This is a genomic window from Runella sp. MFBS21 (assembly GCF_029433105.1).
Taxonomy (GTDB): Bacteria; Bacteroidota; Bacteroidia; order Cytophagales; family Spirosomataceae; genus Runella.
Map to the genome: position 1 here is coordinate 1 of NZ_JARNTW010000020.1, position 114,853 is coordinate 114,853.

Consider the following 114,853-nt stretch of genomic DNA (forward strand, 5'->3'; position numbering starts at 1 on the left):
ATTGGGGGTTGGCCATGTCGCAATTGTACATTAAATTTGGCGATAGATTACAAGCTGACAGAGAAAATTACCTCGGAGGCTGAAAAGGCAAAACTAAAATCCTGACACAGTTCAGCGTACACTCCCCACTCTCACTTAAAGTATCCATTTATCTAAACAACCAATTACCTTAAACCCTCTATCCATGCGTCTGAGTATTTACACATTTATTTTTAGTAGTATTTCCCTCGCCAGTCTTGCCCAGCGAGAAGCAGCCCAATACAGCCCCCGCGTCACGGGTCGAGATTCTATACTGCTTTTTCACGCTGAGACCGATGCCAACGCCAAAACGGAAATCCTCAAAACCAAAGGCCACGTACCCTACCTCGCTACCGATGCCCAAGGAGGGCTGCAGATTGAAACTTTTTAAAAACGCTTAGGTACTTTAGTTAAGTTCAAATCATAACAATAATGTAATTCCAATAACTATTCTTGAACATAGGAGGCATATTCATACTATTATCATCAAAAGCTAGTAAAGCTATGAAGTATCTATACAAAATCTTACTGCTAAGTATCAGCTTGGCCGCGAGGGTTGCGTGGAGCCACTCCCACGATGACCCCACCACCAAGCCACCTACTTCTACCCCCGCCGCACCGAGTAGAGTCGTCAGTGCCCAAATCGCCGATATGGATGCCGCCCTTGCCGCCCTCAATCAGCGCATGAGCAGCACCACTCCCGCCGTAGATTTGATGGCCAACCTCCCCGTAGTCGTCTCAGAAGAGGTAGCCGAAAGCCGCGTGGAAGCCCGCAAGCTTTTTCGCTACCTTGACCAAAATCCCGATAAACTCATCGAGAGCCTCACACCCGAGGCATTGCTCACCTTACCAGTGGGTTTGTCAAAATCATTGGGCGACAATTCGCGCATCACCGTAGGGATTTTGGAGGCCAAGTTTGAGAAAGCCGTCACCAAACTTACCATTTTTGTACGGCTCAACTTCCACGTCAGTGGCAGCAGCAGAGAGCTACTTTTTGGTGCCCAAGATGTTACCTTTACCCGAGAGGGAGGTATCAGCGGTTTTACGGCGGCATTGTTGGGCGATAAGCCTTATGATATAGCCACGCGGCAAGCCGCCCCCGGTCGAGTAGGTTTTACTTTTTCGACCACCTTCACCGCCTCCAAAGGGCTAAGAAATATCTACTCCGAAGCCAGTCCAACTTCCCAAGTTTCAGATTGTAGCTAGGCCTAAAACTTGGAAAGGCGGTCAGAATCTATTTTTTGTTGGTCACTGTGCCGTTGGGGGTTATGGTTTTATCTTTTTCTTGTGAGCCGTTGAGGACGTGTATTGTATAATCCGAATCTTTGAAATCATGGCCGATGAGTTCTTTTAAGTTTACTTCAAGGGTATGTTCGTGCAAGCTAGCATCACAGACTAAATCTTTGGGTCTGTTATAGGCTATTAAAAGGTTGATTTGCATCGGAAATGACTCCATGACAGCACCATCCCACACTACTCTATAATGTTCTTTGTCACAATCTCCCAAAATCTTAATGGTCAGAATTCCGTTTTCTCGCTTTATTTCTTTCAACTCAAAATAGGAAGTCTGAGTGGCAGCTGTGCGTGTCTTCATGTAGGAGTCAAATAGCGTTTTGTCTTTGATGACCTGTTGGTTTTCAGGGTCAGTGATGACTGCTTTGTCTTTTGAGCAAGATGTAAAGAAGTAAGCTAAAACGAAACTTGTAATCACGAAAATAAGGCGAGTTTTCATAATCTGTATGGTTTTAATGAATGTGTTTTTGTTATGACACATTTAGGGTTGTATTGGTTGGATAGCTTACAAAAATTAGTAGGTAGACTTTCCAAGTTTTGGGTTCTTGTGAGTATAAACTTGGAAAGTCTGTTTGGGAAATTTGGTTAGCCTTTCCAAGTTTCAGGTACTTGGGAGGTGAAACTTGGAATGTCTATTTTGTCAACAACTTACTTTTAACCACTACTTCAATTACTCGCTCACGGAGGTTGCGGCTGATGGGGATGAGGTGATTTTGAATCGAAAGTTCATTAGACTCGATGCTTTCAATTTTGGACGTGGCTACCAAATACGATTTATGAACTCGCAAAAACTTATTTGGGTCAAGGTATTCTTCTACGGTTTTTAGGGGAAGCAGCGTCATGAATTTTCCCCGCAGGGTGTGAATAATCACGTAGTTTTGAAGGGATTGAACAAACAGAATTTCGTCCACCAAAATCTTCTCGTACTTGCTTTCGCATTTGATAAACAAATAATCGGGTTCGCTGTTTTGGGGAGAATTTTGAAGTGTCTGATTTTTTAAAAAGTACAAATCTTTGGCTTTGTTGGTAGCTTTGAAAAAACGGTTGAAGGTGATGGGTTTTAGTAAATAATCGACTGCATCAAACTGAAACCCTTCTAAGGCGTAGTTGGGGTAGGCCGTTGTCAAAATAACCAGGGGAAGATTAGACCTGATTTTTAGAAAGTCCAATCCAGTCATGTGGGGCATTTGAATATCCAAAAATATAAGGTCAATGGGTTGATTTTCAAGTAACTTGTTAAGTTCTAGTGGGTTTTCTGCCACACCCACAAGGCTCAAATAATCTACCACCTCGACGTACTTCATAAGCCCTTCGCTGGCCAAAGGTTCATCGTCCACTATGACGCATCGTAATTTCATGGCTGCCTTCTCCAAGGGGAGTTTTTATAGTTGGATGGTTAATTTAACTTTAAAAAGTTTTACTCCTCTTTCTATCTCTAAAGTATGTCGGTTTGGGTATATCAAATTGAGCCTTCGTTCGACATTTTTTAACCCAATTCCTGAGTTTCCTTTTGTTTTTTCTTCATTATAACTATTTTGGAGATGTAACTGAAGTCGTTTTTCAGAATCTACTTTCAACTCCAATTTTATAAAATTTTGTTGGGTTTTTCCCTTCGATACGTGTTTAAAGGCATTTTCGACAAAAGGCAACAAAATAAACGGCGCAATCTCATGACCCCGAGCTGACTCATGGTTCAATTCAAAAGCCAATTCGGTTTGATTTTCGTTCAAACGCAGGGTTTCTAATTCAATAAAGTTCTCCAAAAATTGAAGGTCTTTGCTTAACAAAATCTCTTGGTCGTTGCACTCATAAAGCTGATAACGAAGCATTTGTGAAAAAGACGCGAGCGACTCCGACGCCAAATCGGGGTTTTTGTGAATCAGGACAAAAATGGAATTAATGGTATTGAACAAAAAATGGGGATTAATCTGTGATTTCAGGTATTTCAGTTCGGTTTCGAGATTGGCTTTTTCCAAAGTAAGGCGTTTTCGCTCGGCATTGAGCCAGTTTTTGCCGAGTTTTATACTCATTGCCAATGTCATCGAACCTACGGTAGAAGGAAAAGCCGCCGTAGAAAAAATGACAAACCATTGGTCGGGACGTTTGCCAAATAATTCAAAAAATGTCAGTTTTGAATAATAAGCGTTCAAAAAATAACCTGCCGTAATGAATGCCGTACACACCAAAACGGTGAGGAGTACTGTCAAAATATAGCTACGATATTTGCCCACATACAAAAACTTCGGAATCAGATAGTATAGAATAAAATAAGCTCCCACTGCTTGAAAAATAATGTATCCGATGAATTTGACAGGCAATTCTCCTTTAAAAAGATAATTAATTACTCCTTCAAAACTACCTACATTAATCATCATCCAAGCCAGATGGTTGGTAATCCAAAAGGGAATGTGGTGAAGTTTGTATCTGAAAAACCAATGAGACATTTGTGCCATTTTTAGAGTTGAAAATTAGCAGTTTATGACTTACAAATGTCCCAAAGATTGATGTAGCGTCGAAAATAATTGACGAAATGTTTTAATTCCCAACGAGGTATTTGTCTAATTGTACATACAGACTGTCACGGTCACTTGGTCTTTTAGCGTTTGATTCTACTACTTCCCCTTTTTTGTCGATGATTAAGTAGCGTGGCATGAGTATCGTACTGTCTTTGGTAGATTGGCGATAGAGTTTGGCGTATTGGTCTTCACTAATAAAAATATGATTTCCTTCTACTTTGTATTTTTTGATTTGCTCACGCCAGAGGTATTCGTTTCCTTGGGCGATGTAGAGGTATTTAATGTCCTTTCTTGTTTGGTATTTTTCTTTGAGCGGCTTGGTGAAATTCCTAAATTCTTGTAGGCAAGGGCCGCAAGTCGTACCCCAAAAATCCACATACACCACACTACCTTTAAAATGCTTGTTGTAAATCTCTTTAAACGAAGATGTATTTGGACTGATGGAGATAAGGTTCACATTTTCAGTGGAATCGAGCCTGTTCAACGCAAAAATTTTTATTGATAAAAAACAAGCTACTATTCCAATCGTATAAAGCAAAGATTGCCATACTCTGGCTTTTACCTGTTTTTGATAGCGCCAGAAAAAATAACTACTCCCTACCACGAAAAGCAGAATAGCGAAGCTTTTGAGGTACATAAGAAACATTAAGGTTTGGTTTCGCTCAAACACTCTGTCTAAGATGTTGGCTTTTTGGGCTTTGGTGAAAGTATATAGGTTTTGTACAACAATAATTAGTTCTTCTCTTACTTCTTTTTTCCAATCAAGGTAGTGGTGTACGATGTCGATTATGAAGCAGGGAATGATAGCGATCATAAGTGCTGATAGCCAAAAATAGGGAGATTTTATCATGAGAGTGTTAAAGTTTTGAAACGCAAGTTTAGCGCAAACAGCTCTCATGAAGTAAAAAGTGGTTTGAAATGCCCCAAAAATGGGATAAACAAGGGATGCAGGAATGAAGAGACCTCAACTCAGTGCTAATAAGTTTTAATTGCGTTTAACCTGCTGCTAAAACGGGGGTACTTTAGGTATGCTTTTCAATTAAAGCTGTGGGGTTTAGACCAAATCGTTTTTTAAAACTGGTTGAAAAATGAGCTAAAGTTTCAAAACCCAGTTCTAAATAAATTTCGGAGGGTTTCCGATTTTTCTTTTGTAACAAAAAGAAGGCTTCTTCCAGCCTTCTTTGCACCAACCAACGACTTGGGGTTTCGTTGAAAATTGCCTTAAAATCTCTCTTAAAAGCCGATAAACTTCTTCCTGTCATGTACGAAAAGCGTTGGAGGCTGACATTAAACGTGAAATTTCGGTTCATGAAAGCTTCCAAATTGATTTTTTCAGGAATTCCAAAATCAAAAAGAACATGGGCAAGTTCAGGCTGATTTCGAAGCAGAATGAGCAAGAGCTCTTCGTGTTTGAGCGCTTCAAACGCCTCGTCGAGTTCCATCACATCTTTATAATAAGGTTTCAACGAACGGATGAATTCATCGATCAACATCGTTGGAGCAACGTTGATAAACGCATTTTTGGATGGATTTGCCGCGATGGCACGTGGGTGTTTTTGCAAAAAATCTTTTAAAAATGCCTCTTCAAAACAGATGATGATGGGTTCAAATTCGTCGATTGAATCAAGTAAACTAAACTTTGCCAAACGATTTTTAAGGGCAATACCACATTGGCCTTCGTGGAAGGGGTAGTTTTGGTCGCCATCAAAAAAACGTATCCATCCTTTTTGGATGTAAAAAAAAACATGGTCAGGGATAAATTGTTCTCGTAGTATCGCCGACTTTTTATCTTTGGTGATTGCTCTCATGGGAGTTTTCGGTATTGAATCATACTTTCTGCCGCTGCCAAAATAGTCTGTTCTTGGGTTGCAATGGGTGTCCAGCCCAATAAAGTTTTGGCTTTTTGATTGCTAACATTACGATTCACGTTTCGTAGCATTACCCCTTCTTTTGCTTTGGCATTGAATAAAGATGCAAAAGAAAGAATCCAATCTGGAAGTTTTTTGGTAGAAACTTTTTGAGAAACTGCGGGAAGGTGTTTTTTCAACAATGTCGCAATGGCAGGGATGGAAATTTGCCCGTCGGCAGAGGCGATAAAGCGGTGCCCGTTTGCAAGTGGGTGGGTCATGGCACGGATATGTAAATCGGCAACGTCGCGAACATCGACTACGTTGAGGGGAATGTAAGGGACGACTTTCATCGAGCCATTCAAAAGGTTTTCGAGCAAATGGAAACTTCCCGAAAAATGAGCGTCGAGCGATGGCCCTAAAATCGCTACGGGATTGATGGTTGCGAATTCTAAATTCCCCCCTTTGCTTGCTATAAAATCCCAAGCAGCCTTTTCGGCCAGCGTTTTTGATTTTTCGTAAACCGACAAGCCCTTGAGATGAACGTCGGTCCAGTCTTCTTCGGTGGTTTGGGTAGTTTTATCAACATGGCTAAATCCAACTGCTCCAAAATTGGACGTCATGACGACTCGTTGTACCCCTGCTTTTTTTGCAAATTTCAACACCCGAAGAATGCCTTCCACGGCAGGGCGAATGGCCTCTTCTTCGTTTTGGGGAACGTCAAAAAAAACGGGTGAAGCTACGCTCAAGACATACTTGCAGCCGTTCATTACTTGCGCCCAATGGTCATCTTTGGTCAGTTCTGCCTGAACAAATGAGAGGCTTTCAAAGGACTCAATTCCGTGAGATTTTAGAGTAGTGATGATGCTTTCTTGGTTGGCAAGGTTACGAATGGTGGTTCTAACCTGATACCCTTTTTGCAAAAGTTGGAGGACAAGTTGTCTTCCTACAAAACCTGTTCCTCCGGTGACTAATACTGTTTCTTTGGTTTTCATTTTTATTCAGTTTGTGCCACAAAGGTCTGAATAAGAATCACGCCTCGCTTTTCTGAAAAGTCCAAAATTGCTTTCTTGAAAAGTCCATTTTTTTGTTTGATTTTTGTAATTTTACCCCATGAACAAGACCGAAACAATCGAGGATTTTTATAAGCTCAAACTGAACTGGATGCCTCAAAATTTGGGGAAAGAGATGGGGCATTTTAATGTTTTCAGACTGGAAGACTTTGTGGCAAAATACGCGCAATGTATCCCGTATAGTCGGAAAGATTTTTTCAAAATAAGCTTAATTATTGGAAAAAACAGGGCGCATTATGCCGATAAAACCATCGATATCGACAAACAAGCATTGATTTTTTCCAATCCACAAATCCCCTATAACTGGGAGTATTTGCAAGAGGAACAATCGGGCTATTTCTGCATTTTCACGGAAGCGTTTTTTAACCAATTCGGAAATATCAAAGAATACCCTGTTTTTAAACCTGGCGGAAACCCTGTATTTTTGATAGAAGACGAAGATTTAGAGCCGATAAAAACAATTTATCTAAAAATTTGTAGAGAAATTGAGTCGGACTATCTCTATAAATATGATGCTATCCGTGCTTTGGTGCTCGAATTGATTCATTTGGCGCAGCGAATGCAGCCCGCAACAGTTCTGTCTAACCACCAAAATGCGGCTACGCGTATTTCATCCGTATTTATGGAATTGTTGGAGCGGCAGTTTCCGATTGAGTCTCCTTTTCAACAAATGAAATTTCGTTCACCTACGGATTTTGCCGATCAATTGGCCGTTCATGTCAATCATTTAAACCGTGCTTTGAAAGATATTACGGGCAAAACCACATCGCAGGTGATTGCAGAACGTATTGCCCAAGAAGCAAAAGCATTGTTGAAACATACCGACTGGCAAATTGCAGAAATAAGTACTTGCCTTGGCTTTGAAGAATCACCTCATTTTATCAATTTTTTCAAAAAACACACGCAGCTTACACCTAAAGCCTTCCGAAGTGCACAAGTTGTTTGATTTTTGCAGTTATTGGTTTGCTTGTTACAACCTCACTCGGGCGTCTTGCTTCTACTTTTGTGTCATCAAATAATCGAAAAACATAACAAAAAATGGACACACAAAAAGTTTGGTTTGTAACAGGCGCGTCGAAGGGTTTGGGGCTTAGTTTGGTAAAAAAACTAATAAACGAAGGCTATAAAGTTGCGGCAACTTCAAGAAAATTGGAAGACTTAACACGAGAAATGGGGGAGGCTTCCGATGTATTTTTGCCACTTCAAGTCGATTTAGTCAATGAGCAAAGCGTAGCAAATGCCATTGCTGAGACGGTGGCAAAATGGGGGACAATAGAGGTCGTGGTCAACAATGCTGGGTATGGGCAATTGGGTACGTTGGAAGAATTAAGTGATGCCGAAGCCCGTCAAAATTTTGATGTAAACGTGTTTGGATCACTCAATGTTATTCGGTTGGTTATGCCGCATTTCAGGGCACAGCTATCGGGTAATATTTTCAATATTTCATCTATTGGGGGCTTTACGGGCAATTTTCCTGGTTGGGGAATTTACTGTGCTACTAAGTTTGCCGTCGCAGGTTTTACCGAATCGCTTGCGGCCGAAGCAAAGGCGTTTGGCATAAGTGCAACAGTGGTGTATCCAGGTTATTTTCGCACCAGTTTTTTGTCGAAAGAATCGCTCAATACACCCATAAATGAGATTGCTGCGTACAAAGAAGCAAGAGAAATTCAGGCATTGCATGAGACCCAAATCAGCGGAAACCAACCTGGCGACCCCGATAAAGCAGCCGCAGTATTGATTGATGTGGTTAAAAACGGTACGGCTCCTTTGCATTTATTTTTGGGACAAGATGCGTATGAGTTGGCAAAATCTAAGTTAGTCACCATTCAAAAAGACTTGGCAGCCCACGAGACATTGGCTACTGCTACTAATTTCAATTGAGGCATTTTAAAGGCGATTAATAGTAGCTAATCCTTCTTTTTGACCTTCTGTTTAATTTTGGGGTTTACCGTATGAAGGACGCATAGGACAAAAGGAGTTTGGCTTTACCCTGATTGTATTTGTGATTGGTATGTTTTTGATTCAAACCCTCTCCGCACTTGCCATCGGTACCAAACTCCTGTCCGAAGAAATTGTAATTCCTGTTTTTTGCCTGCTCGTACTGCCTATTGTTACGTTTTTATTGGCTCAAGGGGCAAAACGATGCCATGACTTTTTTTACTCTGCTATGTCTATTTCGATTGCGCCATTTTTACCCGAATCTCCATACTTTGCAAGGGCATTTTGGGCCGATAACGACCTGAGGCTGTATTTTTTGTTGGTCAGATTTATTTTATCCCCCAATTTAGCAGGCTTGCCATCTATTACTAAATAATATACCTTACCCAGAAAATTTATTCTACCATTGGTAATGGTATTATTTTTTCCAAAATTGATAATGGATTTTCCTTCAAAATACAGCTCGTTATTTTCTGCCGACCAATTGAGCTTTTCTCCATAAAAAGTGCCTGAAGCATTGGTGTTTATAGGATTATCCAAAACAGTTTTTTGAAGCATGTCGATATTTATATCGGCTGAGTTATCCAAAATAACCGTTTGTCGTTTGTTGGTATTTACACCGACTGGATTATCCAAAACAACTGTTTGTGGTTTATCTACAATTGTTTCCATTTTAGCGGTGGAGTTTGTAGTAATTTTTGTCTGTGCATTGCTATTTACACCCAAACTTGCGACTGTGGCTGCTACTAGCCCGATTGATTTTAAATTTTTCATTGAATCTGCATTTATAGTTAAAGAATCATTTTGACTATTGATGCGATTTTCTGAAATGGTGGCAGTGTCTTCTAAAATATTATTTTTTTTTGTTTCAATTATTGAATCGTTTTGTTCAAAATTTGCCCAAAAAACCAAAGAGGCTACCCCAATACTTAAAATGGGAACCGCAGCACTCAAATAAGTATAAAGAAAAGGGAGTTTAGGGTTAAATAGAGGTGCTGAAACACTGGAGTTTGTAAATAAATCGAATGAAATACTTTTGGAAGCGGAGATTTCAAAATACTCGAAACGTTTTTTACATAGTTCATCAATATTCCAAAAAAGTAAGAAAACGGCTGATTTTTTCTTCTTTTGATTGAGTAACTCCTTGATTCTCTTACGAGCTCTTGCCAAATGCGATTTTGAAGTACCTTCGCTAATACCGAGTTCTTTGGCAATTTGAGCATGGCTAAAGCCATCAATCACATAAAGATTAAACACCATTTTATGGTGCTCAGGCAATTGATTAATTACCGCTAAAAGCTCTGCTTCTGAGAAGTCTTGTTTTTCTTCGTACGTTGATTCTTCGTTATTTTCCACCTCATGTTGCAGATAATCAGTTATGTATTTCTGTTTTTGTTGACCACGTAAATATTGCAAGCATTGATTCACCATGATTCGCCGTAGCCATGCTTCAAATGGCCCTTTTCCTTCAAACTCAGCCACTTTTTCATAAGCCAACAAAAAGGCATCGTGGGCTAAATCTTCGGCTATTTCCCTATCTGTCGTATAGCGATAGCCTACACCAATCAATTTATTGATGTTTTGGCGGTAGGCTTTTTCCCAAAATGTTTTTGAGGCTACTATCAAATTTGAATGTTCCATAGATTACATGATGCAAAAAATAGAAAGGGTGGCAGGGAAGAACAAATAAATTTATCAAAAAATAATTTTTGTCAAAAACTAGGTAACACCCCTAACCCTTGCATTTCATCAATCAATCCTCGCACTTCGTCAATCGTATCTAGTTGAAAGAAAAAGTCTCGCTTGTTTTGATGAAAAAACAGCAAAATGAGGACACTATTGCTTTTAACATTTTTTTCAAACTTCGCCTTTGCGCAAATCACAGGCCAAATCATCACTCCAAAAAGAGAAGCTGTTCCGTTTGTCAACGTGCTGCTTTTGGCTGCCTCCGACAGTAGTTTGGTATCAGGTACCACCACCAATGAAGGGGGGAACTATCAACTTTTGTTGCCAAAAACGGGGCGTTTTTATTTGAAAGTCAGTGGGGTAGGGTATCAGTCGCGACTTTCTGAGGCGTTTGAAGTAAATGCTTCCAAATCGACCATTGCACTGGCTGATTTGACACTTTTGGAAGAAGAAAATACCCTGAACGAAGTAAAGGTTTCGGCCAAGAAAGAACTCATTCAAACCACGCCGCTGGGCAAAATTATCAATCTTCAAAGTAGCCTTATGACCAAAGGAAGCAACGCTTTGCAGGTACTGGAGCGATTGCCAGGGGTGATTTCGGACCGACGAAACAATCAATTTAGCTTGAACGGACAGAGCGGCGTAACGATCATGTTCAATGGCCGAAAGGTGCAGATGCCGATGGAAGAACTGATGTCGCTGCTTGAAAATACGGTGGCCGATAACATCGAAAAAATTGAACTTATCACTTCTCCCACTGCCCAATACGACGCTGACGGAGGAGCGGGGATTATCAATATTATCTTCAAGAACAACGAACTATTGGGGACGAAAATCAATTTTTCGGCTACGGCAGGGTATGGTTATAAAGAAAAAGCCCTTACCACAATTGGTATTTCTCATGGATTCAAAAAGCTAAATCTTAATGCTTCTTATTCGTTCAATCATGATGTTCGGAAATCTGGATACGCAGGTGATGGTACAGCAGGGGCTTCGTTTATGCTGGGCGAAACCTACAATACTTTTTATGGAATTGCTCGTCGATACCAAAACAATCATAATCTAAATTTTGCGGCACAATATCAGCCTAATCCCAAAACTACACTTGGTGTCGATTTTGTTGGAAGTTTTGATAAATCTCATAATTTGGTAAACAATGGAGGTACTTACCAGCTAAAAAGAGGGGATTTTTTTGAAATAGCGATGCTTTCAGATGGCTTGACGACCAAGCAAAACAATATCTCGTCGTTTTATCTAAAACAGACTTTTTCGCCTAAAACACAATTCAATGCCGATTTTAGCTACATAAATTATTCCAACAACAGCCCCGCAGGTATTTCTTTGGAATATTTTGATGAACAAAAACAGCCGATAAAACCCCAGTTTTCAATTTTTACGTACGGGAATAGAGGCGAAAGTATTTCTAAAATACATGTAGGTGTTTTTAAAGCTGATTTGACTACGCAGTTTAGCGAAAAAATCAATGCTGATTTTGGCATAAAAACGAGCTTTGCCCAAAATGAAAACGACAGTAAGGTAGAAAGAAAAGTGAACGATACTTGGGAAATAGATCCACGCTTGCAAAGCCAACTCAAAAGTCAGGAACGGATTGCTGCGGTATATTCTCAAGTTAAATATATGCTTGACGCTAAAAGTAATCTTCTTTTTGGACTGCGTTATGAATATTGGAAAAGAGATTTTAACAATCAAGATGGCGTATTTGAGATTTCAAAATTCTTTCCATCGGTGCTTTATACCTATGCCATTAATCAAAATTCCTCGATTAATTTCAATTACAGTCGCCGTATCAGTCGCCCTGCCTATACCGACCTGATTTCCAATTTGTTTTACACCGATCCCACTTTTGTTTTTTCTGGAAATCCATTGCTAAAACCTACACTCTCTGATATGCTCAAAGTTGAGTATGCAAAAAAAGGTTTGAGCCTTGGTATTTCAGCTCAATATGATTTGAATCCTATTTTGAGGTATCAGATTACCTCAAATGCCACCAAAGATGTAGGTATCTCTTCGCCACAAAACCTGGATTACATGAAAAGTCTGAATCTATTTTTGAGCTACCCTTTTCAACTTGCAAAATGGTGGAAGCTGACATTAAACACCCTTACTTCTCTCCGAGATTATAAGGTTTCTTACAGTCAATTTCCTGCCGAAAAGCGATATGTGTTTCAGAATCTCAATTTCTCACAACAAATCAACTTGCCTAAAAACTTTGAAGTTGAGCTTTCGGGCTGGTACAATATGCCCTATTTTGAAGGCCCGAATACAATCAAAGGCTTTGGTGTAGCCAATGTAGGAATTGCTAAAAAACTTAAAAATGACAAAGGAACATTATTGCTCACTTTACCCGATGTTTTTCGTTCGTTTAGTGTACATTCACACAACGGCGGCATGGCACCCATTGCCTTCGACATCAACACAGTGTCGAATTGGCGTGACGAAACGGTATTTTATCGGGTCATTAAATTGACCTACGCACGAAGTTTTGGTAAAAACACCCGCAGCGTGAAGTACGAGGCCAAAGATGAAGAAAGGGAGAGGGTGCAGTGAAATAGGGGCTTTAATGAACGCATTTTACTATATTTGTTAAGCAGGAACCTTACAACCAATAAGATGCAATCAGAGATAGCCCTATTTTTGGACTCCGTAAAAGTAATATGCCCTGACATTTCGGACGAAGAATTATCAAGGTTTGCATCAAAACTTACGACGATTGAGTTAAACAAAAAAGAGTTTTTTATTCACTCCGATAAAATTCAAAAATCAATTGGATTTATCACCAAGGGCGTAGTTCGCGCTTATTTTGTGGATGCAGAAGGCGATGAACGAACCGTTGGCTTTTATGCCGAGGGCGATTACGCTACCCATTATCCCGCCTTCATTACGCAAACACCGAGCCGTTATTCTATCCAATGTTTAGAGCCTACAACTTTGGTTTGTCTTTCGTTTGAGAATCAACAATTGCTTTACCAACAGTCGCCCGTTTTTGAAAGATACGGTCGTATCATCGCCGAGGAAGTGTTAAAGGCGCAGCAGTCTCGCATCGAAAGTTTTATATTTGAAACGGCTGAAGAACGCTACCTTCATTTTATGAAAAGAAATGCCGCCCTCTTCAACAGAGTCTCACTTTCTCACCTTTGCAGCTACCTCGGCATTGAAAGACAATCTCTTACGCGTATTCGCCAAAAATTAGCCCATAAATAGTTTTTGACACTTTTGTGTCAGGTACACCTTCGGTTTTGAGCCCACCTTTGCAGTATCAATTAACGATTTACTGCAATGAAAAAGAACATATTGCTCCTCTTAGGTCACCCTTCCGACCAATCATTTTGTAACGCACTTTTGGAGGCTTACCAAAAAGGGGCTGAAAGTGCAGGTGCAAATTGCAAGATTATTAAGATTGCCAATTTGGAATTTGACGTAAATCTGGCTGATGGCTACAAGAAAGGGGAAGCCATGCAGCTTGAGAAAGATTTGGTCGAATCTCAGCAACTTATCCAATGGGCAGACCACTTGGTTTTGGTGTATCCAAACTGGTGGGGTTTTATGCCTGCCGTTACCAAAGGTTTCTTCGACCGCATATTTCTCCCAGGTTTTGCTTTCAAAAACCATTCAGGAAAAAGCTTTCCTGAAAAACTCCTCAAAGGAAAAAGTATCAGAATAATGGTAACCATGGATACGCCAAAATTGTGGTTCTATCTCATTTACCGCGCTTCCCAATATCAAATCCTGAAAGACATTATATTCGGATACGTAGGTTTTGACCCGATTCGGTTCTCCACTTTTGGATTTATTCGAAAATCAACGGATGAACTGAGGGCCAAGTGGCTTGCTGAAGTGAAGCAATTAGGAGAACAATTGAAATGAAAAATAACAAACGGAAAAGCCGAACACCGATACACAAAGTAGGCCAAACAAACAAATAACAAATAAAATGAAAAAGTTGATTTTAGCGCTGTTTAGTGCAGCCTCTTCAGTATTCGCACTTGCATCTTGCACCAGAGAAAATGCAACGCCAAGTGTTCCATTCCAAACCTATGTGCTCGTACACGGTGCATGGCAAGCTTCCTACGTTTGGGAGGCCGTCCGTGCAGATTTAATCAAAAATGGTAATAAGGTGATTGTTGTTGAACTTCCCGGGCATGGTGCAGATAAGACGCCGCTTCACACGCTTACACTGGATGTGTATCGGGATAAAGTTTTGGAAGCTATCGCTCAATTAAACGAAAAAGTAATTCTGGTAGGACACAGCATGGGTGGAATGGTGGTGTCGGCAGTGGCTGAAAAAGCACCTGCAAGAATCAGCAAGTTGGTGTACATCGGGGCATTTCTTCCTACCAACGGACAGGCATTGGTTGAATTGGCTTTTTCTGACCCCGATTCAAAACTTGGCCCCAATCTCATCGAAGCTTCTGATAAACTGTCGTTGGATGTAAATAAGGAAAACCTAACGAGCTTATTTATCCATGACGGTTCGCAGGCAGCCAAAGAAAAGGTTTTGTCTAGCTACCGAGGTGAGCCGTCGATTCCATTGACCAATAAGGTGTCATTGACAACGCAAGGGTTCGGATCTGTTGAAAAAGTGTATATCAAAACACTTCAGGACGTGGTGGTTTCTCCAAGTTTACAGGACAGAATGATTGCGGGTGCAGGTATCAAAACGGTCTATCAAATAAATACCAGTCACTCACCGTTTTTGTCGCAACCTGTTGAAGTGGCCAATCTTCTCATCAAAATAGGGCAATAACAAATAAACAACTTACAATCATGGACTTACAATTGAATAAAAAAACAGTATTGGTATCGGGCTCCACAACTGGGATTGGCTATGCCATTGCAAAAGGATTTGCCAAAGAAGGAGCAACGGTGTATTTAAACGGCAGAACTGAAACGGGTGTCAATGACGCATTAAATCGAATTAAGAATGAAATTCCCAATGCCAAAGTCTTAGGAATAACGGCAGACCTCACTATCGAAGAGGGCTTTAACCACCTTAGTAGAGAAGTGACAGAGGTGGATATATTGGTCAATAATCTCGGAATCTATGAACCTGTCGATTTTTTTGAGTCAACAGACGAAGACTGGGCCAAAATGTTTAATATCAATGTATTGAGTGGGATTCGACTAACCCGTTTTTACATGTCAAAAATGATGAAGAAGAGTTGGGGACGAGTCCTATTTATTTCGAGTGAATCAGCTATCCAAATTCCCACCGAAATGATTCATTATGGCATGTCAAAAACGGCACAACTTTCGATTGCCAACGGACTGGCGCAATTAACGAAAGGCAGTGGAGTAACAGTAAATTCTATTCTTCCTGGGCCAACCTTTTCAGAAGGGGTAGAGCGCTTCATTGGCAACCTTGCCGAGCAAAAAAAACTGACTCCCAAAGAGATAGAGCATCAGTTTTTTGCCGAAACCCGCCCCCTTAGTTTGTTACAGCGATTCATCACTCCCGATGAAGTAGCAAGCGCTGTATTATACATTTCGAGCGAGTGGGCGGCTGCTACCAATGGCGCTGCCATTCGAGTAGATGGAGGGATTTTGAAAGGAATACACTAAAATACAGTCATGCGTAAATCAGGTGTTTTTGGCGATTTTCAAAAACACCTGATTCTGTGTAGTTTTGTTGAAGGAAGAAAATCGAACACAGGAGACGCTCCTTAAATAGATTGTAATAACTACTCAGAAAAATGGGCTTTGGGGATAAATTACTGTTCTTTTTTAGTGCATTAGGGGCGTTTAACGGTCTAATTCTGAGTCTTTATTTTTTCTTTTTTACGACAAAAAAACACCTGTCAAATTACTTATTAGGGGCGTTGTTGTTGGTACTTAGTCTTCGAATTGGGAAATCAGTTGTGTATTTTTTTGACGCAAGTTTGCCCAAAATATACCTTCAACTTGGGCTTACAGCCTGCTTTTTTATTGGCCCTTTTTTATATTTCTTCATAAGGGCCGAAATTCAACAAATTCAAAAGTTACCCAAATCGTGGATAGGACAAACGGCTTTTTGGGCTTTCGTCATTGTGGTGGTCGGAGTGGTGTATCCTTATCAAGCGGTTCCTTACTGGTGGAGGCATTACATCATCCCGCTTATTTATTTGCAGTGGGGAATTTACGTCATTTTTTCGGGGGGAGTAATTTGGCCGCTTCTTAAAAAAATACGGCAAAAAGAAAGCCTGAAAGCTTTTGAAAAATGGGTTTTAACCATTTTTGGTGGCGTTTTGCTATTGTTTGTCTCCTACGTTTGGGCTATTTTAAATATCATCAAAGGAAGTTACATCTTTGGGGCGCTTTATTTTTCTCTCATCATTTATCTGGTCGTGTTTATTTTGCTTTACCGTAAGAAAACCAACGATTTGTCTTCTTTTTCATCCCAAAAATACGTCGATAAAAAAATGGATGAGCAGGAAGTTGCGTTGGTGGTTGGGAAGCTAAAGCGCGCGATGGAAGAGAAAATGCTTTATAAAGACCCCAATCTGAAATTGAACGACCTTGCCAAAGAAATTAACCTTTCGGGGCATCAATTGTCGCAGCTTTTAAACGACAACTTGGAGAAAAACTTCTCCCTGTTTGTCAACGAATACCGAATTGAAGAAGCCTGTAAAATGCTTTCGATGAACGTGCCACTTACCATTGATGCCATTGGAGACGAAGTAGGGTTTAATGCGAAATCTACCTTTTTTGCTGCTTTCAAAAAGATTAAAGGCTTGACTCCCAGCGCTTACCAAAAACAACAAATTCCAGATTTATAAAACCGTACTACTGATTTTAACTTCCTGAACTTTCATCACCAAAGTTTCTTGAATTTTTGAGGTGCAAAATGAAGCGTTTTCATTTTGATAAACTCTAAAGAACTTTACGATGAAAAAAGGAACGTTGCTCCTAAGTTTATTGATCAGTTGCTTCTCGGCGTTTTGCCAAGATAACCTCACCGAAAGACAACAAATTGAGACTACGATTCAGCTCTATTTTGATGGCTGGGCAACTGGCGATACCACCAAAGTGGGGAAGGCCATGCACGCTTCTTGCCACCTGAAAAATTACCGAGATGGGAAGTTTATCGACTATTCAAGAAACCAGTACCTCAGCTTTTTCAAGCCACACCCACGACCCAAAAACCTGACTACGCGCATTGTAACCATTGACGTAACCGACAATATGGGAAGCGCAAAAGTGGAAATCAGTACTGAAAAAGACCTGTTTACCGATTATTTTAACCTCATGAAAACCAATGAAGGCTGGTTGATTGCGGATAAAGTTTCTACCCGAAAGTCGCACAGGGTCTTTGATATAAACGCTATTCAACTTCAAAAAGAAACCATTGTGGAAGGATTAAAACGTCCTTGGAGCATGGCTTTTATCTCCGAAGAAGAAGCACTGATTTCGGAAAAAGAGGGTGATTTAGTACTGTTGAATTTAGTGACCAAAGAACGAAAAACGATTCAGGGCTTTCCGACCGACTTGGAAGATAGCCTTGGGGGTTTTGGAGATAACACGGGTAAGTTTGAGGTATTGCTTGACCCTGACTTTAAAAATAATAAATACCTCTACTTGTCTTATGCTGCCAAAAGTGCGAAAGGTAGAACCACCAAAATTATCAGAGCTGTGCTAAAAAATGGGGTTTTGAGCCAAATAAAAGTACTTTTTGTGGCCGAACCTTTTACGTCTGAACGTGTACATTATGGTGGAGGAATGGCCTTCGGTAGCGACGGGAAATTGTATTTTACCATTGGCGAACGGCTATTCAACGAAAAAGATGAGCCTGCACTTCCCATTGCTCAAAATAAAGAAGACAAACGAGGTAAAATATACCGCATCAACCCTGACGGAACGATTCCTAACGATAACCCTACTTTTAGAGAAAAAGCCATTGCTGGTTTGTACGCCATGGGGATTCGGGCTGCGCAAGGAATCACCCTAAATCCTAAAACCAACCAACTTTGGTTTAGTGAGCACGGAACGCACCAAGGTGATGAAATCAATGTGCTCAAGGCGGGGGCTAATTACGGTTGGCCAATGAAAACCACAGGGAAGTATCGTTTTGCCGAATTTGACCCAAAGCCTATTGCGGGAAATGTTTACACCGACCCCGTTTGGTCGTGGTCTCAAACGGTTGCGCCTACAGGATTGCATTTTTATGCGGGTAGCGAATTTGCCGCTTGGAATCAAAACTTGCTCGTGGGTGGCTTGGCAAAAGGCAGTTTGTGGCGGTTGGTGATTGAAGGCGAAACCGTGAAGAGTGCCGAAGAACTGTTTGTCAATGACCGCTTGAGAATCCGTAAAGTGATACAAAGCCCGTTGGGGAAATTGTACCTGCTTTCGGACGAGGTGAATGGGAAGGTGATTAGGGTTAGGAATGCGGGATAAGTTTCAACTTTTCTCCCTTTTGAACCGATTTAATTGCTTGAATGTTTACGGGAGTATATTTGAATTTTACAACACAAAGATGAGCATCACATCGGTAGAAGAATTTTACAATGAGATAGACCTTCCGTTTCCTGAGGGCTTCAAAAAAGAAATCGGGCATTTCAATGTATTTGAAATTGACGAATTTATCAGGGGGCTGCGTGAAAAAAATAGTATGCCCTACAATCGTCGGGCCTATTATAAAATTAGCCTTATCCTTGGGAAAAACCGTGCTGAATATGCCGATAAAGTCATTGACATCGAAGAAAATGCGTTGCTCTTTGCTACTCCTTTGATACCGTATCATTATGTGCCACAAGATGCCGATCAAAGCGGCCATTTTTGCGTGTTTACTCCCGACTTTATGCTCAAAAGTAAGACGGGAATCTCTTTGGATGACTTGCCAATTTTTCGACCAGACGGCTTTCCCATTTTCAAATTGAATGATGAGAATGTGGAAGAGCTCAAGGCAATATTTAAAAAAATGCACCGCGAAATCGTGTCTGATTATGCGTACAAGTACGATTTACTCCGTAATTATGTTCTTGAATTGATTCATTTTGGACAAAAATTGCAACCTGCAACGGCCCTGTATTCTTCGCATAATGCCGCGGCGAGGGTTTCTTCTTTGTTTCTTGAATTGTTGGAAAGACAATTTCCGATTGATACGCCGCATCAAAAACTCAGCCTACGCACTGCGAAAGATTATGCCGATCGCTTATCGGTACACGTAAATCATTTGAATAAAGTGCTAAAAGATAACACTGGAAAAACGACGACGGAGATTATTGGTAGTCGTGTGACGCAAGAAGCCAAAATACTCCTTCGACAAACCGATTGGCACGTTTCGGAAATTGCGTATTCGTTGGGTTTTGAAGAAGTTGCCCATTTTTCTAATTTCTTTAAACGCCATACTTCTATTTCACCTGCTCAATTTAGAGCGTAGAAGAAGGGATATTTGATTTTTGCAAACATTGCTTTCGTTTTTGCAAACAGCGAGCCCGTAATTCCTCGCAATTTTGCATCAACAAATTAATCACATATCCCATGAACAAAATTGCATTAGTAACGGGCGGAAGCCGTGGATTAGGAAAAGATGAAGCCCTTCAGTTGGCAAAAAAAGGTTTTGATGTTGTAATTACCTATCAAAGCAACGAAATTGAAGCCCAAAAGGTAGTTGTAGAAATTCAAAAGTTAGGACAGAAAGCAGCGGCTTTGCCGTTAGATATTTCATCGACGAACAACTTTAATGCGTTTGTCGATGAATTGCAACGAGCACTAAGCGAAACATTTGGTACTCAAAAAATGGATGTTCTCATCAATAATGCGGGAACTGGACATTACGGTGCTTTTGCAGATACTACCGAGGAGGATTTTGATAAAATGGTCAATATTCATTTGAAAGCGCCTTATTTTTTGACCCAAAAACTGCTGCCTTTGATAAATGATGGTGGTGTAATTTTAAATACCTCGTCGGGGTTAGCTCGTTTTTCATACCCTGGCTCGTCGGCCTACGCTATGATGAAGTCGGGGATAGAAACACTAACGCGCTACCAAGCCGCAGAGTTAGGAAATCGAAAAATTAGGGTAAACGTGATTGCGCCAGGCGCTATTGCGACCGATTTTGGCGGAGGTAGAGTTCGGGACAACCAAGAACTGAACGGAGCCATCGCCTCCCGAACAGCGCTTGGCCGAGTGGGTTTAGCCGATGATATTGGAAGTGTGGCTGCTTTTTTGTGTAGCGACGAGGCGAAGTGGATTAACGGCCAACGCATAGAGGTTTCGGGGGGAATCCACCTTTAAAAATGGTTAAGAACTCGTTTCGTCAAAATAGCTAATTGCGACGCTGATGAGGGTCAAAATCGAATAGATAACGGCGAAACGAGTTTTTTCTAGCCCTATAAAGGCTAATGTCCCGAGCGAAAACATCGCGATTTTGAACAGATTTAACCACGGAAATCGAATGCGCATGGAAGATTTGGGGGCGGCGTATATTCCCCAAAGTGCAGCAACTGCAACAAAAAGTATGATGGCAAACGCCCACTTGGTCAATATCGTTTTTCCAGAGGAATAACCCCAAAAGGCAACACTAAAAATAAGGACAAGCTCCAACCCAAAGGCTAACAGGTAATTGATGTAGCGGAGAGTTTGCATGGGTAGTTGAGGTTTGGTCATTTGGTGGCACGAATGTATTTAAAATGACACAAACTTTTCCCTTTTTGACTTTTAATTGATATTGTGTATAAAAAAAGCCGCTCCTAGGAACGGCTTTTTACTAATTTATTTCTACGACTAATTCCTCTAGAGGACGTCGATATTTTGGCATCGGTAAATTCCAATCAGTTACGGTATCTCGGTAGCCTAGGGGTAGCAAAATCTGACTTTTTAGGCCATAAGTGTTTAATTCAAGGAGTTGATCTAATTCGGCGTTGTTGAAACCTTCCATCGGAGTCGAATCTATACCTACTTCTGCGGCGGCCACCATTGCCATAGAGGCCGAAATATAGGTTTGGCGAGCTAGGTGGTTGGCCTGCCATGTTTCGCCAAGAGGAGTGTACAGGTCTAAAAGTAATTTTTTATAATCTTCAAGCTGATTCGTAGTCATTCCTCTGCCTATTTCTACTTTTCGGAAAGTTTCCGATAATCGCTCTTCCGAGTATTTGTCCCAGCTAGCAAAAACCAATAAATGCGAGCATTCGTTGATTTGGGGCTGATTCATGGCAATGACCTTTATTTTGTCAAGAAGTGTTTTTTCGCTAATGACGAAAATTTTGTAAGCCTGCAAACCAGATGATGAAGGTGCCAAGCGTGCTGCTTCTAAAATGTAATCCAGCTTTTCTTTGGGGATGAGTTGGCCGTTATACCTTTTGGTGGCATATCTCCATTGGAGAATTTCATGTGTATTCATTTGATTTTATATTTATTTTTTGTCAAAAGTAGGGACAAAAAGTAACTATGTGTATATTTGTCATAGAGACAATAAATCAACCAAATAACTTACAAGAAACATGATGACAAAAGAGAAATCAAGTGAATGCCACGGTACAATTAGGGCAATTCATGATGTTATGGACATCATTGGAGGTCGATGGAAAATTTCTATTATTGCTTGTTTATGCTTTGATAATATGCGGTACAGCGATTTGCTTAGAAAAGTGGAGGGGATTTCGGGTAAAGTATTGAGTCGGGAATTGAAAGATTTGGAAATCAATCAGTTGATAGCCAGAACTGTCATTAGTACACAGCCATTTGCGGTAGAATACTCCATGACCGAGTATGGAAGAAGCTTAAAAGAAATGACGGAGGTTATTGCAAGTTGGGGTATAGCCCATCGAGCCAGAATAATGGAGCATGAAGTTGTAGCTTGAAATGAGTGCTAAAAATGAGGTTCTCGAAGAAGGAGAACATTGCTGTCAAAAATGTATTTTCATTCCTTCATGACTTGCCCGAAACCCTAAGTTTTCGTAAAAACGAATGGCCTCGGGTCGTTTTTTGTCCGTGGTAAGTTGGAGAAGGTGAGCGCCGCGTTCTGTAGAACGTTGAATTGCCCATTCAAAAAAAAGGTGTCCGATACCTTGACCACGATAATCTTTTCTAATACGCACGGCCTCAATTTGAGCTCTGATTCCACCTTGGTAGGTCAAATATGGGATGAAAGTCAATTGTAAAGTTCCAATAATTTCGGCGTTTTCGTTTTCAACAATAATCAATTCTTGGTTTTCATCTTTATCAATGTTGGCGAATGCTTGGTAATAAATTTCGGGAAGTGGGTCTCGAAAATCTTCACGCAATTGCCCTAAATCATCATCGGCCAACATTTGTACAATGAAAAATACGTCTTCTTTCGTGGCTTTTCTAAATATTAAATTCATAGAGGAATAGTAAAAAAGGAACAGACAAATTTACAAAATAGGAGCTACATTTTTTCGGAAGGCGGTAGGATTGTTGCCCGTGTATTTTCGGAATTGTTTGCAAAAATGACTTTCGTCCGTAAAACCAAATTCATGCGCAATTTCGGTCAAGGTCATGGAGCTGTAGAGAAGCCTAGCTTCAATCAACTTGATGCGATGCTTTATGATAAATTGTTTGAGCGATTCTCCCGTTTGTTTTTTAAAAAAGATACTTACGTAAGTCGGCGCTAGGTGAAACTCCTCGGCAATTCGTTCCATACTGAGTTTTTCGGGCTCATAAATATGCTGTTTGATGTACCTCAATATCGCTTCGGCGGCATTCGATTCTTCCGATTTGGCGGGAGTTTGTTGGGAGAGGTTACGAGCCAAAATCAGCAAAATACTTCGCATCAAACTATCACGTAGTATCTCAAAATGTGCTGAGTGAGGGTTATCGTATTCATTTTCAAGTACTTTGAGAAGTTGATGTAGTTTCTCTTTTTCTTGCTTGTCATGCACAATGCTTCCTCGGCTTTGGGTAGAAGTAAACAACAACGATTGAAAAATTTGTTGCCAATATTTATCAGTATCTGTTTTGCTATACGATTCATTAAATCTAATAAAACAAAACTCAGTAATCGACTGTATATCAAACGAATGGAAGTCTTCTGGACCTAACAAAAATACATCTCCTTGCCCGTAAGGGTAAGTATTGCCATTGATGTTGTGGACACCAAACCCCTTCAGAATAAAGATGATTTCGTAATAGGTATGCTTGTGTACGGGGTGTTCCCACTGAGAAGCTTCAAAATGGTAAATGTTAAAGGGAGTGTGCAAAACGTAGCGTTTCATCGAAAGTAAGTGCGTTATTTTTACCAAAATAACATGGATTTTTACAGAAATTAACAACTACTTCCTTTCTAATTTTGCATTAACGATGTTTTAAGGCATTTTTCTGCAATTAACCTATGATGAAATTTTACAGATAAGTACAGTGCTTATGCTAAGCACAAATTATTGTTTTTGACTTCGCTGCTTGTGGTGAAGTCAAAAACCCTGTATCTAATCGGTAGAGTTCTCGGATAGATAAGTTGCCCTGACGTAGTTCAAACTTAAGAACCCAAAATTGAAGGAGAAACAAACTTAAAAGTTACAGAGAATGAAATTGATAAAAAGACGAGCACTACTTAAAAAAGTAGCCCTTGCTTCCACAACTTCTGTGATTGGGCTCACGGCTGAAGCCAAAAAGGATAAAAAGGTGTTTGTGCACCATGTGTATTTTTGGTTGAAAAACCCCGCAAGTGAAGCCGACCGTAAAAAACTCATCGAAGGCTTAACGGCACTAGCGAAGGTACCAACGATTCGGATGCACAACATTGGCACGCCTGCAACCACCAATCGTAGCGTTATCGAGCGCAGCTATGCCGTGTCTTGGTTGTGCTTTTTTGACAATTTGGAAGAAGAAGAAGTTTACCAAAAACACCCTATTCACCTCAAGTTTGTAGAAGATTACTCGCACCTTTGGGAAAAGGTCATTGTGTATGATTCGGTGCAGATTTAACCACAAAAAATCCCCTACCTTATAACTTCTTATCTCATGAAGGGCGTTTCTTCTATTATAATTGTTTTAGTATCGGGTATTTTGTGTGAGGCTTTTGGTCAGTCGCAAGGATGGGAGTCGCTTTTAGATAAAAATATGACCCAATGGGAAAGTTATCTAAGCTATCGTCACAAAGTGGGATATGACGGTAAAATACCAAAAGATACTGAAGGGAAAGAAATAGCCCCTATTGGTTATAACAAAGATGGGTTTGGGGTATTTTCGGTCATCAATGAACAAGACGGACCTGTGCTACGGGTAAGTGGAGAGATTTATGGATGTGTGTTTACACGCAAGACGTATGAGAATTATCATTTAACGCTTCAAGTAAAGTGGGGACAAAAAAAGTACGAACCTCGCATCGATAAATTAAAAGACTCAGGTATTTTATATCATTCGGTAGGGGAAGCGGGGGCCGAATATTGGCGTACGTGGATGCTTTCACAAGAGTTTCAGATTATGGAAGGACATATGGGAGACTTTTGGTGTCAGTCTACTTCGGCTATTGATATTCGGTCGTATCCCGCAGAAGGGGTTATGAATAGAGTAGCTAATGCAAGACAACCCTTTCGAACCTTCAGGTCAGGAGAAGAGTATTTCTGCCTTCGTTCTGAAAACTACGAAAGCCCTAATAATGAATGGACTAGGCTAGACTTGATTTGCTTTGAGGGGAAAAGCCTTCACATTGTCAATGGGCATGTAGTGATGGTCCTGAAAGATTCGCGCTATATTTTGCCAGATGGCAAAGCTGTACCCATGAAGAGTGGCAAAATCCAATTACAAAGCGAGGCGGCGGAGGTTTTTTACAGAGATGTTCGCATAAAAGCTTTAACTGAACTTCCCGAAGAATACGCTAGATTGTTTGATTAGGATTAATGTATTGAAGATTTATTTCAAACACCCTCTACTAGCAGGGTGTTTGAGTATATTTTAGTTAATTAATTGTAGGGGGAGGCATAATGGTCCATTTTCCTTGATTTGTATACTCTTTAGCTATCCAAACTTCAGATTTGAAAAAGTCGTTGCCAATAATGTTTTTGGTATTTATGTCAATGAGGTCATTAAACAACCCCTGAAAAACGGAAAGAAAAGAGTCCAAATTAAAGTGCTTCATCGTTTGGGAATAGACTTCGTAGGGCACAAATCGGAAATTTGTGAAACGATTTTCGATTTTTTGACAAAGCCACACAAAAAGTGTCTCAAATTCATACTCTGGGGAAACAACCAGATAATTAGTGCTTTCAAAAGTACCGCCGTGCTCTTTTACTGTATTTTTATCTTCTCCGATGACAGTGTAAAAAGACCCTACTAAACTTATCATAAAGTGCAATTGCTTGGAACGCGTACTACTTCCTACAGTGGTAGTATCTAGTACTATAAACGAACTAACAGAAGGGGCATTCCCGTAGGTAGTACCAATTATTTCTTTGTTAGATTCAAGAGCAAGTTCATCGGTGAATTGTTCCCAAAGTTCAAAACACTTGCGATTGTGGATATTGTCTACGATGATTGAAGTAAGTTTTTCAGAGCGATTTTGGGAAGAAGGTGCATGGTACATATCAATTGGATAGCACCTATGAAGAGCTTCGTAGATTTCTCTAAGATCAAATTTATCAGCGTAATACATAGGAGCTGCAAAGGCTATAGTAGGATACAGTAACCAAAGTAAAAAAATAAATATTTTGAATCTTGTGGGTTGGTATCTTGACAAAGATAGAAAATAAGGAAAAGAAATCCCGTTAAAAATCCTTAAAATAGCCCTACAACAACGGGGCTTTTGCTCGTTATTGAAATAAATGCCTATTTTTGCGATGTGAAGCAATTGGCCTTTTTGCTAACTATAATCACAACTCAAATATACTGATGCGTCGTCCTAAGAAAAAAAAGGTGGGAAGCTATCCCAACGCCATGATTATTGCTAGCCTTACGGCGGCATTGTTTTTGATTGGTTTTTGTGGATTGATGGTAATGCAATCCAAGAAGCTCATTTCTATTATCAAACAAAACATCGAAGTACGTGTGATGCTTGATAAAGACATGGACTCTACTCAAGTGGCGACACTCAAAAACAAAATAGTGGGAAAGCCCTATGTATTGGTACTAGAAGGGCAGCCTCAAGTGTTGTTCTTTTCTAAAGATGAAGCCGCAAGGGAGTTTATTGCCGATACAAAAGAAGATTTCACCCCTTTCTTGGGCGAAAATCCCTTGCATGATAGCTATAGAGTGAGATTGCAAGAAGATTTTTTTGAGGATACTAAGCTTCAACAAATCAAAGCAGATCTGGAAAAAGTAGAAGGAGTTTTTGAGGTAGTTTACCAAGAAAACCTTGCCGACCAAATCAACAAAAACCTCACTAAGATTTATGTTATTTTATCTACTTTTGCAGTTATTATGCTGATTATCATTGTATTGTTGATGAATAATACCATCCGATTGGCTCTTTATTCGCAGCGATTCTTGATTCGTAGTATGCAGCTTGTAGGGGCGACCAATGGCTTTATTCAGATGCCTTTTTTAAGAAATGGAGCAGTTCAGGGACTAATTAGTGGAGTGATTGCGGCTGGAATGATTGTGGCACTACAGCAGATTGCATTACGTCAGATCGAAGGGTTGCATATGTTGCAGGAGTACGAAAAATTAGGCGTTTTGTTGGTGGGGGTAATTATATTAGGAGCGCTCATCGGAGTAGCAAGTACTTTCCAAGCTTTGGCGAGGTATTTGCGGATGGCATTAGATGACTTGTATTAAGTGCAAAAAGCACATCATAATTTATAGATTTGAACATTATTTAAAATGAAAAAGAACGCATTTCCTTTTAGTAAAAGCAATTATACCTTTATGTTGATTGGCATAGGGCTGATTTTGCTCGGTTTTATTATTATGAGTCTCGATTCGGAGGAGTTTGGATTTGGAGTGTTAGGACTTACCGTTGGACCCTTGGTTGTGATGACGGGTTTTGTCGTCGAGTTTTTTGCAATTTTACGTAAATCTTAAAATCTGGAGAAACAGACTGACCGACTAGGGCTTATCATTGATTTCTCATTTATTCATAAATGAACTTTATCCAAGCGCTTATTTTAGCCGTAATCGAAGGTATTACGGAATATCTTCCTATCTCTTCTACGGGTCACATGATTTTGGCTTCCTCATTTATGGGCATAGCCTCAGATCCCTTTGTTAAATTTTTTACAGTAGCTATTCAGCTAGGCGCTATTTTGTCGGTTGTAGTGCTGTACTTTAAGCGATTTTTTCGCAGTTTAGATTTCTATTTCAAGCTCCTAGTGGCCTTTATTCCTAGTGCTATTTTTGGTGTACTCTTTAGTGATGCCATTGATTCTTTGCTTGAAAACCCTATCGGAGTTGCTTTGGCATTGGTGCTTGGAGGCGTGATTCTGCTTTTTGCAGACAAATGGTTCAATCGTCCAATGATTGATGATTCTGACGAGATTGATTATTTGAGAGCATTTAAAATTGGCTTTTTTCAATGTATAGCCATGATTCCGGGAGTTTCGCGCTCGGGAGCCACTATCATAGGCGGTATGTCGCAGCGCCTGAGCCGTAAGGCCGCAGCAGAATTCTCCTTTTTTCTGGCTGTGCCTACCATGTTTGCGGCTACTGCCAAAAAAGGATATGATTACTACAAAGAAGGCTTTGTACTAGACGAAGAGCAAATTAAGCTTTTAGCCATTGGCAATGTGGTGGCATTTATTGTGGCGATGTTGGCCATCAAATTCTTTATTGATTATTTGACCAAATACGGTTTTCGCCTTTTTGGGTGGTATCGTATTATCGTAGGGGGAGCTATTTTGGCCTTATGGTTTGCAGGTTACAAATTACAGGTCGTTTAGTTTTACCAAAAAAAGTATGATAGAATCTGCGAATACTTCCGAAGAAGGAGAGGTAATCCTTATTAATAAGCCTCTTACATGGACTTCTTTTGATGCCGTCAATAAAATAAAAAAAGCTTGCCGTATCAAAAAAATCGGTCATGCAGGTACACTTGACCCTCTTGCTACGGGCTTGCTTATATTGTGTACTGGCAAAAAAACCAAAGAGATTGATACTTACCAAGGAGCCGAAAAAGAATATACAGGGAAGCTTGTTTTGGGCAAAACTACTCCTTCTATCGATCTTGAAACGGCTTTTGATGCCGACTTCCCGACTCGCCATATTACTCCCGAAATGATTCAAGTAGCGGCTCAAGAGCTGACAGGGGAAATTTCGCAATACCCACCGATTTATTCGGCCGTAAAAATGGGGGGAGAAAGGCTATATAAAAAAGCCCGACGTGGCGAAGCCGTAGAGATCAAGCCCCGCACAGTCACTATTTCTGTTTTTGAAGTAGATAGCACTCACTTTCCAGAAGTAAGTTTCAGGGTGGTTTGCTCCAAAGGGACATACATTCGGAGTTTGGTAAGAGATTTAGGAATGAAACTCAATTCAGGAGCTTATTTGAGTGAATTGTGTCGAACTCGAATCGGGCGTTTTTGGTTAAGAGATGCAGAAGAGATTGAGTCGTTTGTTAAAAGAAAAAGGGAAGAACTAAATCTGTGATCAAGCTCTCATAATTTGCGAAGTGGCACAATTCCCCAAGGTCTATTTTGCCCCTTGCTAGTGAGCTTTGAATTTATGCCAAGTAACCAATGCAAGTTTATTACGATATATCTGACTTTCAGACCCTTAAAAATGCGGTAGTCACTAGTGGAACTTTTGACGGAGTACATTTAGGACACCAAACTATCCTGAGTCGCTTGCGCGAAACTGCTCAACAATCACAGGGCGAAACAGTAGTGCTGACTTTTTGGCCTCATCCTCGCATGGTGGTCTCAAAAGACAGCCAAAACTTACGATTGCTATCGACCTTAGACGAAAAAATTGAGGCGTTGCGCCAAAGCGGAGTTCAGCATTTGGTCATTATTCCTTTTACGCGCGAATTTAGCGAACTCACTTCCGAAGAATTTATCCAGCAAATATTAGTAGATAGGATTGGTACCAAAAAGTTGGTGATTGGGTATGATCATCATTTTGGCCGTAATCGTGAGGGAAGTTTTGAATATTTACAACAAAATGCTCACCGATACGGCTTTGAGATTGAGGAGATTCCGCGCCAAGAGATTGACCATATTACCGTAAGTTCGACCAAAATCAGAGAGGCGTTACTAGAAGGACAAACCAGCGTTGCTCACGATTTATTAGGCCGCAATTATACTTTTACGGGCGTAGTAGTGAAAGGACGTCAGTTAGGTCGTACGATAGGCTACCCTACGGCCAATGTACACGTGTCTGAGTCCTACAAACTTATCCCCGCCGATGGTGTGTATGCGGTAAGGGTAAAAGTACGGAGTCAAGTTTATAAAGGAGTGATGAGCATTGGATTTCGTCCTACTGTCAATGGAGTAGGGCGCACTCAAGAGATTTATATATTTGATTTTCAGGATGATGTGTACGGCGAAAAACTAACGGTAGAGGTCGTAGACTACATACGTCCTGAATTGAAATTTGACGGCTTAGAGGCACTTGTCAAAGCCATAGATGAAGATTGCGCAGCGGCTTTAGCGATTTTAAAAGACTAATTGAGAGGCTGTTTTGGAGTATCTTTAGTTTATCTTAAGCAAGTAGGTGCACATTCAGCAATTTATATTGCTTCTCTACTTTTTTGCTAACTTAGCAAAGTTGATTCTGATTTATTGTTTCCAACTTCTTTTTCAATCATTTAGCTTAGGTATTACAAAAAAGCTCCCATCTAGAGTCTACAGCGAAAACTTTCGAGAGGTTTGGTGCCAAACGTTAAATAGAAATCATTCATTAAAAATATCTTACACCCTGATAAAGAAGAAAGGAATGATTAAAAAGATAATAGTGAGAATTTGGATGGCCTTAGGAGTTGTTTTTACCTTTTGGCTTTTTTATTCTTACCAAGCTAAGGGCGTCGATGAGAAGCTTCTGCAAAATAGCAGGCAGTAGCGTGAAAGTGGATATTACCAGTGATTTTTATTACAGTTTTCAATTGGGAGATAGCAAGGCAGATATAAGTCGGGAAAATCAACAAGCAGAGACGTTAAAAAAATATTTTAGAATTTGTGAAAGATTAAAGTAAAAGGGCAATGATGCCCTTATTTTTTTCTTCTCAAAATAGCCAAAATCAAAGAATTTCGCCGTAATATTGGATAAGGCTTTTGAAGGCTGTTTTTAAGATTTCTTTACTCAACACAATCTCGCTATGACTGCATTGATGAATGCCATCAACAAAAACAACGCTGCTCTAGTGCAGCAACTCATTGAAAATGGGGTAGATGTAAACGAACTTGATGCCAATCAAGATGCGCCTTTGGTAATGGCTGCTTACAAAGGATACCACCAAATCGTCAAATTATTGTTGGAGGCAGGCGCAGACGTAAAGGCTGTTGACCCTGGCATGAAGGCTACGGCTCTGCACGCAGCGGCTTATGCGGGACGCACCGAAGCCGCCAAACTGCTCATTGAATACCACATTGATATCAACAAGCAAGGACCTTACAATGGTTATACTGCTTTGCACGATGCTATTTGGCAAAACAACATCGGAGTAGCTGAGCTATTGATAAATGCTAATGCCGATTTGTCGCTTTTGTCACACGACGGAAAATCCCCCCTTGATTTTGCTAAGTCCAAAAATCGCAAGGAAATAGTAGCGCTTATCCAAGCCAAGCAAAAAAAATAGACATTTTTTAAGGCCCCTCGGTGGTTTTATTATCAACCACCGAGGCTTATTGTGTCATTGAAGCGAGCTTAAATACGCCGGCTTCAAGCGTAAGGCCTGGGCCAAAAGCGCAGCTAAAGATGTGTTTGCCTATGTCGTTAGAAGTGCAGTTTTGGAGTAGGCGCGCCAATACAAAGAGTACCGTACAAGACGACATATTGCCGTATTCTCGCAAAATTTCATAGGCAAATTGGTTGTCGCCCGATGATATTCCAAGCTGTGATTCGGCGGCTTCTAAAATAGCCCTACCTCCGGGATGAATCGCATAAAAATCAAAAAAAGGGAGTGTGGTGTTTTGTCTAAGCTGGGTCATGAGTGTTCCCAACCCTCCCTTGACCAACCGTGGAATGTAAGAACTTAGCACCATCTCAAACCCAAAATCGCCCACGTTCCAAGCCATGTCGTGGCGACCCTCAAAAAGCAAGTCGCAGTGAAAAGACTGTAACTCTAAAGAAAGACTATTAGGAGTAGACTCGATCAAAACAGCCGCTGCTCCGTCGGCAAAAAGAGCATTGGATAAAAGATAATTTTCGTCTAATTTTTTTTGAAAATGTAGCGTACAAAGCTCGATACAAACCAGCAAAACCCGTGCTTCAGGATTTGCTTTTACAATATTGCTGGCAACTTTTAGACCATTAAATGCCCCATAGCAGCCCATAAAATTGATACATGTACGCTCCGTTTGTCGAGGTAGACCGAGTGCTTCTACAATTTCGATATCTAGTCCAGGAGCGTACAGCCCTGTACAGCTCACCGTGATGAGGTGAGTTACGGAAGTGGTAGATGGCAGAGCAGCGATGGCTTTGAGTGCAAGAGGCAAAGCATGGATACGATACGCCTTCATTCGCTGCGATACTGTCGGAAAAGGTTCTAAATCATCGCTATTTACATAAAAATCAAAGTTTTCGATTTGGGCATAATCTTTAAGCACCGAATATCTCTTTTCGATTTTGGTACTTCGGTACAGCGCGCGAAGTTTTCGCGCTTCTGCAGAAGTAAGTTGCGATGCTCGTATCATAAATTCGGCAATGGTTGATTGAGCAATGCAGTGAGCTGGTACGGCTGTTCCGATAGAAGTGATATGAGCAGGCATTCGAAAGTAAATAATGTAATGACAGTTTTAGGACTAAAATAGGCCAATTGGGCCAAATCCAACTCCAATCGGGTAAATAGTTGCTTTCCAAAAATCTTATTTTGTTTTATATACGTTTATATGAGAGTAGTACAACTATTTTTTTGCAAAAAAATAATACATCTGGTAATGAGAATGTCAGCTAAATGACCGTTCAATAACTTTTATTTCAAAACAGGTATTTCTACTCTATTGTTTTCCGAAAAAACTTGTGTGATTTGCAATCTGAAAACCCCAAATACTTTCTATGTTATGAAATCTATAAAAACGTATCGAGCTGTTGATTCGAAGCGAAACTCGGTAAAATTTGACCAGACAATTTGGCTAGCAGGTTTGACATTGCTTGTTTTTGGTTACATTTTATTTCATTTTTTGTATCCTATGTTTCACAAAGGTCTTTTATTTTAGTTTGTTTGCAGCAGCCACGGAAACAGCATTGAAGCGGGATTGTCCCGCTTTTTTTATATAAAAAAACCTCTCTGTTTTCTAAAAAACAAAGAGGTCAAGTATAGAAGACGCAAAAAATTTGCTCACTGTTTACGCTTCCAAGCGAGTGCCACTATCTACGTGGATAATGTATGCGATGCCTCCTTCGCTTCTAATAGCCTCGGCAACTGCTTCAGCCTGCGTAGGGGCGTACATAAACATGCAGCCACCACCACCCGAACCATTGATTTTTCCTCCCAAGGCTCCGGCTTTCATTGAAGCTTCTATCATACGATTGATTTTGTCGGTAGAAGTACGTTTGTGGTCGCGGAGATTGGCAAAATGGCGGTACAGCAACTGCCCTAATTGAGCGTCGAAATCAGCATTTTGAGTGTTTTGTGAATCCAGAAGAAGTTTTTTTCCTTCTTGTAAAATATCTCGGTCTTCGAGATTAGCTTTCAAAAGTCCGAGTTCATCACTACTTAAAAGCGAACTGTAGTCGTTGGCTTGGGCTAAAGGCGTGGTAAAAATCGAAAAAGAAGAATCGTAAGCGCTTACTTTTTGGATGATAGCTTCCATTCCATATCGGCATCTTGCCAAAATCCCTAGGGTATCTTTAGGCTGTTGCGAATCTCCCAATACAAAAGCGCCTAATTGTGGTTTGAGTCCTTCGACATAAATCTTTGGCGTAGATTCTAGATAAATGATGTTTCCGATAGCAGTGGAATAGTGATCCATCATGCCTCCAGGTTCACCAAACTCAAGTACTTCTGCTTCGTTGGCGATTTCGCCGAGTTCTTTGGGGGTGAGTTCAGCTGGATTGTCGGCGTTGCGCGTTAAGAAATTGGCCCATGCTACGATGAGTGCCGACGAACTCGACGTCCCAGAGTTGATGGGGATATTGCCGTGTACGTGACATCTAAATCCTTTGGTAAAAATAAACCCTCGCCGCCGTAGGATATTGATGGTACTCCTAAAATAATCACGGTCTTTGGCATAAGGGAGCGTACGGTGGATAGAAAATTGCTCTTTTTGGTTTATATCAGGTAAATCTATGATTACTTGGTCATCATCACTAGGAGCGCCTTCGATGCTTATACGGCGCGAAATAGCAGCGGCAATGGTAGGGAGTCCTAAGTAGTCTTGGTGTTCACCAAATAAACAAATACGGCCTGGTGTGCTGATTTTCATAGAGTAAAAGTGCGTCCTTTACCAGAGATAAAGGACGCTACAAAAGTTAGAAAGAAATATGAGATAATTACCAACTACGTTTTTTGTAGCCAATAAAAGAATAATAAAGGATAAATAAATAGAGAGGAAGCATCACCCAATACGCTTGCTGTGTGTTGTGAATAGAGTCGGCGATGTTGCCGTAGACTAACGGCAAAATAGCACCACCTGAAATTCCCATGATGAGCAATGCCGAACCGATTTTAGTGAACTTGCCAAGGCCATCAAGCGCGAGTGGCCACATGGCAGGCCATACAAGGGCGTTGGCAAAGCCCAAAAACGCAATAAAAAGCACAGAAGTAAAACCTGACGTAACCACCGCCAATACGGTGCCTACGATTCCTAAAATAGCCGAAGCACGCAAGCAGGTGGTTTGAGATACATACTTGGGGATTAGGATGATGCCGAGGCCATAAGCGGCAAGCATTAGCCAAAGCGTATAAGTCCCAAAAGTACTTGCTTCGCTTTCGGGAAAGCCTAGCGATACACCATAGCTGATGATGGTATCACCGGCGATTACTTCTACCCCTACATAACAAAACAACGCAATTACGCCTAGTACAAGATTGGGGAAGGCAAAAACACTATTGTGAGTAGCAGTGACTGATTTGCCATCCGTATCTTCTTGTTCTTCACTTACTTCAGGCAATCCCTGCGAAAACCAAATGACTGCCGCTAAAACTACCAAAACACCCGTCAAAATGAGGTAAGGCATTTCTACTTTTTGTAGTTCTTCTTGGGGAGTGGCAGCAGCGCCTCCTGCTAGCAAAAGTCCTCCGAAAAGCCGTTGGCTAAAAATACCCGCAAGCTTGTTGGCAATACCCAAGAAGCTAATGCGTTGCGCTGCACTTTCGCGAGGACCAAGGATAGTCGCATAAGGATTGGAGGCTGTCTGGAGTAAGGTAAGCCCGATGCCAATCGTAAAAAGCCCGACAAGAAACAAAGGATAAGAGGCGATTTGGGCGGCGGGTATAAATATCAACGTACCTACCGCCATGATACCTAGTCCTAATGACATACCTTTTTTGAAACCAGTACGTTTTAAGACCTCTGACGACGGAATCGCCATAACGGTGTAAGAAATAAAAAAAGCAAAAGTAACTAAATACGAACTAGTGTTGTCGAGACTGAATGCTTTCTTGAAAAAAGTAATGAGGGTTCCGTTGACCCAGGTAACAAATCCGAATACAAAAAATAATAAACCAATGATAATCAGTGGCCCTACGTAGCTTTGGTTTTGCTTTGACATAGTTAGGTGTTAGGTTTAGTAAGCCAATTTGAACTCGAAAAAATGAATTTTTTTCGTCACTTAAAAGTTTTGTTAAGTATTTTTTAAATTTTTTTAAAATATTGAATCCCTTTGTTATGATAAGTTTGTTTTTTGATTCAAACAAATGAACTCTAGGCGGTGAAAAGATAGGTTAAAGCTAAGGTTTTATTTTGACGAAAAACGATGCTTTTGAGGGCTTTCTTAAAATCCATACACTGCAAAGCCTCCATCAACAGTCATGATATGGCCAGTGATATAGCTTGCAGCAGGTAGGCACAAAAATGCAATAGCGGCAGCTACTTCTTCGGGCCGCCCTACACGCTGCATAGGCGTGCGATTCAAAATATCTTTTAAGGCCTCTGGATTAGAAAGTACACTTTCAGTAAGGGGCGTTTCGATGTACCAAGGAGCCACAGCGTTGACTCGGATACCGTCTTTGGCCCATTCGCACGCAAGGTTTCGGGTGAGTTGATTCAAAGCGGCTTTGGTCATACCATAAATAGACCCGCTACGGAGTGAAGTAAGCCCCGCTACGGATGTTACGTTTACAATACAACCTTTGGCTGCTTTGAGGAGAGGATAAGCCGCCTGCGTTAATCCAAATGCTGAGTGCAAATTAGTGTTGAGGATATGAGTGTATTCTTGGATGTCATATTGAATAGTGGGTTTTCGGATGTTGGTTCCTACATTGTTGACCAAAATATCCAAACTACCCCAATGCTCATTTATCCAAGCTACGATTGTAGCTACAGCTTCTGTATGACTTAAATCAAGAGCAAGACCTGATACCCTAAACCCTTCATGCTCGTACTCTGTGATGAGATTGTCAAGGTCTTTTTGTTGACGAGCCACTATACATACTTCGGCTTGCATTTCTAATAAAGTCGTAACAGTAGCTTTGCCGATACCTTTGCTACCGCCTGTCACTAAGGCACGCTTGCCAGCTAGATTCCAATTTTTAAGCATTTTTTTTGGTCTTAAAACTATGAAGTAATGTGTTTCGTTAATATATTCAAAACATACTGATAATGAACCTAACACATATGAATCGACGTCATTTTATTCGAGTTCTAGGAGGCATTGCACTTACCAGCCCGTTTGCCTTGGCTCAGACCCAAAATCAAGAGCTTAAGCGTGTGGTCAAAACTGATGCGGAATGGAAAAAAATCTTGACTCCAATGCAGTATTACGTAACCCGACAAAAAGGTACAGAGCGGGCATTTACGGGACCTTATTGGAACAACAAAGAAAAAGGCATCTATAAATGTGTATGTTGTCAAACACCTTTGTTTAATTCAGATACCAAATTTGATTCGGGTACAGGCTGGCCTAGTTTTTATGCACCTGTCAGCAAAAAAGTACTTAAGGATGCAAAAGACAAGAGTTTTGGGATGGAGCGAGACGAAGTCATTTGCGCGGTATGTGATGCTCATTTGGGTCACGTATTTGATGATGGCCCTCGCCCTACTGGTTTGAGGTATTGTATGAACGGTGCGGCATTGTCTTTCGAAAAGAAGTAAACTTTTGTCTTTACTTTTAGGGCTTATCGCTCAAACAATTCAATCCAATATCCATCGGGATCGGTCAAGAAAATTTGCATCACTCCGTCGGGGCGGGCTTTGGGAGGGCGATAGGTTACTTTTTGGGCTATAAAATGTTTTTCCCAAGCCGGAAGATCGATGGCTTCAAGCGCGAAGTGATTACTCCTTGAGCCCGACACCACGGGTTCGGTTCGGATACCGATGATGTGTAATTCTTGATCAATCCCAAACCTAAACCATGCGCCCGGAAAATCAAAGGCTGGACGAGGAAGAAGCTCTAAGTGGAGTACTTTCTGATAAAATTCTATGCTTTTCTCGACATCGGCCACATAAATAGCCACGTGGTTGAGTGCTTTTATGGATAGTTTCATAAAATAAATATTACAACTTTTGAATGACTTGCTGCGTCATACTACCAAACGAGTGCGGTGCTCGTGGGTCAAATTTAACATATAGTCATGAAAAAAGTATTAGGATTGGCATTTCTAACTTTGATAGGTTGCCAAAGCACAGAAGTTGAAACTAACAACAAACTACAAAAGTTGTACGAAAAGGATTTTACGCTTCCACTCAAGCAAGAAATTCAACTAAACGATTTTAAGTTGCTTTTTGAAAAAGTAGCGGAGAGCCGTTGCCCCGCCAATGCCTTTTGTATTAGGGCGGGAGAAGTGATTGTAGATTTGAAAGTCAATGATCAGCAAAACGTACAGATGTGTCTGGGTGAATGTCAAATGGTGAGACCATCTAGTGCCAATCGCATGATTACTCAGGATTCGTTGGAAGTAATGGTCGATAGTAAAAAATATCTGTTTGTGTTGAAACAAGTGAATCCTTATCCAGGAGTATCTACCAGAGAGACAGAAAACTCAAAAGTAGAGGCAGTGATGCACGTAAAGCAACTCTAATTTTTCCAAAAAACGCCCTGCCAATTCATAGACAGGGCGTTTGAATATATTAGAATGGAAGATCATCGTCACCGCTTCCTCCTAAGTCAGTAGCGATAGGAGTAGCAGGCTTGGCGGGTGCAGGACGACTCGCTTGGGCCGCAGGAGCGGGGGTGTATTCAGCATTACCTGCTTCGCTGTTGTTACGTCCTCCTACAAGCTGCATAGTATTTGCGCGTACAGTTTTACCTTCCCTTTGTTTGCCTTCTTTGTCAACCCATGTTTCGGTTCTTAGTTTTCCTTCAATATAAACGGTATTGCCTTTTCTAAGATACTGCTCCGCAATTTTTGCGAGATTGTCCCAAAGCTCGATGCGGTGCCATTCGGTTTGCTCCACGCGTTCGCCGTTACGATTGGTATAGCTTTCGGAAGTGGCGATATTAAATCGAGCTACTGCAGAGCCGTTTTCTAAATGTCTTACTTCGGGATCGCTGCCTAAATTACCCAATAAAATTACTTTGTTTACGCCAGCCATTGTATATGTATAAATTTAAAGGTTACGATGTTTGTTAAGAGAAAATAGATGCGTTTTTGAGGGTAAGCGGCCACAAGTGCCACTTGCTTACTCAAAAGTAAAGCTTAGTAAATCAGATTTTTAGAAGGTTTTACTCATCTCATTCATTACTTCGCTCTACACAAAACTAATCAAAAAAAGCCTCTTTCCAATAAGACGTAATCAATACGGGTTTGGGTACATCTTCTAAGGCATTTGGTGTTAAAAAATCTAACTCAAGTGGCGTAAGTTCCTCAAAATCAGCCGATAAATTTATTTTCCAAAATTTTGCATAAATGCGCTGATGAGTAAGCACATGCGTGTATACCCGGCTTGGGTGGCTGATAGTCCCTTGAGAAAGAAGCTGTTGGAACTGAATTGACAAGGGAAGTTCGTCAAGCGATGAAGCGAGATGATCAGCTTCAATCAAATAAAAATCATAGAGATGTTGCCAGACATCTTTTTGAGTGCGTTTTCGCATGGCAACTTGCCCATTTTGAATAATGACAAAATAGTGAAAAAATCGCTCTTTTATCTTTATTTTCTTGAGTTTGACGGGCAGCTGTGATACGCGCCCGGTAGCATTGGCTACACACTCTGCTTGAAGAGGACAGAGCAGACAATCGGGCGAAAGAGGCGTACAGTGAATTGCGCCAAACTCCATAATAGCTTGGTTGTAGAGGGCAGGCTGCTCAGGCGAAATGAGTGCCGCCGCTAGTTGCGCAAACTGCTTTTGCCCCTCAGTACTTGCGATGTCAGTATCTATCCCAAACACCCGCGACAGTACCCTGTATACATTGCCATCTACTACAGCTACTGCTTCGTCATAGGCAAAAGAGGCAATCGCCGCAGCGGTGTAGGGGCCTATTCCTTTTAATTTTAACAACCCTTGATAAGTGTTGGGGAATAAGCCCTCATACTCATTGACCACCTGCTGGGCAGTTTGGTGTAAATTGCGTGCTCGTGAATAATACCCCAATCCTTGCCATAGCCGAATCACCTCCTGCTCGGAGGCCTTGGCCAAATCAAATACCGTAGGATAAGTCTCTACAAAGCGTTCATAGTAAGGCAGTCCTTGCGCTACGCGGGTTTGTTGGAGGATGATTTCGGAGAGCCAAATATAGTAAGGATCACGGGTATGCCGCCAAGGCAAATCGCGATGGTTGAGCCTATACCAGTGGATGAGTTTGTCAGCAAAAAACTTGTTATTCAATGGTTTTGCAACGTTTTTTTTGAAATTAAGACCTAAAAGATTTTCGCAATTTGTCGAAATTATACTACTTTTGTGCGCTCAAAATAAACCAATATGATTTTAGTACATAGGTTTATTAGGATTTTGAAACTAATTTCAAAAGAATAACAGTTTTATAACCTTAAAGTTTAATAAAGTGACGAAAGCAGATTTAATCGCAGCAGTTGCCGATCAAACCGGCATCGAAAAAGGACACGTTTCAGAAACAGTGGAAGCATTTTTCTCAGTGGTAAAAGACTCATTGGCCAAAGGTGAGAACATTTATGTGCGTGGATTTGGAAGTTTTGTAAACAAAAAACGTGCTAAGAAAGTAGCTCGTAATATCTCTAAAAACACAGCTATTGTGATTGATGAGCATTATGTTCCTAGCTTTAAACCTGCTAAAGTATTTGTGGAGCAAGTAAAGGAATCTGCTAAGTAATCATTGGGGATAAAGGTGCTATGAATCGGTCTATTTTAATAATTATTGTTTTGGCTACTGTACTTACTGGGGGACTATACAGTCTGCCTAAAGTGGTAGTGAGTAGTCAAGAACGAAAACTTACTCAAGGACAAGACAGCACCGGAACACAATCCACCACTTCTGCTGAGGGAGATACTCAGTCTGCTACCGCCGAAGCACATGTTACACCTTTAACAGCTGAACAGCAGCGTACCGCAACAAACTTAACAAACCAGTTGAGTGCTTCGGCGGATACCAAAAACAAAGCAAAAGTAGCTCTCCAACTTTCTGATTTTTACTTAGGAATCCGTAAATTTGACAGTGCTGCTAAGTATGCCGAAACCATCGCTTTGCTTGAGCCTAATGAAGGTAATTTCTTGCGAGCAGGCGATAGGTATTATGATGCATTTGGCTTTGCCGCCAACAATAAAAAATCGGCAAATTTGGGTGCCAAAACGCGCGAGTGGTACCAAAAAGCCCTCGACAAAAACCCCAATTTACTCAATGCCAAAGCCAACTTAGCCATGACTTATGTCTCTACAGAGACTCCTATGCAGGGAATCATGTTGCTTCGGGAAGTATTGGCAAGCGACCCTACCAACGAAGTGGGGCTGTTTAACTTAGGTCTGCTTTCAATGCGTTCTAATCAGTACGAAAAAGCTACAGAGCGTTTTCGCCAACTACTTAAAGTAAATGCTGATAATACTAAAGCACGCTTTTATTTGGCGGTGTCGCTGGCCCAAACGGGTAAAAACAAAGAAGCTTTAGAAGAGCTTGCTGTCGTAAAAGAAAGAGAAAAAGACCCCAATATTCAAGCGGCAGTTGCCGAATTGGAGAAAGAACTCAAATGATTTGAAGGAATACCCATGTGTGAAATCTAATGCTTCACATTCTTACATTCCTATCAGTCAAACAGTTTAAAAAATATAACAACAACATTTAAAACATTTAAAACTATGCCTTGCGGAAAGAAAAGAAAACGCCACAAAATCGCTACGCACAAACGTAAAAAACGCCTCAGAAAGAACCGTCATAAGAAGAAGTAATTTCTGAATCTCGAAACCAAGGTACTTTTGATACACCTTGGTTTCGGGGTTTTATATACTTCATCTTATTTGTAAGTATTCGTACAGTATTATTCTAAATACAAGCTTAATTAACTGCTTGTTTAGCAGTCAATTAAAGTGTAAAAAATAGTTGTACGCAAGTGCTTATTTTGGACTATCTAGTTGTTTTTAACCATACGTAATGTTTTATGTATAGGTTTTCACCCTATATCCTTTCATAACATTGAGTAGCGAATTAGTAATTAGTGCCTCACCAAAAGGTACACGCATCGCGCTTTTACAAGAAAGACGCCTTGTGGAGTACCATGTGGAGGAGTCGGAAAGTAGTTTTACGGTTGGTGATATTTATTTAGGAACCGTCCGAAAGCTCGTTACCGGCTTGAACGCTGCTTTTGTTGACATTGGATACGAAAAAGATGCTTTTCTGCATTATCATGATTTAGGCCCCAATGTACAATCGCTCAACAAGCTCACGAAGGAGGTTATTGCCAAACGCTTAACCACTGGCAAGTTGAACAATTTTAAAATGGAGCCTGAAATTGACAAACTTGGAAAAATTGATAAAGTACTGGGCAAAAACCAGCCAATCCTCGTCCAAGTTGTCAAAGAACCTATTTCTACCAAAGGACCACGTCTCTCATGTGATATTTCTATTGCGGGGCGATATGCTGTTTTGGTGCCTTTCTCTAACTCAGTAAATATTTCTAAAAAAATAACGGATAAAGCCGAAAGAACACGGCTACACCGACTCATGACTTCGGTAAAGCCCGCTAATTTTGGGATTATCGTTCGTACCGTCGCCGCCAATAAAGAAGTAGAAGAGCTAGACAAAGACATTCAAAACTCAATTCGGAAGTGGGAAAACGGCATGAAAGCCCTCAATGAGGCCAAACCCCGTGATCGCATTATCGGAGAAATGAACCGAGCATCTTCAATCATGAGAGATATGCTCAACGACACCTTTGATAGTATTACGGTCGATACCAAAGAAATGTATGACGATATTCGAGAGTTTATCCATACTATCGCACCGGAAAAAGAAAAAATTGTGAAGCTCTATACTGGCAAAAATAAGCTGTATGAGCAAACAGGATTAGAAAAGCAGATTAAGTCGTTGTTTGGACGCTCAGTGAGCTTACCCGGTGGGGGATACCTCATTGTTGAGCATACTGAAGCACTCCATGTGATTGATGTCAACAGCGGCAACAAGTCCAATAACGAAGAAAGCCAAGAAGATACAGCGCTACATACCAATATAGAAGCGGCCAAAGAAATAGCTCGCCAACTTCGCTTACGCGATATGGGAGGTATCATTGTGGTAGATTTTATTGATATGCGGAAAGCGGAACATAAAAAACAACTCTACGACGCTATGAAGGCCGAAATGAAAGCCGACCGTTCGAAGTTTACGTTGTTGCCGCTTACCAAATTTGGTTTGATGCAGATTACGCGTCAGCGAGTAAGACCTGAGATTAGTATTGTCACTCGGGAAGTATGTCCTACTTGTAATGGCGCGGGTACCATCCAGCCTAGTATCTTGATTTCGGATATTATCGAAAGCAATCTTGAATACTTGTTGACCAAACAAAACGAACAAAAGGTGTCGGTAGCCCTACACCCATACTTGCACGCGTATTTTACGGCGGGATTCCCGTCGCCCCGACTCAAATGGTTTTTTAGATACAAATCATGGGTTAAGTTGTTGAAAGATAGCTCTTTGCCGATTACGGAGTTTAAGTTTTACGACAAATACGGAGAAGAAATAGAAATCGCAGCAACTTGATTTATTTAAAAACATCTATCAAGGGTTAATGGTTAGAAAGTGAAGGACTATTGGTAAAAGTGAAAGGGCATATACACGCCTCGCCTCTTGCGTCAACTTCACCTTCTGGCTTTTAACCCTTACTTATTTTATAAAATGGAAATTGCAACTTTTGGAATTCGTGCTTGGCGTATTTTATCCATGATTGCTGTCTTTGGAGCGTCAATTTATAGTTATAGTCTTTTCGGGGCCGATGTAGGAGTGCACTTCGATGCTAGTGGTAAACCCGACGAATTTATGACCAAATCAGATGTTTTTTACATTCTTGTCGCACTTATTCTGATAAACAATGTACTGCTGGTCGCTTTTGGACGCCAACTCCTCAAATTGCCAAGTCATATGCTCCCCATTCCAAACCAAGCAGAATGGAGCCTCGAACGTGAAAAATTGAATGAGCATCTACAAAACTGGGTTTATTGTTTGGTAGCACTTATCAATACATTCATCGCCATGACAGTGTGGGCGTTGGCAACGGTCAACAATGAATTTAAGTATAAAATCAAAGACTTTGAGGGGCTGTTTTATGTGGTTATCGCTTCGCTGTTGATAGTGATTATTTCATTGCCAATTAGACTCATGATTAAACCCCAAATCGAAGAACAGAGCTAATGCTTCTGCTCCTTTTTTCGGTATGAATTCTTCTCCTTTAATGCCCGAAATTCCTCTGGTGGAGTTTCAATATGAACTCCCTGATGAGCGCATCGCTCGCTATCCTGTAGCACCGCGCGACTCATCTAAGTTGCTGGTGTATCAAAATAACACTATCTCACATCAGTCTTTTGAGCAGATACCTGAATTATTGCCTGCATCTGCTTTGTTGGTCTTTAATGATACGAAAGTGATTCCGGCAAGGGTATTTTTTCAGAAAGATACGGGAGCTCACATTGAAGTGTTTTTGCTACATCCCGAAGCTCCTTCTAGGGTCATCAATGAGGCTATGCAGCAAATGCGTCGAGGAGTGTGGAGCTGCATGATTGGGAATAAAAAACGCTGGAAAGCAGGCGAAACCCTGAGCCTTCGATTGCAGGCTCCTACCGAAACATATATACTGGAAGCTACTTTAATTGATTCCTCCAAAAATTGGGTGGAGTTTAGGTGGCGGGGCGAATCGGGCGGTGATACCTTGCCGTTTGTGGAAGTTATCAAAGCTTTGGGCAATATTCCGTTACCACCTTATTTGGGACGTGAGGCTGACGCCGATGACAGTACAACCTATCAGACGGTATATTCTAAGATAGAAGGAGCAGTGGCAGCTCCTACGGCTGGGTTGCACTTCACTGAAAGGGTTTTTGAGGCACTCGCCAAAAAAGGAATCGAGAAGTCATTTGTGACGTTGCACGTTGGGGCAGGCACTTTTCAGCCTGTCAAGGTCCAAAATGCCGTGGAGCATACCATGCACGCCGAGCAGGTAATTTATCGTCAAGACCTCATCCAAAATTTATTAGAGAAGTTAGGGCAAGTGGTGGTAGTGGGTACTACTTCTATGCGTTCATTAGAAAGTTTGTATTGGTTTGGTGTCAAGCTTTGTTTGGCATCTTATCAGGCTACATCCAGCGGTGACACTTCTTTTTTTATTGAAAAACTTGCACCTTACCAATCCTACGAGTATCTGCCCTCAGCAGCCGAGTCTTTATCGGCAGTATTGGAATATATGAAACATCATCAGTTGACAGAAATTGTCGGCGAAACGGAGATTATGATTTTTCCGGGTTATGATTTCAAAATATGCACTGGCCTTATCACCAATTTTCATCAACCAGGGTCTACACTTATGCTTTTAGTGGCGGCTTTTGTAGGAACAGACTGGAAAAAAATCTATGCCGAAGCGCTTTCAAACAATTACCGTTTTTTGAGCTACGGGGATTCTTCTCTTTTGTGGCATAAGAAGCCTAATTAACCACTCTCAGTTTTTGTATTTTTTTGATGTTGTTGGTTTCATACTTAATCAAATAAACCCCTATTGGAATTTTGGTGAGGGTCGTTTGTACAAAATGTTTTCCGGGTGGAAAAAGCTCGTCGGCTAAAATGCGGAGGCTTTCGCCCGAAAGCGAAAGAAGCGAAACGGTTACTTTAGCAGGAAGTGTGAGCCTAAATTCAACAGTCACATTTTCAGTGGCAGGGTTGGGGTAGACTCTAAAAGGGAGCTGCTCGATTAGCTCGTCGTTGGGTATAGAAGGGATATTTAAGTTAGTAATACCTTGGTTTTCGTCACTTTTTGTCCCCTCGGTGTGTTGTCCCCAAATTGGTAATGAGACAAACACAATCATCAAAAAACACAGTATTTGCATGGCTTGTGGCGAAAGATTATGCTTATCTAACGACCAAAAATACCAATTGATTGTCAATATCGAGAGAAAGAGTTGTATAAATGGGATATTATTTGATTTATCGGGATATTTTTTTTGTAAATGCTACTTATAATGTAAAAAGGAAGTAGGTGCTCAGTATGTCTTATTGATTAACAGTTTTTTGAGCATGACAATTTGACCTAGATGATAATAAGCATGTTCAATCATGGCATCGATGTTTCGCTGGACACTGCCATATTTTTCATCAACAAAATACTCATTTAGTTGTTGGTCAGACATTTGTTCGACCAAATAGGCAAAATCTTCCGAATCTTTCCAAAACTTTGTTAGAAATTCTTCCCATTGGTTTTGGGAAATAATTGGCGGGAAATCGAAGCTATATTTGTCACGTATTTCGAGATTTCCGCCCCTAAAAACATTGTTTACCCCTTCAATATAATAATGGATATGCTGAGCTAATGCGGCAATCGTGTTAAGGGACTCTACGGCTGTGGTAGCTATTTGCCAATCCAATCCAGTTAGTTGGGCTTTGTAGTTGGTATAAACAACCCAAGTGCCGTTGAGAATAACTTCTCTGAAACGATTTGCAAGGATTTTGGTGTTGGTTTCCATAGAAGGTAGAGTAACTAGATAGATAATAGTATTTTTAGGATACGTTCAAAGATACCCATTATACAACTTACATATTATATGCTTAAAGAATTTTCATTCAAACAATTTGGCAACTTTCGTTTTGCCCACGATGAACTTAATGGAAGTACCTTGGCCAGTATAGAGGAGCACATTAAAATTTTGTTTTTGCCCAAATGTGCTAGAGTGAAAGTGGACTTTCAGGAGTTTCAGATGGAAACAGATTCATTGCTTTTTATCAATCCAAAAGCAATTCTAAAACCCATTGATACAGAGTATGGTGGCGAATGTCTGATTTATTTCAATAGAGATTTTTATTGTGTCGAAATCCATGACCAAGAGGTAGCGTGTGATGGTATTTTATACAACAATGTGTTTGAGGTACCTTTTGTGAAATTAAACGAAAGTCAGTCAGTGGATATTCAAAACATACTTCGGCAAATACAAACCGAAATGGAAAATGAAGATGCCAATACCGAAGAAATGTTGAGGATATTGTTGAAGTTAATTATTTTGAAATCTACCCGAATTTGGAAACTTCAACACCAACTTTCAGAAAAGGAACAGCAGCCAGATGTTCAGTTTTTGAGGAGGTTTAGTAAACTAGTAGAGCAGCATTATAAAACGCATCATACCGTAGCTGACTATGCTGATATGCTTTTTGTAACCCCCAAAAACCTAAGTAAAAAAATCAGTTTGGTAAGCAAAGAGACGCCAAACGATATTATTAAAAACAGAATTATCCTTGAAAGTAAACGGCTACTGGCGCATACGACCCTCACAGTCAAAGAAATAGCCTATGCTTTAAATTACGAAGATGATGCTTATTTTGTCCGATTCTTTACAAAAAGTACCGGTCTCTCTCCCCTTTCATTCCGCAAACAATTTTAAACAAGAAATATAGATAATGCACCCGAGTCATTCTGGATTGAGGTGATTTATAAATCTTGAGCGTTAGGTAGTGTTGGCAAAAAGTACAATGCAAAGCGAAAAGCGTCCATTGATGACGCTGCAAATTTGCCCCACCTTTGCATTGTCAAATAAATACAAACACTCAAATATCAAAACCATGAACAAGTTAACAGTAAAAGACGGAACCGAAATTTATTTCAAAGATTTAGGAACAGGCCAACCTATCTTTTTTCATCATGGATGGCCATTGTCTTCTGACGATTGGGATGCCCAAATGATGTTTTTCTTAGAAAAAGGTTTTCGGGTAATCTCCCACGACCGTCGTGGACACGGACGCTCTACTCAGACTTTTCAGGGAAATGAGATGGATACCTATGCAGCAGATGTAGCAGAACTTACGGAATTTTTAGATCTTAAAAATGCCATTCATATTGGACATTCCACTGGTGGGGGCGAAGCCATAAGATATGCCGCAAAATACGGTAAAGGCCGAGTGGAAAAAGTAGTGTTAATCAGTGCCATTACGCCTTATATGATTCAGGATGAACGAAATCCTGACGGAGTTCCATTGGCGGTATTTGACGATATTCGGCACAATACTCGTCATAACAGAGCTCAGTTTTATCAGGACATCACTTTTCCTTTTTTTGGATATAACAGAGAAGGCGCTGAGGTGAAAAAAGGAATTCAAGACAACTGGTGGAGACAAGGAATGATGGGAGGTATCAAAGCCCAATATGACTGTATTAAAGTGTTTTCGGAAACAGATTTTACGGAAGACCTCAAAAGTGTAGATATTCCGGTGTTGGTACTTCATGGCGACGATGACCAGATTGTGCCTTATGCCACCACGGCAGTGAAAGCAGCTGAACTCTTGAAAAATGGAAAGCTCATTATCTATCCTGGCTTCCCACATGGTATGCCTACTACCGAAGCTGCAACTATCAATGCCGACATTTTAGCGTTTATTGAATCTTAGATTTTGCAAAGAGTAAGACAACTTAAAAAAATATCTTTTCATTTTTGTCCCAAACTGTGTTTTTGAGGCTGTCTTAGAAGTGTTACTTTTGAGGCAGCCTCATTTTTACGCTGTTGGACAAATCGGTTGATTAAACTATTTTTTAGGATCTTATGGGTGGGAAACTGACATTTCTGAAGTTTTTTGAGAGGGTTTGATCGTCTTTAAAAATTCGGAACAAGTCAAAAATTTAGCTTTTTGTTTTGCCAAAGAACCTACCAAATTTTCAAACTTATCAATCAATTCTTGACCCGATTGGCGCTTTACATAGGTGGGCAGCTTGTAGGGGGATAAGTCTGAAAACTCCCAAGGATGAAAATATAATGATAAAAAACCTCTCTGCTTCAAGGTAATTTTGCAGAACCATTTGTAGAGTGGCAATGGCATATTTTTGAAAGCAATCCAAAACAACGGCAATCTGAAAACGGGCAATACCGAAGAAGGAATTTCTAGCACATTGCCAATCCAGTGAGGTTGAGCAGGTTTGGATAGGAAATTATAACGCCCCGGCAAGTAAGTAGGATTCAAGGAGGCGTCGTACTGATAACCGTGCTCGGCTAGTTCGGGGGTATTAAATTGCATCAATCTGGGCATTCTGAAACCCACAACAGGTTTAGAACTGATATCTTCCAATACTTTTTTGGAAGCGATGATGTCGCTCATGGTTGTCGGTTTTCGAAAATCATGATAAAATGAATGGGAAGCAATTTCATGATTTTGGGCAATGTATCGAATGAGTTCAGGGTGATGCTGCGCAAAATTTGCCGTACAGAAAAACGTAGCTTTTGCTTCGTATTTTTCCAAAATGGATAAAAGTGCTTCTAGTCCGAGGCGTGAAACTTCAAACTGCTGCTCAAAAGGGACTTCTTGCCCATATTCTTGTGGGATGTCAAACTCCTCGACATCAAAAGTCAATAAAATGGCCTTCACGATAACTTCAGGAAAAATAGATTAAGCAATGTTTCTTTTGATACGGGATGCTTTAGATGATTTTTTGATGGCTTTCTCTTCTGGTTGAGTAGGAGCACTTTTTTCAGGATATAGGATAAGGAAAAGATTTTTGATTTCCTTCCAAATCACTTTCATTGAGAAGTCGCTAAATACAATGTTCTGAATTGGCGACACAGGTACGGTGGTGTAAGTTAGGTTTTTGAGATGAGAGGCTCTTATCAAAAACTCGATTTCAAACACGAAAGAATTGATTTTGTTTCTCAAAAAAACATACTTTAATTCTTGCCTGAATCCTTTGATTCCCGCTTGGGTGTCGTTGAGTTCAGAAGGAAGCCATAGATGATTCATGGTTTTGAGTATGGTAGAAATAAGCTGCCGTTTGATAGGTAGTTTATCAAAATACTCTTTGGAGCGTTTGCCAATGACGAGGTCGTAGCCTTGGTGCAAGAGGTCGTAGATTTGGTAGATACAATCCGTACCAAAAGGGAAATCCATATCAGTATAAATGATATACTTACCTGAGGCGTATTTGACTCCCTCGCGGATGGCGTAGCCTTTACCACGGTTTTTATTATAACTCACCCATTTGATAGAAGGATGTGGTAGGGGAGTAAAAAGAGGCGACAAATCTTCTTTAGAACCGTCATTGACGATTACGAACTCAATCGTAAGGGTATCTAAAGTACTTTCGATAAGCTTCACTTGCTCTAGGTAGCTATCGAGCCACTGAGGTGGCGGGTTGTAACAGGGAGTAATGATACTCAAAAAGATGCTTGATGCCATAATTTGGTTTGTTTAAGTAGATAGAATTGTAGAAGACAACATACGCCAATACAGCCAATCGCCTTAATACAATAAGGACCAAAGAAATGGCTTCTTATGAAGGAAGGATAAACGTCGAAGGGGGCAAGAATTGAAAAGAAAAATACAAAGTATACCCAGAATTTATCGATGAAGGTGCGGTCACTAAATACATACCAAACAGCCACCCCCGAAATCGCAATGATGTAGGAGGCTGATTCGGCAGCGTGGTTAAAGATGATAACCCAAATAAGCAAATAAGCCAAGTATTGCCAACGGAGTCTGGCTTGTTGAGCAATAGCCGAAAACCAATACAACGCTCCCGTGGTGACAATCAAACACACAAGACTTATGATTTGAATGAGGGCCACGTTGATTTTGCCAGGGAAAAAAGCATTGAGAACTCCCATCACCCCCAAGCCAATGTTGACTTTGCGGTCGGCTTGAAGGCATTGGTACCATTCTTGGTAAACTTCTAGCCAACGACCAAGTCCAATGAATGGAAGAGGCAAGAGCATCAAACCCGCCAGACACAATGCAAAATAAATGCCTGTTTTAATTTTTTGAGGGTAAAACAAATACAGTAGTACTACGATTACGCCATAGCCTTTGATACAAAAAGCAATAGCAGGACATAAGGCTGCCCAGAAGAGTAACCGCCGCTCCAAAAAAGCGAAGGTAAGAAGGCCAAGCGCAGCAATACTCGAATTAGTCTGTACATTGTGGAGGCTCGTGTTGAGTTCGAGCAGGCAAAACCACCACATAAAAACTTTATAAGACTGCTGAATGAGAAGCTTTTGAATAGCCCAAAAACTAAACCAAGCACTGAATAAAAGCCACATCAATAGCCCTACCGAAACGGGAGGGAGGCTAAAAGGCAAAAAGAAAATCGTAAATGCTGGCGTATATAAAAAAATGTCGTAGTAAAGCTCGGGGTATTCAAGGTGTAGGTTTTGGTGATTGAGCAAATGGAAAAAAGCCTCTCGGAAAATAGTGAAGTTGTTATAACTTTCTTTTCCTAGTGCCAAACATTGTAAATATGTAATGAGAGCTATCAAAAGATAGATAGCTAGAATCACTTTTTCATTTTGAAAAAGTCGAGCAAATCTTGACATTGAGGTTAGGTTGTTAAAAAAAGCTTACACTTTGCTTAACAAAACGTTTTTGTTAATGAAGTAATACTTCAGTGAAATTGTACATTGATGTCGATTCTGAACAAGCTAAGGTATTTTCAAAAAGGGCTTTACAGATTTTTTGGAAACTAAATTTATCCTAGCTGTCAGTCGCCGTTCTGAAACATAACAGGCCTTCTTCAACATCAAATAAGCAAGCTTATATGAATGGGGAGAGGAACGAATGTTGGTGTTGAGGAACGACGCGGCTAAGTTAGGCAACATCTATGAAATTAGCAATTTCGTCGTCGAAAAAAACAATAGTGTAGATGAAAAACTAGCATAGGTCTGTTTCTTTATGGCTGTTTGATGAATAAAAAACCGCAATTAGGACGCCAAAAACAAACAAAAGGTTGGGAGAGAGGAATGATATGTTTTGAGGCAATCCTAGAGATAGGACATCTTTTAGGGGGTGATATTGATAGGACTTGGGTAGTTATTTAGAAAATTTTTTGATGCTTCCGTTGGTATGTTCTAGGATATACAATTCTCCTTTGAAATCTTCCCCAAAAGCCGATACATTGCCTCCTTGGATGGTGAGTAGTTGGAGGTCGGTTTTCTGATTGTTTTTAAAGGATAATGCCCAAATATGCCCATTGCTGAAGTCTCCAAAAATGTATTTTCCTTGGAGTGTAGGCTGAGCGTTTCCTTGATATACGTAACCTCCCGTAACGGAGACGCCATCGGTACGAGGATAAAAATGCACAGGAGGAATCAACGAATTGCCTGATTCGCAGTCGTTTCTTGGATTATAGCATCGATTGGCTTCTTTGAGTCTCCATCCATAGTTACCTCCTTTTTCGATGATATTGATTTCTTCAAACTCATTTTGACCTACGTCACCAGTCCAGATTTTACCAGTTTTGGCATCAAAGCTAAATCGCCAAGGATTTCGTAAACCATAGGCAAATATTTCTTCTTGAAAGCCTTCTTTGTTGCCCACAAAAGGATTGTCAGCTGGAATTCCGTAGTATCCTTTGTCGGTTTTGTTGACATCAATACGCAAAATTTTCCCCAACAAAGAAGCTTTGTTTTGAGAGTTGTTGTGTTGATCTCCCCAAGCCCCGCCGTCGCCCGTCGAAATATAGAGCATTCCGTCGGGGCCAAAGGCTATCTTGCCACCGTTGTGGTTATCATAAGGTTGAGCGATTTTCAACAAAATAGTCTCTGTCGAAGGGTCTACGCTTCGGGCCTCCGACGACGAAGCTTTGTACCGTGCTATGATTGTTTCAAGGGGTTTTCTTTTCGTATAATTGACATAAAAATACCCATTTTGTTTGAAGTTGGGATGAAATGCCAACCCCAGCAATCCCATTTCACCCTCAGAGGAGATTTTGTTTTTGATATCAAGATATACTGAGGTATTTTTAGTAGAAGGGCTATTTTCAAAAAAACGAATTTTACCTTCTTGTTCTATCACAAATAACCGATTACTTCCGTCGGGAGGATAGGTCAATTCCACGGGGCGGCTAAACGACAAAAATGGAAAGGCGTTTTGAAGCGTAATGAGCGACGGATGAGGTTGATAAGAGACCAACAAAAACAAAGCTAGCATCGCTAGCAGCGGGATGGTAGATTGCTTTTTCATGGAGGTATGTTTTTTGGTTAACAACACATCATACATTATTTATCAAATAGCGTTTGCTTCTGTCATTTAGAGCGATAAGTATAATTAATGAGATACCGGCACAAATAAAACGGCATCAGCTGCTACACTTCCGTCGGTCTGTTGGGTGATGAGTTCTACGTAGTTGTTTTGTCCCACTCCTAACTCATAACGACCTAGTGGTACCCATTCGCCAGAGGTTTGCCCAAGTACAACTACCTCTGCGGGTTTGAGGGTGGTGTCTTTTTGGGTTTTTCCGTCAAACACCCTAATGCCAATTTCTGAGGTAGCTTTTTCTATTTTGGGTAAATACACAAAAATATCATAGTTGGCAGACTGTTTGATGGTAGGGGTATACCGTACTTTATCACCAACTTGGAGGCCGCCGAGCATGTATGAAGGGCCATAGCCGCCTTTGTTTTTTTGTTCGATATGCCAAGTCCCTGTTTTACTGACTGCATTGAGGTCATTTTCGTCCACCAAAATCTCGGGGGTGCTACCGTCGGCGAGCGGATTTTGGATTAATTCCTTCTGTAATTTGTCAATGTCGATTTTTTGGATGCTTGTTTTGGCATTGATAGCCATCACGGCGGCCAAGGCTGTAGATTGTCCTAATACCATAAATACAGGCTCCATCCGAATAGAACCATAAGCAATGTGTGATGCAGAAAGACAGACAGGAACCAATAAATTTTGGCAGTCAGCTTCTTTAGGAATCAATGACCGATACGAAATAGGGTAAGGCCCAAAACCGCCCACTTCTACATTCCCTTCGTTTTTGACCATTTTACGACCGTCTTTTTCAATCACAATACGGTGGGTATTGTGCGAATCCATGGTATAAGCGGCCATACCTACTCCATCAGTCACTACTTCTTTACCTTGGCAGTTGGCCTGAGTCATCACATAGCTTCCTATCATGCGTCGTGCTTCTCTGACGTACAATTGAGGCGACCAGTGTCCCGAATCGGTATACTCGTCTTTAGGGTACCCCCATTTCAACATTTCTTGGCGGAGGGGCAATGGAACACGAGCGTCGTGGCCAAAAAAGTATAACAATCCTTTGGTATAAATTTCGTGTTGACGGATGATTTCGGCACGCTGCTCATAACTAGCTTCTGGATAGTCCCAATTCATACCAATCATATCGGTCGAAAAGCCATTTCGATTGTTGATGTCGGTTTTGTGATTAGGCATTCGACTCCAAATAAAATACTGATTGAGCGAATATTTTCCGGGCTGAGCCTCTATGAGCCGCGCTAGTAAGTCGTAGCGACTTGAGTCATAGTGAGCGGGGCGGGTGATAGGCACTAGGTTGGCGGGGTGGTCGGTGAGGCAGATGCGGTAGTTGTAGGCTTGCACTTTGCGATCTCCAGTGCCATTGGGAAGCAAAGGCTCGTTGCTAATTCCCCAGAGTAATCCAGAAGTAGGGTTTCCAGGGGTTTTGTAGGGATCGATACCATCAGGAAACTGGTGGCCTGTCATGAGCTGAACACCGTTGATAGTCTCTCCATAGCGCGAATTGTCTTCACGGCCTACGGTATAAGAAATACCCGCTTTAGCCATTAAGTCGCCTTCATAAGAACAATCAATAAACATTTTGGCCCGAATAACTTGTTTTTGGGAAGGATTAGTGGCGTTTTCAATCGTTATCTCCTGAATTCGTTGGTTACTTTTTTTTACTTTGTTGAGGCGGTGGGAGTAAAGCACGTCTACTTGACCACGTTTTATGTATTCATTGAAAAGGTTTTCGGCGACATGAGGTTCAAAAATCCATTGCTCAAATTTGCCATAGTGCTTCCCAATACGGCGATAATAGTCACGCGCTAGCCCCGTAATTGCATACTTATTGCCAATATCCGTCAGGCCGAGTCCGCCAGTAGTCATGCCTCCCAGATGCTTGCCAGGTTCAATAAGCAAAACAGATTTTTTGTATTTTTTGGCTGTATAGGCAGCGATAACTCCCCCAGAAGTACCGCCATAGATACAAATATCTACCTCTTTGACGGGTTGGGCTAGGGCAGGAGTCCCTAAAAACAATGCAGCAGTAACTACTACTAGCAGACGATTGGTAAAGGCATGTGCCATATCTGTTGAAATGGAGGAAAAGTGAGTAAGTTGAGGCTTCACTTTTTAAAAGTAAAAAAATAGCAGATTGTACTGTGTCTCTTGCCAAAGACTTAACTTGGAAAAATTAAGAACTATTCTCCCATCCGGGAGAGCAATTTTTCGTGGGTAAGTTTGACAAAACGATACCCTTGGGCTCTCAGGATTGGTATAGCCATTTGTAATGCCTCAAGCTCATGCCACTGAGGGTGATTAAAGTGCATGATGACAATTGCGCCGGGTTTGGCATTGGCGATGATTGTATTTTTGATGATTTCGGCGGGGGTGAATGGTACGGCATCACCGCTCAAAACATCAAAGCCTACGATTTTCATCCCTAGTTGGTTAGCGATTTTGGCGCAGGTTTCATCCGTATAGGCCGTGGCTGAGCGAAAAAAACGCGGTCTTTTGCCCGTGATAGCTGCCATTTTTCGGGCATTAAGCTCCATTTCGTCGATTACTTCTGCTAAGTTTTGAGTTGCCGCAATACCGTATTTGGTTTCTCCATTGATAGAGCAGAGTCGGTGTAATAGTCCGTGATTTCCCATTTCAAAAAGTGAGTCGGCGGCAAGGTCTCTAAAAACTGCCTGATTACTATCAATCCACAGACCACTTACAAAAAGAGTAGCAGGTATGCGCTCTTTTCTTAGGAATGCAATCAGGGGGGCGTTGTAGTCATTGTCTTTGCCGATGCAAGCGTCAAAGGTGAAAGCGAGTACTTTTTCTTTGTCGGCTACGTCTTCAAATACATCTTTGATGACCAGTCCAAAGCGACCTGGTTTGGCGTTGGGATACTCTTTAATGATTTTGTCTCGAAAGGCGAGGTAGTCGGGAGTATAGTATGGTTTTACTTTATTCTCAAGCCTTTGACGTTGTTCGAGAGTAGTTTGTCCCCAAGAGGTTAGAGAAGCGGCAAGCAAGAAAAATATAAAAGCTTTCATGGTTGTGATAATAGGTAGATTGCAGGGGCATTTATTGATCTTTTTTTTCCAACTTCTCCATCAAAAGGTCAATTTTTTGGTGTAATCGTTGAATTTCTAAAGCGGCTTCTTTATCGGTTTTGAAATCATTTTCTGCCAACAATTCTGCCCTCCTGTTTTGAATATTTTGCCCAATCATAATCAATGGCATCAGCAGAATCTGAATTAGGTTGGATATAAACAACCACATCAGAAAATCAGGAGCAGGGTCGAATCTTAGTAAATGCGGAGCTAGAGAGTTCCATAATAACCAAGTGGCTGTCCAGCCAAAAATCAGATAAAAGAAATACATAGTGCCGACGTGATCGGTAATCCAACTTCCTAATTTTTCGGATTTTGTAAAATGTTCTTGTAAGTTTTGCTTGTGTGTCTTCATCATTTTGTTAGATTTTTTGCTAAATATATAAAAAATTAGGAGGGAGTATCTCAATGATACTTCCTCCTAGTTATGCGAAATAAATAGGTTATTTAATGGGTCTTAAATGATGATTTATTTCGGTACCTTCCATAGAGAAATAGGCCGCTTTTCTTTCTTTGCCTTTGGATAGCATCACTTTGTAATAGTCTGCATTTCTTTTTTCGGAGTCGAAGTGCGACTTATTGCCCGTAATTTGCCAATCTGGATAGCTGCTATTGATAGATTGCAATATTTTATCATTTAAGGGAAGATTCATCCCTGTTTCTATAAACCGAACGAGATCGCCTTTGGCGTTGTAATAAGCTACTTGTTTCAAATCTCCTGATGATGCAGTGATTTCGATAAAAGTGGGATGGTCTCCATTACTGTATTCATTGAATTGTTCTTCGGTGATTTTCCAGTGAAGTGGCAAGTGGGCAAACGGAGCCATTGCTTTGTCGAGGGGTTGGGATTCATTAAAATCGCTTTCGAGGGTAGCCGTGACATTACTTATAGGAACGCCAGCTTTGTCGGGCGTTAAGATGACGGTCGATGATTTTTGGGCTGAGGCACCTGTAATAGCGCAAGCGAAGAGTAGGCCCATGGCTGCGAATGTGTGAGTGAGTTTCATGGTTTTAGAGGATTAATGCGTTGATTTGTAGTTAATTAAAAAAATGGTATTTGAAGTTGTTAGTTAATAACAGATAAAAGCTAGCAGAGCCCTTTAATAAAAAGGACTCTGCTGAGGCTTTAACGGCGGCGACCTCCGAAACCTCCACTAAAACTCCGACCACCCCCAAAACTACTCCGGCTTCCAAATCCGCTAGGAGCTGTGTTATAGCTGCGGAAGCTGTTGTTGGGGCTGAACGAACGACCACTGAAAGAAGGACGGGTGAAAGTGCTATTGGGGAGTCGATTAGCAGGGTTGAAATGCTGGTTGGCAACACTCATAAAAGCATGACTTGCAGGTACATAGGGACGGTTGGTCCAGAGGTTGGTGCGATAATAACGGCCAAATTGACGGTACAAAATAGGGTAGTTGGTGTAATAGCCGCCGTTGAAAAACCAGTTGGAAAAACCTAAAGAAGGGAAACCATAAAAACCAAGTCCACCTAAGCCATAGTACATTCCGAAATTGGACCAATACGCGCCAGGATACCAAAGAGGGCTGCCATACCAGTAAGGATAGCCAAACCAAAATGAATAAGGATTTGCCCAATAATTGTTGTTGTTGGTGGCGTATTGTCCGTTAGGAAGAATATAGCCGTTGGCCTGCGCAAAATCTTTAGCGGCTTGATTGAGTTCCGACACTGCCTGAGGATTTGAATCCATTTGTTGTTTATAACTCTGGATTACTTGTTGGTTTTGGACTACCAAACTATCATGTTGCTCGGCCAATTGTTGCGTAAGCCCCGCTTTGTCCGACGCATAGAGTTGACCTAAATTGGTCGTAAGGGCGAGGTTGCCGGTGAGGGTTTCGAGCACATCGGGGTGCTCCGACAACAACCGAAACTGTTCACGTACATCTACAGGTGTGGTAGCCACCAAATCATTGAAATTTTGATTGGCTTGCGCTTCTAGCCGGTCTGTTTCAATCAAATCTTCGTGGTGGTTGTGGTAGAGTTTCCACGCGGCAGTTTTGAGGTGTGACTCTTGGTTGGGGAGCATACCTTCGATAGCGCTACGTTTGAGACCCGTAGGCTGAGTAGCAAGCGAATGAAGTAAGTCAGGGTAGCGGCTTAGTTCATAAAACCAACCCTGTTTTTGTTGATTAAAACTACCAATCAAAGCATGAAAAGAAGCCTTAGTTCGCTCTTTAAGTTGGGCGATTTGGGAGAGGATATCTGGGTATTGACTGCTGGTGAGTATTGCTTGGCGGATGTCGGCATCTTGTGATGCTACCACCATGCGCATTCCCTTATCAGTTTCGATGTGGGTGGATTGATTTTGAGAAAGGGCATTGGAAGAGATTCCGAACCATATCATCAAAACAAGGGTGTTGCTAATTAATCTACGTTTTGAAAGGTTAAGTAGCATGTAGTGGGTGGAGTTCATTACAGTTTTCATGATTCTCGTGCTGTTTGAAACTATCGATAACTAAATTGACGCAACAAAAGTGGGTCTAGTTTTGATAGAAATTATTGACGATGGTCAAGCCTTAGCGTTGTTTGTCGTCATTGACGAGCATCAACATCGCTTACCTCCAAAAACAATGTATGAAGTCGGTGCTTAAGCACAGTTAATTGTAATAATAAGAATTATGGGTCAAGAAATATCAAGGGTGCTTCAATGGCTTGCGCCCTGACTTTTTCAGGTGTAAGGATTGAAAATCGGGGCTAAAGGCCCTTGTATTATTTTCATGTTTTTTAGCCCTAGCCTACAAGAGTTGGGTTTAACAATTATGTACATAAAACACTTCCGCCTATCTTTTTAGGCAAAACAGGAGTCATTCCGAAGATTAGAGAATAACATATAGAAGCTGCTAGGTATAAGCAGAAGCTCAAAATTCGTAATCAAAAGCTATATCAAATAAGTTTTATGAGAAGCCTAAAAGAGGGGAGACACCCCTCGCTCAGTATCTTAGCCGTTCTAGTTTCTCGATTTTTGAGACTACGATTTTACCATCTACCATCTCAATAAGGCCTTCGTTTTTGAAATCGGCTAGGGTACGTACTAGTGATTCCATCGCAGTTCCTGCCACGTGCGACAGGTCTTCTCGCGTGAGAGTGACGACGACGGCATCGCTGTTGGTTTCTTTGAAACGCTTGGCAAATTGCACAATAGCCTCCGCTACTCTTTTGCGAAGCGAATTGTAGGCTAGCCCCAACAATTGATGCTCTTTTTCGATAATCTTATTGGTAAGAATCTGCACAAATTCCTTGGCTACGTCGGCGTTTTTGTATAATAAACTAAAAAAATCATCTTTTGGAATATACAATACTTCGGTGTCTTCGAGCGTGACCGCCGAATCGGTGTAGGTGTGGCCTTCGATGAGGGCTGTATAGCCAATAAAGTCTCCCGGACCACACAAGGCTGTGATGAGCTCTTTGCCGTCAGCGTTTTCTCGGATTATCTTTACTTTTCCACTTTTAATAAAATACAGACGGAAAGGGTCGTCGCCTTCGGTATAAATCACCTTCTTTTTTTTGATGAGATGCACTTTTCTATCTATCGATAGTGACTGCAAACCGTCTTTTTGTTTTGCTTGTTCAAAAAATGCCCCCAGCCCTTCGGGAGTCATCACCGAACGCTTGATTTGGGCTATTTTTTGGAGCCTAGAATTAATAGCCGCCAATAGTTCGTTGATTCCGAAAGGTTTGGTGAGATAATCATCCGCGCCTAGTTCCATTCCTCGCCGCCAGTCGGCACGCTCTACTTTGGCAGTGAGAAAGATAAAAGGAATGCCAGCCAACATATCATTGTTGTTAAAAGCTTGAAGTACCCCAAAACCGTCAAGTACGGGCATCATGATATCACACACTACCAAGTCCGGTTTAGTGTGGAGGGCTTGTTCTATTCCTTCTTTGCCATTGGTAGCAGTAGATACCTGAAAACCAGATATTTCCAATATCTCAGCGGTGTTTACTCTTAATCGGTCTTCGTCTTCTATAAGGAGTATTTTTTTCATTCTTTACTTTTGTTTTAGTTGACCTGCAATCACATGCATATCCAAATCCTCCAAAATAATTTTTAGCACTTCTTCATCTTCAAAATTGAGCGAAGCTACTTCATCGATGAGTGCATTTAAATGTACCATGCTTTCTTCTATTTCTGTCAAATATTTATCTACTTTGTCTGGCTGGTTTGTTTCATGATAATGTCGAGCCAGAATAATAGCTGACTGAATCACCGCCATAGGAGTTCGGAATTCGTGCGATACCGAGTTGATAAATTTTGATTTGAGTTCGTTGAGGTATTGACTCCTCACCAGAGATTGTAAGCGTTCTTGGGAGGAAGCGTCTTCAGTTAATGTGTTATGTAGAGTCTTTTTCATGCGTATGGAGGGATTGAACGTTTTATGAATACAAAGTTGCGAGGCTTTTTCCAGAAAAATCTTGACAGCGGTCAATACTTCTATTTAATTTTTGGCAAAGTTTTGGGCTTTTGATGCACGCTTTAGTCCCTCATTGCGTACAGTATAGCTAGACGAAAATGATTGCTTTATTTTTAAAAATGCAGGTACTCTTTTTAGGATGGAAAAAGAATTTGTAAATAAAATCATAGGACAGCCCTCTGATTTTGATGCTTTTATCAAAAGAGAGGGGTTGTTGATTCCTTACGATAAGCTCTCTATAGTGTATGGCAATACGCCCGTGGGGTATCATTCAACGGATCCCAGCGGGAAAATTATCTTAATCAATGATGTGGAGCTTAAATGGCTTGGCTATACTCGTGAAGAGGTTGTAAAAAAAATGACTTGGCAAGACTTATGTACCACCCAAAGCTACGATAGATTTCAGGAACATTATAAAGCACTCGTGGAAGAGGGGCACTTGTTGGATTTGTTTATGGAGTGTGTTACTAAAACGGGGCAATCGTACCCTGTGGTAGTAAATGCCATTTCGCTGTATGATAAAACGGGAAATTTTGTGATGGCCAGAACCACCGTGGTTCAGATTATAGAGCAAAAGAGATTGGAAGGTGAATTGCGAAAAAAAAACCAAGAATTAGAAAGTCTTAACAAGCAATTATACGAGCTTAATCAAGAAAAAAACCGTTTTTTGGGCATTGCTTCTCATGATCTCCAAACTCCTTTGACCAATATTCGCCTTCTTACAGATAAGCTAAAACTAACCCAACAAAATCTCACAGAGCGGCAGCGATATTGGGTGGAAGATATTCAGGTGAGTATAGAGCATATGTCTCACATGATTTATAGCTTGCTGAGCGTGAATCGTATCGAGCAAGGTGTCAATATGCCTCTGCTTGAGGCTGTCAATTTAACCAATTTTTTGGCGCATATCTTAGGGCGGTTTCAGGTCATTGCCAATCGCAAACATATTGGGCTTCGATTTGAATGTGATTCTGATGAGGCATGGGTAAAGGCAGACCCACAATATTTGACCGAGATAGTTGAAAATCTCCTATCAAATGCCATTAAGTTTTCTCCAGCTGGTCATGATGTGCGCGTCAAAGTAACTCATGCGGAGAGCCATGTGCAGCTTTTGGTTTCGGACGAGGGCAAAGGCATCAAGCCAGACGAGATGCCACTTTTGTTTGGCAAATTCCAGAAGCTAAGCACGCGTCCTACTGCGGGCGAAAGTTCTACAGGCTTGGGGCTATCGATTGTGAAAGACCATGCCGAAAAAATAGGTGCTACCGTAAGTTGCCAAAGTGAATATGGAAAAGGAGCCACTTTTAGCGTTATATTTCGCTGTATTTGAACATTAAAAAATCTAAAAGCTGCTAATTACCATGATTTTCGGGCAGTAATAAATGAGTTGGGAGGTTTGTTTGCTTTGTTTACAATCAGGTAAATCTATTGACGGTTGTCAAGGTAAGGCTTAAGAAGTGTTGCCACCTTTGCAATGTCAATGAAGGTTTATTACTAAAAACAAAACACAAACCATGAACACTCAAAGCCATTTTACATTAGTCAAAGGTGCACTTTTTGCTGCTGTTTGTTTAACCCTAGGGGCTTGCAATTCTTCATCCAAACACGAAGCATCAAATACTGACACTACCTTTACAGTCATAGAAGAAACAAAGACCCTAGACAATCCTTCTGACGTGTCTTTTGATTCGGCGGCTTCGGCTTTAAAAAAAGGAGAGTGGGGTATGGTGACTACGCATCTGAAGGCAGGTATCGCAGCGTATAAAGAAGAAGCAAAAAAAGAAAAGCCTGAGCGCCAGGGTGCTATTGATGAGCAAATCAAAAAAATAGAAGCATTGGTTCCTAAAGCGGAAGCCAAAAACCTCAATTTAGACGAACTTATCCTCACTACGGGGGTAGCCGAACTGGTGACACTCCACCGAGCAATAGAAGTTACGGAAGAACTCACTGCTATTACGCCCGAAAATAGTCAGCATTTGAGACAAACGCTCGCGGATTTGGAAAAACAAGCTGAAGTCTTACCCGCCGAAGCAAAGCAAGAAATTAAGAAATTGACTTCTGAGGCTCATGCCAAATTAGAAGCTTACGAGAAAGCACCTGCCAACAACAACCAAAAAGAACATCAAGCATTGAAAGAAAAACTCTCAAAAATCAGAGAGGTCATACACAAGCATTTGTAGTTCATTCTTTCCCTACCACACCATTTTCTAAGGCACAATAAGCCACGAAATTTCCTTCTGCAAAAACATATTTCTGATTCCTTTTTAAAAAATTCTTTCCAACCAAATTAATCATTTACAACAATGAAAAGGCTAAGTATTGCATTTTTGGTTGCTTGTGTATCCTTAGGATACGCCCAAGCACAAAGTACACAGAGCGAAGAAGTCGCTATGAAAAGTGTAAAAAAAGGTGAAGAACCTAAACAAGTACTCGATGCTTTGAAAAAAGATTTTCCTGGTGGTGCTGTTCAGGGTATGTCGGTGATTCCTTTATCGCTTTATGGTAAAGAGTGGTCGGTTTCGGAACGAAACAAGATAGATGATAAAAGTAGTATCAGCCTCTATCAAGTAGATGGCAAAGGTAAAAGTGGTAATTTTAGTGCGGTCTATGACAATAATGGCAAACTCATGAGCTACAAAGAAGTCATTAAAGACGCTGAATTGCCTACTTCGATTCGTACGACTCTAGGCAATCAGTTTGCGGGTTGGCAAGTTACAGGCGACCGTGAGAAGGTAAAATATAACCACGGAAATATAAAAATAGCTTATCGGGTCAATCTTAAAAAAGACAAAGAGCATAAACATGTTTTCTTTGATGAAACAGGTAAGATAGTACGCACCGACAAGAAAATGAAAATATAAGCTTCTTAAAAATTAAAAACTCAGTGCAGCGGTGCTATCACCGCTGCACTGAGCTTTTAATATTGAGAAATTAAAATATTAAATCAGACGCTGAATGATGTCATTGACAGAAATACCTTCTGCTTCTGCTCTAAAATTACGCACAATGCGGTGGCGCAAAATAGGAACAGCTACCGCTCTAATGTCTTCTATATCAGGAGAATATTTGCCATTGATGAGGGCATTACACTTCGATGCCAAAATGAGGTTTTGTGAGGCACGTGGGCCAGCGCCCCATTCGAGATAGCTTTTGGTGTCTGCACTCGCAAACTCTCCTCCGGGGCGGGTTTTGTGGACTAGCTTTACGGCATATTCTACTACGTTGTCGGGGACAGGCACGCGTCGAACAAGGTGCTGAAATGCTTGGATTTCTTCGGCCGAAATCACCGTGTTGACCACAGGGCGATTGTCGGTAGTTGTCGCTTTTACGATGTTTAATTCTTCTTGATAGGAAGGGTAGTCGAGGTTGACCATAAACATAAAGCGGTCTAGCTGCGCTTCAGGAAGCGGATAGGTCCCTTCTTGTTCGATGGGGTTTTGGGTGGCCAAAACAAAGAAAGGACGTCCAAGGCTATGTTTTTGTCCCGCCACTGTTACGGCATACTCTTGCATGGCTTCTAGCAATGCCGATTGTGTTTTGGGAGGGGTACGGTTGATTTCGTCAGCAAGGATAATGTTAGCAAAAATAGGCCCTTTGATAAAACGGAAATTACGCTCATTGTCGAGTGTTTCTGATCCCAAAATATCAGAAGGCATTAGGTCAGGAGTAAACTGGATTCGGTTAAAACTCAAGTCAAGAGCGCCGGCAATTGTCTGAATCAAGAGCGTTTTGGCGAGTCCGGGTACACCCACCAATAAGCAGTGTCCTTGACAAAATATAGCCGTCAATAGCAGACGAACAGTGTCGTCTTGCCCTACAATCACTTTACCGATTTCCGAACGGAGTTTTCCGTAAGATTCTTTCAATGCCTCAGCGGCTGCTACATCAGAAGTAAACTTCATTGAGGATAATAGTTTATGAGTTAATGGTTTATGGAATGGGCGTTCGATTATTTAATTTGAAAATGCTTTTAAGTAGGTGACTATGGTAGGTAAATGTACTTAATTTAAAAAAATAAAAACGCTAATTCCCCTCCTGATTAATACCAAATATTTGACAGCCTTGATATTCAGGTTCGACGTTGATAAAAACATCTGTTACCGCTTTCTTAAACCATTCATCCACAGCTTTGGTTTTTTTGTTGGCCAATACGATATTGGTAAGCTTCTCAAAATCATCTTTAAGATTGGCCGTGTGAGGCTCAATTTTGCTTTTGTAATAAACAATTCTCATGGCGGTTTTACCGTCGTCTGTTCGATAGTTGAGCGGCGCACTAATCGTGCCAACTTTCATAGTATCGAGCATCATATAGAGGTTGTAATCCATTGAAGCATCCAATGGTAAGCGAGAGTTTCCCGTTTGCTGCTCTTTTAAGAGTCCTCCTGCATCGGCGGTATTTTTGTCCTCTGACCACTTTTTAGCGGCTATTTCAAATTTTAAACTATCGATTTGAATTAAATGCTGAAGACTATCTAAAATACGTTTTGGTGCTGATAAGTCCATCCGATTATAATCAGGACGAAGTAATATGTGGCGGCTATGGTATTCGGCACCCCGGGTTTCGAGCAATTGGATCAGGTGAAGACCATATTCTGATTCAATAGGCTCTGATATCTCATTGATTTTGAGTTTAAGAGCGGCACCTTCGTACTCAGGTACCATAGAACCCCGTTGCGCAAAACCTAAATCTCCACCTTGTTTGGCTGATTCTATATCCTCTGAATAGGCCGAAGCCAAAGATGCAAAGTCTTCTCCTTTTTCGATGCGTGCCTTAAATTCAAGCAGGCGATTGCGGAGCTCTTCTTTTTGGGCTTTGGTAACTTGTGCATAGCGTACGATGTGCCCAATCTCTACTTCGGCTGGGATATAGGGCAAACTATCTTTAGGAATCGAATTAAAAAACCTCTTTACCTCGCTAGGGGTTACTTTAATCGCACTCGTAATTGTAGTTTGCATCTTTTCCGAAATCATGCTATTCTTGATTTCTTCCCGAACTTCAGTTTTGAGGGCTTCGATGCTTTTACCGTAGGCTTCCACAATATTTTTTTCGGAGCCAAAGCGCCGTGCCATTACCTCCATACGGGCATTTACTTGATTATCGACTTGTTTGTCTTCCACAATTACCGAGTCAATTTCAGCCTTAGCCAAGAGCATTTTTTGTACTACCAAGCTTTCTAATGCTTGACAAGGATTGGGCGCAGGTTGGTTTTGGGCTTTATATTGCAAAATCAACTCTTCGAGTTCTGAGCGTAAGATGTAGTAATTGTCAACTTTGGCAATCACTTTATTGATACTAGTGCTTTTGCCTTGCGCATACACTCCTACGACGGTGATGAGAGAAAGAAGGAGTGAATGAATGAACGTTTTTTTCATGTGTTTGATTGGTAAACTGCTATAATTGGTGACATACGATATTGGGCCTTATTTGGCCAATTTTCGTAATTCTTCTTCGTTGATTTTAACGGCAAACTTCTGGCGTAATCGCTCCAGCCAATTTTGCTCTAGTTGTTTTTGATAATCATTAATTACGGCCCCTCGTGCTTCAGTAAAAGTTTTGATTCGGGCAGGCTCAATTTTACTTATTTCAATCCAGACTTTTTTGCCATCTTGGGAAAGCGTTTGGCTGCCTACTTCCCAGCGAGCAGCATCGATGAAGGAATTGCTTCCTTTGGCAAAGGTACCATCTACAATATTGATTTTACCAATTTTGAGCGCATTTAGTGCTTTTTCAAGGTCTTTTTTGGAAGTACTAAAAAACTGAAAACTCACCCTCCGATTGCGTGCCGCACTCGAAACAGGCTTAAATTTTCCATAATCTTTCTCAAGAATTTTAGTAACTGGGATACGGTTGTTGACCAATGCCTTGATGGTATTGTGTAATCGTGCCGTTGAGATAGAGTCTGACTCATTGGTGTCGCTATAGGAAGATACTTCTACTACGTAGTTGTCGTTGTTGAGAAGGGTAAGCGCTACATCAAAGATATTTTCACGGTGCTTGGCCGTCAAGGTCGTAGATTTAGGTTCAAACAACAAATCAGCACTTTTTCGACGAAGTTGGTAAGGGTAGGAGGACAAAGACTCTTGGGCTCTTTTAAGTAGACTGTCGCTGTCCGAAACTACTATATTAGCCACTACTCTTTCTGGGTAGCGGTATTTGTCTTTGTGCTGATTCCAGTATTGTTTTTGCCCTACAGAATCTACCAGTGATTTTTCCAAGACATTGGCTTCCAGGGTTTGAGAGTACAATACCCCGTCGCGCATTTCGGTCATTAAAGCCTTAAAGTCTGGGTATTTTTTCTCTAAATTTTCTTCTTCAATTTCTACCAACATTTTATTGACAAACTGCTTATAATATCTTTTTGCCAAAATATTCAAATCTGAACCAAGAGCTACAGGAGCTTGTCGGTTGTACAAATATTCAAAAAACTGATTGACCGTAAAAGCCTTATTATCAATCTGGAAAAGAGTTTTGCTGTCGAGCGAAGTGGGTAGGGGAGCTGGGATTTTCCATTTTCCACGAAGCAGAGAAGTATCTAGACTAGCAATGGTGTTTTCGCGGATATTGTTTGGTTCAGTTATTTTATATGCTTTACGTAATTTTGCATAAAGATTTTCTTGAATCAACTCAGAGCGTGAATCGGTGGTGACTTTTTGGCGAAGTTGAGGAGCCAACTCGGTAAATGATTCAATAGGCTTGCGGTTGATAAGTTTGATAATGTGCCATCCGTAGTTGGTTAAGAAGGGGGCCGAAATATCACCTCTCTGACGAAGTGCAAAAGCGGCTTCTTCAAAAGCTGGCACCCAGTCGCCAGTTTTAAATTCTCGTAACACCCCACCAGTGGTTTTGGTGGTGGCATCGTCCGAATAATCCCGACATACGATGTCCCATGCTTCTTGTTTGAGCAGACTATAAGCTTGCTCAATTTTTGCTTTGGCAGTGGCTTTTCCTCCGTCGGTGGCGTTGGGGCTTACTCTAACTAGGATATGAGCGACTTGTATTTTGCCGCGTGAAGGTCGGCGGTCAGCTATTTTGATAAGATGATAACCTGCATTGGTACGAATGGGGTCAGAGATTTTTCCGATAGAAAGCTGGTAAGCTGCGCTTTCAAAAGGATATACCGTTTGGAAGGCTGTTAGGTATCCCAAGTTTCCACCTTTTTGGGCCGTAGCAGCATCTTTAGAAAAGCGTTCAGCAGCTTCTTCAAAGCTTATTTCTTGCTGTAACATACGACTTCGAAGTACCACTGCTGCTCGATAAGCGGCAAGGGTATCGGCAGGAGTAGCGTCTTGAGGGGCTGCAATGAGTATATGCGATATTTTGAGTTCTTCTTTGAGGCGTTCGTAAGCTTCTGCTACTAGATTGTCAATGAGCACATTGTCGCTTAGATACGGCTGGGCTAGTTGCTTTCTGAAAGAGGCGATTTCTTCCCTAAAGGCAGCCGTTGTGTCGCGCCCTTCGCTTTGTGCTCCCAGTACTTTGAGTTTGAGATTGGTAAACAACTGTAAATACTCACTGATACTAGTAGGTTTGGTAGTATCGTCCGAAAACTGATTTTTGGTAAAAGATTGGAAAAATTCGTCGGTGCTAAAGTTTTTGTCCCCAATAGACAATATAACTGGCTCTGGGGGAGCTTGAGGAGGTGCAGGCTTGGAGGTTTTGCAACTTCCTAACCCGATAAAAACCATGCCAACGATGAAAAAACAATACTTCATTCTCAACTTTTTAATTCTAAACACGAATCTCTCTTCATTTATTGTGAAGTTTGCAAAGTTAACCCAACTTTCTGAAAGTTATACAATCTTCTTTTGGGAGTCAAGAATTGTATTTTACGAGTTATCTTTGCAACATGCGTTATTTTATTGAATTAAGTTATAAAGGTACCGAATTTCACGGGTGGCAGCGTCAGCCAAATGCAAACTCGATTCAGCAAGAACTAGAACGAGCTTTTGAAGTGATGCTTCGGCAGCCAATCGAAATCATAGGCAGCAGTCGTACGGATGCAGGAGTACACGCGGAACAGCAGTATGCTCATTTTGAAGTGGCAGAACCGATAATTTGGCCCGAAAAAATAATTCATGGACTCAATAGTATTTTACCACGTGATATTGCCATCAAACAATTTCATCATGTCAAAGACGACATACATTCTCGTTTTGCTGCTACTCACCGTTGCTATCAATATCGCATAGTACGTCAAAAAAATCCATTTCTAACGGGGCTTGTCTACCAGTTTCGCCCCTCATTAGACCTTTTGGAGATGAACAAAGCCGCTGCATTATTGCTGAAGTACGAGGATTTTGAATGTTTCAGTAAAATACATACCGATGTAAAAACATTTTTGTGTAACATCGAACAAGCTTATTGGGAGGCAAGTGATGTGGGGCTTGTCTTTCATATCAAAGCCAATCGGTTTTTGAGGGGAATGGTCAGGGCGATAGTGGGTACTTTGCTTGAAGTAGGGCAGGGGCGCATGACTATCGAAGCTTTTGAACAGATTATTATTTCTAAAAACCGAAAAAATGCGTCGGCTCAAGCGCCTGCCTGTGGGCTTTTTTTGACGGAAGTAGGCTATCCGTGGGAAGATATTTTGGTCTAAGAATTGAGTTTATTGTGTTGATATTGAGTTGATTATGGTCGGGAGTAAATTGTGTGTTTTTGCATAAAAAATAATATTCATTGGAAAAAATAGGAATTATCATTTTAGCGGCTGGTGAATCAAAACGGATGGGGTTTCCCAAACAACTGTTAAACATAGAAGGCGTTTCGCTTATTCGACGTACGGCAGAAGTGGCTTTGGCTACGGATTGCTATCCGGTGGTGTTGGTGATTGGTGCGCACAAAGCTCAGCTTGCTCAAGAAATCATAGACTTGCCGCTCACCGTGATTGACAATCAAATGTGGCACGAAGGCATGGCATCGTCCGTAAAAATGGGGCTTGCAGGCTTGTATATGACTTACAAAGATGTGGAGGCGGTTATCATGTTGGTATGTGATCAGCCCTACATTTCGGTATCTTTACTGGAACGGATGATAGAAATTTACCGCACCAAAAAGCCCCCCATTGTGGCTTGTAAATATGAAGACCAAGTAGGCGTGCCCGCACTTTTTGACCGCAAGTTGTTTGAAGAGTTGCTTAGTCTTACAGGTGATAAAGGAGCTAAGCCAGTCTTAATGAATCATTTGGATGAGGCCTATTTACTCACTTTCGAAGCCGGTAGTATTGACCTTGACACTCCCGAAGATTATAAAAATTTTCAATCGGATACCTAGATTTATCAGTCGCCTGTTGGTCTTTGCGGCCACAGGCGTTTTTTACTTATCCAATCGCCTCAAAAAAACGTTCTAGTTTTTCTGGGCTAAGTTGGCCATTGGTACGGACACTACTGCACAAATCTAGTCCGAAAGGCTGTACTGTTTCGATGGCTTCCCTGACATTTTCGGCTTTGAGTCCGCCAGCCAAAAACAAAGGAATCGAAATGTTTTCGCGAATCTGGCGACTAAGTGCCCAATTGTGTACCCTTCCTGTTCCTCCTAGCTCCTTGACTTGTAGATTGGGGTTGCCACTGTCAAGCAAAATCGTATCCACAAAGCGGGAAAGTTCTATGGCTTCCTCAACCGTTTTTTGGTCGATGACATGCACTACTTGTACTAGTTTGACGTGTGGAAGTGCCTGACGAATATCCGTATAACTTCCCTCTTGAAGGGCATCTACTATCTGAATAGTATGAGTTTTTACTTTTTGGTAGTGGGCTATGATACCTGCAGAAGAAGTTTCGCTGGTCAACAAAAAAGTAGAGATAGGTGGAGGAACACTGGACGAGATTTGGGCAATAAGCTCATCTGAAATCACACCCGGACCACTTGGCATGTGTCCGACCAGCCCTAATGCTGAGGCTCCATGCGCAATAGCCAACTGAGCTTCTTGAAGGCTACTGATACAACAAATTTTTACGCGGGGTTTAAGGGTTCCTTGCATATCATCTATAAGGTTAGCCATGACAAGTTACTGACAACTTGCCACGGCTCTATTTTTAAAATCTACTCCTTTTGCTTAAAAAGTAACTTTGACGGTTATTTTTTCATTACCTCTCTCCACTTCTGCCTCTACCGTTTGCCCTTTTTCAAATTTTCCCAAGGCTCCCATATAATCATAGATTGTATTAAGAGTGTATTTGCCTAAAGTCAGGATTAGGTCGCCACCTTTGATACCTGCGGCTTCGGCGGGTCGGTTTTTTGAAACGCCATCAACTTTGATTCCCGGACCATTAAACGAATAGTCGAGCAGTAAGCCCATGGTCACTTTAAAACTCATATTGCGCGCCATTGGCATGGCTGTTTCGCGGTATTCTAATCGGTTGGGAAGTTTGTCGATAGTATTGATAATCGCCGTTACCGCATTCAAAATCTTGGCTTCTCCTTTGAAATTGATAAGGTGGGTGTCGTCGCTGGGGCGGTGGTAGTCTGAATGAACTCCCGTGAAGAAAAATAATACTGGTATGCGTTTGGTATAAAAAGATGTATGGTCAGAAGCTCCTGCCCCCGAAGAATCAATTTTAAACGCCATTTTTTCTTTAGCCATTACGGTCGGAATCGCTTCTCCCCAAGTAGGGCTTGTACCCCAGCCTCCAATGGTGATTGGCTTGGCTTCGTCAAAACGTCCAATCATGTCAAAATTGAGCATAAAGTTTACTTTGGATAAATCAATGGTGGGGTTGTTGGCGTAGTATTTGGAACCAAGTAGCCCAAGTTCTTCGGCCGAAAAACAAATAAAAAGGAAATTGTGAGCTTCTTTGATGTTGTTTTTGGCATAGTAACGCGCGAGTTCAAGCACGCCAGCCACTCCAGAGGCGTTGTCGTCAGCCCCATTATGAACTTTACCTTTGGCATTGGCATCCAATGAACCTCGTTGAAATCCTTCGCCCAAATGGTCATAGTGGGCACCGATGATGATAGTTCGGTCAGCACCATTGTCGAGGTAAGCTACTACATTGCGCGCGTCTAGTACATGTACGGTATCGATGTTGGCCTTAAAAACTTGCTCAAACCCATTGGTACCTTTGGGGGAAAGACCGATTTCTTTAAAAAAATTGGCAATGTATTCAGCGGCTTTTTGCTCGTCTTTGGTACCTGTACCACGCCCTTTAAGTTCGTCGGAAGCCAAAAAACTAATATGTTTTTCTACATTTTTGGCAGAGATAGATTGGGCTTGCGCTATTGATTGACAACCCATTAATACACTCAAAATAAAGGCATACTTTTTCATATCTATTATTTAAAAATCAAAGTTGAGACTAAATTTTTACGCTTTCTGATTCGCGGATAAAAAGATTTCGTGTCGGATAAGCAAATGTAGCACCGTATTGGTGTACAATCTCGATGATTTTGAAGTTTATTTCTTCTTTGGTTTCAATAAAAATCCGCCAAAGTGAAGTATGGACATGGTAAATGACCAGAATATCTAGTGAGCTTTCACCGAGGTTTTCTAAGCGGACAGTGGGGGGTTTGGAATTGGTAAGCGTATGGGATTCTAAATAAGACCGAATAGATTCTATAATTTGGGAAAGAGTTTCGGGCGAAGTATCAAATGAAAGCCTAACGTAATATTTGGCTCTACGATAACTCCTCTGCGTTATGTTTTCGAGGGCTTGGGTAGTAAGCAGGCGATTGGGTACGGTGATAAGACTACCATCTTCGGAGCGAATGCGCGAACTTCGAAAGCCGATTTGTTCGATATCGCCCGAAATTTTGTCAAGTACAATGCTATCACCTACCACAAAGGGGCGTTCGAGCATGATGGCCACCGAAGCAATGAGGTTTTCGAGTGTCTCGCGAGCGGCCAAAGCTATCACCAATCCCCCAATTCCCAGACTTGTAATGAGCGCCCATACATTGACTTCATATACTTTGTGCAGAATGGTGAAAAAACTGGTTAAAGTCCAAATGATAATGATGATATCTTTGAAAAAAGGAACAAGCTGGTCATCAATAGGACTAGGAGTAGAGGCGGCTTTTTGCTTGAAAATAAGCGCAATAAATTTAATGACTCGGATACCCAACCAGCCAATCGTAGCTCCTAAAACACTGAAAAATAAACGTTCGATAACCATGAGCCAGCCAAATTTATCAGCAGGTTTCCACGCCCAATGAGTAGGTATTGTTAAGTGCCTGAAAGCCAAAAATAAAACCACTAATGTGATAAGTACCTCAAAAGGACGACGGGTGAGTCGGACAAAATCAGCTAAAGGGATATTGCCAGATTCGCTTTTGATAAAACGGTAAATCATTCGAGTAATCGTAAATGATAACCCTCTCCTAATCAATACTCCTAGTCCTAGGATACCAACAAACCAAAGTATATCCCGGATTGTATTTTCTAAAATGGTGTAGTCAAGCCACCTTGGCAGATTTTCCATAATAATCGTCGATTTTTAGGATGCAAAACAACAATTTTGCGCTGTTAAATGAAAAAATAACCTAGAAAAGCCAACAAACCATAGTTCTTTTGTGGGCTTTTTTAGAATGGATTGCTTTGAGAGAATATAATAAAATATGAATGCTGCTATTGACCTTGGAAATACATTTGCAAAAATAGGATGGTTTGAAGGAAGTACATTGATACGTGCTCAATACAAAATCCCTTTTGATGCCTTAACAAATATCTTACTGGAAGAATTGCCCGAAAAGGCGATTTTATCTTCAACCAGCCACGATACTGGAATATATGCCTTAACCTTGCAACAAAAAGGAGTAAATACATTACAGCTTGCATCCGATACACCACTGCCAATCCAAAAGGAATATGATACACCCCAAACCTTAGGGGCTGACCGTTTAGCGGCGGCAGTAGGTGCCAATGGTTTGTTTCCAAATGACAACTGTCTAGTGATCGATATGGGGACATGCATTACTTACGATTGGGTGAGTGCAGAGGCAGTTTTTCGAGGAGGAATAATTTCTCCGGGGTTTCGTATGCGATTTCAAGCGATGCACTCGTTTACAAAGAGGTTACCTTTGATTGAAATGGAAGAAGCTACTTATTTTATGTCTTTACCATTTGTAGGAAAAAGTACCCGTACAGCTATGCAAAGTGGCGTTTTCAATGGATTGTTAGCCGAAATGGAAGGGGTAATTGCTCGCTATCGCCACGAATATGGCGAATGCCGCGTAGTATTATGCGGAGGAGACGCTCCTTACTTTGAAAGTCTACTTAAAAATCGCATCTTTGCGGCTCCAAATCTAGTTTTGATGGGTTTGAATCGAATTTTACAACACAATGTCAATTAACAAAAAGAGTAAGCTTCTTAAGTGGAGTTGGGTAGTAGGGGCAGTTTGTTTAGTACAAACCTCTAGTTTTGCGCAAGGTCTAGGCAATTCTCCTTATTCGGCCATTGGTATCGGAGAACTCCTAAGTAAGGGCTACGCTCCCGCCAATGGAATGGGAGATGCAGGCGTAAGCAATGCCAATCCGCTCTATATCAATTCTCTAAACCCTGCTTTGTTGGCTCGAAACCGCTACACCATGTTTGATGTTGGAGTAGTAGGCCAATACAAAGGAATCCAAGACAGCCGCCAAAGTCAGCGTGATTTTGGTGGGAATTTAGCTTATTTGGCATTGTCGTTTCCTGTTGCCCCCAAATGGTCTTCTGGTATTAGTCTCAAACCCTACAGTTTTGTAAATCATCAACAAAATTCCTATGGGCGTATTGGAAATTCTATTTATGAAGCTCAATATGTGTATAGTGGTAAAGGTGGTCTCAACCAGATTAATTGGATGAATGGTTTTCAAGTGACCAAAAACCTTAATTTAGGTTTTGATGCTACCATGCTTTTCGGAAACTTTAACCAAAGTGTTACATCTCAGCTTCGTATTGGTGATAGTCGCGACTATATCGTAAGTCGTGATGATAGGTTGAATTTTAATGATTTTAATTTTAGAGCGGGAGCGGCTTGGCGTCAAAAGTTAAAAGGAGATCACTTCCTGAATTTCGGAGCTACTTATAGCCTTCAATCAAATGTCGCTACTGTTCGCAACACCACTTTAGAGGTACTCAACAGTGCAAATCGTCCTATCACTAATCCCGACACAATCACCCAAGCAAACTTATCTATTAAGCTTCCTACAACTTGGCGCGTGGGCATAAGCTATGAATACCTCTATCGTTTGACGGTAAACTTAGACTATGAACGTCAAAATTGGTCGCAGTATGTGGGCGTGTCAGGCAACAACGAATCTATGCGTGATGGACAAAGCTACCATATTGGATTGGAATATCTTCCTAAATATAATTCGACAAAGTATTGGGATTTGGTGTATTATCGTGCTGGTTTTACTTTTAACAAAACTCCTTGGGTCATTACGGGTACAAATATTGATGATATGAGCGTATCTTTTGGTCTTTCGCTACCGGTAGGACAAGGTTTTACCAATCTCATTAATATTTCGTTTGTTGCGGGGCAACGGGGTACAGTCTCCTCTCAAACTTTCAGAGAACGATACGGACGAGTAACACTGGGCTTCTCTCTCAAAGACGTATGGTTCCGGAAATTTAAGGTCGATTAAGTCTACTTTAACTCCGTTTTTTTGCTAATTAGGTATAGCTTTTTTAAAAAATGTCTTGTTAAAAAATATTAAAAACTTGACATAAAGCCTTTATTTTCAGCATATTTGTATGCACGCATACAATTTGCTGTCTATACTGTCGCTCAAAAAAATGAAAAAAAATCCCTTAAAAAAACAATTGCACTTGGAAAGTCAAGGAAAAAGTACTAATTTTACCACCAAGATGTTAAGGTGGGTTAATACAACATCTGCAAAGATGCAAATGGGAGATAAACTTTTATCTCCTTTTTGTTTTTGTATCCTTCTCCTATTGTTTACTGCTTGTCAAGAAGAAAAAAGCAAGCCTCAATCCATCACCTATCGTGGGCCGCTTGAAGAAGCTGAAAATATCGAAGTCTTATACAGTGAAGCTGGACAACTAAAAGTGAAGGTAAAAACGGCCAAACAAATCAAACTCCCTTCAGAAGATAAATTTTTTCCCAAAAAAGTATTCGTTGATTTTTATGCGCCTACAGGGCAATTGACTACTACGCTTGAGTCAGATTCAGGTCGATATGAGTACCGAACAGGTTTGTATTTTGTAAAAGGCAATGTAAAAGTGGTAAATACCCAAAAACAAGAACGCTTGTTTACGGACGAATTGACCTGGAACCCACATACTCAAAAAGTATACACCGAGAAAAAAGTAGTCATCGAAAGCCAGACGACGGGAGAGCGAATCAACGGAATTGGGCTTGACGCCAACCAAGATTTTACACAATACAGTATTCGGAAGCCAACAGGCTTCTTCAATGCTCCTGCTGGATTTTCGAGCAATTGAGTTTTCTATGATTTCATGAGGAGATATATCCGCTTTTTTTCTTAGAGCTAGTATATTTTATTAATTCCTCGACCAGCTCCTCATGAATAGAAGAACTTTTGTAGCCCTTAGTACAAGTGCCGTAGGATTGACTCCGTGGTATAGTCATGCTTTCTTTTTTAATGATCCACCCAAACCCGCTTGGCTCAAAGAATGGGTCAAAATAAACGACCAACGTCTCGAAAGTTACCAAAAATACCGCATCACAGACTCCGACAGTCAGGCGTATGGCGGGTGTATGGATGGCAATGACATTCCAAATCCCCATTCTACTGCTGATTTTATCAAAAGAGTCTCTTTAGCATTGTCAAATAGGGAATCTGCCTATTACCACTCGGCAGATTTGATGAACCAAGTAGGACTTGCCTTAAAATTTTTGTTGAAAATCCAACATGAAGACGGTACCATTGATTTGTTAGAAACCAATTTTCATTCTACACCCGATACTGGCTTTATTGTGAAACGCTTGGCAATGGCTTACAAGCAGCTAGCAGCTTCTAATGCCCCGGGTTCAGAGAAGATATTGCCTGATTATAAGGCTTTTTTAGTACGTGGAGGAGAGGCATTGAAAGTGGGAGGAATTCATACGCCTAATCACCGATGGGTAGTATCTGCGGCACTTACTAAACTCAACGAACTCTGGCCAAACCCTGCCTATGTCGCTCGAATTGAAGAATGGCTCGCCGAGCATATTGATATGGATGCGGATGGCCAGTATAATGAAAGAAGCACCTACATTTACTCGCCCTTGACCAATCGCCTGCTCATCACCATTGCCAAAGGACTCAAAAAACCAGAATTACTTGCGTTTGTGCGCCGCAATCTCAACATGACTATGTACTATGTGCATCCTAATGGGGAGATAGTGACGGAGGCGTCAGGTCGGCAAGATAAAGCCCTCATCGGGACGATGGAAAGCTATTACTATGCGTATCGTTATATGGCCTTGCTCGACAACAACGGTCAAATGGCAGCTATGTGCCGTTTGATTGAAAATACCGCCGCCATGCGCCAAGCAGAGTTTTTGGATTATATGTTGGATGATTCATTTTTGTGGAAAGAGCTACCTGCTTCTAAGCCATTACCCACTAATTATGCCAAGGAATTTTTGGGGAGTGGGTTAGTGCGGATTCGACGAGAAAACTGGGATAGTACTCTCTTTACCAACAATGCCGCTTGGCTCACATTTCACAAAGGCAACGCCGTACTTCAGGGAATGAGAGTGGCAGCTTCTTTTTTTGGAAAAGGTCAATTCCAATCCGAAAAAATTGAAAAAGAAGGTAATAGCTGGGTGTTGAAAAGCAAACTCGAAGGGCCTTATTTTCAGCCAATTGCCAAGGAAGAAATTGCGGCAGACGGAGATTGGGAAAAAATGCCAAAAAGCAAGCGTCGCCAGAGTGAAATTCAGTACCTTGAATCTATAGTAAGAATAACAGAAGGTGATAATGGCTTGGAAGTGGATATTCAAATGCAAGGAACCGACGGCGTACCTGTATCTTTAGAATTGATTTTTAGAGCAGGGGGTGTCTTGTCGGGAGTCATCAATCATCCTAATAAAGAAAAAGCGTATCTTTTGACTGCCACAAACGGAACTTATCAATTAAAAGGTGATACGATTACCTTTGGGCCAGGTAAAGCTTTGCACAAAAACGTCCAACTCCGTGGCGCATTACCAGCGGTAGATGCCCCTACGGTGTATCTTACTGGCTTTACTCCTTTTAAGCATACTATCAGAATATCATAAAGAAGGAGTACATTCTTCGAGGGCGTTTTGCACCGTATCAATCGTCGTAATACTCGTTTCTTTACCCCAAGTATTGTAAAGATAAGTAGTAATTTCTGCAATTTCTAGTTCTTTGAGGGATGGATTGGCGGGCATAGGACGGTCAAACTTTTTACCGTTGACGGTCATTGGTTGATGAATTCCGTATTTAATCCAACATATGACCTGCTCTTTGTTTTTGAGATGCTCAAGCGAGATGGCAGGATACAGGTTTTCTAATCCTTTACCATCTCGCTGATGGCAATTGGCGCAGTGAGTGTCAAACAATGAAAAACCTTCGGCAAGATATTGGTCTCGCTTAACACGCTCTTGGTCTTGGCAGGATGTAATGCTTATCCACACAACCAAAGCCATTAACGTAGGGTATTTCGAAAATTGGGAGATTTTATTGGGCATTTTTGTACTCGGCTTTGAGACGCTCAATGTCGGCTAGCAATCGTTTGGTTCCTTCGTCGTCAGTGCCATTGTACATTCCTCTAACGCGCTTCTCTTTATCAATCAAAATAAAAGCACCGCTATGAATATAACCACCTGGGGCTGTAGAGTCGGCTCCTGCCACGACTAAGTAATGATGCTCTCCAATGTCGTATATTTTTTCACGCTCTCCGGTTACAAACATCCATTGTTTGGCGTCTTTCACCCCCAAATCATTGGCATATTGTTTCAGTACGGTCGGAGTATCATGCTGTGGGTCGATTGTATGCGAGAGAATAGCTACATCAGGTTGACCTTTTATTTTATCATATACTTTCAGCATTTGTTTTTTCATCACCGGACAGATTGTGGGGCAGGTTGTGAAGAAAAAGTCAGCTACGTAAATTTTATCTTTAAAATTTTGAGCAGTCACTGTATCCCCGTCTTGATTGACGAATTTGAAATCGGGGATGGTGTGGTATACCGTATCAACTACCTCTTTGCCTTCTATCATCCTTTTGATGGTGTCGCGCTCGCCCAGAATGGGGAGTCGGTCGGTGTTTTGGGAACAACTTCCCAATACAAATAAAAGTGAGACAACAACAAAATACTTCATCTGATTCTACGGGGTGCTTGGCTCGCCGGATGGAGAGTGGACAAAAAATCGGTTTATTTTTTTAAAAACGCTTCTGCTTTAGTGATGCTTTCGAGCATTTGATCACGCACTTGACTGATTTTAGTTTTTTCGGCATTGAGCGCTTTAAGGGCTTCATCGCCTGAGAGTGCTTTAAGAGAGTCGCCATTGTAAGCGTGCATCCAGTTCATCATACCTTCGTCGGCTTGCTGGAGGGCGTTAGAAAGTGTCAGAGCTTGGTCTTTTTGTTGCTGAAGGCTATCGTCGTTTTTGATTTTGAGGAGACTGTCAATGCTTACTATTTTTTGTGATAAAGCATTTCTTAAATCCATAATCTGTCCCATTTTGGGCATTACTTCATCATGGATTGCGAATACATCTTTTTCTACTTGGTCGATATTGCCTTTTTCTTGACTACAAGAAAAAATCATCATGGTGGGGATGAGGAGGGATAATAATAGGCTTACTTTCTTCATAGTTGTGTTTTTTGGAATTAAAAAAGAGTGGTTTGCCCATTTTGGTTTAGGTTTGCATTTTGGGCAAGGAGCATTTCACGGGCGTTTTGTATAATGGCCTCACTAGGGGTACGACCGCCAATCATTTGGGCGATTTCTTGAACTCGTTCTTCAAAGCTTAGTTGACGGATTTTACTGACTGTTTTGTCGGCTGAGTGATCTTTGTATACAAAATAATGGGCTGTACCTTGGGTGGCTATTTGATGTAAATGCGTAATTGAGATTACTTGGTGACTTTTGGCGATTTCGCGCATCATTTGACCCATTTTTATGGCGATTTCGCCCGAGACTCCTGTGTCAATTTCGTCAAAAATAATAGTGGGTAATTTACGTTTACTGGCTAAAATATATTTAATGACCATCATCAACCGCGAGAACTCACCTCCCGAGGCTACGTTTCGGAGCTGCTGAGGTTTGATTCCTTTGTTGGCACTAAAGAGAAAATCTACGTCGTCGATGCCATCATCGCTAGGGTCGATGATATGGTGCTGAATATTCAACGCTGCATTGGGCATTCCCAGTTCAATCAAATATTTTTTTACTTGATTTTCGACTTGCGACATGACCGATTTGCGAGAGTTAGAGAGCTTGTCGGCATTTTTGAGGAGTTTAACCCTGCTTTTTTCTACGCTAGCTTTTGCTTTTTCGATGTCTTCGTCTAGGTTGAGTACTTGGCTTACTTTTTTATCTAGTTCATTTTGAATGACTAGTAGTTCACCCACCGTCTTTACTTGATGCTTTTGTTGGAGATGATAAATGAGGTTGAGGCGTTCTCTGATTTCTTCGGCGCGCGTATCGTCTATTTCTACGTTTGATTGTTCATAACTAATTTCACTGGCCAAATCTTTTAACTCAATATAAGCACTTTGGGCACGTTCGCGGAGTTGTTCGTACTGGGGTGAAAATTTGCTTACAGTATTGAGACTATTGACGGCATTTCTTAAAAAAACATTGACCGATTGCTCGGCATTATCAAGATATTCGTGAGCGAGTTGGAGACGTTCCCTGACTTCGGTGGCGTTTTCTAAAATATTGAGTTCTTGTTCAAGGAGTTCTTGTTCGTCGGCTTGGAATTTTGCTTTGTCGAGTTCTTCAAACAAAAACTGGTTATAAGAAAACTCTTTTCGCATTTGGGCAGCATCGGCTGTCAGTCGCTCATAAGTATGTTTGGCTTTTTGATAGGCTTGATACTCGATATGATAGGCTCTAAGGAGCGGCTCATTCTGGGCATAGGTATCCACTATTTGCAGCTGAAATTCGTTAGAACCCAGTAGCAGCGTATCATGTTGGGAGTGAATATCCATGAGCTGACTCGAAATCCGGCGCAGGGTTTCTAGATTGACAGGCGTATCGTTGACAAATGCCCTTGATTTTCCGCTAGGGCTGATTTCGCGGCGGAACAGGCTTTTGGGCGAAAAATCCAGTTCTTCTTCTTCAAAAAGATGCTGGATAAAATAGCCAGATAAATCAAAGGTTCCTTCGATGATGCACTTTTGAGTGGCATTGTACAATACTTTGGTATCCGCTCGACTTCCGAGTAGTAAGCCAATAGCGCCCAACATAATGGATTTCCCAGCTCCTGTTTCACCCGTAATGATATTGAGTTGGGAGTCAGGAGCGAGTTCCAATTGTTCGATTAGTGCATAGTTTTTAATTAGCAAGTGTACAAGCATAGGGCAATCGGTTGAACCGCCGCGAAGTTAATCAACAATTCAACAAAAAGGAATGACTTTATGTTATGACTTGTAGTGACTATTGTTTTTTGAGAAATATTTAACTCCCAAAATTTAGTCTGATGATTGTTAGTGTTTTAGAGCTCGTTTCTTAATCATACCGCCTTTGGTATCTTTGATACTGCTCATGACTACAAACGAATGGGGGTCAATGGTCTGAATTTCAGTGTTTAATCTGTTTAGCTCCAGCCTTGTAACTACGGTATAAATAATGTCAAACTCGGAAATTTCGCCGTTTCTTCCATGCCCTCGTTTGCCACGATAAACGGTGACTCCTCGCCCCATTTCGTTGATAATCATTTGACGGATTTCTTCGTGATGTGGCGAAATGATAGTGACTCCAGTATATTCCTCAATTCCCTCAATCACAAAATCAAGTGTTTTGGAAGCGGCAAGGTAGGTGATCATTGAGTAGAGTGCTGTCTCCATAGATAAAAAATAGGAAGCAGTGGCAAAAATGATGATGTTGATAATGATGATGATGTCGCCAATGGTAGTCCCAAATTTACGACTCAAAAAAATCGCTAAGACTTCTGTGCCGTCAATCACAGCTCCTCCTCTCACCGACAGGCCAATGCCTGCTCCTAAGAAAAAACCACCAAATACAGCTACCAATAATTTGTCGTGGGTCACTTCTGGAAAATGAACAGTGGCTACGCAAATAGCTAATCCGCTGATAGCAAGAGCCGTTTTGAAGGCAAATTGTTTATTGACAATCTTATACCCCATAAATACAAAGGGTAAGTTGATGAGCAAAAGCAAAGCGTAAAGAGGCAAACCTGTAAGACGATTGATGAGCAACGAAATCCCCGTAGCTCCACCATCGATGAAGCTGTTAGGAATAAGAAAACTTTCTAATCCAAAGGCTGCGGAGCCAATTCCTAGCGAAATAAGGACAAAGTCTTTTAAAAGACGAACAATGTTTATCTTGAGTTCACGAAAGCCCTTGGCTAGGATAAAACTGGAATATTGGGTATTAGCATTTTTCTTGTTCCTAAGAATGGTCTGAATAATTACTCTTGTCAAAAAAGAATTCATTGGCTTTTTAAGGAGTTTTAGATATAAACAACACAATAAAAAGTGAATATCAAAGAACACATAAATATAACAGGTACTAAATACCCTCAAACAGGGTATTTCTGTCAAAGAGATACCCTTTAAGCATTACTCAATAAATAAGCAGAATGTATTCGAAGGTAAGCAATTTAAACAAAAAAAGTGACCTTCTCAAATAGGAATCCTATTTTGTAAATCCTAACAAAATGGTATACACACAACCCAGGAAATATACTAAGCTCAAGAGGATAGGTGCAGAGCGAGTTTTTTGTCAATAATGACTGGGCTGGTCATAGATGACAGCTTCGATTTGGGTAAAGGCAAGACTATGAGGATGATTTCGAAAATCTTTAATAAACAACATCTGATTTTCTACTTTTAAGCATCTTCCCAAAAATGTCTGATTGCTTTTCAGTACTATATTAATATCCTTTCCTACTAAAGAAGAAGCTTCTTTCGCCAAATCGGCTTGAAATAACTTGTGAAGGCGTTTACCCATATGAAGCAAAAAATTATTGGAGTAGTTTGCGGTACATTTCGGTTTTGGCAGGGTCAAGTTGAGAAAGCACTGTAAAGGTTTTTTGTTTTTCGTCTTTACTGGCTTCGTTCATGATTTTGTAAATCTCTTCTCCTTTGGCATCCAAAAACGAATTGATAAGAACCGACGTAGGCATCAATTTGCTGACTTGCTGAATAGAACTAAGCACATTGATGATTTGTTGGCGTGCAGCGATTGGATTTTCGACAAAGGTATCCAATCCAAGGCGGTGGTAGGTATAGATTGCTTCACGGAAAGGCAGGATTTGCTGATTCATGAGGTTGTCTATCAACCAAAAACGACTCCTGAGGTCACTGCCGGAGCGCCATGTAGAAGATGAACCCGAATTGTTTTGGGCAATATTTACTAACTGAAATGCTCTTTGAACATATGGGTTACCACCTAATTTACTGAAAGAATCATAATCTAGCGCCAAAACCATGTAAGAATAAAAAGCGAGCATGTGCGTAAGTTCATCACTATACGTATTTTCGGTAAAATACATTGGATTGCTTGGAAGATAGCTAAAATTAAAGAACCTATCGACATAGTTAAGAACAACAGTTTCGTAGTTGGTCCCGTATACTGGTCGAGTGACGATGAGCTGAGCGGTACCTTCATAATCGCCTTGTTTAGGCGAGCGAATGAGATTTATGTTGAGTTTAAAATTGATTCTTTCTTCTGGGCTGAAATTGTCATTGGTCCAGCGGCGGGCATTGATAAAATCACTAATGACGTTTTTCAATTGATTGAGGTTGGCATTGTCTGTGTTTTGTTGAGAAAACAACTGATTATAATTGAGCGTAACCGTACAGTTCAATTCTTGCGCCAAAGCCGTGGTCACAAATGCCAACAGTAATGAAGCAGTAAGGATATAAGTTTGAATGGACTTCATAAACACACAAGGTTTGACATTTGCTCTACAATTTTCCTGCCACAAGTTCTAAAATATCTTGGGCAACTTGGGCTTTTGGTTTAAGGTCAAAATGATGAACACTACCTGATGCTTCAATAACGGTAATTTTGTTGGTATCGTGTGCAAATCCTGCACCTTTGTCATTAAGAGAATTAAGTACAATAAAATCGAGGTTTTTGGATTTGAGTTTTCCAAGTGCATTCTCAAACTCATTATTGGTTTCTAAAGCAAAGCCCACCATAATTTGCCCAGTTTTCTTTTGGGAGCCAACGGTAGCCGCAATATCGACAGTTTTGCTGAGTTCGATTGTGAAATGAGCTTCTTTTTTCTTGATTTTGTGATCAGCAGGGTGAGTAGGAGTATAATCAGCAACCGCAGCCGACAAAATAATAATATCAGCTTGGGCAAATCTATGTTGGGTAGCCTCATACATTTGCTGGGCAGATTGTACTTTAATGACCTCCACGGAAGCATCAGGAATAGGCTGAGAAGTAGGGCCACTTACCAAGGTAACTTGTGCCCCTGCAAACGCAAATGCTTGGGCAATTGCATAGCCCATTTTGCCCGTCGAATGATTACTAATATATCTTACGGGGTCGATAGGCTCTTGGGTAGGGCCAGCCGTAATGAGTACTTTTTTGCCCTTCAGTACTTGTCGGCTTGAAAAGTGTTTGGCCAATGAGATGACGATCTCTTCGGGTTCGGCCATTCTGCCTGGTCCTACTAGGCCGCTGGCCAATTCTCCATAAGCAGCATCCAAAATATGATTTCCGTAGCTTTTGAGGCTTTCTAAATTTTTGAGGGTAGAACCATGTTGGTACATATCTAAATCCATCGCTGGTGCAAAAAAAACGGGACAACGAGCCGAAAGGTAAACAGCAGTAAGCAGATTGTCACAGATTCCGTTGGCACACTTGCTGATGGTATTGGCGGAGGCAGGGGCAATCACCATGACATCTGCCCAAAGCCCAAGCTCCACGTGATTGTTCCATTGGCCAGTTGCATCTTTTACAAAAGCAGATAAAGCAGGTTTTTTGGCTAAAGTAGCCAAGGTCAATGGCGTAATAAACTCTTTGGCCATGTCTGTCATGACTACTTGTACTTCTGCACCAGCTTTGACAAGCTGACGGATGAGAAGGGCTGATTTGTAGGCTGCAATACTACCGCTTACGCCAAGTAATATCTTTTTGTTTTGAAGAGATGATAACATGCGCGGTTCAAATTATTTAATTAAGGGAGTTGTGAAACCAAAAAAGCCGCTATACGCGGCTTAATTTGGTGGTATCAGTGATACTAAGCTTCTTCTTCGTTGGAGCGCCAAAACAATTTGTCTTCCATGAATTCTTCAATGGCAATTCCAGTTGGTTTGGGCTGACGCTCATAAAACTTAGAAATCTCAATTTGTTCGCGGTTTTCAAATACCTCTTCGAGGTTGTCGATACCCGAGGCAAACTCAGCTAGTTTGTTGTTGAGTTCTTCTTTGGTCTTTGAGGCGATTTGGCGTGCACGACGTGAAATAATCGCTACTGATTCGTAAAGGTTACCAGTTTTAGCCGCCAATTTATCCGTATCGCGAGTTATGATGGATGGATTTACTGCCATATCTATTATTTAGTTTATTTCTTAAGTTTTGACCGATTCTTAGTTTTGACTAGAAGATGGAGTTGACAATTTACCCGTATTAGATTTGGCTTCATTAGCCACTTTTTCGGCTTGCAACACTACTTCTAGCTCTTTTTGGGTGTTTTCATAAAACCGCTCCGCTTGACGCAAGTATTTGCTTTGGGGGTACTTGTCAATAAAAGTGAGATAATATTTGTTCACATCTTGAAAACGCTCCTTTTGTTTGTCAATAAAACTCAAACGAGCGAGATTGTACTGAGCATCTACTCTCAAAAAAGCTAATTCTTCATTGTATTTTGAATCAGGGAAGTCTTTTTGAAAGTTATTGATTGCTACTACGGCCGAGCGGAAATTGGCAATGTTGGCTTCGCTTGTTTTATAGTATAGCTTCGCTTTGTCATATGCTTTACGCTCCAATTTGTCGCGAAGCTCCAAAATCAATTGTGTGGATTCTTCACGAAATGCACTCTCGGGGTAGGTGTTGATAAAATCTTGAAGTGCACTGATTGCCGTTAAGGTATTCGTTTGGTCCAAGTTTGAGTTTGGAGAATCCTTATACAAGGAATACGCGTGCATGTACAAGGCTTCTTGGGCGTATTCACTTCGCTGGAAAGTCTCGTAGAAGTTTTTGAACAAAAACTGAGCCATGTTATAATTGGCCTGCTTAAAATTACAGTAGGCATTATAAAACTGGGCTAATTCGGCCTGACGAGCATCTTTCCCATTGAGTAGGGGGGTGATTTCTTCAAACAACAAGCCTGCATGATAGTAGTCGGCTTTTTTATAGTACTGAAGAGCTGCCTCGTATTTTTGTTCGAGGGTTCCTTCTTTTTGTAGCTTCGAGAACTTGCTACATGCTCCGAGCGTTACCACGCTCAAAAACAATAGGAAATATCCAAATAGGGAGTTACGCATATCGGGCGCAAAAATACAAATGTTGCTTCATATTTCATAACGAAATTGAAGCATAAATAGTATTAGATGAAGGTTCGTAAAATTAGTGACGAATGAGGAGTTTTTTGGTAGCGACTTTTTTGCCGTCGAGAAGCAACTGATAGAAATATACTCCATTAGGCATCTCACGTGTTTGGATACGTAGCGAGCGGTCGTATTTGTCAAGCTCGTATTCTGCTATATTAGCCCCGAGTACGTTATACAATGAAATTTTGGCACTACCAGTGTGACCTACAAATTGATAATCAATTTCCGCATAGTCATTAGCGGGATTGGGGAAGGCATTAAGTACTTTCAATTTCTCACTTGAGAAAAGTAAATCATCTGATTTTCCAATTTCTTCAATATTGGGGCGAGTATCGGGGGTATTAACAGCTAAAGTTTCACTATTGGTACGGTTTTTGACAGATGCGTTGGAGGTATTTGAACTAGCAGGGTTCAAAAGAACTGACCGATAATAAGCGTTGATAGCAGAGCTAGGACGTAAACTGATGCTACGATCAAGTTTATTGGGTACCTTAGAAAGCGTAGCCGCAGGAGTTGATTTCTTACCTATGTGAAGGCGGCTTTTGTTTTGGCTTGCTGCTGACTGCGCAAATCCCTCAGTCAGAGTTAGTAAGCTGAAACAGATGAGAAAAATATATATGAGTACAGGTTGTTTCATAGCTGGATGTTTCTGAGAAAATCATATTTCTTCGTTTGTATACTGCAAAAATATAAGCTTATTTTTATAAAATCAAAAATCGTGCCTTAAAATGATGTTAAAAATTATTATGCGGTACACAATATTTACGGAGAATTGACGTAAAAAGTTTCTTTTGGACTAAAGTTTCTTTTTTTTGGGTTTTAGCTTTGTTTTAAAAACCTCTTTTGAGCGGTTTTTGTTTGCGGGACTTTCAGATTCTTTGACAATTGGCAAAGGCATTGGTTTAAAGTTGACTTTGGTAAATATTTCTTCTTTGGAGGGTTTTTCTTTGATACGCCAACTAAACCCTTCAAGTTCCTTATCTAGGGGTTTGATGCCTTGAGGAGGAATAAACTTCCCGTCTGGCTGCCCCACAAACTGTATACGATGTACTTGATTGTTTTTGAAATTAAGGGTCATTTTGGCGCATTCTACGCGGTTCATCCCCATGGCTTTGTTTTGTTCATTGGCGGCAAAGTATATACTTTGCCCATTGCCTTCCACAAAAACTCTCTGTAAGCGGGTACTATCATCGAAAGAAGCGGTGATACGACGGCCTTTTACTTGGTTAAAATTAATAAGAGTATCTTGTGCAATCACAAAAGATTTAGCTCGCAGGTACATTGTTCGCAGTTTTTGTTGTACAAGCTGTGCTAAAATAGTATCTGCTTCCAATTGATACTTTCCTGTCCAGATGATGGGTTTCTTAAAAAACGTGATATTGGAGTCAAGAGAATTATAGACTAGCGAGTCGCATTTACTCTGTAAATCTCTTTTGTAAACCAAAACGTTTTTGTAACCTATGAGTTGTTTGGGTTTGTTGGTTGTATCAGAGGGTGCTTGTGATTTGTCTGATGTAGTTAGAGTAAGTGCCTTTTGTTTTGAGGTGTTGGAGGCAATTGCTTTTGAGGTAGAATCCTTAGAAAGAGAATCTTTAGGAATTTCAATCGAATACAAAGTATCGGCAGTCATGTAAAGCGTATCTTTTGATACTACAGTACGCATCAGTGGATGTCCCCAGACTTTTGAGAAACCTTTTTTGCCATTGTATATTCCAAAATCTCCGTTGAGAATTGTATCATCTTTTTTGGAAACCAGCACCACTTTTCCTTTGGCATAGCCTTTTTTGGAGAGATTGTCGAAGGTAATTGAATCGCCTGTAAGAGTATAATCAGGGTTGTCGATAGTGGTTCGGGTACGAAACAGCGATTCGCCAGTTTCGGTATTATAAGACCCATTTTTGGCTACGAGTGTTCCGTCTTTGCTAATAACTTTGGTAGGACTTTTAAAATCCGCAATTTTGGTAATGGAATTATAAACAAGGGTATCAGTCGTAAGTGTATATTTGGGGTTAACGAGCTTTACGTCTTTGTAATAGGTGGATATTTTGGTACGGGTGTCGTAGTAGCCGACTTGGCTAGTGAGGGTATTTTCTGCATCTAAGATTTTACCTTTGTTGGGATAGTAAGCTATGCCGCTAGCCATATCATATTCGATGCGGGTAGATGTAACAGAGCGTTTACGATCTCTCAAGGTGACCACTTTGCCCATTACTTTTGCTAAGCGAGTATTTCCAAAGTAAAATAGTGTATCACCCGTTACAGTGACAGTATCTCCTTGCACAATTTTCACATTTCCGTAGGCTTCCAAAGCATTGGAGGATACTTTATGGATAGCCAAGTCGCAGTACATCAATGCTCCTTTGTGCCGAAAAACAACTTTGCTTACTACTCTTCTCACTTCGCTTCCGTCGGGAAGTTTGTTGATACTCATACTATCAGCTCCCAGCAAAAACACCTTCTCGTCGCTCGCCATAGGAAGCGTGCTAGAGGGGCGTTGAGCGCGGGATGATATGGGCGTTAGGAGGAGCATCAGAATTGTAAGCGTGTTTATACCTATTACGCAAAAAAGCGTCGAAGGGTTGCAACGAAAATGTTTGTTTTTTTGAAAAATCATCGGAAATTTTTGTGGACCTCTGCTTTGTGTCACCATATTTACGCACAAAATTAGCTAAAAACGGATGCTAGACTCATTCTTAACATACATTAACGAAAAACAACTGTTTACGGTATCGAATCGGCTCTTGATTGCAGTCAGCGGTGGGATAGATTCGATAGCCTTGATCCACTTATGTCATGAAGCTGGTTTTCAATTTGGAATTGCTCACTGTAACTTTCAATTGAGAGGAGAAGAGTCGAATCAAGATGAATACTTTGTACGTGAGCTAGCACATTATTATGGAGCCGATTTTTTTGTTCGACATTTTGATACAAAAATGTACGCAAAACAAAACGGTGTTTCTACCCAAATGGCCGCACGTGATTTGCGCTATCCATGGTTTGAGGAAGTTTTGGTTGAAAATGAATATGACTATTTGCTGACGGCTCATCATCAAGATGATTTGCTAGAAACACTCCTACTTAATTTGACTCGTGGTACTGGATTGGCGGGCTTGCACGGGATTTTGCCCAAAAATGGCAGACTCGTAAGACCTTTATTAGGGATGACGCGGGGCGAATTATTAGGTTACATTCAAGAAAAAGGCTTGAAATGGAGAGAAGATAGCTCTAATGCGTCGGTTGATTATTGGAGAAATCGCTTAAGACATGAAGTAGTTCCTATTTTAAAAGCCATGAATCCTCAAATAACCGCCGCTGCCGCTGAACTAGCAGAGCGAGTCAAAGCTACAGAAGATATACTACATGAAGAGTTGGAAAGACAAAGGCCGTTGGTGATTCAGAGAGAGAAAGGTAATGCTTGGGTGGCGATAGAGGAGCTAGAAAGACAGGCAGCTTCTTTGGAAAAATTGGCTTTATGGCTCAATGACTATGGGTTTGATTATAAGCGTGTAAAGGAAATATGGAAAAATCGAAAAGGACAGGTGGGAAAACAATATTTCTCCACGACTCATACATTGACTTTTGACCGCCAAAAATGGCTTATTACCCCCCAAAATACTACATATGAGGCACTGATGTATGAAATAGATGATAATGTGGGAGAAATTGATTTTGAGGGGAAAACACTAAAGTGGGTGCTGTTGTCTGAGGTAGCTAATGGGGCGTCTCAAAGTGTTGTTTTTCTTGATTATTCCAAACTTAAGTTTCCACTTCGTCTGAGACCTTGGCAAAAGGGGGATTGGTTTTGTCCATTGGGAATGAGCGGTAAACGTAAGAAAATAAGCGATTTTTTGGTGGATATCAAGTGGCCAAGAAGTCTCAAAAATCAAGTGTATGTTTTGGAATCTGATGGGCAAATTGCTTGGGTTGTAGGTTTAAGAGCCGATGAACGCTTTAAAGTTGAAGAAATTACAAAAAAAATATCAAAATTTGAGATTTTGTAAAGTATTGATATTCAAATAGTTGTTTGGTTTGATTTGCTTTTTTATTGGCGATTTTATGGTTTTTTTGAGTTTGGCATAGTATTTGGTGGTGACTAAGAAGAGAATCCTATTTTCCTGCTACTGTAACACTTTTGCAATATGAGAACCGTAGGTAAAATCGCGTTGGGACTTGCTCTAACCCTATTGACACTCAACGCATTCGCCCAAACTGCACGACTTAGGTCAGCCAATCGGGCATTTGATGATTATAGCTACTCTGACGCCGTGAGGGGTTATGAGGAGTTTTTGAGAACCGACAAGAAGAGCGATCCTGTAGAACGCAAAGAAGCACTAGAAAAACTAGCGTACAGTTATCGCCGTCTTCAAGACACCCGCAACGCCGAACGTGTTTATAGTGAGCTAGTAGCTAACTATAATGACGCCGACAGCCGAAACTATCTTTACTATGCGCAAGCTTTGGCAAGTAATGGTAAGTATCGAGAATCCCAAAAAATGTACAGTAAATACGCCGAATTGCAGTCGGCTGATTTACGGGGTCGTAAGTTTACGGTGACCTACATGGACATGAATCGTTTCTATAAAGACTCGGCCATGTATCGTGTGGAGTACTTGCCGATTAACTCACGTCAAGCTGATTTTAGTCCGATGTATTATAAAGGCGGGCTGGTGTTTGTATCGTCGAGAGCCGAGAGTGGTGTCATCAAAAGGGTATTTAACTGGAATCAAACTCCTTTCCTTGATCTATATTTTACGCCCGATACATCAGCATTGAAAGGGGTACGTGAAGTATATCGTAGCAACACCGCCTCACTAAGTGGAGGTTCTGCTAACGGTGGTAGTTCAGGGGCTTTGAGCAATGATGCAATGGCGGGTGTAAGCGAAGATTTACCTTTGCCCAAAACAAAAGCAGAGAAGTTTAGCCGTACCCTCAATACCAAATACCACGAGGGACCTGCCTCTTTCTTTAAAGATTTTTCGAAAGTAGTTTTTACAAGAAACAATTATAATAGCGGTAAAGCCCGTAAGAGTAACGACGGAGTCAATAAGTTGAAGCTTTTTATCGCTGACCAGAAAGGAAAAGATTGGGGAAATGTGAAAGAATTGCCTTTCAATAACAATGATTTTTCGTGTGGACACCCTGCTCTTTCGCCCGATGATTCGAAGCTCTATTTTGTATCAGATATGCCTGGTGGCTATGGTGGTACTGACGTGTATGTTGTGGAATATAATAATGGACAATGGGGAACGCCAGTCAACTTGGGCAAAGAAGTAAATACTGAAGGCAACGAGATGTTTCCTTTCATTGATAGTAGCGGTAACCTTTATTTTGCTTCTGACGGACATGAAGGGCTGGGTGGATTAGATATTTTCTTTGCCGAACTTAAAGACGGTATTGCTTACAAAGGAGTACAAAATTTGGGAGCACCTATTAATTCAGAAAAAGATGATTTTGGGCTCATTACCGACCACGATAGAGGCACAGGCTACTTTAGCTCAAACCGTGTAAAAGGTGTATCAGACGACAATATTTACAGTTTCAAACGTACTTGTCGCCCGCTCGAAATCTTGGTGTTGGATGCCAAGACAGGCTCACCCATCGAGGGAGCTGATGTCAGAATTGTTAAAAATGGTTCGAACCAAGATATTCAACAAACCGGAATCGACGGAGCTACTAAGATATGTTTAGAAGCTCAGACCGAATATGACTTTAAGGCCATTAAAGAAGGCTATGCTACAAACAATGTTCTTTTCTCCACCCTTACGCAGTCAAGTAAACCTCAAATGAGTGTATCGATTTACTTAAACAAAAGCGAAGCTACTATCTTAAGAGGGACTGTTAAGCGTGAGGTAAACCAAGCACCTCAAGAAGGTGTAAAAGTAACGTTGAGAGACCAGAAAACTGGCCAAGAAAAGACAGTAGTGACGGGCACAGATGGTGGATACGAGTTTGAAGTAGACCCTAACCGTAACTATGACTTACGAGCTGAAGGACAGGATTTGGCTACCAATGAGCAGACTATTGGTAAAAACAAAAAGAACAAACGGAAAGTGGTAGAAAGCGATTTGAGTATGTATGGTACTGGCGATGTGTTTACGCTTGATAATATCTACTACGATTTGGATAAGTTCTTTATCCGCCCAGAAGCAGCTAGAGAATTAGACAAAGTGGTGGCTTTGATGAAAAAATATCCACAAATGAAAATCGAGTTGCGGTCATTTACTGATAGCCGCGCCAGCGATACCTATAATCTTCGTCTGTCGGAGCGTCGGGCTAGAGCTGCGTTTGACTATCTCGTAAGAAAAGGAATCACTCCGGCTCGTTTGGAAGCCCGTGGATATGGTGAAAGCGAACTCGTAAATGATTGTATAAACGGTGCCCAGTGCGACGAGGCTGATCACCGTCTCAACCGCCGTACTGAGTTCAAGATTTTATCAGTCAGACCAGGAGGTGGACAGGAGCTGTCAAGCAACTAATCCTGGGTCATTTACTAAGAGCAAAAGTAGCTGAATTATAAATAGGGAACCGACAGCGGGGCAACATTTGCCTCGCTGTTTTGTTTTATACCTAAGTTGCGTTTAGTTTTAGGTGGTTTGTAGTATGTCTGTTTCCCAAAATACTTTGTCTTTAAACGCTACTAGCATTTTATGGCAAAGTCAAAATTCAAAACCTCAATATGTCATGCGAATTTCACTGATTGCGGCGATGTCCGAAAATAGAGTCATGGGGAATCATGGTCGGTTGCCTTGGCCTCATTTACCCAATGACTGGGATAATTTTTTTAAGGTCACTCAAGGTTGTAGGATGATAATGGGGCGTAAAAGTTATGATACTCCCGATAGATTGGCTTCTGAGAGTGGAAATTTTGTGATTACACGCCAGACAGACTTTCCGCTGGAGGAAGGTTTCGAACGGGCGGGAAGTTTGTCAGAAGCATTGCAGAAATGTAAAGACGATAAAGAAGTGTTTGTAATAGGAGGGGAGGAGATTTTTAGACAAGCCTTACCGCTAGCTGATTGTATTCACTTGACAGTCGTGCATGGAGTATTTGATGGAGATGCGCATTTCCCAGCGTTTTCTGATAAAGATTTTAGGGTGATTTCTTCACAAGATTTTCCGATGGATGCGCAGCATGCTTATGCTTATTCGTTTTTGGTATATGAGCGTAGGGGTTAGTTCAAAAAAACAACCCCTACTGCATGGGTTATATGGTAGTTCCGCCGTCTACCGTAAATACAGCTCCTGTAGTATAAGCTGAAGCTTCTGATGCTAAGTACAGTACCAAGGCAGCTACTTCGTCTACGGTTCCCATGCGCGAAATGGGCAACCGCTTCGTAAAATGCGCCAATGTTTTGGGATCTTCCCAAAGCGCTTTGCTGAATTTGGTTTTGATAAGCCCCGGACACACAGCGTTGACCCTAATATCATCTTGTCCCCATTCTTTGGCAAAAACTTTGGTGAGCATATTGAGTGCGGCTTTACTCACGCTATATATTCCCAGACCCGGGTCTGGAGTAAGTGCGGCAATACTACTGATATTGATGATACTTCCTCCACCTCTCAATTTCATGATAGGGTGTACCATTTTGCATAGCTGAAAAGGGGCTTTGACGTTTATATCCATGATTTTTTCATAGGCACTATCTGGACAGTCTACCGTGGGGCCATAGTAAGGATTGGCAGCGGCGTTGTTGACCAATATATCAATACCCCCGTAGATTTCGATAGTTTTGTCAAAAAGGTGTTTGGTTTGGATTTCGTCGCCCATACGTGCTTCGATTGCAGTCACTTCTCCACCCTCCTGACGGATGTCATTTGCTAACTGGTCAAGGTCAGCTTGGCGGCGACTACTGATGACGACTTTGGCACCTACTTGCGCAAAAAAACGAGCACACTGCTCACCTATGCCTTTGCTTGCGCCTGTAATGAGGGCTACTTTGCCCGTTAGGTTAAAGAGTTCTAATGCTTGTGTATTCATGGGTTGGTTTGTTGGATAAATTTTTGAAGGCCTTCAGCTGCTTTGGTTTGTATTTTTTCTTCCAAATATCGACTCCACCCCAATAGTTTTCCGGTAAAGCCTAATGCTTGAGAAGACCATTCATAAAAACTAAAGTAGTCGTCGTGTCGTGAGATGAGTCCATCTTTAAACAAAAATTCTGCGTGTACGACATTTTTTACCAATCGTCCAGTGGAAGTAAAAGTGTAAGTAGCTACCCAATCGCAGCTGCCTTTTTGGGCATTGGCTTCAACGTTGCTAAAAGTCATTTGAAAATCTTGACTACGACTCAGAAGCATTTGCCACATGAGTCCTGCTTCTGCGCCTTTTAACTTTGGAAATACAGGATCTGAAAACCGAACATCTGGATGGTAGCATTGCTGCATAGTGAGATAATCTTTCTGTTGGAAAGCTGTATAAAAGCGCTCGATAAGTGCTTGATGAGGATGCATGATAGTAGGCTTTATCGGTTCGAAAACAAATATCTAAAAGATGATAACAAAAAAATAGTGCCACTCTATGTTAAGTGGTGCTCAGGCCCCCATCCAAAACCAGCGTATGGCCTGTCATGAAAGAAGAAGCAGGAGATGCTACATATAAAATGGCATCGGCGATTTCTTCTGGTTGAGCAAAACGCTTCATCGGAATGGCATTTTGCAAGGCATCGAGGTAGTTTGTATCGTCATTGAGCATAGCAGCTTCTAGCATAGGAGTGAGCGTAAAAGCCGGACATACAGCATTGATACGAATACCATGTTTGGCGTATTCGAGGGCAGCCGTGCGAGTGATACCTACTACGGCGTGTTTGCTGGCGCTATAACCTACATGACCTGCAAAACCATTGAGTCCTGCCACAGAAGCGATATTGACAATGTTGCCCTTTTTTTTAGCCAAAAAATGAGGAAGTACCGCTTGCATACAATTAAATAATCCTACTACATTGACTTCTAGTACTTGCCTGAAATCATGAAGGGCATAGCGCTCGGTGCGAGTACGAGGTCCTAAGATGCCGGCACTGTTGACCAGAATGTGAATATCGCCAAACCGCCTTAGGCAGTCTTCAATCATACGTTGAACATCTTCTACGTCTGTAACATCGATACGAGCGAAGGCTGCCTCTGTGCCCAATTGAGTCAATATTTCTACTAGGTCGTCGCCTTCCTTTTCAGAAAGGTCTGCAACGAAAACTTTGGCTCCTTGCTGGGCAAACTTCAAAGCAGCGGCTCGACCTAGTCCCGAGCAACCGCCCGTGATGATGACTACTTGATTTTGGAAAATCATGCAATAAGTAGATAGAGTGAAAGGGTTTATTTTACAAGAGAAATGTTGTTGAATCAGTTTTTTGTACGATTTAGGCGTCTTTTTTGACTTTCTATAAGTACATATTATCATACTTCTAGATTAGAAGTATTTTTACGGCACGCATTTTGGTTATTTTTTTATTGTAAAACAAATTTTGGTTTAAAACCTAACACCCTATGGAGCAAAATTCGCCCGAAAATAGCCGAGATGGTCTTCCTCCTTTTATTAAAAATTGGCCTCAGATGTATGCGGTCGTAATTGGTACGTTGTTTGTACTTATTCTGCTGTTTTATCTGATGATGCGTTATTTTTCATAGCCCTCACCTTACTATTATTTTTCATTCCTAACCTTTCTACAAATGAGTTTTATCGATTGGCTTGTCCTGATAGGCACCCTCAGTTTTATTGTCATTTATGGCATGTATCGTAGCCGTGGAAAACAAAACATTGAGGATTATCTCATCGCTAATCAATCTCTTCCTTGGTATCATGTGTGTTTTTCGGTAATGGCTACCCAAGCGAGTGCCATTACTTTTTTGTCTACGCCCGGACAAGGCTTTGCTGATGGTATGCGCTTTGTTCAGTTTTATTTTGGGCTTCCTTTAGCGATGGTGGTGCTGAGTATCACCTTTGTTCCGATATTTCATAGACTCAAAGTCTTTACTGCCTACGAATTCCTCGAAACTCGTTTCGACGGTCGGGTAAGGATATTTACGGTAATTCTTTTTTTGCTTTCGCGTGGCTTGTCTACGGGGCTTTCTATTTATGCACCTTCTATCATCCTTGCTACCATATTGGGGTGGGATTTGACTTGGACCAATATCTTAATGGGAACCGTCGTATTGGTATATACCGTTTCGGGTGGTACCAAAGCGATTTCTCATACGCACTTGCAACAGATGATTATCGTAACGGTAGCAATGTTTGTGGCAGGCTATATGGTGGTACATTTACTGCCCGCAGAAGTGGGCTTTGTAGATGCTCTCAAAATCGCGGGAAAAGCAGGGCGTATCAATACCATCGATTTTCATTTTGATCCCAATAGCCGTTATAATGTTTGGTCTGGCCTGATTGGTGGCTTTTTTCTTCAATTGTCTTACTTCGGGACGGATCAGTCACAAGTCGGACGTTATTTGACAGGGCAGTCTATTGGACAGAGCCGTTTGGGGTTGATGATGAATGGTCTTCTCAAAATCCCGATGCAGTTTTTGATTTTGTTGGTAGGAATATTGGTTTTTGTGTATTACCAATACAATCCTGCCCCTTTGTTTTTTAATCAAGTCGAAATCGATAAACTGAAGAGTAGTCAGTATGCGGCTGATTATGAAAGTATTGAAACAAAGCATCAACGTTTGGTAAATCAGCAACGCGAGGCGGTTGATAATTTGGCTCAGGCCCTTGAAAAAGATCAATCGTCGGAAGTAGAGCGCTGGCAAAATACAATCAATGAAGCCGATAAAGCCAAAAAAGAGCTAAAAAGTGAAGCAGTGGCATTGATAAAAAAAAACAACCCCACGGCAGATACAAGCGATGTCAATTATGTCTTCTTGAGATTTGTATTGGATAGGTTGCCTATTGGATTGATTGGACTTTTGATAGCGGTCATTTTTAGTGCCTCTATGGGGTCTATTGCGGCGGCTTACAACTCACTTGCCTCTACGACGGTGATTGATATTTACAAGCGGTTTTATCGTAAAGAAGGCTCAGAAAATCATTTTTTAAATGCTTCGCGTTTAGCCACGATTGGCTGGGGGATTTTCTGTGTGGTAGTGGCTCAATATGCCAGTAAGCTAGGAAGTATGATTGAGGCCGTCAATATTTTGGGATCACTTTTTTACGGCGTTATTCTTGGTATATTTTTGGTCGCTTTTTATTTCAAAAAACTAGGAGGAACGGCTACTTTCTGGGGGGCTGTACTTGCCGAAATCGCCGTGGTATTGTGTTGGTGGTTTGACCTAACAGCCTTTTTGTGGCTCAATGTTATTGGTTGCTTGTTGGTGATAGGTTTTGCTTGGGTATATCAGCAAGTAATGGGCAAAGAAGGTAAGGAAAGTGAAGGGAGATAAAGAAGTAAATGGAAGAGTAGTTTCTAACAGACAGAAAATCCCGTGCCTAGGCACGGGATTTTCTGTCTGTTAGAAAGCAAATAGTATCTATTTGTACTCAGTATCTACATCAGCCAAGATACGACCACAGTGTTCACACACAATGATTTTTTTCTTTTCGCGGATATCAGCTTGGCGCTGAGGAGGAACCACGTTGAAACAACCACCACAAGCACCTCTTTTGACGGTTACAACACCCAAGCCATTGCCAGAATTTGTACGGATTTTCATGTAAGACTTATAAAGACGGTCTTCTACTTTAGTAGCTTGAAGATCGCGTTTATCTAACAATTTCTTTTCGTCTTCGTGGCTTTCGGAAGTAATGACGTCAAGTTCTTGTTTTTTAGCTTTGAGGTCTTCGCGGCGCTCTTTCAAAAGAGAATCAGTGGCTGAAATCTCTTCTTTTTTTGCTTTGATTTTAAAATCCGCTTCGCGTATTTTTTTCTCAGCCAATTCGATTTCGAGCGTTTGAAGTTCCATCTCTTTGGTGATGGCATCGTATTCACGGTTGTTGCGAACATTCATTTGTTGCTCTTTGTAGCGAGCAATCAACTTCTCAGCATCTTTTTTGGCAGCTTTATGACGGCTTATTTCCTCATCAAGTGCACTAATTTCACTGTTAAACTTCCCGATGCGGGTCTCAAATCCCGCAATGTCATCTTCTAAATCTCTTACTTCTTCGGGCAAGTCCCCCCGGATTTTTTTGATGTCATCCAATTGAGAGTCAATTTCCTGCAATTTAAGCAGTAGGTCTAATTTCTGCGCAACGGTCAGTTCCATTCAGTATTTGCGTATTTACGATTTACAATTTGCGATTTATAAAATCTTATCAGATAAGATAAAAAACTGGATTCGTATTTGTTTCTGACAAAATTGTCGCAAAATTAGTGAATTTTTTGGACAAATATCGATACAACAATTCTTTTGTAAAAACTTCGCTTTCATAATGTCCAATATCACAAATAAGAATGCGGCTGTCGGCATCGAAAAATTCGTGATATTTGTAATCGGCGGTGATGAAAACGTCGGCACCTGCATGGATCGCATCCCGAAGTAAAAACCCTCCTGCACCACCGCATACCGCTACTTTTTGGATCGTATTTTTAACAAAAGCCGTATGTCGGATGATTTTGAGCTGCATTTTTTGTTTGAGATATCGTAAGAAATCGTCGCTAGAAAGAGCTTCGGGCAAAGTACCGACGGCTCCCGCACCTACTTCTTGGTTTTGGTTTTGAAGTAAAGTAAGATAGTGGGCTACTTCTTCATAAGGATGGGCTTTTTTTAGAGTAGCGATTACTTTGCTTTCAAGATGACTAGGAAAAATAACCTCAAGCCGGTGTTCGGAGACGGTTTCGTCTTGCCCACTGTGACCGATATGAGGATTGGCGAGTTCGTTGGGACGAAAAGTGCCTGTACCTTCTACCCTAAAGCTACAATGGTCGTAGTTGCCGATTTGGCCTACACCTGCCTCATAAAGTGCATCAGCTACTTGCTGGGTGGCATCAGTAGGTACGAAACACACTAACTTCATAAGCAGGTTGTTTTTGGGGGCCAAGATGCTGGGGTTTTGAAGGCCGAGGCGCTCCGCAATCATAAAATTGACCCCTCCTACTACGTGATCAAGATTGGTGTGAGTAGCGTAGATAGCTACATCATTTTTGATGGCTTTAATGACCGTGCGTTCTACATAATTGTTGCCGTTGAATTTTTTAAGACCTTTGAAGACGATAGGGTGGTGGGCAACGATAAGATTACAACCTTTGGCTAGGGCTTCTTCTACGACGGCTTCGGTGGCATCGAGCGTCACGAGTACACCCGTGACCTCCTGAGCAGGATTCCCGACAATGAGGCCGGCATTGTCGTAGCTTTCTTGATAGGGAAGAGGGGCGATAGTTTCGAGAAAGGATGTAATTTCTTTAATTTTCGACATTTTTAATGATTTTGTAACTATTTAATAATCAGAATTATGATGGCGATTTAAGAATTTTTTTAGAAAAAAGCGTAATTTTCTTGCTAGAAAGTATTGCACTGAACGTTTAAAATACTACTTTTGCACCACTTTCAGCGAAACCAAAACGCAAAAAGTAAAAAAATAGTAAAGTCCGGTAGTTCATAAAGCGTTTGGCGGTTGTTTAAAATACATGCCTGTCACGCAAAGTTCACGAAAGATAAAGATAATTGGTCCGGTAGTTCAGTTGGTTAGAATACATGCCTGTCACGCATGGGGTCGCGGGTTCGAGTCCCGTCCGGACCGCCAACAAGGTTTTGAGTAACGTTCTTTTATTACATTTTGGTCCGGTAGTTCAGTTGGTTAGAATACATGCCTGTCACGCATGGGGTCGCGGGTTCGAGTCCCGTCCGGACCGCTAGGAAGCTCAGAGAAATCTGGGCTTTTTTTGTTTTTATGGCCTTTTCGACGCTGTAAAGGCACCTTTTTAGCTTTGGTCGCTTGTTTTATTTTGATACTTTTTTGATACCGTCTGTGGCTGCCTGCTGGTTTTTCCCTTTTGATGAGCAAAAAATCAAATGAGAATGAGAGTCGTAAAATTTTTTTTTGGCATAAGTTAGGGTAGGATTTTTTACGATGTTTTACCAAATCATAACAGATTTTTTGATACTTTTTTGATACCTGTTTTTCTTAGCTTTCAAACTTTATGTTTGTGCACATTTTAAAGCCAAACATACAATGAAAGTTAAGTACCAACTTGTGTTTGATCGTAAACAAGAAGTATCAAAAAAAGGTCGTGCATTGGTCCAAATTCAGGCTTACTTAAATGGTGAACGCCGTTATTTCTCCACTAAGATTCATCTGACGGCCAAAGAGTGGGATAAAAATAGAAACGTACCCAAAGACCCCTATACGGCACGACTTCTGAGAGACCAAATAGAGCAATTAGAAACATTTGAGATTGAATATCGAGCGCTGCATAAACAATTTGGCCTCTCCAACTTTGATGCTCTCCTCCAATCAAAGAAACCTATCAAAAAGAAGGATTCCCTTACCTTCACCGAATTTTATCGACTCCAGCTTACGAAGCAGCCGCATTTGGCTAAAGCTACTCTTGTTACACATCGAGTTACCTACAAAACACTGTGTTCTTTTAAGAAGAAGGTAGAATTTGATGACCTAAATTATGGGTTTCTACAGGATTTTAACAACTTTCTTATGAAGAAAGGGAAAAGCCTCAATACGATTGAAAAGTATCATCGACATTTACGAAAATACATTAACTTGGCCATTCTGCACGATTTCTTTCCTGAAGAAAGGAATCCTTATAAAAAGTATAGGCTAATTACGGAAGAGACAGAAGTGATTTTTTTGCTCCCGGAAGAACGGAAACGGATTGAAGCCTTGGCATTTACTCCAGAGCAAAGAGAGCTAGAAATAGCCCGAGATATGTTTTTATTTGCTTGTTATACGGGGCTTCGACATAGTGATTGTATAAAAATCTGTGCAGAAAATTTAATTATTACGGCCGACGGCATAGGGTTAAAGTATAAAGCTCAAAAAACTTCAAAGCTTGATTTTAAGCCATTGTCTTTACTTTTTAACGGGGCTCCTGCTGAAATCCTTAAGAAACATTTACCACAAAGACCTGATGTCCCGATTTTTAAAGGAATGTATAGTCAGAAGGTAAATAAGCTTTTGAAAAAGATTGCTAAAATGGCCTATGTAAATCCAAAATTGTATTTTAAAGCATCTAGAGATACCTTTGGGACAAATCTTTATATGTTATCTGGGGACGACAAACTAGTTCAGTTGCAACTTCAACATAGTAAGCGCGACCAGACGGATAAATACGTTCACGCAGTACAACAAGTTCAGAATGAAGCCCTCAAAAAAATATTTAAGCAGGCCAGCAAAAGTTCCGATGACAGGGGAAGTGAATGACTGGAAGATTAATGCTGTTAATGAAACTTCTAAAAAGATTACAATCAAGCACTATCTTAATCTTTACATTCGTCCTTATGTGACTGATGAACAAGAAGAAAAAGATCCAACTAAATGGAAACACGCGGTGTATGTACGTATTACATTTAATCGTATTACGGCAAAAATCAAGAGTGCTACAAACCTATGGTGTACATTAGAAGAATTTGATAATCAGACGGAGGAGATTGCAAAATTACTCGAGCGCGAAAGTTTATTCTTGATTGATTATGTAAGCCGGAATTACACAAAAACTAATAATGTAATTGTGCAGGAAGAATTTAATGTGAATGAACTATTTCATGATTTTGAGTATTCGCTATATGAGTTAGATAAAGTGGTAGATAGGCTTTTAGTCAAAAGCATGGTGCAATACCTTGAGCTAGACCAAGGTACTCTCTATTTTGAGGTGCTAGAGCAGGCTATAGCAGGGGACTATTCAATAGGGCCCTTAGAATTGCTTACTTATTTTGAGCTACAAAGCTCTTCGATAGAAGGGTTCAAGGACAAATTTTCTGATATGTTATGGACGTGGAAAGTCCTTTATCAAATCTTCAAACTTTCTAATAATCAATATGGGCAATTAGGTGCTAATGTTTTGGACTATCAAAACGGGGATTTTAAACAAGCATTTAGAAATACCTTAAACTTAGACCCTGATACTACACTTCTTTTGTATAAAGATATTGATTATCTGTTAGATACGTATTATTTTTTAGGCCGAAAACCTTACTTTTCTTTGTAAGAAAGAGAGCTGTTTTAGAGAGAAAGAACTAAAGTGATGCGATTTGTTTGAATAATTATAACATTTGTATTAACATTGCATAGTAAATCGTATCAAATTTTTCAAACCAAAAACCATGAAAGCCATCAACGAAAAAAGTCATGTCAAAGAAGAAATCGCAGATATGCGTTCAGAGATTAATAAACGCTTGGATGATTTAGTCATCTTACTTGAAAATCGACGAGAAAATATAGGATCCCTCGAAAAATTACAACCATCACAGGTCTGCAAAAAAATGGGATGGTCTCGCTCTAAATTTGAACAGTTTAAACGTGAAGGCTTATTCCGTACAACTAAAATAGGAGGGAAGGTGTATGTTTATGCTTCCGACCTAAACAAACTTTTCCCTAAAGACTTCTTTTAGTACTCCTATCTTTTAAACTCTCATCCCTATCCAATAGTCTGACACCGTAGAAATTCTACGGACGGTATGTTATTGTCTAATATTATTACTACTATGAGTATTTACCCCATAAGATTTGAAAGCCACCCTAAAAAGAAAGGCACGTGCCCTAATTGTGGACACAAAAATTGTTTTCGCTACTATGAGAAAGACGGTGTACGTATGGATGAGGCATTTGGTAAGTGTGAACGCACGAATAGCTGTGGGTATCACTCAAAGCCTACATTTTTATCTTTAGAGTCCAGTGAAAGTTTTATGCAGCACGAAATCTCTGATGCCGTGAAAGAAACGATGTTGCCAAATGAAGAGGTGCAACATAAACTTAATCAGTATATTAAGAATCAAAGTAGTCACTTACATACCTTTTGCCACTCGCTGAAAATCCCTAGGGAACATTTACAAAAGCATGGTGTAGGGACGAATCAGAAAGGAGTTACCGTTTTTGTACTCAAAAATGAAAAAAGGCAGCTAGTGAATGCCAAATGGGTTCTTTACAAATCTGATGGGCATCGTGATAAATCTTTTCAAAGCCATTCGTTAAAACAGCCCACTGACGGAAAAAAGTATGAAATGTGCCTTTATGGGGAAGACTTACTTGACCCTGAAAAGAAGAAAACGGTCGTAGTCGTAGAATCGGAGAAAACAAAAGTAATCGCCTCGCATTTTTACCCACAATTCGATTGGGTTGCGTGCGGTTCTGCTAACGGCTTGACCAGTGCCAAAATTACACCATTGAACGGTCGAAAGGTAATATGGCTTTGTGATGCTGATAAGGCTGGTAGACAGGATGCTTCAAGTATCAAAAACTTACAGAACCACAGAATTGATTTTGAGATTATTGATCTGTTTCCCAAACGGAATGATGGTTATGATATTGCTGATGCTATTGGAGACAAACTGCTACCCGATATTCTCTCTGGAACACGATTGCCACCGAAAAAGCCCAAAAAGGAGACCTTTGCGCAAATGAAGGTTCAATACAGTTCGGTTGATTACCGAGAAGATGGGAGTATGTGGGTAGCAGGCAAGAAAAACTGGGAAAATGTTGCCAATTTTCACTTGTTTATTAGATTTTGTACTGAAGATGAAAACCAACAAATTACATGGGTATTGGAGTTGCGCCAAAAAAATGGCGACACCGTTTTTTTAGAAGTTGAGCACGATGACTTTTGCTCATCCAAACGGATGAAAAACCTGATTACGGCAAAACAGCTAAGTTTTAAAGCCAATGACGATCATTTATCAGAAATCCATGCCCATCTCTTTGCCTTGAAAGGCTTTTCTAAAGCCATGAAAATTAATCGGTTCGGTCTTCATCAAGAATCAGAATTGTTTTTGTTTGCAAACTATGCTGTAACTCCACTGGGACAGCTCATCAGTCCTGACGAGTTTGGCATAGTGACGTATAATGAATGGAGTATCTCAATTCCACGCACCAATACCAACAAAAGGCATCGTTTTACATTGTCAGACCATCCGATTAAGTTCAATCATTGGTTTAATTTATTCCAGGGCGCACACTTAAAGGAGAATGCGTTTCTGCCAGCATGTTTTTACATTATGTCACTTTTTAGGGACATTGCAGTGTTTCAAAATGGTTTCTCTCCTATTCTTTATGCGAAGGGACCCGCAGGCACAGGTAAGAGTAGCATCATCCGAAGTCTGACGTATCTTTTTGGTTTTAAGCAGGACGACATCAATCTTAAATCTAAAAATACCGATGCAGCCCTTATAAAACTCATGAGCCAGTCGTCAAATACCTGCTTGTGGATGGATGAATTTGTGAATAACCTGCCTCAGGAAGGGTTATTACAAGCTGCTTATGACAACACAGGTTACCATAAAACGGCGGAAAACAGCCGTAGTAAAACAGAAACAGAGAGCATTGATATTCATTCGGCCTTAATGCTGACTAGCAATTATCTCCCCCAAAATCCCATCTTTTTTTCACGCTGCCTTTTTCTCCCCATTGAATCACAGCAAAAAACAAAGGAGCAAATTATCGCTTTCACTCAGTTGTCAGAGCTTCAGGAAAATGGCTTGGGAATGATTACGGTGGAATTACTGAAACACAGGGCATTGATTAAAGAATCTTATTCCGCTGCGTATACAACCCTGTATAATCGACTGAAAGCATGTTTTATTCATGAACGGTTGCCTGAACGTCTGTTTGCCAATATGGCTCTAACGATGGCCTGTGCTTTTGTTTTGACCTGCGAAGGGCATATAGCGCTTTGTGAATACACTGACCGAGAAGATATTTTGGACGAGTTTACCGAAATAGGAAGAAAGTACATAAGCCGTCAACACAGCATACAAAATGATACTTCACTACTCTCTGAATTTTTTGGTACGCTGCAAGTGATGTTTGACCAATATCTAATTCACGAAGGAATTCATTTTAGGTTTGATGGTCCGCTTCTATATTTGCGTACACCTTTGATTTATACAATTTTCATGGAGAAATATCGTCGAATTTATTATAAAGAAGCACCGGATAGAGACAGTATTTTTCAGGAAATTCTGCAAATGGAAGCTCCAAGAACCGAAAAAGAGGTCATAAAGACAATTCGTTTCCGACAACCCGACAAGAAAGAAGATAATGTACTAAATCAATCGGTAACCAGTTCACTTTCATTGACTTATGAATATTTAAAATCGAAATATGATTTAAACCTTATCAACAGGCAACCCAAAAATTTCTAATTTTAAAAAAATAGCCTTTTTTCTTACAACGTTACAACAACAGTAGGTAAGTGGTTGATTATTAATTTTTTATATTAAATATTGTTGTTGTAAAATTGTTGTAAATCCGTTGTAGCGTTGTAAAATATTTTTTGAAGGCCGTTGTAACCGTTGTAGGTAATTACAACGAATTTACAACGAAAAATAAATTATAATTACCTGTTTGTCAGTGCTTTATCTCTTTCGTTGTTGTGTTGTAATACAACGGCCAATAATGCCCTATCGCAACTTTTTTTATCGTGATTTTCTTTTTGCTTCATCTAATATATGTACAATTTTTAGCTATGAAACATTGCCATTTTTTAAAGAACTGAGGGGTGGGCTTTTAAAGAGTATGAAAAATACCCTAAAAAGGTAAAAGGAGCAGATAAACCACGTATCAGAACCATAATTAGCCTTATTTAATTAATTTTGTATGTATTTTCTTAAACCATTTAACAGCATGAATACCAAAGACCAAACCATCAATTTTCGAGTGGATGAATCCACCAAACAACTCCTTAAAGATTTTGCCCAGGAGCTTAATCTCAAGGAAAGCGAATTTATCCGCAAAGCCATTGTAAGCTTCAAAGACTTAACAGGCCAAGTAGAGGCAGCCGCTCTGGACAAGGAAAAAATTCAGGAACTAGAAGGGCAGATCAAACGCTTGAGCTATGTGCTGGAAACGTACGAAAACAACGAGGCTTTTAACAAACTTTTCAGTCAGTACAAAGGACATACACTGGAAGGCAAAAAAATTCACTACAAATCAGATTTGATTGAATTATTGGCCAAAATGGCAAAGGTAGAAGTAGTAGAAGAAAACCCAAGTACAGAGGGTGCGCCTCTCATGATGTCGCCTATCAAGTTAGAGGCTCATCTAACGCCAGAAATAGTAGAAGAACCTCTTACCTGGCAACAAGTCATGGAGGCAGTAAAACGTAATTGGGTGTGGTTAGTAGGGTTGGTGGGAGTAATCGCTGTTTTCATCTTCTGGCGATGGACAACTGTTATGCAAAAGCGCCCTAAAATTATACAGTATTCTCCCCCAAAAGCAGAAGAAAGTTTGCTTACAGCCTGATGTATATAAAAATTGTACATACACTCTTATTTAGACAGTGAAGTGTAGACATATAGTTTGTTTTAATCAAAAACCCACGTTACAGGCTTGTAACGTGGGTTTTAGGTTTTGGGCTGAAAAAATTAGCCTTATCATATATTTAAACGTTTGTCTTGAATATGTCAGGAATTACCACTTGATAACTTTTTTTTATTTTTAGTTTAAAAGAGATAAAATTTGTTTGTAATTCAGCTTTTCAGAAGTGTTCAACAACTTTTTTACCTTAACTGCTTTTACTTCTTATCAATAATTAACTAATAAAAAAGAGAAATGGAAAAGAATAAACTTAAAAGACGCCCTTCTAACAGACGTCGTAAATTGGCTCTATACACTAAAGAACCATTTAGTATAACAAAAGAGCATCAAAAAGCATTTTTATTGGCTGTAGATGAAATCATTATTGGGCAAGTTACTTATAAATTAACGCTTGATCGAACAAGTGTACAAAGAGTTTCATTTGGTGGCAGAAGTGCCGATTTAAATAGCGATAGAACAGTTAATCCAAATGTTTTTGAAAATAATACCCCTATAGCAGCTCCGATTACAAATGGCATGCTTTGGGTTGTTGTTAGAGGAACTGGTAAATTCAGTATCGGAGGAGGTTGGGAGTTAAAGGTATTTGTCAATGGTACCGCGATTCCAGATTCCCCTATCGAAGAAGAAGTTCAAAATAATAATAGAGTAGATCATGACGATCTTCATTCAATAAGATAATAATTTATTCTAAATTTAGTAGTCTATGAAAAATATAGCCATTTATTTTGTCTTTTCCCTCTTAAGTTTAATACTAAGAACTGCTAAAGCCCAATTATTATCAGCGGATAGTGAAGGACAATCAACTATTTTGTTTGACGCTAATGCTATTAACGTAGATGTTGCAAAAACATCAATTTCAATTAATATAAATAATTTTCAATCACAGAATATTGCAAAGCAACATCAATTTCTTTGGGGTGTATCTGCCTCAGGCGAAAACAATGAAGGACTTGCAAATTTATTATCAGAAGGCAAATTTTTACCTAGCGCTAAAATAAGAGCATTTACAGGTTTAATTATAAGGTTTCCCTCAAGTGATTTTAAAGTTGAACGTAGAATAAAAGAACTTGAAAATTCAAAGATAATAAGGCTTTTTGACTCTTTAAACAATGTTACCAATATAGTAAAAATTGAGTCAAAAAAGTTAATGGGTATGGTTCATATTTCAAAAATACCAGAACTTAGAGCAGGTTTAAACAAAGCAACAGATTTGCAAAGCCTTAAAGGAGCGTTAGCTAATTTGGAAAATTTTAAGGATACAATCAGGGAATGGAAACAATCAACTTCTTCAGTACCAATTGACACTGTTATCAATAATGCTATTTATCTGGTAGATTCTATTATAACTCATATTAAATCAAATATAAAGAAATTTTCGGAAAAATATGACTGTGATGTCACTATTGAGCAATGCTACAATGATATTCAAGGTTTGATTGGTACTATTACAGAAGAAGAGACACAATTAAAAAAAACAACTATCGGAAACAGAATAGCCCCTTACTTATCTTTTGGATTAAATGGTTCACAAATAAAACTCTACGACGAAAATGTTACTGGCGCATTGGCTAAAAGGTTCGTAAAAACTCCGTTTTCAGGAGCATTCATTGATTTAGGTGTTAATTTAGATCTCGGTCCAAGGTCATTGTTTGGCTTCTCATTCGGTTTTGAACAAACAGCGACTCTTGATAGCCTGAGTAAAACTGAATATATGATTAGAACAACTGAAACCGTTAATAATCAGCAGCTCATTAGTGAAAAAAAAGAGACTGGTTATGCTGGAAATTACCAAACTTATACTCGTTATAATGTACGTTTTGACGCATTACACTTCTTTAGAATCGGTAAAGAAGGTAATTTAGCTTGGAATCTGCCTTATGCTCGGTGGCTAATCTCCGACAAAAAAGATGCAGCTGTGAATTTAGTTAATATAGGAACAGCTCTTAATTTTTATAAAGAGAAAGGAAAGTTTGCTGGTGGAATATACTTTGAATTTGGTGATGTTACTGATGAACAATACAAATATCAAATTCGAATTGCAAAAACTGTTTCCGCAAAAGAAGCTTTAGCTGATACAAAGACTTCAATTTGGGAGCGGCTTACTTTTGGAGTTGTTGCGAAATTTGCATTCCAAACTATAATCAATCCTAAAAGCTGGTAATTTTTTTGTTATGAATCCCCAGGAAAACCTAAGAAAATACCTTATAGCCTGGTTTGTAACCAGCAGTATTATTTTATTCGTACCATCAATTGCACTTTTAATATTTTCAGTCTTTGTTAAGCCTACGTTGTCTACCCCCCTTTCTCCAAAAGCCCCTGTAGCAATTGTCCCTCCAACACTTGATGCCAAGCTGTCTAAAGAACTAATAACATTTAAAAGCGAAATATTTAAAAAACAAGTTGATGATCAAACTGTAAACTATGAAAAACAAATCAATCTATACAAAGAACAACTAACTGTTTGGAAACAAATAGAAGCTAATCGACTAAATTTAAATCCATATTCGATTTATCAGTTAGTTGTAAAAGAAACCCTTGTTCCATTAATTACCGCATTTTTAACCGCTCTTATAACTTATGCTTTTGTTGTTAAAGGGGCGGAAAGTATCTCAATGTATGTTCAAGAAAAGAAAGAGGCACGTGCAGAACGTAATGAAGCACGTGCTCGAAGCGAACAAATCTAGTTGTTATTCTCCTTCAAAATCAGAAGAAACCCTGCTGGCAGCCTGAGTGTCTACACAAATGTAGGTACGTGCCCTGGCATGTATAGGTATATGTTCTTTTGCTTAAAAACCCACATTACAGGCTTGTAACGTGGGTTTTTGGATTTCAGGGAAGTATGTTTCCGGGTTAAATAACGATGTATGGACAATTGTATATGCAAAGGTGTGTATCAAAAAAAACTGTAAGTGTGTTCAGTAGGATACAGTACTTTTTGCCGTATGATAAATAGATATTGAAGAGAATGCATTTGTTTTGTTTACAAAATAAATATTGTTTACGTTTCCGTAAACGAAAAATATAAGTAAACATGACAGCAACACAGATTGTAGATCAGGCATTGAAAAATCTCCAAACCACAGCCTATTAAAATGGGCATGGAATCAAAATGATAGCAGGCAGTTGATCGATACCTTTCAACCAATGATTGGACGTTGAGCTATGCCACCCAATTAATCAACGAATTGAAGATTGGAATAAAAGAAACGGCCCTAAAAGAGCACACTTAAAAACTCTGTTGCGTAATCTATGAGGGATAAAAGCCGCTTTTTGGCTGCTTGCCTACACAAATGTATGTACATGTCCGACATGTAGAGGTATATGTTATTTTCATTAAAAACCGACGTTACAAGCCTGTAACGTCGGTTTTTAAGTTTTGGCAGCATACCTTGTCCCAATTTTATTCTCTCTAAATACAAATGTATATACACTTTGTACATACAAATGTGATACGAAACCTTTAGACCATAGTCAGTAATGCCGCAAGAGTAAAAATTAATGTAGTGTTATATGCTACCTCAAGCAGGTAAAAAGCAGCTTTTAGGACAAAAAACAGGAGTGAGCGATATTGACAGCACCAAGTCTATTCCATATTACAATCAACTTTTTACTTGCTGTAACCAAAAAGTTATCAAACGGGTGTGTTTTCCTAATAATCAATCAGTTAGCCACCTATTAAAATTGGCTAAACTTCTCCCCTCCGGACACTGTTAAAGCCTTAATGATATTTTTTATCTCCAATCTCATATTTCAGTCTAAAGCATTTATAATCAATTGAATACAACTGAACTGCATTGACTTTTCTATAGTAGAAAGTGTATCGGCACACACTAAATATGCCCTTTTATCATAATTTATTACTGTAAGTATGCTGAAAATAGAGTTATTTTGAAAAATAGGAGAGAATACTATCAGACCTTGAGAGATAGCGTAATTCTATATATTTGCAAAAAATCCATTACACCTTGAAAAATCACCATCGGTATATCGTTCGCAATGTCAGATCAGGCACAGCGTTGGGCGTGACTAACTGTAAAATATTACATGGTCTCTATAGCGAATTACGTAAGCAGGAAGGGCTCTCAGAATCTGTAAGCTACGCAACATTTTACCGACGTATGAAATCCGGGGTATTTCGGGACTTGGGTTATACGTACGAAATGGTGGAGATATTCTCGGGTGTCGATTCTGAAAACCTAAGCAAACTTCTGGCAGGGTGAGTAAAAATAACCTTCGCTGAAACATCGCTCCCATTTTGCAATAAAAGTAAATTCCACATTTAACCATGAGACATATTTATCTAAACCAACTTTATACTATTCTATCTGATTTAAAGGAAAAACAAGGGTATCACTATTTGTTAAATGCAATCCCTTTGCAATTCAATTGCGGACTCTATTTTTTCTTTGACCCTCAAACCCCTATAAATCAGCATCAATTCAAAATTATTTACATAGGGATTACTAAGGATAATATCAATAATCGTTTAGAGAAGCACCAAAAAGCGCATATAAGTGCCTCAAGCCTTCGTAAACATGTAGGAAGTGCATTAAATCTTTTGTACAATGAAAACGTCAATGCGGCAGGGATCAGTGCATATATTCATCAACTCCTCTATTTATTCCTGCCAATCAATAACATAGACAATTTAGACGCACTGGAAAAACGGTGCATTGAAATAGTCTTGAATAGAAATCAAGTCGCAATTCACCCCCCTATGAATAACTGGTTAGGCTACCAATTGGGTGGTGCTATTTCTGAGGCACAAATGTGGAACAACCATTATACTAATAGTTACAACCCTGCTAATAATTACACTCATGCCTTGGATCTATTACAGGTGTATCTAAATCAAATGTGAAGAATTAGAATTTCATAAGTATCCGCCCTTTTCTCAACGTTTATCTAAACCCCTTATGGCCTTCAACGAAAACACCCGAGTAAAGATACCCGCTATACTGCACCTGTGCCGACTGGGCTATGAATATGTATCTCTTTCCAAAGCTACCCGCGACGAAAGTACCAATATTTTTACAGACGTTTTCACGGAAAGTATATCACGGATCAATCCTGAACTAACTGAAAGTGAGGTTCAAAGACTATTTGAAGACGTTTCGCTGAAATTAGATAATGAAGATTTAGGAGAAGCATTTTATATGATGCTTACGGCTACATCGGGCAATAAATTAATTGACTTTAAGGATTTTACCAACAATTCATTTCATGTGGTGACCGAGCTCACCTATAAAAACGGGGAAGATGAATTTCGACCCGATATTACGCTGCTGATCAACGGAATGCCATTGGCGTTTGTGGAGGTCAAGAAACCTAACAACCACGAAGGTGTGCTCCAGGAGCGTAACCGAATCAATGCCCGTTTTAAGAATAAGAAGTTCCGCAAATTCATCAATGTGTCGCAGGTACTGGTCTTTTCCAATAACATGGAATATGACATAGAATCCATTGAACCCATTCAGGGGGCTTTTTATGCATCGACTTCTTACGCTGCGGCCAACTTTAACTGCTTTAGGGAGGAAGAGAAATTTGATTTGTCCACGTTGCTCAAAGATGAAGATGATGCCTTGGAGAATTTTGTTCTGAAAGACAACAACTTACACTCCATAAAACACTCCCCGGAGTTTTTGACTAACAAAGAAACAGATACGCCAACCAATCGAATACTGACATCATTATTCAGCAAAGATCGCTTTGCGTTCCTTTTAAAATACAGTATCGCTTACGTGCGGGAGGAAAAAGGGCTGGAAAAGCACATTATGCGCTATCCGCAGATATTTGCGACCAAAGCCATTGAACGCGATTTGAATAAGGGAATTAAAAAAGGCATCATCTGGCACACGCAGGGAAGCGGAAAAACCGCTCTGGCCTACTACAATATCAAATACCTCACCGATCGGTACCAACAAAAAAGCATTGTTCCCAAATTCTATTTTATAGTGGACCGTATCGACCTGATGGACCAGGCCAAACGGGAGTTTACATGCCGGGGGTTGGTTGTGCACACCGTCAACTCCAAAGATGAATTGTTGAAAGACTTTAAAACCCGTCAGGCCATTCATAATTTTTCGGGAAAACGGGAGGTAACGGTCGTGAATATCCAGAAATTCAAAGATGATACGGATGTGCTCCGGCCCAACGACTATGACATCAACACGCAGCGCATTTATTTTTTGGATGAAGTTCACCGTAGCTACGACCCTAAAGGCAGTTTTTTGGCCAATCTTTTCAACTCTGACCGCAATGCCATTCTTATTGGGTTGACAGGGACACCGCTCATCGCCAAAGACCGTACCTCAAAGGCTACCTTTGGCGAATACATTCACAAATACTACTACAATGCGTCCATTGCCGACGGCTATACCCTGAAACTGATTCGAGAAGATATTGAAACCAGTTATAAGCTTCAGTTGAAGGAAGCCCTAAAGGAGATGGAAATATTAAAGGGAGGGGCAGATAAACGTGTGGTATATGCCCATGCCCGGTTTGTGGAACCCATGCTGGATTACATTGTTCAGGATTTTATCAAAAGCCGAATACGATTCAATGACCATACCATCGGGGCTATGGTGGTGTGTGACAGCGCCGACCAAGCACGGAAAATGTTCGAGATTTTTATCAATAAATACAACACCGTTCAAAAAACCTTGGAGCGGGTGGAGCCGTATGCAATGGCAGCTGAACCGGCACCGGAGTATGGGTCGTATACCAAACGCCAAAAGAAAAGCCTGACCGCTTCGCTGATTCTGCACGACATTGGCGATAAAGAGGAACGCAAGGCCGAAGTGGAGGATTTTAAGGACGGGAAAATTGACTTTCTGTTTGTATACAACATGCTGTTGACGGGCTTTGATGCCAAGCGTTTGAAGAAACTTTACATTGGCCGAGTCATCAAAAATCATAACCTGCTCCAAACCCTGACCCGCGTCAATCGGCCCTACAAAACTTTTAAGTACGGCTACGTGGTCGATTTTGCCGACATCACCAAGGAGTTTGACGCTACCAACAAAGCCTACTTTGACGAGCTTCAGGCGGAATTGGGCGATGAAATGGAAACCTATTCCAGCCTCTTTAAATCCAAAGAAGAGATCGAAGAGGAAATCAAAGACATCAAAGAGAAGCTGTTTCACTATGACCTGAACAATGCAGAATTATTCTCGCGCCAAATCAGCCAAATTGAGGACCGAAAACAGGTGTTGGAAATCAAAAAAGCCTTGGAAACGGCCAAAAACCTCTATAACCTGATTCGGTTGTACGGGCATTTTGACATGCTGGAACAGATTGATTTTCATAAATTGAATCAACTCTACAACGAAACGGCACGGCATTTGGACCTGCTGAACCAAAAAGAAGCCCTCGAAAACAGTACCGACACGACCAATCTGCTCAATATCGCGTTGGAGAATGTGCTGTTCATGTTTCGGAAGATTTCGGAAGATGAAATGGTGATTGCCGACCAACTCAAAGACACCCTTCGCAAAACCCGCGAAGCACTGGGGCAAAATTTTGACCAAACCGACCCGCAGTTTATTTCGCTGTACGATGAGCTCAAACGGTTGTTTAACAAAAAGAACCTGGACGAAATCACCCAGGACGACATGAAACGCAACATCGGCTCCCTGCAAAAAATCTACGATAAGGTGACCGAACTCAACCGCAAAAACAACCTGCTCAAGGCCAAATACGATTATGATGTGAAGTTTGCCCGCGTGCATAAACGGATCATGGAACGGGGAAATGTCTCCAAAAGAGAAAGCGAACTGTGCGAAACCCTCACGGACATTAAAGGCCAAGTGGACGAAAAAGTGCTGATCAATACCCAAATGTTAAAAAATGAGGCTTATTTTGAAAAATTAATGATCCGGACGGTCATTGGAAGTTTTACAAAAACCAAAATCAATTTAGACACCGACACCGCCAAATACATCAACGGCTGTCTGGTCAAAGAATACTTAAACGAATATCAGGGAGTTCAAAAATGGTAACACAGGATTTTACGGCACAAACGAAACAATTGATCGACAACCTGAAAGGCGTTTGTACCTCGTACGGATTGGGAAACGACGGCAATGAGTTTAAAATCATTACCCAAGTGTTTCTCTATAAATTTATGAACGATAAGTTCGCGTATGAACTGAAAGCGTTGGTGCCGGCATTGCAACAGGCCGAGAGTTGGGAAAAGGAAATCGCCGACTACACCGAAGAAGACTACGAAATGCTGCTGCTCCGGATGAATCCCGACAGCGCCAAACTCAAACGGGATCATTTTCTGTCTACCCTTTTTAACCGTCAGGATCAGGAAGAATTTGCAAAGTTTTTTGACGATACCCTGCGCGACATCGCCATTTTTAACAACGAAATCTTCTCGGTCAAAACGGGTACCGGGGCCAAGATCACGCTGTTTGACGAGCTGAGCAATTACATCACCGACAGCTCACAGCGGGACAGCTTTTGCAAAGCCCTCGTAAATCAGTTGGTCAACTTCAATTTTGATAAGATCTTCGATCAAAAATTCGACTTTTTCTCCACCATCTTTGAGTACCTCATCAAGGACTACAACAAAGACGGCGGCGGTAAGTACGCCGAATATTACACGCCTCACGCCGTGGCCAAGATCATGGCGTCTATATTGGTCGACAGCCCCGTGAGCAACGTTACCTGTTATGACCCCTCGGCGGGCTCGGGTACGCTGCTGATGAATTTGGCCCACGCCATCGGCGAAGACCGCTGTACCATTTACTCGCAGGATATTTCACAAAAATCGTCGAGTATGCTGCGCCTCAACCTGATCCTGAACAATTTGGTGCATTCCATTCAAAACATCATTCAGGGAAATACCTTGCGGAACCCTTACCATAAGGTGGGCGAAAAGCTGATGACCTTTGATTACATCGTTTCCAATCCGCCCTTTAAATTGGATTTCAGCGATTATGTGGAAGACCTGAACACCAAACAAAACAGCGAGCGCTTTTTTGCGGGGTTCCCCAACGTGCCCAACAAAGACAAGGATAAGATGGCCATCTATCCCCTCTTTATTCAGCACATTATGTACACGTTGGCTCCCAAAGGCAGGGCCGCGATTGTGGTACCGACGGGCTTTATTACGGCCCAAAGCGGCATTGAAAAGCGCATCCGCGAGCGCTTGGTGGAGCAAAAAATGCTCCGGGGCGTGGTTTCGATGCCCAGCAATATCTTTGCCACCACGGGTACCAACGTTTCCATTTTGTTTATTGACAAAGCCA

At 40.7% G+C, this 114,853-nt stretch carries 111 protein-coding genes, 2 tRNA genes and 1 pseudogene (1 of these 114 cut by a window edge); 59 read left to right on the forward strand and 55 right to left on the reverse strand.

The genetic code is table 11. The features are described 5' to 3' along the window. Positions 1 to 184 precede the first annotated feature (184 nt). The gene (locus tag P1X15_RS25755; RefSeq protein ID WP_277341017.1) at positions 185 to 409 is read left to right on the forward strand and encodes a hypothetical protein; all 225 of its coding nucleotides are present in this window, start codon (positions 185 to 187) and stop codon (positions 407 to 409) included. 113 nt (positions 410 to 522) lie between these two features. Further along, complete coding sequence (locus P1X15_RS25760; protein WP_277341018.1) at positions 523 to 1,224, forward strand: hypothetical protein; 702 nt, start codon at positions 523 to 525, stop codon at positions 1,222 to 1,224. Positions 1,225 to 1,252: 28 nt separating this feature from the next. Here P1X15_RS25760 and P1X15_RS25765 read toward each other — a convergent pair whose 3' ends face one another. The 6 genes from P1X15_RS25765 to P1X15_RS25790 form a co-directional block, all read right to left on the reverse strand. Next, positions 1,253 to 1,750: a hypothetical protein gene (locus P1X15_RS25765; RefSeq protein WP_277341019.1), complete on the reverse strand. Its 498-nt coding sequence runs from the start codon at positions 1,748 to 1,750 to the stop codon at positions 1,253 to 1,255. A 193-nt stretch (positions 1,751 to 1,943) separates the two neighbouring features. After that, entirely contained in the window at positions 1,944 to 2,669 is a 726-nt protein-coding gene (locus P1X15_RS25770) for a LytTR family DNA-binding domain-containing protein (protein ID WP_277341020.1), read from the reverse strand. Between the two features lie 24 nt (positions 2,670 to 2,693). Next, complete coding sequence (locus tag P1X15_RS25775; RefSeq protein ID WP_277341021.1) at positions 2,694 to 3,755, reverse strand: sensor histidine kinase; 1,062 nt, start codon at positions 3,753 to 3,755, stop codon at positions 2,694 to 2,696. A gap of 91 nt (positions 3,756 to 3,846) precedes the next feature. Beyond that, positions 3,847 to 4,677, reverse strand: coding sequence for a redoxin family protein (locus tag P1X15_RS25780; protein ID WP_277341022.1), 831 nt, complete (start codon positions 4,675 to 4,677; stop codon positions 3,847 to 3,849). A 172-nt stretch (positions 4,678 to 4,849) separates the two neighbouring features. Next, entirely contained in the window at positions 4,850 to 5,635 is a 786-nt protein-coding gene (locus P1X15_RS25785) for an AraC family transcriptional regulator (RefSeq protein WP_277341023.1), read from the reverse strand. Beyond that, positions 5,632 to 6,669: an aldehyde reductase gene (locus tag P1X15_RS25790; protein ID WP_277341024.1), complete on the reverse strand. Its 1,038-nt coding sequence runs from the start codon at positions 6,667 to 6,669 to the stop codon at positions 5,632 to 5,634. Before P1X15_RS25790 ends, P1X15_RS25785 begins: the two co-directional genes overlap by 4 nt. 118 nt (positions 6,670 to 6,787) lie before the next feature. Between P1X15_RS25790 and P1X15_RS25795 the strand changes: the two genes are divergently transcribed. The 3 genes from P1X15_RS25795 (at position 6,788) to P1X15_RS32630 (ending at position 9,061) form a co-directional block, all read left to right on the forward strand. Continuing rightward, positions 6,788 to 7,693 carry an AraC family transcriptional regulator gene (locus P1X15_RS25795; RefSeq protein WP_277341025.1) on the forward strand — a complete coding sequence of 302 codons (906 nt, stop codon included), beginning with the start codon at positions 6,788 to 6,790 and terminating at the stop codon, positions 7,691 to 7,693. Positions 7,694 to 7,785: 92 nt separating this feature from the next. Then, positions 7,786 to 8,628, forward strand: a complete 843-nt coding sequence (locus P1X15_RS25800; protein WP_122930121.1) for an SDR family oxidoreductase — start codon at positions 7,786 to 7,788, stop codon at positions 8,626 to 8,628. Between the two features lie 130 nt (positions 8,629 to 8,758). After that, entirely contained in the window at positions 8,759 to 9,061 is a 303-nt protein-coding gene (locus tag P1X15_RS32630) for a hypothetical protein (protein ID WP_409049708.1), read from the forward strand. A 770-nt stretch (positions 9,062 to 9,831) separates the two neighbouring features. Here P1X15_RS32630 and P1X15_RS32635 read toward each other — a convergent pair. Next, positions 9,832 to 10,326 (reverse strand): annotated as a pseudogene (locus P1X15_RS32635) (RNA polymerase sigma factor); the annotation flags it as partial. 186 nt (positions 10,327 to 10,512) lie between these two features. Here P1X15_RS32635 and P1X15_RS25810 point away from each other — a divergent pair. The 9 genes from P1X15_RS25810 (at position 10,513) to P1X15_RS25850 (ending at position 20,601) form a co-directional block, all read left to right on the forward strand. Beyond that, positions 10,513 to 12,939, forward strand: a complete 2,427-nt coding sequence (locus P1X15_RS25810) for an outer membrane beta-barrel family protein (protein ID WP_277341027.1) — start codon at positions 10,513 to 10,515, stop codon at positions 12,937 to 12,939. Between the two features lie 63 nt (positions 12,940 to 13,002). After that, a complete protein-coding gene (locus P1X15_RS25815) occupies positions 13,003 to 13,593 on the forward strand; it encodes a Crp/Fnr family transcriptional regulator (protein WP_277341028.1) in 591 nt (196 codons plus the stop codon). A 75-nt stretch (positions 13,594 to 13,668) separates the two neighbouring features. Then, the gene (locus P1X15_RS25820) at positions 13,669 to 14,256 is read left to right on the forward strand and encodes an NAD(P)H-dependent oxidoreductase (RefSeq protein ID WP_277341029.1); all 588 of its coding nucleotides are present in this window, start codon (positions 13,669 to 13,671) and stop codon (positions 14,254 to 14,256) included. 67 nt (positions 14,257 to 14,323) lie between these two features. Further along, positions 14,324 to 15,136, forward strand: a complete 813-nt coding sequence (locus P1X15_RS25825; RefSeq protein WP_277341030.1) for an alpha/beta fold hydrolase — start codon at positions 14,324 to 14,326, stop codon at positions 15,134 to 15,136. A 20-nt stretch (positions 15,137 to 15,156) separates the two neighbouring features. Continuing rightward, the gene (locus P1X15_RS25830) at positions 15,157 to 15,951 is read left to right on the forward strand and encodes an SDR family NAD(P)-dependent oxidoreductase (RefSeq protein WP_277341031.1); all 795 of its coding nucleotides are present in this window, start codon (positions 15,157 to 15,159) and stop codon (positions 15,949 to 15,951) included. 317 nt (positions 15,952 to 16,268) lie between these two features. Beyond that, positions 16,269 to 17,144, forward strand: a complete 876-nt coding sequence (locus P1X15_RS25835; RefSeq protein WP_277341032.1) for an AraC family transcriptional regulator — start codon at positions 16,269 to 16,271, stop codon at positions 17,142 to 17,144. Positions 17,145 to 17,253: 109 nt separating this feature from the next. Continuing rightward, positions 17,254 to 18,759, forward strand: coding sequence for a PQQ-dependent sugar dehydrogenase (locus P1X15_RS25840; RefSeq protein WP_277341033.1), 1,506 nt, complete (start codon positions 17,254 to 17,256; stop codon positions 18,757 to 18,759). Positions 18,760 to 18,838: 79 nt separating this feature from the next. Continuing rightward, entirely contained in the window at positions 18,839 to 19,744 is a 906-nt protein-coding gene (locus P1X15_RS25845; RefSeq protein WP_277341034.1) for an AraC family transcriptional regulator, read from the forward strand. A gap of 101 nt (positions 19,745 to 19,845) precedes the next feature. Next, positions 19,846 to 20,601, forward strand: a complete 756-nt coding sequence (locus P1X15_RS25850) for an SDR family NAD(P)-dependent oxidoreductase (protein ID WP_277341035.1) — start codon at positions 19,846 to 19,848, stop codon at positions 20,599 to 20,601. 6 nt (positions 20,602 to 20,607) lie between these two features. On the opposite strand, the gene P1X15_RS25855 is transcribed toward P1X15_RS25850, so the two are convergent. Beyond that, complete coding sequence (locus tag P1X15_RS25855) at positions 20,608 to 20,952, reverse strand: YrdB family protein (protein WP_277341036.1); 345 nt, start codon at positions 20,950 to 20,952, stop codon at positions 20,608 to 20,610. 121 nt (positions 20,953 to 21,073) lie between these two features. Then, positions 21,074 to 21,706, reverse strand: a complete 633-nt coding sequence (locus tag P1X15_RS25860) for a nitroreductase family protein (protein WP_277341037.1) — start codon at positions 21,704 to 21,706, stop codon at positions 21,074 to 21,076. A gap of 100 nt (positions 21,707 to 21,806) precedes the next feature. On the opposite strand from P1X15_RS25860, the gene P1X15_RS25865 reads away from it, so the two are divergent. Continuing rightward, on the forward strand, positions 21,807 to 22,166 hold the full coding sequence (locus P1X15_RS25865) for a helix-turn-helix domain-containing protein (protein WP_277341038.1): 360 nt from the start codon (positions 21,807 to 21,809) through the stop codon (positions 22,164 to 22,166). 45 nt (positions 22,167 to 22,211) lie between these two features. On the opposite strand, the gene P1X15_RS25870 is transcribed toward P1X15_RS25865, so the two are convergent. Together P1X15_RS25870 and P1X15_RS25875 are read right to left on the reverse strand one after the other, a co-directional pair. Beyond that, on the reverse strand, positions 22,212 to 22,670 hold the full coding sequence (locus tag P1X15_RS25870) for a GNAT family N-acetyltransferase (RefSeq protein ID WP_277341039.1): 459 nt from the start codon (positions 22,668 to 22,670) through the stop codon (positions 22,212 to 22,214). A gap of 30 nt (positions 22,671 to 22,700) precedes the next feature. Further along, on the reverse strand, positions 22,701 to 23,540 hold the full coding sequence (locus P1X15_RS25875) for an AraC family transcriptional regulator (RefSeq protein ID WP_277341040.1): 840 nt from the start codon (positions 23,538 to 23,540) through the stop codon (positions 22,701 to 22,703). 307 nt (positions 23,541 to 23,847) lie between these two features. Between P1X15_RS25875 and P1X15_RS25880 the strand changes: the two genes are divergently transcribed. Both P1X15_RS25880 and P1X15_RS25885 read left to right on the forward strand, forming a co-directional pair. Then, the gene (locus tag P1X15_RS25880; RefSeq protein WP_277341041.1) at positions 23,848 to 24,249 is read left to right on the forward strand and encodes a Dabb family protein; all 402 of its coding nucleotides are present in this window, start codon (positions 23,848 to 23,850) and stop codon (positions 24,247 to 24,249) included. Between the two features lie 36 nt (positions 24,250 to 24,285). Then, the gene (locus P1X15_RS25885) at positions 24,286 to 25,158 is read left to right on the forward strand and encodes a DUF1080 domain-containing protein (protein ID WP_277341042.1); all 873 of its coding nucleotides are present in this window, start codon (positions 24,286 to 24,288) and stop codon (positions 25,156 to 25,158) included. Positions 25,159 to 25,222: 64 nt separating this feature from the next. On the opposite strand, the gene P1X15_RS25890 is transcribed toward P1X15_RS25885, so the two are convergent. Next, positions 25,223 to 25,915, reverse strand: a complete 693-nt coding sequence (locus tag P1X15_RS25890) for a hypothetical protein (protein WP_277341043.1) — start codon at positions 25,913 to 25,915, stop codon at positions 25,223 to 25,225. Between the two features lie 236 nt (positions 25,916 to 26,151). Between P1X15_RS25890 and P1X15_RS25895 the strand changes: the two genes are divergently transcribed. The 6 genes from P1X15_RS25895 (at position 26,152) to P1X15_RS25920 (ending at position 30,988) form a co-directional block, all read left to right on the forward strand. Then, on the forward strand, positions 26,152 to 27,036 hold the full coding sequence (locus P1X15_RS25895) for an ABC transporter permease (RefSeq protein WP_277341044.1): 885 nt from the start codon (positions 26,152 to 26,154) through the stop codon (positions 27,034 to 27,036). A 45-nt stretch (positions 27,037 to 27,081) separates the two neighbouring features. Next, a complete protein-coding gene (locus P1X15_RS25900) occupies positions 27,082 to 27,282 on the forward strand; it encodes a DUF3098 domain-containing protein (RefSeq protein WP_028666005.1) in 201 nt (66 codons plus the stop codon). Between the two features lie 59 nt (positions 27,283 to 27,341). After that, positions 27,342 to 28,136: an undecaprenyl-diphosphate phosphatase gene (locus P1X15_RS25905; RefSeq protein ID WP_277341045.1), complete on the forward strand. Its 795-nt coding sequence runs from the start codon at positions 27,342 to 27,344 to the stop codon at positions 28,134 to 28,136. Between the two features lie 16 nt (positions 28,137 to 28,152). Next, complete coding sequence (gene truB, locus P1X15_RS25910) at positions 28,153 to 28,842, forward strand: tRNA pseudouridine(55) synthase TruB (RefSeq protein WP_277341046.1); 690 nt, start codon at positions 28,153 to 28,155, stop codon at positions 28,840 to 28,842. An 89-nt stretch (positions 28,843 to 28,931) separates the two neighbouring features. Continuing rightward, positions 28,932 to 29,861 (forward strand): bifunctional riboflavin kinase/FAD synthetase, encoded by a 930-nt coding sequence (locus P1X15_RS25915; RefSeq protein ID WP_277341047.1) that lies wholly within the window; start codon positions 28,932 to 28,934, stop codon positions 29,859 to 29,861. Between the two features lie 647 nt (positions 29,862 to 30,508). Continuing rightward, positions 30,509 to 30,988 (forward strand): ankyrin repeat domain-containing protein, encoded by a 480-nt coding sequence (locus P1X15_RS25920; protein ID WP_273212324.1) that lies wholly within the window; start codon positions 30,509 to 30,511, stop codon positions 30,986 to 30,988. A gap of 46 nt (positions 30,989 to 31,034) precedes the next feature. Here P1X15_RS25920 and P1X15_RS25925 read toward each other — a convergent pair whose 3' ends face one another. The 4 genes from P1X15_RS25925 to P1X15_RS25940 all read right to left on the reverse strand — a co-directional run bounded on the left by P1X15_RS25925 (position 31,035) and on the right by P1X15_RS25940 (position 36,051). Continuing rightward, entirely contained in the window at positions 31,035 to 32,120 is a 1,086-nt protein-coding gene (locus P1X15_RS25925; RefSeq protein WP_277341048.1) for a type III polyketide synthase, read from the reverse strand. Between the two features lie 576 nt (positions 32,121 to 32,696). Next, the gene (locus tag P1X15_RS25930; RefSeq protein ID WP_277341049.1) at positions 32,697 to 33,776 is read right to left on the reverse strand and encodes a mevalonate kinase; all 1,080 of its coding nucleotides are present in this window, start codon (positions 33,774 to 33,776) and stop codon (positions 32,697 to 32,699) included. Positions 33,777 to 33,843: 67 nt separating this feature from the next. Continuing rightward, a complete protein-coding gene (locus P1X15_RS25935) occupies positions 33,844 to 35,064 on the reverse strand; it encodes a sugar MFS transporter (RefSeq protein WP_277341050.1) in 1,221 nt (406 codons plus the stop codon). Positions 35,065 to 35,286: 222 nt separating this feature from the next. After that, positions 35,287 to 36,051, reverse strand: a complete 765-nt coding sequence (locus P1X15_RS25940; protein ID WP_277341051.1) for an SDR family oxidoreductase — start codon at positions 36,049 to 36,051, stop codon at positions 35,287 to 35,289. Between the two features lie 62 nt (positions 36,052 to 36,113). Here P1X15_RS25940 and msrB point away from each other — a divergent pair, with 62 nt between their 5' ends. Further along, the gene (gene msrB / locus P1X15_RS25945; RefSeq protein WP_277341052.1) at positions 36,114 to 36,605 is read left to right on the forward strand and encodes a peptide-methionine (R)-S-oxide reductase MsrB; all 492 of its coding nucleotides are present in this window, start codon (positions 36,114 to 36,116) and stop codon (positions 36,603 to 36,605) included. Between the two features lie 23 nt (positions 36,606 to 36,628). Here msrB and P1X15_RS25950 read toward each other — a convergent pair whose 3' ends face one another. After that, positions 36,629 to 36,997: a VOC family protein gene (locus P1X15_RS25950; RefSeq protein ID WP_277341053.1), complete on the reverse strand. Its 369-nt coding sequence runs from the start codon at positions 36,995 to 36,997 to the stop codon at positions 36,629 to 36,631. A gap of 87 nt (positions 36,998 to 37,084) precedes the next feature. Here P1X15_RS25950 and P1X15_RS25955 point away from each other — a divergent pair, with 87 nt between their 5' ends. Beyond that, complete coding sequence (locus tag P1X15_RS25955) at positions 37,085 to 37,531, forward strand: hypothetical protein (protein ID WP_277341054.1); 447 nt, start codon at positions 37,085 to 37,087, stop codon at positions 37,529 to 37,531. Between the two features lie 49 nt (positions 37,532 to 37,580). Here the strand turns inward: P1X15_RS25955 and P1X15_RS25960 are convergent, their stop codons facing one another. After that, positions 37,581 to 38,045: a single-stranded DNA-binding protein gene (locus P1X15_RS25960; protein WP_277341055.1), complete on the reverse strand. Its 465-nt coding sequence runs from the start codon at positions 38,043 to 38,045 to the stop codon at positions 37,581 to 37,583. A gap of 166 nt (positions 38,046 to 38,211) precedes the next feature. Further along, entirely contained in the window at positions 38,212 to 39,276 is a 1,065-nt protein-coding gene (gene mutY, locus P1X15_RS25965) for an A/G-specific adenine glycosylase (protein WP_277341056.1), read from the reverse strand. Positions 39,277 to 39,451: 175 nt separating this feature from the next. On the opposite strand from mutY, the gene P1X15_RS25970 reads away from it, so the two are divergent. From P1X15_RS25970 to P1X15_RS25990, 5 genes are all read left to right on the forward strand, one after another. After that, positions 39,452 to 39,736, forward strand: a complete 285-nt coding sequence (locus P1X15_RS25970) for an HU family DNA-binding protein (RefSeq protein WP_028666019.1) — start codon at positions 39,452 to 39,454, stop codon at positions 39,734 to 39,736. Between the two features lie 20 nt (positions 39,737 to 39,756). Continuing rightward, positions 39,757 to 40,608 (forward strand): tetratricopeptide repeat protein, encoded by an 852-nt coding sequence (locus P1X15_RS25975; protein ID WP_277341057.1) that lies wholly within the window; start codon positions 39,757 to 39,759, stop codon positions 40,606 to 40,608. A 439-nt stretch (positions 40,609 to 41,047) separates the two neighbouring features. Continuing rightward, positions 41,048 to 42,607, forward strand: coding sequence for an Rne/Rng family ribonuclease (locus P1X15_RS25980; RefSeq protein ID WP_277341058.1), 1,560 nt, complete (start codon positions 41,048 to 41,050; stop codon positions 42,605 to 42,607). Positions 42,608 to 42,742: 135 nt separating this feature from the next. Next, positions 42,743 to 43,255, forward strand: coding sequence for a hypothetical protein (locus tag P1X15_RS25985; RefSeq protein WP_028666022.1), 513 nt, complete (start codon positions 42,743 to 42,745; stop codon positions 43,253 to 43,255). 22 nt (positions 43,256 to 43,277) lie between these two features. After that, positions 43,278 to 44,543 (forward strand): S-adenosylmethionine:tRNA ribosyltransferase-isomerase, encoded by a 1,266-nt coding sequence (locus P1X15_RS25990; protein WP_277341059.1) that lies wholly within the window; start codon positions 43,278 to 43,280, stop codon positions 44,541 to 44,543. Here P1X15_RS25990 and P1X15_RS25995 read toward each other — a convergent pair. Together P1X15_RS25995 and P1X15_RS26000 are read right to left on the reverse strand one after the other, a co-directional pair. Next, positions 44,536 to 44,934, reverse strand: coding sequence for a T9SS type A sorting domain-containing protein (locus P1X15_RS25995; protein WP_277341060.1), 399 nt, complete (start codon positions 44,932 to 44,934; stop codon positions 44,536 to 44,538). The two genes, P1X15_RS25990 and P1X15_RS25995, sit on opposite strands and share 8 nt — an antisense overlap. Positions 44,935 to 45,087: 153 nt before the next feature. Further along, positions 45,088 to 45,567, reverse strand: coding sequence for a DUF1572 family protein (locus P1X15_RS26000; RefSeq protein ID WP_277341061.1), 480 nt, complete (start codon positions 45,565 to 45,567; stop codon positions 45,088 to 45,090). 78 nt (positions 45,568 to 45,645) lie between these two features. Between P1X15_RS26000 and P1X15_RS26005 the strand changes: the two genes are divergently transcribed. Together P1X15_RS26005 and P1X15_RS26010 are read left to right on the forward strand one after the other, a co-directional pair. After that, on the forward strand, positions 45,646 to 46,476 hold the full coding sequence (locus P1X15_RS26005) for a helix-turn-helix domain-containing protein (RefSeq protein ID WP_277341062.1): 831 nt from the start codon (positions 45,646 to 45,648) through the stop codon (positions 46,474 to 46,476). 178 nt (positions 46,477 to 46,654) lie between these two features. Continuing rightward, complete coding sequence (locus P1X15_RS26010; protein WP_277341063.1) at positions 46,655 to 47,476, forward strand: alpha/beta fold hydrolase; 822 nt, start codon at positions 46,655 to 46,657, stop codon at positions 47,474 to 47,476. A gap of 150 nt (positions 47,477 to 47,626) precedes the next feature. Here the strand turns inward: P1X15_RS26010 and P1X15_RS26015 are convergent, their stop codons facing one another. The 11 genes from P1X15_RS26015 to P1X15_RS26065 all read right to left on the reverse strand — a co-directional run bounded on the left by P1X15_RS26015 (position 47,627) and on the right by P1X15_RS26065 (position 59,522). After that, positions 47,627 to 48,445: a polysaccharide deacetylase family protein gene (locus P1X15_RS26015; protein WP_277341064.1), complete on the reverse strand. Its 819-nt coding sequence runs from the start codon at positions 48,443 to 48,445 to the stop codon at positions 47,627 to 47,629. A 21-nt stretch (positions 48,446 to 48,466) separates the two neighbouring features. Beyond that, positions 48,467 to 49,249, reverse strand: coding sequence for a glycosyltransferase (locus P1X15_RS26020; RefSeq protein ID WP_277341065.1), 783 nt, complete (start codon positions 49,247 to 49,249; stop codon positions 48,467 to 48,469). Then, positions 49,228 to 50,382, reverse strand: coding sequence for a glycosyltransferase family 87 protein (locus P1X15_RS26025; RefSeq protein ID WP_277341066.1), 1,155 nt, complete (start codon positions 50,380 to 50,382; stop codon positions 49,228 to 49,230). The genes P1X15_RS26020 and P1X15_RS26025 overlap by 22 nt, the downstream gene beginning before the upstream one ends. A 493-nt stretch (positions 50,383 to 50,875) precedes the next feature. Then, the gene (locus P1X15_RS26030; RefSeq protein WP_277341067.1) at positions 50,876 to 52,027 is read right to left on the reverse strand and encodes a sorbosone dehydrogenase family protein; all 1,152 of its coding nucleotides are present in this window, start codon (positions 52,025 to 52,027) and stop codon (positions 50,876 to 50,878) included. An 84-nt stretch (positions 52,028 to 52,111) separates the two neighbouring features. Beyond that, positions 52,112 to 54,133 carry an FAD-dependent oxidoreductase gene (locus P1X15_RS26035; RefSeq protein ID WP_277341068.1) on the reverse strand — a complete coding sequence of 674 codons (2,022 nt, stop codon included), beginning with the start codon at positions 54,131 to 54,133 and terminating at the stop codon, positions 52,112 to 52,114. Positions 54,134 to 54,246: 113 nt separating this feature from the next. Further along, positions 54,247 to 55,092 carry a polysaccharide deacetylase family protein gene (locus P1X15_RS26040; protein ID WP_277341069.1) on the reverse strand — a complete coding sequence of 282 codons (846 nt, stop codon included), beginning with the start codon at positions 55,090 to 55,092 and terminating at the stop codon, positions 54,247 to 54,249. A gap of 31 nt (positions 55,093 to 55,123) precedes the next feature. After that, complete coding sequence (locus P1X15_RS26045; protein ID WP_277341070.1) at positions 55,124 to 55,510, reverse strand: DUF1003 domain-containing protein; 387 nt, start codon at positions 55,508 to 55,510, stop codon at positions 55,124 to 55,126. Positions 55,511 to 55,595: 85 nt separating this feature from the next. Continuing rightward, on the reverse strand, positions 55,596 to 56,159 hold the full coding sequence (locus P1X15_RS26050) for a hypothetical protein (RefSeq protein WP_277341071.1): 564 nt from the start codon (positions 56,157 to 56,159) through the stop codon (positions 55,596 to 55,598). Positions 56,160 to 56,278: 119 nt separating this feature from the next. Then, positions 56,279 to 57,595 carry a hypothetical protein gene (locus P1X15_RS26055; RefSeq protein ID WP_277341072.1) on the reverse strand — a complete coding sequence of 439 codons (1,317 nt, stop codon included), beginning with the start codon at positions 57,593 to 57,595 and terminating at the stop codon, positions 56,279 to 56,281. A 505-nt stretch (positions 57,596 to 58,100) separates the two neighbouring features. Then, positions 58,101 to 59,156: a response regulator gene (locus tag P1X15_RS26060; protein WP_277341073.1), complete on the reverse strand. Its 1,056-nt coding sequence runs from the start codon at positions 59,154 to 59,156 to the stop codon at positions 58,101 to 58,103. Positions 59,157 to 59,159: 3 nt separating this feature from the next. After that, positions 59,160 to 59,522, reverse strand: coding sequence for a histidine kinase dimerization/phospho-acceptor domain-containing protein (locus tag P1X15_RS26065; RefSeq protein ID WP_277341074.1), 363 nt, complete (start codon positions 59,520 to 59,522; stop codon positions 59,160 to 59,162). Positions 59,523 to 59,721: 199 nt separating this feature from the next. Between P1X15_RS26065 and P1X15_RS26070 the strand changes: the two genes are divergently transcribed. From P1X15_RS26070 to P1X15_RS26080, 3 genes are all read left to right on the forward strand, one after another. Beyond that, on the forward strand, positions 59,722 to 60,912 hold the full coding sequence (locus P1X15_RS26070; protein ID WP_277341075.1) for a PAS domain-containing sensor histidine kinase: 1,191 nt from the start codon (positions 59,722 to 59,724) through the stop codon (positions 60,910 to 60,912). Between the two features lie 184 nt (positions 60,913 to 61,096). Then, positions 61,097 to 61,762 (forward strand): hypothetical protein, encoded by a 666-nt coding sequence (locus P1X15_RS26075; protein ID WP_277341076.1) that lies wholly within the window; start codon positions 61,097 to 61,099, stop codon positions 61,760 to 61,762. 123 nt (positions 61,763 to 61,885) lie between these two features. Beyond that, positions 61,886 to 62,443: a hypothetical protein gene (locus tag P1X15_RS26080; RefSeq protein ID WP_277341077.1), complete on the forward strand. Its 558-nt coding sequence runs from the start codon at positions 61,886 to 61,888 to the stop codon at positions 62,441 to 62,443. Between the two features lie 78 nt (positions 62,444 to 62,521). Here the strand turns inward: P1X15_RS26080 and P1X15_RS26085 are convergent, their stop codons facing one another. The 3 genes from P1X15_RS26085 to P1X15_RS26095 form a co-directional block, all read right to left on the reverse strand. Beyond that, positions 62,522 to 63,484 carry a MoxR family ATPase gene (locus tag P1X15_RS26085; RefSeq protein WP_277341078.1) on the reverse strand — a complete coding sequence of 321 codons (963 nt, stop codon included), beginning with the start codon at positions 63,482 to 63,484 and terminating at the stop codon, positions 62,522 to 62,524. Between the two features lie 121 nt (positions 63,485 to 63,605). Next, entirely contained in the window at positions 63,606 to 64,955 is a 1,350-nt protein-coding gene (locus tag P1X15_RS26090) for a peptidylprolyl isomerase (RefSeq protein ID WP_277341079.1), read from the reverse strand. Positions 64,956 to 65,003: 48 nt separating this feature from the next. Continuing rightward, positions 65,004 to 67,295, reverse strand: coding sequence for a peptidylprolyl isomerase (locus P1X15_RS26095; protein ID WP_277341080.1), 2,292 nt, complete (start codon positions 67,293 to 67,295; stop codon positions 65,004 to 65,006). A gap of 134 nt (positions 67,296 to 67,429) precedes the next feature. Between P1X15_RS26095 and truA the strand changes: the two genes are divergently transcribed. Next, entirely contained in the window at positions 67,430 to 68,179 is a 750-nt protein-coding gene (gene truA, locus P1X15_RS26100) for a tRNA pseudouridine(38-40) synthase TruA (protein ID WP_277341081.1), read from the forward strand. Between the two features lie 80 nt (positions 68,180 to 68,259). Beyond that, positions 68,260 to 68,853 carry an NTP transferase domain-containing protein gene (locus tag P1X15_RS26105; protein WP_277341082.1) on the forward strand — a complete coding sequence of 198 codons (594 nt, stop codon included), beginning with the start codon at positions 68,260 to 68,262 and terminating at the stop codon, positions 68,851 to 68,853. A 46-nt stretch (positions 68,854 to 68,899) separates the two neighbouring features. Here P1X15_RS26105 and P1X15_RS26110 read toward each other — a convergent pair whose 3' ends face one another. From P1X15_RS26110 to P1X15_RS26120, 3 genes are read right to left on the reverse strand one after another with little or no spacing between them, the layout of a single operon-like run. Beyond that, positions 68,900 to 69,580: a phosphoribosylanthranilate isomerase gene (locus P1X15_RS26110; RefSeq protein WP_277341083.1), complete on the reverse strand. Its 681-nt coding sequence runs from the start codon at positions 69,578 to 69,580 to the stop codon at positions 68,900 to 68,902. Positions 69,581 to 69,634: 54 nt separating this feature from the next. Beyond that, positions 69,635 to 70,846 carry a M20/M25/M40 family metallo-hydrolase gene (locus P1X15_RS26115; protein ID WP_277341084.1) on the reverse strand — a complete coding sequence of 404 codons (1,212 nt, stop codon included), beginning with the start codon at positions 70,844 to 70,846 and terminating at the stop codon, positions 69,635 to 69,637. A 28-nt stretch (positions 70,847 to 70,874) separates the two neighbouring features. After that, entirely contained in the window at positions 70,875 to 71,996 is a 1,122-nt protein-coding gene (locus P1X15_RS26120; RefSeq protein WP_277341085.1) for a mechanosensitive ion channel family protein, read from the reverse strand. 136 nt (positions 71,997 to 72,132) lie between these two features. Between P1X15_RS26120 and P1X15_RS26125 the strand changes: the two genes are divergently transcribed. From P1X15_RS26125 to P1X15_RS26140, 4 genes are all read left to right on the forward strand, one after another. Beyond that, positions 72,133 to 72,867, forward strand: a complete 735-nt coding sequence (locus P1X15_RS26125) for a type III pantothenate kinase (protein WP_277341086.1) — start codon at positions 72,133 to 72,135, stop codon at positions 72,865 to 72,867. Further along, entirely contained in the window at positions 72,857 to 74,143 is a 1,287-nt protein-coding gene (locus tag P1X15_RS26130) for a hypothetical protein (protein WP_277341087.1), read from the forward strand. The genes P1X15_RS26125 and P1X15_RS26130 overlap by 11 nt, the downstream gene beginning before the upstream one ends. A gap of 151 nt (positions 74,144 to 74,294) precedes the next feature. Next, positions 74,295 to 74,963, forward strand: a complete 669-nt coding sequence (lptC, locus tag P1X15_RS26135) for an LPS export ABC transporter periplasmic protein LptC (RefSeq protein ID WP_277341088.1) — start codon at positions 74,295 to 74,297, stop codon at positions 74,961 to 74,963. Positions 74,964 to 75,045: 82 nt separating this feature from the next. After that, positions 75,046 to 76,746 (forward strand): hypothetical protein, encoded by a 1,701-nt coding sequence (locus P1X15_RS26140; protein WP_277341089.1) that lies wholly within the window; start codon positions 75,046 to 75,048, stop codon positions 76,744 to 76,746. Here P1X15_RS26140 and P1X15_RS26145 read toward each other — a convergent pair. From P1X15_RS26145 to P1X15_RS26200, 12 genes are all read right to left on the reverse strand, one after another. Continuing rightward, positions 76,741 to 77,181, reverse strand: coding sequence for a cytochrome c (locus P1X15_RS26145; RefSeq protein WP_277341090.1), 441 nt, complete (start codon positions 77,179 to 77,181; stop codon positions 76,741 to 76,743). The genes P1X15_RS26140 and P1X15_RS26145 overlap by 6 nt on opposite strands. Next, positions 77,171 to 77,815, reverse strand: coding sequence for an SCO family protein (locus P1X15_RS26150; RefSeq protein WP_277341091.1), 645 nt, complete (start codon positions 77,813 to 77,815; stop codon positions 77,171 to 77,173). Before P1X15_RS26150 ends, P1X15_RS26145 begins: the two co-directional genes overlap by 11 nt. Before the next feature lie 53 nt (positions 77,816 to 77,868). After that, on the reverse strand, positions 77,869 to 78,309 hold the full coding sequence (locus tag P1X15_RS26155) for a hypothetical protein (protein WP_277341092.1): 441 nt from the start codon (positions 78,307 to 78,309) through the stop codon (positions 77,869 to 77,871). A gap of 17 nt (positions 78,310 to 78,326) precedes the next feature. Continuing rightward, a complete protein-coding gene (recN, locus tag P1X15_RS26160; RefSeq protein WP_277341093.1) occupies positions 78,327 to 80,021 on the reverse strand; it encodes a DNA repair protein RecN in 1,695 nt (564 codons plus the stop codon). Between the two features lie 129 nt (positions 80,022 to 80,150). Then, entirely contained in the window at positions 80,151 to 81,119 is a 969-nt protein-coding gene (locus P1X15_RS26165; protein WP_277341094.1) for a YitT family protein, read from the reverse strand. Between the two features lie 289 nt (positions 81,120 to 81,408). Further along, positions 81,409 to 81,636: a hypothetical protein gene (locus P1X15_RS26170; protein ID WP_277341095.1), complete on the reverse strand. Its 228-nt coding sequence runs from the start codon at positions 81,634 to 81,636 to the stop codon at positions 81,409 to 81,411. Between the two features lie 13 nt (positions 81,637 to 81,649). Continuing rightward, positions 81,650 to 82,570, reverse strand: coding sequence for a DUF4835 family protein (locus tag P1X15_RS26175; protein WP_277341096.1), 921 nt, complete (start codon positions 82,568 to 82,570; stop codon positions 81,650 to 81,652). 25 nt (positions 82,571 to 82,595) lie between these two features. Next, on the reverse strand, positions 82,596 to 83,801 hold the full coding sequence (gene coaBC, locus P1X15_RS26180; protein WP_277341097.1) for a bifunctional phosphopantothenoylcysteine decarboxylase/phosphopantothenate--cysteine ligase CoaBC: 1,206 nt from the start codon (positions 83,799 to 83,801) through the stop codon (positions 82,596 to 82,598). Positions 83,802 to 83,884: 83 nt separating this feature from the next. Further along, positions 83,885 to 84,193: a DNA-directed RNA polymerase subunit omega gene (locus P1X15_RS26185; protein WP_028666133.1), complete on the reverse strand. Its 309-nt coding sequence runs from the start codon at positions 84,191 to 84,193 to the stop codon at positions 83,885 to 83,887. Positions 84,194 to 84,232: 39 nt separating this feature from the next. After that, positions 84,233 to 85,129: an outer membrane protein assembly factor BamD gene (locus P1X15_RS26190; protein WP_277341098.1), complete on the reverse strand. Its 897-nt coding sequence runs from the start codon at positions 85,127 to 85,129 to the stop codon at positions 84,233 to 84,235. An 82-nt stretch (positions 85,130 to 85,211) separates the two neighbouring features. Next, complete coding sequence (locus P1X15_RS26195; protein ID WP_277341099.1) at positions 85,212 to 85,832, reverse strand: T9SS type A sorting domain-containing protein; 621 nt, start codon at positions 85,830 to 85,832, stop codon at positions 85,212 to 85,214. A gap of 159 nt (positions 85,833 to 85,991) precedes the next feature. Continuing rightward, positions 85,992 to 87,725 (reverse strand): OstA-like protein, encoded by a 1,734-nt coding sequence (locus tag P1X15_RS26200; protein WP_277341100.1) that lies wholly within the window; start codon positions 87,723 to 87,725, stop codon positions 85,992 to 85,994. A 148-nt stretch (positions 87,726 to 87,873) separates the two neighbouring features. Between P1X15_RS26200 and tilS the strand changes: the two genes are divergently transcribed. From tilS to P1X15_RS26215, 3 genes are all read left to right on the forward strand, one after another. Next, the gene (tilS, locus tag P1X15_RS26205; protein ID WP_277341101.1) at positions 87,874 to 89,196 is read left to right on the forward strand and encodes a tRNA lysidine(34) synthetase TilS; all 1,323 of its coding nucleotides are present in this window, start codon (positions 87,874 to 87,876) and stop codon (positions 89,194 to 89,196) included. A 138-nt stretch (positions 89,197 to 89,334) separates the two neighbouring features. Further along, entirely contained in the window at positions 89,335 to 91,671 is a 2,337-nt protein-coding gene (locus tag P1X15_RS26210) for an OmpA family protein (RefSeq protein WP_277341102.1), read from the forward strand. Between the two features lie 205 nt (positions 91,672 to 91,876). Continuing rightward, positions 91,877 to 92,371 (forward strand): dihydrofolate reductase, encoded by a 495-nt coding sequence (locus tag P1X15_RS26215; protein ID WP_277341104.1) that lies wholly within the window; start codon positions 91,877 to 91,879, stop codon positions 92,369 to 92,371. A gap of 28 nt (positions 92,372 to 92,399) precedes the next feature. On the opposite strand, the gene P1X15_RS26220 is transcribed toward P1X15_RS26215, so the two are convergent. The 3 genes from P1X15_RS26220 to P1X15_RS26230 form a co-directional block, all read right to left on the reverse strand. After that, on the reverse strand, positions 92,400 to 93,173 hold the full coding sequence (locus tag P1X15_RS26220; RefSeq protein WP_277341105.1) for an SDR family NAD(P)-dependent oxidoreductase: 774 nt from the start codon (positions 93,171 to 93,173) through the stop codon (positions 92,400 to 92,402). Further along, complete coding sequence (locus tag P1X15_RS26225) at positions 93,170 to 93,643, reverse strand: nuclear transport factor 2 family protein (RefSeq protein WP_277341106.1); 474 nt, start codon at positions 93,641 to 93,643, stop codon at positions 93,170 to 93,172. The genes P1X15_RS26220 and P1X15_RS26225 overlap by 4 nt, the downstream gene beginning before the upstream one ends. Before the next feature lie 70 nt (positions 93,644 to 93,713). After that, positions 93,714 to 94,472, reverse strand: coding sequence for an SDR family NAD(P)-dependent oxidoreductase (locus P1X15_RS26230; protein WP_277341107.1), 759 nt, complete (start codon positions 94,470 to 94,472; stop codon positions 93,714 to 93,716). Between the two features lie 197 nt (positions 94,473 to 94,669). Between P1X15_RS26230 and P1X15_RS26235 the strand changes: the two genes are divergently transcribed. After that, positions 94,670 to 94,810, forward strand: coding sequence for a hypothetical protein (locus tag P1X15_RS26235; RefSeq protein ID WP_277341108.1), 141 nt, complete (start codon positions 94,670 to 94,672; stop codon positions 94,808 to 94,810). Between the two features lie 42 nt (positions 94,811 to 94,852). After that, positions 94,853 to 96,559 carry a sodium:solute symporter gene (locus P1X15_RS26240; protein WP_277341109.1) on the forward strand — a complete coding sequence of 569 codons (1,707 nt, stop codon included), beginning with the start codon at positions 94,853 to 94,855 and terminating at the stop codon, positions 96,557 to 96,559. 87 nt (positions 96,560 to 96,646) lie between these two features. Here the strand turns inward: P1X15_RS26240 and P1X15_RS26245 are convergent, their stop codons facing one another. Next, positions 96,647 to 97,378: a zinc ribbon domain-containing protein gene (locus tag P1X15_RS26245; RefSeq protein WP_277341110.1), complete on the reverse strand. Its 732-nt coding sequence runs from the start codon at positions 97,376 to 97,378 to the stop codon at positions 96,647 to 96,649. A 49-nt stretch (positions 97,379 to 97,427) separates the two neighbouring features. Continuing rightward, positions 97,428 to 98,528, reverse strand: a complete 1,101-nt coding sequence (locus tag P1X15_RS26250) for a Nif3-like dinuclear metal center hexameric protein (protein ID WP_277341111.1) — start codon at positions 98,526 to 98,528, stop codon at positions 97,428 to 97,430. Between the two features lie 250 nt (positions 98,529 to 98,778). Between P1X15_RS26250 and P1X15_RS26255 the strand changes: the two genes are divergently transcribed. The 13 genes from P1X15_RS26255 to P1X15_RS26315 form a co-directional block, all read left to right on the forward strand. Then, a tRNA-Asp gene (locus tag P1X15_RS26255) sits at positions 98,779 to 98,855 on the forward strand. Between the two features lie 35 nt (positions 98,856 to 98,890). Further along, positions 98,891 to 98,964 (forward strand) — tRNA-Asp (locus P1X15_RS26260). Between the two features lie 320 nt (positions 98,965 to 99,284). Next, entirely contained in the window at positions 99,285 to 100,490 is a 1,206-nt protein-coding gene (locus P1X15_RS26265; RefSeq protein ID WP_273212263.1) for a site-specific integrase, read from the forward strand. Next, positions 100,426 to 101,274: a hypothetical protein gene (locus tag P1X15_RS26270; protein ID WP_273212261.1), complete on the forward strand. Its 849-nt coding sequence runs from the start codon at positions 100,426 to 100,428 to the stop codon at positions 101,272 to 101,274. The genes P1X15_RS26265 and P1X15_RS26270 overlap by 65 nt, the downstream gene beginning before the upstream one ends. A 115-nt stretch (positions 101,275 to 101,389) precedes the next feature. Next, positions 101,390 to 101,677: a hypothetical protein gene (locus tag P1X15_RS26275; RefSeq protein ID WP_273212260.1), complete on the forward strand. Its 288-nt coding sequence runs from the start codon at positions 101,390 to 101,392 to the stop codon at positions 101,675 to 101,677. Positions 101,678 to 101,770: 93 nt separating this feature from the next. Further along, positions 101,771 to 104,422 carry a DUF6371 domain-containing protein gene (locus P1X15_RS26280; protein ID WP_409049709.1) on the forward strand — a complete coding sequence of 884 codons (2,652 nt, stop codon included), beginning with the start codon at positions 101,771 to 101,773 and terminating at the stop codon, positions 104,420 to 104,422. A gap of 481 nt (positions 104,423 to 104,903) precedes the next feature. Beyond that, positions 104,904 to 105,521: a hypothetical protein gene (locus tag P1X15_RS26285; protein ID WP_277341113.1), complete on the forward strand. Its 618-nt coding sequence runs from the start codon at positions 104,904 to 104,906 to the stop codon at positions 105,519 to 105,521. 309 nt (positions 105,522 to 105,830) lie between these two features. Beyond that, positions 105,831 to 106,274 carry a hypothetical protein gene (locus P1X15_RS26290; protein WP_277341114.1) on the forward strand — a complete coding sequence of 148 codons (444 nt, stop codon included), beginning with the start codon at positions 105,831 to 105,833 and terminating at the stop codon, positions 106,272 to 106,274. A 25-nt stretch (positions 106,275 to 106,299) separates the two neighbouring features. Continuing rightward, complete coding sequence (locus tag P1X15_RS26295) at positions 106,300 to 107,757, forward strand: hypothetical protein (RefSeq protein ID WP_277341115.1); 1,458 nt, start codon at positions 106,300 to 106,302, stop codon at positions 107,755 to 107,757. A gap of 10 nt (positions 107,758 to 107,767) precedes the next feature. Continuing rightward, positions 107,768 to 108,280 carry a hypothetical protein gene (locus P1X15_RS26300; protein ID WP_277341116.1) on the forward strand — a complete coding sequence of 171 codons (513 nt, stop codon included), beginning with the start codon at positions 107,768 to 107,770 and terminating at the stop codon, positions 108,278 to 108,280. A 1,601-nt stretch (positions 108,281 to 109,881) separates the two neighbouring features. Then, positions 109,882 to 110,457: a GIY-YIG nuclease family protein gene (locus P1X15_RS26305; RefSeq protein ID WP_277341117.1), complete on the forward strand. Its 576-nt coding sequence runs from the start codon at positions 109,882 to 109,884 to the stop codon at positions 110,455 to 110,457. Between the two features lie 55 nt (positions 110,458 to 110,512). Beyond that, positions 110,513 to 113,596 (forward strand): type I restriction endonuclease subunit R, encoded by a 3,084-nt coding sequence (locus P1X15_RS26310; protein WP_277341118.1) that lies wholly within the window; start codon positions 110,513 to 110,515, stop codon positions 113,594 to 113,596. After that, on the forward strand, positions 113,590 to 114,853 hold the 5' portion of the coding sequence (locus tag P1X15_RS26315) for a class I SAM-dependent DNA methyltransferase (protein ID WP_277341119.1). 362 nt of this gene lie beyond the right edge of the window; the window shows 1,264 of its 1,626 coding nt (coding positions 1-1,264); it begins with the start codon at positions 113,590 to 113,592; its stop codon lies beyond the right edge, outside the window. Before P1X15_RS26310 ends, P1X15_RS26315 begins: the two co-directional genes overlap by 7 nt.

What these genes read in the sequence shown, in the direction of transcription:
- recN (WP_277341093.1), bottom strand. Translation starts at nt 80,021, where the DNA reads ATGCTTGTACACTTGCTAATTAAAAACTATGCACTAATCGAACAATTG.
- P1X15_RS25895 (WP_277341044.1), top strand. Translation starts at nt 26,152, where the DNA reads ATGCGTCGTCCTAAGAAAAAAAAGGTGGGAAGCTATCCCAACGCCATG.
- P1X15_RS26165 (WP_277341094.1), bottom strand. Translation starts at nt 81,119, where the DNA reads ATGAATTCTTTTTTGACAAGAGTAATTATTCAGACCATTCTTAGGAAC.
- P1X15_RS26250 (WP_277341111.1), bottom strand. Translation starts at nt 98,528, where the DNA reads ATGTCGAAAATTAAAGAAATTACATCCTTTCTCGAAACTATCGCCCCT.
- P1X15_RS26275 (WP_273212260.1), top strand. Translation starts at nt 101,390, where the DNA reads ATGAAAGCCATCAACGAAAAAAGTCATGTCAAAGAAGAAATCGCAGAT.
- P1X15_RS25780 (WP_277341022.1), bottom strand. Translation starts at nt 4,677, where the DNA reads ATGATAAAATCTCCCTATTTTTGGCTATCAGCACTTATGATCGCTATC.
- P1X15_RS26040 (WP_277341069.1), bottom strand. Translation starts at nt 55,092, where the DNA reads ATGAAAGCTTTTATATTTTTCTTGCTTGCCGCTTCTCTAACCTCTTGG.
- P1X15_RS26005 (WP_277341062.1), top strand. Translation starts at nt 45,646, where the DNA reads ATGCTTAAAGAATTTTCATTCAAACAATTTGGCAACTTTCGTTTTGCC.
- tilS (WP_277341101.1), top strand. Translation starts at nt 87,874, where the DNA reads ATGCTAGACTCATTCTTAACATACATTAACGAAAAACAACTGTTTACG.
- P1X15_RS25765 (WP_277341019.1), bottom strand. Translation starts at nt 1,750, where the DNA reads ATGAAAACTCGCCTTATTTTCGTGATTACAAGTTTCGTTTTAGCTTAC.
- P1X15_RS25815 (WP_277341028.1), top strand. Translation starts at nt 13,003, where the DNA reads ATGCAATCAGAGATAGCCCTATTTTTGGACTCCGTAAAAGTAATATGC.
- P1X15_RS26150 (WP_277341091.1), bottom strand. Translation starts at nt 77,815, where the DNA reads ATGAAGTATTTTGTTGTTGTCTCACTTTTATTTGTATTGGGAAGTTGT.
- P1X15_RS25960 (WP_277341055.1), bottom strand. Translation starts at nt 38,045, where the DNA reads ATGGCTGGCGTAAACAAAGTAATTTTATTGGGTAATTTAGGCAGCGAT.
- P1X15_RS25975 (WP_277341057.1), top strand. Translation starts at nt 39,757, where the DNA reads ATGAATCGGTCTATTTTAATAATTATTGTTTTGGCTACTGTACTTACT.
- P1X15_RS26030 (WP_277341067.1), bottom strand. Translation starts at nt 52,027, where the DNA reads ATGAAAAAGCAATCTACCATCCCGCTGCTAGCGATGCTAGCTTTGTTT.
- P1X15_RS25855 (WP_277341036.1), bottom strand. Translation starts at nt 20,952, where the DNA reads ATGCAAACTCTCCGCTACATCAATTACCTGTTAGCCTTTGGGTTGGAG.
- P1X15_RS25915 (WP_277341047.1), top strand. Translation starts at nt 28,932, where the DNA reads ATGCAAGTTTATTACGATATATCTGACTTTCAGACCCTTAAAAATGCG.
- P1X15_RS26190 (WP_277341098.1), bottom strand. Translation starts at nt 85,129, where the DNA reads ATGCGTAACTCCCTATTTGGATATTTCCTATTGTTTTTGAGCGTGGTA.
- P1X15_RS25950 (WP_277341053.1), bottom strand. Translation starts at nt 36,997, where the DNA reads ATGAAACTATCCATAAAAGCACTCAACCACGTGGCTATTTATGTGGCC.
- P1X15_RS26120 (WP_277341085.1), bottom strand. Translation starts at nt 71,996, where the DNA reads ATGGAAAATCTGCCAAGGTGGCTTGACTACACCATTTTAGAAAATACA.
- P1X15_RS26280 (WP_409049709.1), top strand. Translation starts at nt 101,771, where the DNA reads ATGAGTATTTACCCCATAAGATTTGAAAGCCACCCTAAAAAGAAAGGC.
- truA (WP_277341081.1), top strand. Translation starts at nt 67,430, where the DNA reads ATGCGTTATTTTATTGAATTAAGTTATAAAGGTACCGAATTTCACGGG.
- P1X15_RS26110 (WP_277341083.1), bottom strand. Translation starts at nt 69,580, where the DNA reads ATGGCTAACCTTATAGATGATATGCAAGGAACCCTTAAACCCCGCGTA.
- P1X15_RS25865 (WP_277341038.1), top strand. Translation starts at nt 21,807, where the DNA reads ATGATGACAAAAGAGAAATCAAGTGAATGCCACGGTACAATTAGGGCA.
- P1X15_RS26115 (WP_277341084.1), bottom strand. Translation starts at nt 70,846, where the DNA reads ATGAAAAAGTATGCCTTTATTTTGAGTGTATTAATGGGTTGTCAATCA.
- P1X15_RS25790 (WP_277341024.1), bottom strand. Translation starts at nt 6,669, where the DNA reads ATGAAAACCAAAGAAACAGTATTAGTCACCGGAGGAACAGGTTTTGTA.
- P1X15_RS25755 (WP_277341017.1), top strand. Translation starts at nt 185, where the DNA reads ATGCGTCTGAGTATTTACACATTTATTTTTAGTAGTATTTCCCTCGCC.
- P1X15_RS26065 (WP_277341074.1), bottom strand. Translation starts at nt 59,522, where the DNA reads ATGAAAAAGACTCTACATAACACATTAACTGAAGACGCTTCCTCCCAA.
- P1X15_RS26080 (WP_277341077.1), top strand. Translation starts at nt 61,886, where the DNA reads ATGAAAAGGCTAAGTATTGCATTTTTGGTTGCTTGTGTATCCTTAGGA.
- P1X15_RS26045 (WP_277341070.1), bottom strand. Translation starts at nt 55,510, where the DNA reads ATGATGAAGACACACAAGCAAAACTTACAAGAACATTTTACAAAATCC.
- P1X15_RS26175 (WP_277341096.1), bottom strand. Translation starts at nt 82,570, where the DNA reads ATGAAGTCCATTCAAACTTATATCCTTACTGCTTCATTACTGTTGGCA.
- P1X15_RS25940 (WP_277341051.1), bottom strand. Translation starts at nt 36,051, where the DNA reads ATGCTTAAAAATTGGAATCTAGCTGGCAAGCGTGCCTTAGTGACAGGC.
- P1X15_RS26010 (WP_277341063.1), top strand. Translation starts at nt 46,655, where the DNA reads ATGAACAAGTTAACAGTAAAAGACGGAACCGAAATTTATTTCAAAGAT.
- P1X15_RS25770 (WP_277341020.1), bottom strand. Translation starts at nt 2,669, where the DNA reads ATGAAATTACGATGCGTCATAGTGGACGATGAACCTTTGGCCAGCGAA.
- P1X15_RS25990 (WP_277341059.1), top strand. Translation starts at nt 43,278, where the DNA reads ATGAATTCTTCTCCTTTAATGCCCGAAATTCCTCTGGTGGAGTTTCAA.
- P1X15_RS32630 (WP_409049708.1), top strand. Translation starts at nt 8,759, where the DNA reads ATGTTTTTGATTCAAACCCTCTCCGCACTTGCCATCGGTACCAAACTC.
- P1X15_RS26170 (WP_277341095.1), bottom strand. Translation starts at nt 81,636, where the DNA reads ATGGGTAAACGCCTTCACAAGTTATTTCAAGCCGATTTGGCGAAAGAA.
- P1X15_RS26265 (WP_273212263.1), top strand. Translation starts at nt 99,285, where the DNA reads ATGAAAGTTAAGTACCAACTTGTGTTTGATCGTAAACAAGAAGTATCA.
- P1X15_RS26185 (WP_028666133.1), bottom strand. Translation starts at nt 84,193, where the DNA reads ATGGCAGTAAATCCATCCATCATAACTCGCGATACGGATAAATTGGCG.
- P1X15_RS25845 (WP_277341034.1), top strand. Translation starts at nt 18,839, where the DNA reads ATGAGCATCACATCGGTAGAAGAATTTTACAATGAGATAGACCTTCCG.
- P1X15_RS25820 (WP_277341029.1), top strand. Translation starts at nt 13,669, where the DNA reads ATGAAAAAGAACATATTGCTCCTCTTAGGTCACCCTTCCGACCAATCA.
- P1X15_RS26195 (WP_277341099.1), bottom strand. Translation starts at nt 85,832, where the DNA reads ATGAAACAACCTGTACTCATATATATTTTTCTCATCTGTTTCAGCTTA.
- P1X15_RS26215 (WP_277341104.1), top strand. Translation starts at nt 91,877, where the DNA reads ATGCGAATTTCACTGATTGCGGCGATGTCCGAAAATAGAGTCATGGGG.
- P1X15_RS26290 (WP_277341114.1), top strand. Translation starts at nt 105,831, where the DNA reads ATGGAAAAGAATAAACTTAAAAGACGCCCTTCTAACAGACGTCGTAAA.
- P1X15_RS25930 (WP_277341049.1), bottom strand. Translation starts at nt 33,776, where the DNA reads ATGAAAATCAGCACACCAGGCCGTATTTGTTTATTTGGTGAACACCAA.
- P1X15_RS26130 (WP_277341087.1), top strand. Translation starts at nt 72,857, where the DNA reads ATGTCAATTAACAAAAAGAGTAAGCTTCTTAAGTGGAGTTGGGTAGTA.
- P1X15_RS26145 (WP_277341090.1), bottom strand. Translation starts at nt 77,181, where the DNA reads ATGCCCAATAAAATCTCCCAATTTTCGAAATACCCTACGTTAATGGCT.
- P1X15_RS26070 (WP_277341075.1), top strand. Translation starts at nt 59,722, where the DNA reads ATGGAAAAAGAATTTGTAAATAAAATCATAGGACAGCCCTCTGATTTT.
- truB (WP_277341046.1), top strand. Translation starts at nt 28,153, where the DNA reads ATGATAGAATCTGCGAATACTTCCGAAGAAGGAGAGGTAATCCTTATT.
- P1X15_RS25875 (WP_277341040.1), bottom strand. Translation starts at nt 23,540, where the DNA reads ATGAAACGCTACGTTTTGCACACTCCCTTTAACATTTACCATTTTGAA.
- P1X15_RS25785 (WP_277341023.1), bottom strand. Translation starts at nt 5,635, where the DNA reads ATGAGAGCAATCACCAAAGATAAAAAGTCGGCGATACTACGAGAACAA.
- P1X15_RS26025 (WP_277341066.1), bottom strand. Translation starts at nt 50,382, where the DNA reads ATGTCAAGATTTGCTCGACTTTTTCAAAATGAAAAAGTGATTCTAGCT.
- P1X15_RS25900 (WP_028666005.1), top strand. Translation starts at nt 27,082, where the DNA reads ATGAAAAAGAACGCATTTCCTTTTAGTAAAAGCAATTATACCTTTATG.
- msrB (WP_277341052.1), top strand. Translation starts at nt 36,114, where the DNA reads ATGAACCTAACACATATGAATCGACGTCATTTTATTCGAGTTCTAGGA.
- P1X15_RS25840 (WP_277341033.1), top strand. Translation starts at nt 17,254, where the DNA reads ATGAAAAAAGGAACGTTGCTCCTAAGTTTATTGATCAGTTGCTTCTCG.
- P1X15_RS26285 (WP_277341113.1), top strand. Translation starts at nt 104,904, where the DNA reads ATGAATACCAAAGACCAAACCATCAATTTTCGAGTGGATGAATCCACC.
- P1X15_RS26220 (WP_277341105.1), bottom strand. Translation starts at nt 93,173, where the DNA reads ATGAATACACAAGCATTAGAACTCTTTAACCTAACGGGCAAAGTAGCC.
- P1X15_RS26230 (WP_277341107.1), bottom strand. Translation starts at nt 94,472, where the DNA reads ATGATTTTCCAAAATCAAGTAGTCATCATCACGGGCGGTTGCTCGGGA.
- P1X15_RS25925 (WP_277341048.1), bottom strand. Translation starts at nt 32,120, where the DNA reads ATGCCTGCTCATATCACTTCTATCGGAACAGCCGTACCAGCTCACTGC.
- P1X15_RS26020 (WP_277341065.1), bottom strand. Translation starts at nt 49,249, where the DNA reads ATGGCATCAAGCATCTTTTTGAGTATCATTACTCCCTGTTACAACCCG.
- P1X15_RS25885 (WP_277341042.1), top strand. Translation starts at nt 24,286, where the DNA reads ATGAAGGGCGTTTCTTCTATTATAATTGTTTTAGTATCGGGTATTTTG.
- P1X15_RS25825 (WP_277341030.1), top strand. Translation starts at nt 14,324, where the DNA reads ATGAAAAAGTTGATTTTAGCGCTGTTTAGTGCAGCCTCTTCAGTATTC.
- P1X15_RS25860 (WP_277341037.1), bottom strand. Translation starts at nt 21,706, where the DNA reads ATGAATACACATGAAATTCTCCAATGGAGATATGCCACCAAAAGGTAT.
- P1X15_RS26095 (WP_277341080.1), bottom strand. Translation starts at nt 67,295, where the DNA reads ATGAAGTATTGTTTTTTCATCGTTGGCATGGTTTTTATCGGGTTAGGA.
- P1X15_RS26125 (WP_277341086.1), top strand. Translation starts at nt 72,133, where the DNA reads ATGAATGCTGCTATTGACCTTGGAAATACATTTGCAAAAATAGGATGG.
- lptC (WP_277341088.1), top strand. Translation starts at nt 74,295, where the DNA reads ATGAAAAAAAATCCCTTAAAAAAACAATTGCACTTGGAAAGTCAAGGA.
- P1X15_RS26085 (WP_277341078.1), bottom strand. Translation starts at nt 63,484, where the DNA reads ATGAAGTTTACTTCTGATGTAGCAGCCGCTGAGGCATTGAAAGAATCT.
- P1X15_RS26000 (WP_277341061.1), bottom strand. Translation starts at nt 45,567, where the DNA reads ATGGAAACCAACACCAAAATCCTTGCAAATCGTTTCAGAGAAGTTATT.
- P1X15_RS26060 (WP_277341073.1), bottom strand. Translation starts at nt 59,156, where the DNA reads ATGAAAAAAATACTCCTTATAGAAGACGAAGACCGATTAAGAGTAAAC.
- P1X15_RS26200 (WP_277341100.1), bottom strand. Translation starts at nt 87,725, where the DNA reads ATGCTCCTCCTAACGCCCATATCATCCCGCGCTCAACGCCCCTCTAGC.
- P1X15_RS26055 (WP_277341072.1), bottom strand. Translation starts at nt 57,595, where the DNA reads ATGAAAACTGTAATGAACTCCACCCACTACATGCTACTTAACCTTTCA.
- P1X15_RS25880 (WP_277341041.1), top strand. Translation starts at nt 23,848, where the DNA reads ATGAAATTGATAAAAAGACGAGCACTACTTAAAAAAGTAGCCCTTGCT.
- P1X15_RS26305 (WP_277341117.1), top strand. Translation starts at nt 109,882, where the DNA reads ATGAGACATATTTATCTAAACCAACTTTATACTATTCTATCTGATTTA.
- P1X15_RS26295 (WP_277341115.1), top strand. Translation starts at nt 106,300, where the DNA reads ATGAAAAATATAGCCATTTATTTTGTCTTTTCCCTCTTAAGTTTAATA.
- P1X15_RS25995 (WP_277341060.1), bottom strand. Translation starts at nt 44,934, where the DNA reads ATGCAAATACTGTGTTTTTTGATGATTGTGTTTGTCTCATTACCAATT.
- P1X15_RS25905 (WP_277341045.1), top strand. Translation starts at nt 27,342, where the DNA reads ATGAACTTTATCCAAGCGCTTATTTTAGCCGTAATCGAAGGTATTACG.
- P1X15_RS25830 (WP_277341031.1), top strand. Translation starts at nt 15,157, where the DNA reads ATGGACTTACAATTGAATAAAAAAACAGTATTGGTATCGGGCTCCACA.
- P1X15_RS25795 (WP_277341025.1), top strand. Translation starts at nt 6,788, where the DNA reads ATGAACAAGACCGAAACAATCGAGGATTTTTATAAGCTCAAACTGAAC.
- P1X15_RS26300 (WP_277341116.1), top strand. Translation starts at nt 107,768, where the DNA reads ATGAATCCCCAGGAAAACCTAAGAAAATACCTTATAGCCTGGTTTGTA.
- P1X15_RS25935 (WP_277341050.1), bottom strand. Translation starts at nt 35,064, where the DNA reads ATGTCAAAGCAAAACCAAAGCTACGTAGGGCCACTGATTATCATTGGT.
- P1X15_RS25870 (WP_277341039.1), bottom strand. Translation starts at nt 22,670, where the DNA reads ATGAATTTAATATTTAGAAAAGCCACGAAAGAAGACGTATTTTTCATT.
- P1X15_RS25775 (WP_277341021.1), bottom strand. Translation starts at nt 3,755, where the DNA reads ATGTCTCATTGGTTTTTCAGATACAAACTTCACCACATTCCCTTTTGG.
- P1X15_RS26235 (WP_277341108.1), top strand. Translation starts at nt 94,670, where the DNA reads ATGGAGCAAAATTCGCCCGAAAATAGCCGAGATGGTCTTCCTCCTTTT.
- P1X15_RS25920 (WP_273212324.1), top strand. Translation starts at nt 30,509, where the DNA reads ATGACTGCATTGATGAATGCCATCAACAAAAACAACGCTGCTCTAGTG.
- P1X15_RS26155 (WP_277341092.1), bottom strand. Translation starts at nt 78,309, where the DNA reads ATGAAGAAAGTAAGCCTATTATTATCCCTCCTCATCCCCACCATGATG.
- P1X15_RS26270 (WP_273212261.1), top strand. Translation starts at nt 100,426, where the DNA reads ATGAAGCCCTCAAAAAAATATTTAAGCAGGCCAGCAAAAGTTCCGATG.
- P1X15_RS26090 (WP_277341079.1), bottom strand. Translation starts at nt 64,955, where the DNA reads ATGAAAAAAACGTTCATTCATTCACTCCTTCTTTCTCTCATCACCGTC.
- P1X15_RS26310 (WP_277341118.1), top strand. Translation starts at nt 110,513, where the DNA reads ATGGCCTTCAACGAAAACACCCGAGTAAAGATACCCGCTATACTGCAC.
- P1X15_RS26210 (WP_277341102.1), top strand. Translation starts at nt 89,335, where the DNA reads ATGAGAACCGTAGGTAAAATCGCGTTGGGACTTGCTCTAACCCTATTG.
- P1X15_RS26225 (WP_277341106.1), bottom strand. Translation starts at nt 93,643, where the DNA reads ATGCATCCTCATCAAGCACTTATCGAGCGCTTTTATACAGCTTTCCAA.
- P1X15_RS25890 (WP_277341043.1), bottom strand. Translation starts at nt 25,915, where the DNA reads ATGTATTACGCTGATAAATTTGATCTTAGAGAAATCTACGAAGCTCTT.
- P1X15_RS26140 (WP_277341089.1), top strand. Translation starts at nt 75,046, where the DNA reads ATGAATAGAAGAACTTTTGTAGCCCTTAGTACAAGTGCCGTAGGATTG.
- P1X15_RS26245 (WP_277341110.1), bottom strand. Translation starts at nt 97,378, where the DNA reads ATGGAACTGACCGTTGCGCAGAAATTAGACCTACTGCTTAAATTGCAG.
- P1X15_RS25955 (WP_277341054.1), top strand. Translation starts at nt 37,085, where the DNA reads ATGAAAAAAGTATTAGGATTGGCATTTCTAACTTTGATAGGTTGCCAA.
- P1X15_RS25760 (WP_277341018.1), top strand. Translation starts at nt 523, where the DNA reads ATGAAGTATCTATACAAAATCTTACTGCTAAGTATCAGCTTGGCCGCG.
- P1X15_RS25810 (WP_277341027.1), top strand. Translation starts at nt 10,513, where the DNA reads ATGAGGACACTATTGCTTTTAACATTTTTTTCAAACTTCGCCTTTGCG.
- P1X15_RS25800 (WP_122930121.1), top strand. Translation starts at nt 7,786, where the DNA reads ATGGACACACAAAAAGTTTGGTTTGTAACAGGCGCGTCGAAGGGTTTG.
- P1X15_RS26050 (WP_277341071.1), bottom strand. Translation starts at nt 56,159, where the DNA reads ATGAAACTCACTCACACATTCGCAGCCATGGGCCTACTCTTCGCTTGC.
- P1X15_RS26240 (WP_277341109.1), top strand. Translation starts at nt 94,853, where the DNA reads ATGAGTTTTATCGATTGGCTTGTCCTGATAGGCACCCTCAGTTTTATT.
- P1X15_RS26075 (WP_277341076.1), top strand. Translation starts at nt 61,097, where the DNA reads ATGAACACTCAAAGCCATTTTACATTAGTCAAAGGTGCACTTTTTGCT.
- P1X15_RS26035 (WP_277341068.1), bottom strand. Translation starts at nt 54,133, where the DNA reads ATGGCACATGCCTTTACCAATCGTCTGCTAGTAGTAGTTACTGCTGCA.
- P1X15_RS25985 (WP_028666022.1), top strand. Translation starts at nt 42,743, where the DNA reads ATGGAAATTGCAACTTTTGGAATTCGTGCTTGGCGTATTTTATCCATG.
- coaBC (WP_277341097.1), bottom strand. Translation starts at nt 83,801, where the DNA reads ATGTTATCATCTCTTCAAAACAAAAAGATATTACTTGGCGTAAGCGGT.
- P1X15_RS25850 (WP_277341035.1), top strand. Translation starts at nt 19,846, where the DNA reads ATGAACAAAATTGCATTAGTAACGGGCGGAAGCCGTGGATTAGGAAAA.